The 115343-nt window shown below is 50.4% G+C and carries 98 protein-coding genes, 4 tRNA genes, 4 pseudogenes and 1 riboswitch (2 of these 107 only partly in view); of the genes and pseudogenes, 41 read left to right on the top strand and 65 right to left on the bottom strand.

Features of this window, described 5'->3' with window-relative positions; genetic code table 11:
- The 20 genes from ACXPUX_RS13910 to ACXPUX_RS13815 form a co-directional block, all read left to right on the top strand.
- A protein-coding gene (locus ACXPUX_RS13910; RefSeq protein WP_055192182.1) for a hypothetical protein crosses the window boundary here: on the top strand, nt 1-472 show its 3' portion. The gene continues 218 nt to the left of window position 1, outside the view; the window shows 472 of its 690 coding nt (coding positions 219-690); its start codon lies off the left edge, out of view; its stop codon occupies nt 470-472.
- Nucleotides 473-487: 15 nt separating this feature from the next.
- Entirely contained in the window at nt 488-3721 is a 3234-nt protein-coding gene (locus ACXPUX_RS13905) for a helicase-related protein (protein WP_458828765.1), read from the top strand.
- A gap of 14 nt (nt 3722-3735) precedes the next feature.
- On the top strand, nt 3736-3945 hold the full coding sequence (locus ACXPUX_RS13900) for a hypothetical protein (RefSeq protein ID WP_055192178.1): 210 nt from the start codon (nt 3736-3738) through the stop codon (nt 3943-3945).
- A 178-nt stretch (nt 3946-4123) separates the two neighbouring features.
- Entirely contained in the window at nt 4124-4729 is a 606-nt protein-coding gene (locus ACXPUX_RS13895) for a DUF1819 family protein (RefSeq protein WP_055192176.1), read from the top strand.
- Complete coding sequence (locus ACXPUX_RS13890) at nt 4726-5295, top strand: DUF1788 domain-containing protein (protein ID WP_227612041.1); 570 nt, start codon at nt 4726-4728, stop codon at nt 5293-5295. Before ACXPUX_RS13895 ends, ACXPUX_RS13890 begins: the two co-directional genes overlap by 4 nt.
- Nucleotides 5296-5319: 24 nt before the next feature.
- On the top strand, nt 5320-8934 hold the full coding sequence (brxC, locus tag ACXPUX_RS13885; protein ID WP_458828764.1) for a BREX system P-loop protein BrxC: 3615 nt from the start codon (nt 5320-5322) through the stop codon (nt 8932-8934).
- A 25-nt stretch (nt 8935-8959) separates the two neighbouring features.
- Nucleotides 8960-11626 (top strand): BREX-1 system adenine-specific DNA-methyltransferase PglX, encoded by a 2667-nt coding sequence (pglX, locus tag ACXPUX_RS13880; protein WP_458828763.1) that lies wholly within the window; start codon nt 8960-8962, stop codon nt 11624-11626.
- A gap of 9 nt (nt 11627-11635) precedes the next feature.
- Nucleotides 11636-12529, top strand: coding sequence for a hypothetical protein (locus ACXPUX_RS13875; RefSeq protein ID WP_458828762.1), 894 nt, complete (start codon nt 11636-11638; stop codon nt 12527-12529).
- The gene (locus tag ACXPUX_RS13870) at nt 12510-13916 is read left to right on the top strand and encodes a hypothetical protein (RefSeq protein ID WP_458828761.1); all 1407 of its coding nucleotides are present in this window, start codon (nt 12510-12512) and stop codon (nt 13914-13916) included. The genes ACXPUX_RS13875 and ACXPUX_RS13870 overlap by 20 nt, the downstream gene beginning before the upstream one ends.
- A gap of 17 nt (nt 13917-13933) precedes the next feature.
- Nucleotides 13934-15547, top strand: coding sequence for an ATP-binding protein (locus ACXPUX_RS13865; RefSeq protein WP_458828760.1), 1614 nt, complete (start codon nt 13934-13936; stop codon nt 15545-15547).
- A gap of 103 nt (nt 15548-15650) precedes the next feature.
- Nucleotides 15651-16571, top strand: coding sequence for a hypothetical protein (locus ACXPUX_RS13860; RefSeq protein WP_458828759.1), 921 nt, complete (start codon nt 15651-15653; stop codon nt 16569-16571).
- An 86-nt stretch (nt 16572-16657) separates the two neighbouring features.
- A complete protein-coding gene (pglZ, locus tag ACXPUX_RS13855; protein ID WP_458828758.1) occupies nt 16658-18949 on the top strand; it encodes a BREX-1 system phosphatase PglZ type A in 2292 nt (763 codons plus the stop codon).
- 19 nt (nt 18950-18968) lie between these two features.
- Nucleotides 18969-19187 (top strand): hypothetical protein, encoded by a 219-nt coding sequence (locus tag ACXPUX_RS13850; protein ID WP_458828757.1) that lies wholly within the window; start codon nt 18969-18971, stop codon nt 19185-19187.
- 2 nt (nt 19188-19189) lie between these two features.
- Nucleotides 19190-20989: an SNF2-related protein gene (locus ACXPUX_RS13845; protein ID WP_458828756.1), complete on the top strand. Its 1800-nt coding sequence runs from the start codon at nt 19190-19192 to the stop codon at nt 20987-20989.
- Nucleotides 20989-22821: a helicase-related protein gene (locus ACXPUX_RS13840; protein WP_458828755.1), complete on the top strand. Its 1833-nt coding sequence runs from the start codon at nt 20989-20991 to the stop codon at nt 22819-22821. The genes ACXPUX_RS13845 and ACXPUX_RS13840 overlap by 1 nt, the downstream gene beginning before the upstream one ends.
- 11 nt (nt 22822-22832) lie before the next feature.
- Nucleotides 22833-26003, top strand: coding sequence for a sacsin N-terminal ATP-binding-like domain-containing protein (locus tag ACXPUX_RS13835; protein WP_458828754.1), 3171 nt, complete (start codon nt 22833-22835; stop codon nt 26001-26003).
- Between the two features lie 270 nt (nt 26004-26273).
- Entirely contained in the window at nt 26274-26468 is a 195-nt protein-coding gene (locus ACXPUX_RS13830) for a DUF3873 family protein (RefSeq protein WP_097773950.1), read from the top strand.
- A gap of 156 nt (nt 26469-26624) precedes the next feature.
- The gene (istA, locus tag ACXPUX_RS13825) at nt 26625-28034 is read left to right on the top strand and encodes an IS21 family transposase (protein ID WP_458828753.1); all 1410 of its coding nucleotides are present in this window, start codon (nt 26625-26627) and stop codon (nt 28032-28034) included.
- Nucleotides 28031-28804 carry an IS21-like element helper ATPase IstB gene (gene istB / locus ACXPUX_RS13820; RefSeq protein WP_458827911.1) on the top strand — a complete coding sequence of 258 codons (774 nt, stop codon included), beginning with the start codon at nt 28031-28033 and terminating at the stop codon, nt 28802-28804. The genes istA (ACXPUX_RS13825) and istB overlap by 4 nt, the downstream gene beginning before the upstream one ends.
- On the top strand, nt 28797-29003 hold the full coding sequence (locus tag ACXPUX_RS13815; protein ID WP_458827912.1) for a hypothetical protein: 207 nt from the start codon (nt 28797-28799) through the stop codon (nt 29001-29003). The genes istB and ACXPUX_RS13815 overlap by 8 nt, the downstream gene beginning before the upstream one ends.
- 431 nt (nt 29004-29434) lie before the next feature.
- On the opposite strand, the gene ACXPUX_RS13810 is transcribed toward ACXPUX_RS13815, so the two are convergent.
- From ACXPUX_RS13810 to ACXPUX_RS13785, 6 genes are all read right to left on the bottom strand, one after another.
- Nucleotides 29435-30811, bottom strand: coding sequence for a BTAD domain-containing putative transcriptional regulator (locus ACXPUX_RS13810; RefSeq protein ID WP_164811726.1), 1377 nt, complete (start codon nt 30809-30811; stop codon nt 29435-29437).
- Between the two features lie 274 nt (nt 30812-31085).
- On the bottom strand, nt 31086-31451 hold the full coding sequence (locus ACXPUX_RS13805) for a helix-turn-helix domain-containing protein (RefSeq protein WP_287935027.1): 366 nt from the start codon (nt 31449-31451) through the stop codon (nt 31086-31088).
- A 210-nt stretch (nt 31452-31661) separates the two neighbouring features.
- Complete coding sequence (locus ACXPUX_RS13800; RefSeq protein WP_287935026.1) at nt 31662-32111, bottom strand: YolD-like family protein; 450 nt, start codon at nt 32109-32111, stop codon at nt 31662-31664.
- 55 nt (nt 32112-32166) lie between these two features.
- Nucleotides 32167-32775 (bottom strand): DUF1349 domain-containing protein, encoded by a 609-nt coding sequence (locus ACXPUX_RS13795; RefSeq protein WP_164811724.1) that lies wholly within the window; start codon nt 32773-32775, stop codon nt 32167-32169.
- Between the two features lie 34 nt (nt 32776-32809).
- Nucleotides 32810-33355, bottom strand: coding sequence for an AAA family ATPase (locus tag ACXPUX_RS13790; protein WP_164811723.1), 546 nt, complete (start codon nt 33353-33355; stop codon nt 32810-32812).
- Between the two features lie 53 nt (nt 33356-33408).
- A complete protein-coding gene (locus ACXPUX_RS13785) occupies nt 33409-33846 on the bottom strand; it encodes an SMI1/KNR4 family protein (RefSeq protein WP_164811722.1) in 438 nt (145 codons plus the stop codon).
- A 204-nt stretch (nt 33847-34050) separates the two neighbouring features.
- Here ACXPUX_RS13785 and istA (ACXPUX_RS13780) point away from each other — a divergent pair, with 204 nt between their 5' ends.
- Together istA (ACXPUX_RS13780) and ACXPUX_RS13775 are read left to right on the top strand one after the other, a co-directional pair.
- Nucleotides 34051-35367, top strand: a complete 1317-nt coding sequence (gene istA / locus ACXPUX_RS13780; protein ID WP_458828752.1) for an IS21 family transposase — start codon at nt 34051-34053, stop codon at nt 35365-35367.
- A complete protein-coding gene (locus tag ACXPUX_RS13775; protein WP_458828751.1) occupies nt 35364-36173 on the top strand; it encodes an ATP-binding protein in 810 nt (269 codons plus the stop codon). The genes istA (ACXPUX_RS13780) and ACXPUX_RS13775 overlap by 4 nt, the downstream gene beginning before the upstream one ends.
- Nucleotides 36174-36430: 257 nt before the next feature.
- On the opposite strand, the gene ACXPUX_RS13770 is transcribed toward ACXPUX_RS13775, so the two are convergent.
- Both ACXPUX_RS13770 and ACXPUX_RS13765 read right to left on the bottom strand, forming a co-directional pair.
- The gene (locus ACXPUX_RS13770) at nt 36431-36952 is read right to left on the bottom strand and encodes a phospholipase D-like domain-containing protein (protein ID WP_331674170.1); all 522 of its coding nucleotides are present in this window, start codon (nt 36950-36952) and stop codon (nt 36431-36433) included.
- Nucleotides 36953-37017: 65 nt separating this feature from the next.
- Nucleotides 37018-37227 (bottom strand): helix-turn-helix domain-containing protein, encoded by a 210-nt coding sequence (locus ACXPUX_RS13765; protein ID WP_164811748.1) that lies wholly within the window; start codon nt 37225-37227, stop codon nt 37018-37020.
- Between the two features lie 438 nt (nt 37228-37665).
- On the opposite strand from ACXPUX_RS13765, the gene ACXPUX_RS13760 reads away from it, so the two are divergent.
- The 4 genes from ACXPUX_RS13760 to ACXPUX_RS13745 all read left to right on the top strand — a co-directional run bounded on the left by ACXPUX_RS13760 (nt 37666) and on the right by ACXPUX_RS13745 (nt 40646).
- Nucleotides 37666-38037: a sigma-70 family RNA polymerase sigma factor gene (locus ACXPUX_RS13760; protein ID WP_445082375.1), complete on the top strand. Its 372-nt coding sequence runs from the start codon at nt 37666-37668 to the stop codon at nt 38035-38037.
- Nucleotides 38021-38263: a helix-turn-helix domain-containing protein gene (locus tag ACXPUX_RS13755; protein WP_002604473.1), complete on the top strand. Its 243-nt coding sequence runs from the start codon at nt 38021-38023 to the stop codon at nt 38261-38263. Before ACXPUX_RS13760 ends, ACXPUX_RS13755 begins: the two co-directional genes overlap by 17 nt.
- Nucleotides 38264-38721: 458 nt before the next feature.
- Nucleotides 38722-38895: a transposon-encoded TnpW family protein gene (locus ACXPUX_RS13750; RefSeq protein WP_002604472.1), complete on the top strand. Its 174-nt coding sequence runs from the start codon at nt 38722-38724 to the stop codon at nt 38893-38895.
- A gap of 77 nt (nt 38896-38972) precedes the next feature.
- Complete coding sequence (locus tag ACXPUX_RS13745; protein WP_002604471.1) at nt 38973-40646, top strand: recombinase family protein; 1674 nt, start codon at nt 38973-38975, stop codon at nt 40644-40646.
- A gap of 490 nt (nt 40647-41136) precedes the next feature.
- Here ACXPUX_RS13745 and rlmN read toward each other — a convergent pair whose 3' ends face one another.
- From rlmN to vanR, 7 genes and pseudogenes are all read right to left on the bottom strand, one after another.
- On the bottom strand, nt 41137-42123 hold the full coding sequence (gene rlmN / locus ACXPUX_RS13740; protein WP_006774449.1) for a 23S rRNA (adenine(2503)-C(2))-methyltransferase RlmN: 987 nt from the start codon (nt 42121-42123) through the stop codon (nt 41137-41139).
- A 39-nt stretch (nt 42124-42162) separates the two neighbouring features.
- Complete coding sequence (locus ACXPUX_RS13735) at nt 42163-43383, bottom strand: MFS transporter (protein ID WP_002584949.1); 1221 nt, start codon at nt 43381-43383, stop codon at nt 42163-42165.
- 375 nt (nt 43384-43758) lie between these two features.
- Nucleotides 43759-43995 (bottom strand): hypothetical protein, encoded by a 237-nt coding sequence (locus tag ACXPUX_RS13730; protein WP_014080336.1) that lies wholly within the window; start codon nt 43993-43995, stop codon nt 43759-43761.
- Nucleotides 43996-44209: 214 nt separating this feature from the next.
- Entirely contained in the window at nt 44210-44572 is a 363-nt protein-coding gene (locus ACXPUX_RS13725) for a hypothetical protein (RefSeq protein ID WP_458828750.1), read from the bottom strand.
- A gap of 139 nt (nt 44573-44711) precedes the next feature.
- Nucleotides 44712-44984, bottom strand: coding sequence for a VanW family protein (locus tag ACXPUX_RS13720; RefSeq protein WP_458828749.1), 273 nt, complete (start codon nt 44982-44984; stop codon nt 44712-44714).
- Between the two features lie 93 nt (nt 44985-45077).
- Nucleotides 45078-46210: pseudogene (locus ACXPUX_RS13715) on the bottom strand (sensor histidine kinase).
- Nucleotides 46194-46913 (bottom strand): VanR-ABDEGLN family response regulator transcription factor, encoded by a 720-nt coding sequence (vanR, locus tag ACXPUX_RS13710; RefSeq protein ID WP_458828748.1) that lies wholly within the window; start codon nt 46911-46913, stop codon nt 46194-46196. Before vanR ends, ACXPUX_RS13715 begins: the two are co-directional and overlap by 17 nt.
- 521 nt (nt 46914-47434) lie before the next feature.
- On the opposite strand from vanR, the pseudogene ACXPUX_RS13705 reads away from it, so the two are divergent.
- A pseudogene (locus ACXPUX_RS13705) lies at nt 47435-48245 on the top strand (IS1595 family transposase); the annotation flags it as partial.
- A gap of 405 nt (nt 48246-48650) precedes the next feature.
- Here ACXPUX_RS13705 and ACXPUX_RS13700 read toward each other — a convergent pair.
- The 33 genes and pseudogenes from ACXPUX_RS13700 to ACXPUX_RS13540 all read right to left on the bottom strand — a co-directional run bounded on the left by ACXPUX_RS13700 (nt 48651) and on the right by ACXPUX_RS13540 (nt 85241).
- Nucleotides 48651-50051 carry a relaxase/mobilization nuclease domain-containing protein gene (locus ACXPUX_RS13700; protein ID WP_458828747.1) on the bottom strand — a complete coding sequence of 467 codons (1401 nt, stop codon included), beginning with the start codon at nt 50049-50051 and terminating at the stop codon, nt 48651-48653.
- Nucleotides 50052-50106: 55 nt separating this feature from the next.
- The gene (locus ACXPUX_RS13695; protein WP_458828746.1) at nt 50107-50373 is read right to left on the bottom strand and encodes a hypothetical protein; all 267 of its coding nucleotides are present in this window, start codon (nt 50371-50373) and stop codon (nt 50107-50109) included.
- A gap of 14 nt (nt 50374-50387) precedes the next feature.
- The gene (locus ACXPUX_RS13690; protein WP_118752284.1) at nt 50388-50672 is read right to left on the bottom strand and encodes a hypothetical protein; all 285 of its coding nucleotides are present in this window, start codon (nt 50670-50672) and stop codon (nt 50388-50390) included.
- A gap of 152 nt (nt 50673-50824) precedes the next feature.
- On the bottom strand, nt 50825-51697 hold the full coding sequence (gene ant(6), locus ACXPUX_RS13685) for an aminoglycoside 6-adenylyltransferase (RefSeq protein WP_002582178.1): 873 nt from the start codon (nt 51695-51697) through the stop codon (nt 50825-50827).
- Nucleotides 51698-51750: 53 nt separating this feature from the next.
- Nucleotides 51751-52518, bottom strand: coding sequence for a nucleoside phosphorylase (locus ACXPUX_RS13680; RefSeq protein ID WP_002582179.1), 768 nt, complete (start codon nt 52516-52518; stop codon nt 51751-51753).
- Nucleotides 52519-52676: 158 nt separating this feature from the next.
- Nucleotides 52677-53009: a plasmid mobilization protein gene (locus ACXPUX_RS13675; RefSeq protein ID WP_458828745.1), complete on the bottom strand. Its 333-nt coding sequence runs from the start codon at nt 53007-53009 to the stop codon at nt 52677-52679.
- Nucleotides 53009-53884, bottom strand: a pseudogene (locus ACXPUX_RS13670) (helicase); the annotation flags it as partial. The gene ACXPUX_RS13675 and the pseudogene ACXPUX_RS13670, both read right to left, overlap by 1 nt.
- Before the next feature lie 82 nt (nt 53885-53966).
- Nucleotides 53967-55658: a group II intron reverse transcriptase/maturase gene (gene ltrA / locus ACXPUX_RS13665; protein ID WP_458828744.1), complete on the bottom strand. Its 1692-nt coding sequence runs from the start codon at nt 55656-55658 to the stop codon at nt 53967-53969.
- A gap of 692 nt (nt 55659-56350) precedes the next feature.
- The gene (gene ltrA / locus ACXPUX_RS13660) at nt 56351-58042 is read right to left on the bottom strand and encodes a group II intron reverse transcriptase/maturase (RefSeq protein WP_458828743.1); all 1692 of its coding nucleotides are present in this window, start codon (nt 58040-58042) and stop codon (nt 56351-56353) included.
- Between the two features lie 610 nt (nt 58043-58652).
- Nucleotides 58653-64367 (bottom strand): annotated as a pseudogene (locus tag ACXPUX_RS13655) (SNF2-related protein); the annotation flags it as partial.
- 161 nt (nt 64368-64528) lie between these two features.
- Complete coding sequence (locus ACXPUX_RS13650) at nt 64529-64867, bottom strand: TnpV protein (protein WP_458831253.1); 339 nt, start codon at nt 64865-64867, stop codon at nt 64529-64531.
- 803 nt (nt 64868-65670) lie between these two features.
- Complete coding sequence (locus ACXPUX_RS13645) at nt 65671-65880, bottom strand: transposon-transfer assisting family protein (RefSeq protein WP_458828742.1); 210 nt, start codon at nt 65878-65880, stop codon at nt 65671-65673.
- Entirely contained in the window at nt 65877-66470 is a 594-nt protein-coding gene (locus ACXPUX_RS13640) for a YodL domain-containing protein (protein ID WP_458828741.1), read from the bottom strand. Before ACXPUX_RS13640 ends, ACXPUX_RS13645 begins: the two co-directional genes overlap by 4 nt.
- Nucleotides 66471-66481: 11 nt before the next feature.
- The gene (locus ACXPUX_RS13635; protein ID WP_458828740.1) at nt 66482-67327 is read right to left on the bottom strand and encodes an LPD16 domain-containing protein; all 846 of its coding nucleotides are present in this window, start codon (nt 67325-67327) and stop codon (nt 66482-66484) included.
- A complete protein-coding gene (locus tag ACXPUX_RS13630; protein WP_458828739.1) occupies nt 67324-69399 on the bottom strand; it encodes a type IA DNA topoisomerase in 2076 nt (691 codons plus the stop codon). The genes ACXPUX_RS13635 and ACXPUX_RS13630 overlap by 4 nt, the downstream gene beginning before the upstream one ends.
- A 70-nt stretch (nt 69400-69469) precedes the next feature.
- Nucleotides 69470-70108 carry a helix-turn-helix domain-containing protein gene (locus tag ACXPUX_RS13625; protein WP_458828738.1) on the bottom strand — a complete coding sequence of 213 codons (639 nt, stop codon included), beginning with the start codon at nt 70106-70108 and terminating at the stop codon, nt 69470-69472.
- A 239-nt stretch (nt 70109-70347) separates the two neighbouring features.
- On the bottom strand, nt 70348-71445 hold the full coding sequence (locus ACXPUX_RS13620; protein ID WP_458828737.1) for a CD1107 family mobile element protein: 1098 nt from the start codon (nt 71443-71445) through the stop codon (nt 70348-70350).
- A complete protein-coding gene (locus tag ACXPUX_RS13615) occupies nt 71435-71692 on the bottom strand; it encodes a DUF4315 family protein (protein ID WP_458828736.1) in 258 nt (85 codons plus the stop codon). Before ACXPUX_RS13615 ends, ACXPUX_RS13620 begins: the two co-directional genes overlap by 11 nt.
- A gap of 13 nt (nt 71693-71705) precedes the next feature.
- Nucleotides 71706-73484 carry a C40 family peptidase gene (locus ACXPUX_RS13610; RefSeq protein ID WP_458828735.1) on the bottom strand — a complete coding sequence of 593 codons (1779 nt, stop codon included), beginning with the start codon at nt 73482-73484 and terminating at the stop codon, nt 71706-71708.
- A 3-nt stretch (nt 73485-73487) separates the two neighbouring features.
- Entirely contained in the window at nt 73488-75875 is a 2388-nt protein-coding gene (locus tag ACXPUX_RS13605) for a VirB4-like conjugal transfer ATPase, CD1110 family (RefSeq protein WP_458828734.1), read from the bottom strand.
- Nucleotides 75835-76206 carry a PrgI family protein gene (locus ACXPUX_RS13600; RefSeq protein WP_458831251.1) on the bottom strand — a complete coding sequence of 124 codons (372 nt, stop codon included), beginning with the start codon at nt 76204-76206 and terminating at the stop codon, nt 75835-75837. The genes ACXPUX_RS13605 and ACXPUX_RS13600 overlap by 41 nt, the downstream gene beginning before the upstream one ends.
- Before the next feature lie 78 nt (nt 76207-76284).
- Nucleotides 76285-77151 (bottom strand): VirB6/TrbL-like conjugal transfer protein, CD1112 family, encoded by an 867-nt coding sequence (locus tag ACXPUX_RS13595; protein WP_458828733.1) that lies wholly within the window; start codon nt 77149-77151, stop codon nt 76285-76287.
- 25 nt (nt 77152-77176) lie between these two features.
- Nucleotides 77177-77392: a Maff2 family mobile element protein gene (locus ACXPUX_RS13590; RefSeq protein ID WP_002576404.1), complete on the bottom strand. Its 216-nt coding sequence runs from the start codon at nt 77390-77392 to the stop codon at nt 77177-77179.
- 143 nt (nt 77393-77535) lie between these two features.
- Nucleotides 77536-77847 carry a hypothetical protein gene (locus ACXPUX_RS13585; RefSeq protein WP_441036785.1) on the bottom strand — a complete coding sequence of 104 codons (312 nt, stop codon included), beginning with the start codon at nt 77845-77847 and terminating at the stop codon, nt 77536-77538.
- Between the two features lie 12 nt (nt 77848-77859).
- Nucleotides 77860-79611 (bottom strand): VirD4-like conjugal transfer protein, CD1115 family, encoded by a 1752-nt coding sequence (locus tag ACXPUX_RS13580; RefSeq protein ID WP_458828732.1) that lies wholly within the window; start codon nt 79609-79611, stop codon nt 77860-77862.
- Complete coding sequence (locus ACXPUX_RS13575; protein WP_321691789.1) at nt 79611-80096, bottom strand: PcfB family protein; 486 nt, start codon at nt 80094-80096, stop codon at nt 79611-79613. Before ACXPUX_RS13575 ends, ACXPUX_RS13580 begins: the two co-directional genes overlap by 1 nt.
- A gap of 34 nt (nt 80097-80130) precedes the next feature.
- Nucleotides 80131-80442, bottom strand: a complete 312-nt coding sequence (locus ACXPUX_RS13570; protein WP_458828731.1) for a DUF5720 family protein — start codon at nt 80440-80442, stop codon at nt 80131-80133.
- A 10-nt stretch (nt 80443-80452) separates the two neighbouring features.
- A complete protein-coding gene (locus tag ACXPUX_RS13565) occupies nt 80453-81094 on the bottom strand; it encodes a DUF3846 domain-containing protein (protein WP_441036788.1) in 642 nt (213 codons plus the stop codon).
- Nucleotides 81095-81148: 54 nt separating this feature from the next.
- Complete coding sequence (locus ACXPUX_RS13560) at nt 81149-81646, bottom strand: hypothetical protein (protein WP_458828730.1); 498 nt, start codon at nt 81644-81646, stop codon at nt 81149-81151.
- A 29-nt stretch (nt 81647-81675) separates the two neighbouring features.
- Entirely contained in the window at nt 81676-82611 is a 936-nt protein-coding gene (locus tag ACXPUX_RS13555) for a ParB/RepB/Spo0J family partition protein (RefSeq protein ID WP_441036790.1), read from the bottom strand.
- Nucleotides 82568-83395, bottom strand: coding sequence for a ParA family protein (locus ACXPUX_RS13550; RefSeq protein WP_441036791.1), 828 nt, complete (start codon nt 83393-83395; stop codon nt 82568-82570). The genes ACXPUX_RS13555 and ACXPUX_RS13550 overlap by 44 nt, the downstream gene beginning before the upstream one ends.
- 40 nt (nt 83396-83435) lie before the next feature.
- Nucleotides 83436-84338 carry a DUF6017 domain-containing protein gene (locus ACXPUX_RS13545; protein WP_441036792.1) on the bottom strand — a complete coding sequence of 301 codons (903 nt, stop codon included), beginning with the start codon at nt 84336-84338 and terminating at the stop codon, nt 83436-83438.
- Between the two features lie 826 nt (nt 84339-85164).
- Nucleotides 85165-85241 (bottom strand) — tRNA-Arg (locus ACXPUX_RS13540).
- A gap of 532 nt (nt 85242-85773) precedes the next feature.
- On the opposite strand from ACXPUX_RS13540, the gene ACXPUX_RS13535 reads away from it, so the two are divergent.
- The gene (locus ACXPUX_RS13535; RefSeq protein WP_458828729.1) at nt 85774-87171 is read left to right on the top strand and encodes a TrkH family potassium uptake protein; all 1398 of its coding nucleotides are present in this window, start codon (nt 85774-85776) and stop codon (nt 87169-87171) included.
- A gap of 358 nt (nt 87172-87529) precedes the next feature.
- On the opposite strand, the gene pepT is transcribed toward ACXPUX_RS13535, so the two are convergent.
- Together pepT and ACXPUX_RS13525 are read right to left on the bottom strand one after the other, a co-directional pair.
- Entirely contained in the window at nt 87530-88747 is a 1218-nt protein-coding gene (pepT, locus tag ACXPUX_RS13530; RefSeq protein WP_458828728.1) for a peptidase T, read from the bottom strand.
- Nucleotides 88748-89005: 258 nt separating this feature from the next.
- Nucleotides 89006-90085: a 6-phosphofructokinase gene (locus tag ACXPUX_RS13525; protein ID WP_005924931.1), complete on the bottom strand. Its 1080-nt coding sequence runs from the start codon at nt 90083-90085 to the stop codon at nt 89006-89008.
- Nucleotides 90086-90357: 272 nt separating this feature from the next.
- Between ACXPUX_RS13525 and ACXPUX_RS13520 the strand changes: the two genes are divergently transcribed.
- Nucleotides 90358-90431, top strand: a tRNA-Gln gene (locus ACXPUX_RS13520).
- A 31-nt stretch (nt 90432-90462) separates the two neighbouring features.
- Nucleotides 90463-90538, top strand: a tRNA-Pro gene (locus ACXPUX_RS13515).
- Between the two features lie 104 nt (nt 90539-90642).
- Here the strand turns inward: ACXPUX_RS13515 and ACXPUX_RS13510 are convergent.
- From ACXPUX_RS13510 to ACXPUX_RS13490, 5 genes are all read right to left on the bottom strand, one after another.
- Entirely contained in the window at nt 90643-91293 is a 651-nt protein-coding gene (locus ACXPUX_RS13510) for an HAD family hydrolase (RefSeq protein WP_458828727.1), read from the bottom strand.
- A gap of 15 nt (nt 91294-91308) precedes the next feature.
- Nucleotides 91309-91836, bottom strand: a complete 528-nt coding sequence (locus ACXPUX_RS13505) for a QueT transporter family protein (RefSeq protein ID WP_112090653.1) — start codon at nt 91834-91836, stop codon at nt 91309-91311.
- A 7-nt stretch (nt 91837-91843) separates the two neighbouring features.
- Nucleotides 91844-91945: riboswitch (PreQ1-III riboswitch) on the bottom strand.
- A 225-nt stretch (nt 91946-92170) separates the two neighbouring features.
- On the bottom strand, nt 92171-93061 hold the full coding sequence (locus ACXPUX_RS13500) for a DegV family protein (protein WP_458828726.1): 891 nt from the start codon (nt 93059-93061) through the stop codon (nt 92171-92173).
- Entirely contained in the window at nt 93052-93558 is a 507-nt protein-coding gene (locus tag ACXPUX_RS13495) for a tRNA (cytidine(34)-2'-O)-methyltransferase (RefSeq protein WP_458828725.1), read from the bottom strand. Before ACXPUX_RS13495 ends, ACXPUX_RS13500 begins: the two co-directional genes overlap by 10 nt.
- Nucleotides 93555-94403, bottom strand: coding sequence for a bifunctional hydroxymethylpyrimidine kinase/phosphomethylpyrimidine kinase (locus tag ACXPUX_RS13490; RefSeq protein ID WP_458828724.1), 849 nt, complete (start codon nt 94401-94403; stop codon nt 93555-93557). The genes ACXPUX_RS13495 and ACXPUX_RS13490 overlap by 4 nt, the downstream gene beginning before the upstream one ends.
- A gap of 164 nt (nt 94404-94567) precedes the next feature.
- Between ACXPUX_RS13490 and ACXPUX_RS13485 the strand changes: the two genes are divergently transcribed.
- The gene (locus ACXPUX_RS13485; RefSeq protein WP_097779496.1) at nt 94568-94774 is read left to right on the top strand and encodes a hypothetical protein; all 207 of its coding nucleotides are present in this window, start codon (nt 94568-94570) and stop codon (nt 94772-94774) included.
- A 49-nt stretch (nt 94775-94823) separates the two neighbouring features.
- Here the strand turns inward: ACXPUX_RS13485 and ACXPUX_RS13480 are convergent, their stop codons facing one another.
- The 3 genes from ACXPUX_RS13480 to mtaB all read right to left on the bottom strand — a co-directional run bounded on the left by ACXPUX_RS13480 (nt 94824) and on the right by mtaB (nt 98958).
- Entirely contained in the window at nt 94824-95297 is a 474-nt protein-coding gene (locus ACXPUX_RS13480; protein WP_458828723.1) for a pilin, read from the bottom strand.
- A 567-nt stretch (nt 95298-95864) separates the two neighbouring features.
- Complete coding sequence (locus tag ACXPUX_RS13475) at nt 95865-97418, bottom strand: 4Fe-4S dicluster domain-containing protein (protein ID WP_458828722.1); 1554 nt, start codon at nt 97416-97418, stop codon at nt 95865-95867.
- 244 nt (nt 97419-97662) lie between these two features.
- On the bottom strand, nt 97663-98958 hold the full coding sequence (gene mtaB / locus ACXPUX_RS13470; protein WP_458828721.1) for a tRNA (N(6)-L-threonylcarbamoyladenosine(37)-C(2))-methylthiotransferase MtaB: 1296 nt from the start codon (nt 98956-98958) through the stop codon (nt 97663-97665).
- Nucleotides 98959-99123: 165 nt separating this feature from the next.
- On the opposite strand from mtaB, the gene ACXPUX_RS13465 reads away from it, so the two are divergent.
- The 8 genes from ACXPUX_RS13465 (at nt 99124) to plsY (ending at nt 106736) form a co-directional block, all read left to right on the top strand.
- On the top strand, nt 99124-100356 hold the full coding sequence (locus ACXPUX_RS13465) for a D-alanyl-D-alanine carboxypeptidase family protein (protein ID WP_458828720.1): 1233 nt from the start codon (nt 99124-99126) through the stop codon (nt 100354-100356).
- A 225-nt stretch (nt 100357-100581) separates the two neighbouring features.
- Complete coding sequence (locus ACXPUX_RS13460; RefSeq protein ID WP_005920256.1) at nt 100582-101913, top strand: glucose-6-phosphate isomerase; 1332 nt, start codon at nt 100582-100584, stop codon at nt 101911-101913.
- A 61-nt stretch (nt 101914-101974) separates the two neighbouring features.
- Nucleotides 101975-102379 (top strand): hypothetical protein, encoded by a 405-nt coding sequence (locus tag ACXPUX_RS13455; RefSeq protein WP_458828719.1) that lies wholly within the window; start codon nt 101975-101977, stop codon nt 102377-102379.
- Between the two features lie 145 nt (nt 102380-102524).
- Nucleotides 102525-103028, top strand: a complete 504-nt coding sequence (locus ACXPUX_RS13450; RefSeq protein WP_458828718.1) for a YceD family protein — start codon at nt 102525-102527, stop codon at nt 103026-103028.
- A 23-nt stretch (nt 103029-103051) separates the two neighbouring features.
- Nucleotides 103052-103231, top strand: a complete 180-nt coding sequence (gene rpmF / locus ACXPUX_RS13445; RefSeq protein ID WP_005920250.1) for a 50S ribosomal protein L32 — start codon at nt 103052-103054, stop codon at nt 103229-103231.
- A gap of 92 nt (nt 103232-103323) precedes the next feature.
- The gene (locus ACXPUX_RS13440; protein WP_458828717.1) at nt 103324-104661 is read left to right on the top strand and encodes a DUF512 domain-containing protein; all 1338 of its coding nucleotides are present in this window, start codon (nt 103324-103326) and stop codon (nt 104659-104661) included.
- Nucleotides 104662-104711: 50 nt separating this feature from the next.
- Nucleotides 104712-106055 (top strand): ribosome biogenesis GTPase Der, encoded by a 1344-nt coding sequence (gene der / locus ACXPUX_RS13435; protein ID WP_005920245.1) that lies wholly within the window; start codon nt 104712-104714, stop codon nt 106053-106055.
- A gap of 18 nt (nt 106056-106073) precedes the next feature.
- The gene (gene plsY / locus ACXPUX_RS13430) at nt 106074-106736 is read left to right on the top strand and encodes a glycerol-3-phosphate 1-O-acyltransferase PlsY (RefSeq protein WP_055186517.1); all 663 of its coding nucleotides are present in this window, start codon (nt 106074-106076) and stop codon (nt 106734-106736) included.
- A 66-nt stretch (nt 106737-106802) separates the two neighbouring features.
- Here plsY and ACXPUX_RS13425 read toward each other — a convergent pair whose 3' ends face one another.
- The 4 genes from ACXPUX_RS13425 to ACXPUX_RS13410 all read right to left on the bottom strand — a co-directional run bounded on the left by ACXPUX_RS13425 (nt 106803) and on the right by ACXPUX_RS13410 (nt 111582).
- A complete protein-coding gene (locus ACXPUX_RS13425) occupies nt 106803-107333 on the bottom strand; it encodes a transporter (RefSeq protein ID WP_458828716.1) in 531 nt (176 codons plus the stop codon).
- A gap of 97 nt (nt 107334-107430) precedes the next feature.
- Nucleotides 107431-108426 carry a substrate-binding domain-containing protein gene (locus ACXPUX_RS13420; RefSeq protein WP_458828715.1) on the bottom strand — a complete coding sequence of 332 codons (996 nt, stop codon included), beginning with the start codon at nt 108424-108426 and terminating at the stop codon, nt 107431-107433.
- Nucleotides 108427-108443: 17 nt separating this feature from the next.
- Nucleotides 108444-110072: a DUF5046 domain-containing protein gene (locus ACXPUX_RS13415; protein WP_458828714.1), complete on the bottom strand. Its 1629-nt coding sequence runs from the start codon at nt 110070-110072 to the stop codon at nt 108444-108446.
- 121 nt (nt 110073-110193) lie between these two features.
- Nucleotides 110194-111582, bottom strand: a complete 1389-nt coding sequence (locus ACXPUX_RS13410) for an MATE family efflux transporter (RefSeq protein ID WP_458828713.1) — start codon at nt 111580-111582, stop codon at nt 110194-110196.
- A gap of 281 nt (nt 111583-111863) precedes the next feature.
- On the opposite strand from ACXPUX_RS13410, the gene ACXPUX_RS13405 reads away from it, so the two are divergent.
- Nucleotides 111864-112697, top strand: coding sequence for an RICIN domain-containing protein (locus ACXPUX_RS13405; protein WP_458828712.1), 834 nt, complete (start codon nt 111864-111866; stop codon nt 112695-112697).
- Nucleotides 112698-112768: 71 nt separating this feature from the next.
- On the opposite strand, the gene ACXPUX_RS13400 is transcribed toward ACXPUX_RS13405, so the two are convergent.
- Nucleotides 112769-113659, bottom strand: coding sequence for a hypothetical protein (locus ACXPUX_RS13400; RefSeq protein WP_458828711.1), 891 nt, complete (start codon nt 113657-113659; stop codon nt 112769-112771).
- Between the two features lie 121 nt (nt 113660-113780).
- Nucleotides 113781-113872, bottom strand: a tRNA-Ser gene (locus tag ACXPUX_RS13395).
- Nucleotides 113873-114133: 261 nt separating this feature from the next.
- On the opposite strand from ACXPUX_RS13395, the gene ACXPUX_RS13390 reads away from it, so the two are divergent.
- Nucleotides 114134-115153, top strand: a complete 1020-nt coding sequence (locus tag ACXPUX_RS13390) for an alpha-hydroxy-acid oxidizing protein (RefSeq protein ID WP_112090524.1) — start codon at nt 114134-114136, stop codon at nt 115151-115153.
- 55 nt (nt 115154-115208) lie between these two features.
- Here ACXPUX_RS13390 and ACXPUX_RS13385 read toward each other — a convergent pair whose 3' ends face one another.
- Nucleotides 115209-115343: the end of an RluA family pseudouridine synthase gene (locus ACXPUX_RS13385; protein ID WP_458828710.1), read on the bottom strand. 816 nt of this gene lie beyond the right edge of the window; the window shows 135 of its 951 coding nt (coding positions 817-951); the start codon falls outside the window, past its right edge — the gene reads right to left on this strand; its stop codon occupies nt 115209-115211.

The raw sequence follows: 115343 nt of genomic DNA, 5'->3' as shown, positions 1-115343 counted from the left end.
TGAAGCAACTCGGAAAAAGTATGCTCGAACCGTATTTTTTGATAGCGGCTATCTTCAGTTCGGAGCTGAGAATAAAAAGCTGATTCTCCAGAAGCTGCGGGAGAAAAGCGGCTACTTTACCGAGAACACCCATTCGGATTGGGCGTGTGTCAAGGCAAGCATTGACTGGACTGCCTGCCGCAGCGCAGAGACTGATGGAAAAAAATATAGCATTATGGACATAGAAATGATTTCCAAAATGTTCCGTACTGTCTATGAGGAAATGTGGCGCACACTGCTTGAAGTGGCACAGGAGCTACCCGATAAGGGGTCTTACTACAAGAGCGTGGAACTCTTGCCTGAAGGAGATGATACCAAGGTGGGCGACATCTATAAAACCGCCGATGGTTTTGAAATCGTAAGCTACGGGGATATGTGGTGCAACGCAGGAGCCGATGAAGCCGCTGACGATGAGAACAGCGAGGAAGTTTAAGTAGGAGGAATTGTTATGAACGCACAGAAGTATTTTGAGCAGCACGCCGAAGAACTCATTGCCCGTTATACCGGCAAGAACGTTGCACTGTTTTTCCGGGGCTTTGTCCCTGCCAATGTCCGCTGGCTGGCGCAGCGCGAGGATGCCATCCTGCCCGCCGACAAGGTGCTGAATGCGGACGGCACCGTGAGCATTGCGAAGATCGATGCGGCAAAGCGCAAGCTGGTGCAGAGCCTCATGATGCAGGATGGTGTGACGGTCGGCATCTATGAGGAGATGCTGGCGATCCTCCAGACCGTGCAGGAACCGGAATCCATGTTTGATGCGGAGTTCATCGTCATCGACAACAACGCTTTCCCAGCGTATGTGCCCAGCTGCATCCCGGCGGCCGACGCAGATGCACTGGCCGAGGCTTACGAAAGCGAAAAGAACGGTCTTGCGCCGGAGGCAGAGGTTCTCAGCCGTTACTATGCCGGCGTCCGCATTCTGGATGAGCATTACTATCTGGCACTGTTCAACAAGCACAAGAGCGAAAACATCCGCTGCCTGCCCTTCTATCAGAAGCAGCAGATCGCTTTCACGGATGCGGAGGCAACGGTTGCCCATGATGTTTCCCCGATGGTGCTGGCCGATGACATCCTGAGCGGTCGGCTGGAAGGCAGCGTGGTCGTGTCGGTGGAGCGGGTACAGAATGCGGCAAACAATACTTACGATGTGCTCTCCTTCCTTGCTTCTCAGTGTGGTACGACATTTGCCCTGAACTGTGCAGAGAAGCAGGAGAAAATCGAGCCGGAAACCATCAACCGCTACCGTGCCATCCTCAAGCAGTATTGGGGCGTGAATGCAGATTTCCGGATGCTGGACTTCTACAAAGACCCTGCCGCTGGGACGGAGACAAAGCAGATCAGTCAGGGCGAGATCATCAGCACCATCGTTAGGCAGTGCGAGCTTGCCATGGGAGACTATCAGGACTACACCAATGTGTTCCTGACCGCTCCCACCGGCGCAGGCAAATCGGTGTTCTATCAGGTATCCGGTATCTATCTGGCGCAGGTACACAAGGCTGTCACTATCGTGGTCTCGCCGCTGATTGCTTTGATGCAGGATCAGGTCACCCAGCTGGAAGCCCGCGGCGTGCATTGCGCCACCTTCCTGAACTCCAATGTTTCCCACGAGGAGCGTGAGGAGCGCCTGAACGCCATCCATAACGGCGAAAAGTCCATCCTGTACCTTGCACCCGAAATGCTGCTGACCACTTCGCTGGAGACCCTGCTTGGGAATCGCCGCCTTGGTTTGTTCGTTGTGGACGAAGCCCATACCGTCACCAGCTGGGGCAAGGACTTCCGTGCGGATTACTGGTTCCTCGGCGATTATCTGGAGCGTCAGCGCCGCAATGGTCTACACTTCCCGGTCCTCTGCCTGACCGCTACTGCTGTGTATGGCGGGCAGGATGACGTGGTGCAGGATACCATCGACACCCTGAAGCTGAACAACCCAATCCTGTATCTGGGTCGTGTACGCCGTGACAACATCAAATTTGATATTCATCCGCTGGAAAAGACCGTTGAAGGGAGCCGGGACGAATTTAAGGTCGATCATGTTGCAAAGCAGATCGAAAAGTTTGTGACCGAAGGCCGCAAAACGCTGGTCTACTGCCCATTTACCTCTACAGTGGAGGAAATCTACAATGCCGTGTCCCCGCTGGTGAAGAATAAAGTTCGCCGTTACTATGGCCGTCTGAACCGTGTGGAGAAGAACGCTGCACAGGAGGCTTTCCGCACCGGGCAGGCCGTTGCGATGATCAGCACCAAAGCCTTCGGCATGGGCGTGGATGTGCCGGATATTGCACAGGTTTACCACTATGCGCCGACAGGCAATCTGGCCGATTATGTGCAGGAGATCGGACGCTGCGCCCGCGATAAAAATATGACTGGTGTAGCGTCCGAAGAATATCTGTCGGGTGATCTTTCTCAGCTCAAGCGTCTGCATGGCATGGGCGAGCTGCGCCAGTATCAGCTGCGGGAGATCCTACACAAGCTCTACTGGATGTACAGCCAGAAAAAGCACCGCAATCTGCTGGTTTCCCCGGATGCGTTCGGCTATCTGTTTGATTCCGATGATGTGGAGAACCGCGTCAAGACCGGCCTGCTCCTGCTGGCAAAGGATCTGGAAAATGCTTACGGATTCCCGGTGCTGGTGGTACGCCCGAAAGCGATGTTCACGACCTGCTATGCCAACGTGCCGACGGAGATCGAGCAGGAGTTTCTGGAAAAGTACGGCGATTTCGTCAAGAACCTGTACGATGATACCATCACGGTGAGCCGCAGCTATACGCCGCGTGCATCAGATGTCATCACCCGCAACAGCGGCAGCATCTACGAGATCCGCATGGGCGATCTCTGGGAAAAGTATTTCTCCGATATGACCTTCGGGATGTTCAAGGTCAAATTCTTCAATGGGGAGCTGTTCGCACAGGACGGAACCAACCGTATCTCCGTCCGTGTCAAGACTACTATCCGCTATGCACAGGATTTTGAGACGACCCGTGCAAAGCTGCGTCAGTACATGGAGGCCGTCGCTCGTGTGTTTGACGGCTACCGCAAGGCCAGCCACATGTTCACGGTGGAAGAATTCTGCCGCGATGCACAGGAGGCACTGGGAGGCGAAGTTCTGGGCCGTGACTTTGCTAAAGCATTGCTGGAGCTGTTTGTGATGGACGTGAAAATCGACCCTACGAAACGGGATAGCGACCGGATGAAGTTCATTCAGGCACGTCAGCAGGGCAGCAATAAGATTGGCATGAGCTACCGTGTAATGAACGGCAACTATTTCTCCTGCGCCAACTGGATGGATGAGCGCCTGGTCAACTGCGCCCCGAACCGGGAAGAAAATGAGTACCTCGGTTATCTGCCTGCGACCATCGGCGGCAAGCAGAACCCGGTAATGCGTCTGCTGGCCGTGCTGGAGATTTTCGGTCTGGCTAGTTACGAAGTGCGCGGCGGACAGAATCTGGAAATCTTCGTCCGTGTCAATGACCCGCAGAAGATCCGCAGCCTGTCGGAGGACCGCCGCTACAAGAACCAGCAATTGGCCGAGATCCACCGCCGTCATGCGGATGCAGAAGAAATGATGACTGCTTTCCTGACCAGCGATCTGACCACCAAACAGCGCTGGGACCTGATCGAGGACTACTTCCTTGGGCATGACGAGGTTGTGGCACAGGTGCTGGGACTGAACGAAGAAAATTGAAGGAGGTCGTTTAAATGAAATTCAATAAAGGTCTGTTTGATTTTATCGGCTACATGAGCTTTTTCAATCCCGTTGGTACGGGAGCTGCTGGGGACTCAAAGGCAAATCGGGAAGTACTGTTTGACGATGTTCAGGAATGTTCTTCCGCTGAGGAATTTGCAGAAAAACACGCAGATGAGTTTGATAGCGTGGAAGATGCAGAAGAGTTTTGGGAGGATAACTGAGAACTTCGCTGCTCCACGAACTTCGGAACATCTGAAACGATTTGCTGAGTTTTGCGAGATTTGTTTTGTGCAGAATGTCTATCAATTGAGGATAATTTAGCTACTTTATGAATTGACAAAGCTTCGTATAAACGATAGACTTAAATATAATTGTACATTATATAAGTGATGGTGTTTTATGAGCAGCAAAAAGAGACAGGATCAGTATACTGCCGGATTGGTATCAAAGCCCTTCTGGTTCTATGAGTATAAAGCCTATGTTAATGAACTTTTGAACGGTTCATCGGCAGACGAAATCAGGAGCAGTGCTTTTGAGAAGCACCTGTTTTCCGCAGCCAAGGAGTACCGTGTAAAGGAAATTCTTAATTGTGTTTCGCGTCGGGTGACACAGTTTGATCAGGATTGGCAGGAACTTTTCGGACAGCAATCTGTTATGGTGCAGAGAATGATGGTTCTGCTGTCTATTATGGCAGACGACAAACTTTTCTTCACCTTCATGTACAGAGTATACCGTGATAAGCTGATTGTTGGAGCTGAATCTTTGGAGTCGAGCGATGTGCTTGCGTTCTTTCGCTTGATGCAGAACGAGTCTGAGGAAATTGCTCAGTGGAAAGACACGACCATTCGCAAGCTGACACAGACCTACCGTAAATTGCTGAACGATGCAGGACTTCTTGCTGGCGACAAGATGGTGCCGCCTCTGCCCAGCTCTGCATTAAAGCAGTACCTGAAGGCACATGACATGAACGCCTATCTGATGGCAATCGCAGGAGCAGATGAATGAACACAGATCAAAAACTGAGCAAACTCGATGAATTTTTGCATGACATTTCCAGAGAGCCAAACGCAGGACTTGGCGGTGAAGCGGGGTACTATGTGTTCAGCTATGACCCAAAGGATGAGATGCGTGTCCGGCAGTGGACAAAGGATGAAATCAAACTTTTGCAGCAGGCACATCGCCCGGTCGTAGAATTTGATCTTTATAAAATCATGGCGGAACTGCTGATTGAAAAGCATCCCCTGCAAAAATACGAAGACCTAGAGATGCGGACCGGCAGCATGACACGCGTGGTGAATGCGGCGAACAGTGTTTTGCAGATCGGACGACCGATGGACCTTATGCTGGACTACATTGTGAAGCGCATCCCACAGGACAATGCTGTTATCCTGTTGACCGGTGTCGGAAAATGCTACCCACTTTTGCGTTCCCATAAAATTCTGAATGACTTGCATGACCGGCTTGCACAGGGAATCGTTCTGATGATGTTTCCGGGACGATACGAAGATGGCTACCTGTATTTGTTCGGCGATGTGAAGGATGGCAATAATTACCGTGCGAAGCCTATCTGATATGGATGTGTAGGAGGAACTGACATGAATATTGGTCAGATGTTTGCAAAATCGATCAACCGCGAAATCAAACCGGTGGTCAAGCCCGGTCAGGTTGATGATGCAACTGTTAAGTTGGAACTTCAGGAATATGTTGTGACACAGGAGCTTCAGAAACATTTTGCCGCATTCTTTTCAAATTACCACCGAGGCATTGGCGCAGATACTGATCGTATCGGTGTCTGGATTTCCGGCTTCTTTGGAAGTGGTAAATCTCACTTCCTGAAGATGCTGTCTTACCTGATCAGCGACAAAGAAGTTGCAGGCAAGCCTGCATTGGAATATTTTATCGAGGACGATAAGATTACGGACCCGAAGGTTCTGGCAGACATCCGCGCAGCAGAAAGTGTCAGCACGGACGTGATCCTGTTCGATATTGCCTCCAAGAGCCGCACCAGTAGTGCCGCTGCACGCGATGTGATCACCATGGTCTTTCTGCGGGCATTCAACGAAAAGCTGGGTTATTCCTACCAGTATCCCCGCATGGCAGATCTGGAGAGGAAGTTGGATTCTGAGGGAAAGCTGCAAAATTTCCGTGGCCGTGTCGAAGAACTGGAAGGCAGCAGCTGGGATGATGCTGTGGCTGGCATCGACCTTGCACAGGATTCGTTTGTGCAGGCACTGGTTGAGCAGGGCGTGATGAGTGAGGAGTCTGCCCGCAGCTGGTGTGACCGTGTGGGCGAAGAATACAGCATCAGCACAGAAGATTTTGCCAAGCTCGTCCGTAAACATATTGAAAGTAAGGGCAACGATCATCATGTGGTTTTCTGCGTGGATGAGGTTGGTCAGTATATCGGCGATGACTCCAATATGATGCTGGATCTTCAGACGCTGGAGCATGATCTGGCAGTTCAGTGCCATGGCAAAGCGTGGATTCTGGTCACCGCACAGGAAGCCATTGATAAAATTCAGGTCGTCAATAACGTAGACTTCTCCAAGATTCAGGGCCGCTTTGATACCCGGTTGTCTCTGTCGTCCAGCGATGTGGCGGAAGTTGTCAAGAAGCGTATCCTGAAAAAGAATGCAGAAGCGCAGGCTGAACTGGAAACGTTTTATCCCAGAAAGTCAGATGCCCTTGATACGTTGCTCAAGTTCTCTGGCGATATGCCTGAAATGAAACTGTACGAGAATGCGGCCGATTTTGCAGAGGTGTACCCCTTTGTTCCCTATCAGTTCAATCTGCTGGGTAAGGTGCTGGATGCTGTCCGTCTGTTCAGCAGTCCCGGCAAAAACAGCTCCTATGGCGAACGCTCCATGCTGAGTATGTATCTCAGCACCGCCAAGAGCCTTCAGGATCAGGAAGAAGGCATCCTCGTTCCGTTCAACGCATTCTATCAGGGCTTGTCTGCATTGGTGAACCACGAAACTGCCATTGCTATTACCAACGCACAGCGTAACAATTCGCTGAACCCAGACCATGCAGAAACCTGCTTTGAGGTCGAGGTGCTCAAGGTCCTGTTCATGATCAAGAATGTGCGGGAGTTTGATAAGCCTACGGTACAAAACATTGCTACCCTGATGGCATCCCGGATGAACGAGGACCGCTATCAGCTGGAAAACCGGTTGGAAACGGCTCTGAAAAAGCTGGTTCAGGAGCAGTTGGTACAGAATCTAGGTGACAACTATGTCTTCCTGACCAATGAGGAACAGGAGGTCAACAGAGAAATTGCGAGCCGTCGGCCGGAAGATTCCGAAATGAACCGCGAGCTTGCAACGCTGATCTTTGATGAAAACTACCGCGCGGACAAGTACCGTTATCCGTATCTGAATGGCCGCTATTCCTTCGGTTTCAATCGGAAAATTGATGGCTATGATGCCCTTTCTCGCCCGGACAACAGCATTACAGTCAAAATCATCACCTCCCGTGGCGATGATGCAGATGAAGCCCGCCTGAAGATGCTGTCCTCCGGCGAAAGCGGCGACCACACCATTTTTGTGCAGCTGCATGACGATACCCGCCTGAACAACGAGCTGCGCATGATGCTGCAAATTCAGAACTATCTGCGCAGCGGCACCGCAGGTCGCATCACGAAGTATCGTGCTATCTGCGAGGCAAAGCAGGAAGAAGTGGAAGAACGCCGCCAGAATGTCAAGGTGTTCCTGAAGCAGGCACTGTCGGAAGCGGATATTTATGTGTACGGCTCCAAGCTGTCCGGTGGCTCCCGCGACTTTGAGACACGCTTGAATGATGCCCTGAAGCAGCAGGTGGAACGCCTGTTCAACCACCTGACGGACATTGACAAATCGGTTTCGGAGCAGGATATCGGCAAACTGTTTGCAGATGCCGGGCAGATGCGGCTTGGCGGTGACGGTACCGGAAACAGCCGCGCCTTGGACGATGTCCGTACCCGTATTGAGCGCAATTCTCTATCGAGAACGGTGACGACCTCGCTGAAAACGCTGCTGGGCATCTTTACAAAGGAACCGTATGGTTTCCTGCCGGTGGATGTGGAGTGGCTGGTTGCACGCTTGTTTGCAGATGGCATCCTGACGCTGACCATGAACCATGAGCAGCTCAGCCTTTCCAGCCGGAACGCGCAGGAGTTCCAGCGTCTGTTCACCAGAGTGGAGTCGCAGGAGCGTTTGCTATGCGACATTCGCAAGCACGCCACTGATAAGCAGAAGCGTCTTGTCCGTGATATGATGCGCGACCTGTTTGAAAAGGGCGTTTCCTCGGACGATGACGAACAGCTGATGGCGGATTTGAAAAAAGAGTGTACTGATCTGAGGGAAGAGCTGCGCAGACAGCAGGCTACCTACCGGGAGGAACCGTATCTCCCCGGTAAAAGAACTGTGAATGTGGGCATTGCCCTGATGACCTCGCTGATCGACCCCACCACGACGGAATCCTTCTACACAGCACTGGAAAATGCACAGGAGGATTATCAGGACTTCAAGGAAACCTACGAATCCCTGCGGGACTTCTTCAATGCCGGGCAGATCAAGGTGTTCCGTGAGGCACACGATGCTGTGGAACTCTACATGCGCAATCAAAGCCGCATTGATGACGGTGAAGTAAAGAACGCTGCGGAAGGAATGCGTAAGATTCTGAGCATGGCAGAGCCGTATGACAAGATTCGGAATCTGGCGGTTTTGCATACGACATTTCAGGAAAAATACCGTGAGCTGTTGGATCGTAAATCCGAGCCGGTAAAAGACTATGTGGCGGACTGCTATGGACGTGTTCTTCAGCATCTGAATACGCTTCGCTGCAAGGAGCACTACTGGTCCTCTGTAATCGCAGAGCGGGACGATGCGCTGGAAAAGATTTGCAGCACCAATAATCTGGGCGATCTCGAATTGGCAAAACTGGATGCGAATCGGACAAAAATCAACTGGATCAACACTATCGACCAGTACGAGGCTGCACACCAGCCTGTGGTGCAGACCCCGGCGGCAAAGGTATCGGGCGGTGTTCCTGCAAAGGCTGCGCCTGCTGCCCCGGTGCGCCGCCGTGTGACCGTGAGCATTCAGGATGTGACGGATGGTTCGTGGCAGATCGACAACGCAACGGAACTGGACGCATACATTGAAAAACTGCGCCATGCCTTGAAGCAGAAGCTGGATCATGGCGATACCCTGAACGTGGATATCTGGTAAGACGAACAACGAAAAGAGGAACACTATGGAAAAGGCACCCATCAAAAAATTTGCGGTGGAAGCACGCCGCAAGTTGATCGCGGATGTGACGTTCCAGCTGGAGCGCTACGGCATCACTGAAAAAGGCATTGTGGAGCCGCAGACCAGCACGGAGAAAGAACTGGTTTTTGACCTTGGCAACGGCAACACCCAGACTATCAAGGGCGAGCACTATGTAAACCAGTATAAGAACCTTGTTGCGCATGTGCGCGGTTTTTACACCGAGGACAACCCCAAGCAGAAGCTGGAGCAGTTTATTGAGGAGATCGCCTTTACATGGTTCAACCGCCTGATTGCCATCCACTTTATGGAGGTCAACCGCTATATCCCGGTGCGGGTACTTTCCAGCGAGATTGCAGGCCAGAAGCTGCCCGATCTGGTCAAGTCGCCCTTTTCTGGTGATCTGGAGTTTACCGATGCTGAAAAGCAGTACATCTTCGACCTGCAGGATGCCAACAAGGAAGATGATCTGTTCCGTTTTGTGTTCTTCAAGCAGTGCAACGATCTGAGCCGCATTCTGCCCCGGCTGTTTGAAAATCTGGAGGGCCACGGCAGCTATTCGGAGCTGCTGGTGGTGCTCAGCTTCAGCGACCCCAACGGTGTGGTTTACCGCCTGGTCAACGAGGTGGATGAGCGCTGGTTCGATATCCATGCCACCGATGAAGAAGGCAAGCCCATGGGTCAGGTGCAGATCATCGGCTGGATGTACCAGTATTACAACACCGAGCCCAAGGACAAAGTGTTTGCCAACCTGAAAAAGAACATCAAGATCAGCAAGCAGAACATCCCGGCGGCGACCCAGCTGTTTACCCCGGACTGGATCGTGCGCTACATGGTAGAGAACAGTCTTGGCCGCCTGTGGTACGAGGGCCATCCCGGCTTTGATAAGTCCGGGTGGAAGTATTATCTGGACGAAGCCCCGCAGGAGCCGCAGGTGGAGCAGCAGCTGAAGGACATCCGCGCCCAGTATGCCAAGATGGAGCCGGAGCAGCTGAAGGTGATTGACCCCTGCATGGGCAGCGGTCATATCCTGTGCTACCTGTTTGATGTGCTGATGCAGATCTATCTGGACAACGGCTACTCCAAGCGGGAGGCTGTGCGCTCCATTCTGGAAAACAACCTCTTTGGTCTGGACATCGACAAGCGTGCGGCACAGATCGCTTACTTCTCCGTGATGATGAAGGCACGGGAGTATGACAGCAATTTCTTCAGCCGCAGCAATATCCCCCAGCCCAGAGTGTACGACATTCAGGAGTCCAACTGGCTGGGCGGTGCCTATAAGCACGAAATGGGCAATTTCCTCAATTCGCAGCAGTACCGGGATACCCTCAACTATCTGCTGGATGCCTTTGTGGATGCCAAGGAGTACGGCTCCATCCTTCAGATCAAGCCACTGGACTATGAGGGCTTGAAAGAAGCATGGGAGACCAGCGCAGCCGCTACGGCGGGCGACATCAACATGGTCATGTGGTATGATGCCGCAAAGGATGCCGTTGCACAGCTCATTGAGCAGGCTGTTATGCTGTCCCAGAAGTATGATGCCGTGGTGACGAATCCGCCGTATATGGGTGGTTCGGGTATGAATGCCCGACTGGTGGAGTTTATAAAAAAGAACTACCCTGATAGCAAAAGTGACCTGTTTTCTGTGATGATGGAGCGCAGCGACGCACTTGCTAGGGGGGATGGCTTCACATCACTAATTACAATGGAAAGCTGGATGTTCCTTTCCAGCTTTGAAAAACTGCGAGATAAAATCAATGATTTGAAAACCATCGTTAATATGGTTCATATGCCGTACCTTGGAAAGGGTGGCACTAGTCTTGGAATCAATTTTGGCACCGCTGCTGTTGTAATGAAAAAGGGACATATTGCAGATTATTCAGCGCAGTATGAGTATACGGTTTATTACGAATGCGATGATAATGGAGTGCCTTTGGTATTCCCGACAAAGAATGAACGCTGGAAAACGGCAAAGCAGGAGGATTTTGCAAAGATTCCGGGAAGCCCGGTGGCGTATTGGGTGCCAAAACAGTTTTTCAATGCTTATGATAAAGGAAAAAAGTTTGGCGATTTTTCGACAGTATCTGAAGGTGTAAAAACAGGAGATAATAACAGATTTTTGCGCCTTTGGTATGAAGTGAGAGCAATTGATTTTTCTTTTGCAAGAAATGAGAATGACAAAAAATGGTATCCACATCATAAGGGGGGGGAATTTAGAAAGTGGTACGGAAATAGAGATTGGGTTATTAATTGGAAAGATGATGGAAGCGAAATAAAGAGTGCAGCCAATTCCGGTTTACAGGGAAAAACAATGTATTTCCAAAAATTTGCAAGTTGGTCAAAAATAAGTACAAAGGGCAATCCTTTCAGAATCTACTCTCAGAATTTTCTGTTCGATTCTGGAGCCCCAGCAATACAGAACGCCAAAGTCGAGATAACAGCAGCATTTTTTAATTCAAAGGTTGGAGTTTACTTTTTGTCTGTAGTTAGTCCGACGATGAACTTGCAGGTCGGTGATGTAAAAAGCGTGCCACTACTTCCCGGTGAAAGTGAAAAAATTGAAAATATAGTTGCCAGCAATATGCAAGAATCTCAAATGGATTGGGATTCTTTTGAAATCTCTTGGGACTTTAAAAAGCACCCGCTGGTGTGAGGTAAGCTAATGGAGAGGGAAACATATAAATATGTCCTTGCCTTAAAGGTTGCAGAGCCGAAGTGGGCTGTGAGATTTATTGCGGGAACAGAACTTCTTGAAGATAATAATTGCCGCTATGTTGCGACTGAAAGTATTAGAAAAGCAATTAAAATCCATTCTGAGTTTGGTGCGACCGCTTGGTTCGGCGCAATCAATGGCTACATTGAAGAAGCTGTAAAAACGGGAAACAATGAGCAGGGCGATATGTACGAAGGCGTATTTGCCAGAGTGAAAAAGAACTCCATTCTCATATATCACTTTATGGAAATGTTTGGGGATGATTTTGAGTCCTTTGAAGATGAAAATGACAACAGTTATTGCTTTCTGCGGAGAAAATCAAGTCGGTATGTTTGTGCTTTCTGCATGTATGGCGTTGCCGAAACTGATTTGAAGAAATTGGGAAAACCTTATCTCAAGGATAATCAGTGGTACGGAAACTATGAGTGCAAAATCAGTGAAGAAATGTTCAAGAAGTTTTTACAGACGTATGAGAATGCTGCAGGATGTTACTTCAGTGTAGGGCATTTCTATGATGCCCTTATGGATGGAATAAAACAACCCATGGTGCGAGGCGTTGTGCAATATGACATTGATTTGACAAAAGAATTTTGTATGGTTCCGGATGAAAAGTACAGCGAGCTGTTCCATAAAAGAAAGGACTTGGCTTATCAAAAGGAACTTCGGTGTTTGCTTTTTAACAAAGACCAGCATAAACCGGGAATTCCGGTTACGTATAAAATGCTTACGGACAGAAATGCGAGCTTTGTCAAAAAGGATAGTGCGGGAAATAGGCTTATTTTCAAGTGCTTGCTTGAGCCGGTTAAAGAACGGACAGAGGAAAATGAAAAAAGAAAAGCGTAAATCTCTCTTGATTGGAAATGGAATCAATATCAATTTCGGTGGAAAAGCATATTCAAACCAATTTATTATCAAACGAATCATTTTTAACGCTAGGGCTGGTAAGTACGACCTGCTTTTCAACAGAAAAATAAGCGGAGAGCAAATTGAAGAGGTCTTTTTGAATTTGGCTGGGTTGGCAAATGCTATTTCAAGAGGAGAATGCGACTCTGTAGTGACGACTGAAGAAATTCCTCTTCTGGAGGACTTTAAGAGGAGATATAGTAAAAAGGTTGAACACTACTATGATGTTGGTCTGGAAGACTGGCTGTTTATTCTTCACATTTTCTTTTTGAAAAATGATGACCTGAAAAATATCTGGAGACCGGTAAAGTACAGCTTTGAACAGATGATGTTGGATGCTATATATAATGATGGTGACATTCAAAAGCTATACCTGTCCATGGGAAAACCTGTAAAAAGATGGCTTGAACAATACGATGAGATTTTCACGTTGAATTACGATAATAATGTTGAAAGCCTTATCAAAAACCCAGTATTCCATCTCCATGGTGATTATAGTACGCCTGCAAATAGCGAAAACCCGAATACAATTTTGGGATATCAAAGGACAGAAGCGCACCAGACGGTAGTAGTTCCGGGGTTTGAACATTGCTACTGTAATGCACTTTTTGACTATAGAGGCGAAAATAAGCTCCAAGTAGCGGATGGATTTGAAAGAGGAAAAGAAAGCGTCAAGAGACTGTCGGATAGTGGAGTGCCCGCAAGTGTATTCCCGACTCCGGCAGCAGGTTTGGTTCAGACACATCGTGAACACCCGGAACTTGAAATTGCACCAACATATCATTTTGACGAGTTCAGAAAACTTGATGGTGAGATACATATCATTGGTATGTCGCCTAACAATGATGGACATATTTTCAAACTGATCGACCAGAGCACTGTTGACAAAGTGGTGTTTTACTTTTATTCGGAATCGGAAAAGAAACAGAAACTTCCGCTCCATCAGAAAGTGGAATATAGGAGTGCACCGGATCTTTGGAAAGGCTTGAAAGCCGCTCCCAAGAAGTACAGTTGTCATTATATTATTCCAACTGCACCAAAGGCTGATGAAATTTTTAAATTTTTAGGTGAGATGTCGATGGACCCGATATCAAGAGCCGACATAATAAAAGAGGTTAATTCTATCCCTGAATTTCGTGCAAAAGAGTTATGTGCATTGGTAGAGCAAGAAATGCAGGAGCAAGATAAGAAAGGCAACCCCAAAGATGAAGATGAACAGCGCTGGCAATTTAGAGAAGTCAGTCGAATTGCATTGAGAAATGGCGTATTGCCCGTTGCGCTGTTCCTGCTTTATATCATGAATATCTCAGCAGATACTGCAAAATAAAACAAAGGAGAACCGCCATGCCATATTTAGATAGTGTTGAAGAACTTCTGGAAGCCAAGGAAGGCGAACACGTCCAGTTCAAAGAAGCCAAGAATCGGTTTGACTTTGGTGAGGCGGCAAGGTGCTGCTGCGCTCTGGCGAATGATGGCGGTGGCAAGCTGGTGTTTGGTATCTCCGATAAAAGACCTCGCAGTGTGGTGGGAAGCCGTGCCTTTGAACAGCCAGAGCGCACCCGTATGGGGTTGATCGATAAGCTGAAAATCAATGTGGATTTTCAGTTGTTCACCTATGAGGAAAAACGAGTTCTCGTTTTTGATGTGAAGAGCCGCCCTATTGGTCTGCCGATCCTCTATGAAGGCGTTGCGTGGATCTATGATGGCGATACCCTGAAAGAGATGCCGGAGGAAAAGCGCCGTAAGATCTATGAGGAGATCGGCACGGACTTTTCCGGCAAAATCTGCGATGGAGCAACCATCAAAGACTTGGATGAAACTGCCATTGAAGCCTTCCGTGCCAAGTGGATCGAAAAAAGCGGAAACAAGAAACTTGCGACTCGCTCAAAGGAACAGATTCTCATTGACTGTGGTGCAATGACCGATGCAGGGGTGACGTATGCCGCATTGATCCTGTTTGGAAAAAGCGAGGCACTCGTCAGATTTTTGCCACAGGCGGAGATCATCTTTGAATACCGTTCTTCCGAGGCCTCCGGCCCCGCAAACCAACGAGAAGAATTCAAGTCCGGCTTCTTTACCTGCTACGATCGTATTTGGGAGCTGGTCAACCTGCGGAATGATAAACAGCATTATCAAGAGGGCTTCTTTGTGTTCGACATCTCCACATTTAATGAGCGTGTCGTGCGAGAAGCCATCCTGAATGCAGTAAGCCATCGAAATTATCAGTTTGGCGGCAGCATCTTTGTGCGCCAGTACCGTGATAGACTGGTGGTTGAAAGCCCCGGTGGACTGCCTTTTGGCATCACGCTCGACAATATACTGGATCGCCAGCTGCCGCGCAATCGCCGGATTGCGGAGATTCTTTCTTTGTGCGGCATGGTGGAGCGCTCTGGACAGGGCATGAACCTGATGTTTGAGTTGAGTGTGCAGGAGGCAAAGCCACTGCCCGATTTCACAGGTACAGATGACTTTTTTGTCAGCGTTACGCTAAATGGGTTGATCCTTGACAAAGCAATGCTTTCGGTTATTCACAGAATCAGTGAAAAATTTACAGAGCCAATGTTGTCAACAGAAGATTTCTTGGCGATTGATGCACTGTACCATGAGCGTTCTCTCAATGAAAAAATGCTGTCCCGGCTGGGGCGTCTGACAGAAATGGGAATTGTTGAGCACATCGGTCGGAAAAAGTATGTTCTCGCAAGGAGCCTTTATGCCGCCACCGGTAAGACTGGCGTGCACACAAGGCATGTTGGCTTGGATCGTGATACGAACAAGGAACTGCTCCTGAAGCATATACGCGAAAATAATGCAGTTGGAACCCCTTTCAAAGAACTGCAGCAAGTTTTGCCGGGACTGGATCGTAATCAAATTCGTGTCCTGATGAGAGAATTACGAGCAGAAGGGAGAGTTTTCTCCGAAGGAACGACAAGTGCGACTAGATGGTATGCAAGCAAATGACTTGGTGAAATTCAAAATCTTTGAACCAACTTTGTACTAACTTTGTACCAACTTATGACCGGTTCAAAGGTGTTTACAACCGGACAGTCGGAGGAAGAAAAAAATGGGAAGACTGATTAGCGATAAATTTGCCGCATGGCAGGAAGAATGTGAGCAGCGATTCCAGCAGCTCAAAGCCAACGAAGAAGAACTGAACCGCATTTTTATTGATATTTACGGCTTGCAGGACGAGCTGACCCCGGAAGTGGAAGATAAAGACGTGACCGTACGCCGCGCCGACCTGACCCGTGAGATCAAGAGTCTGCTCTCCTATGCGGTGGGGTGCCTGTTTGGGCGGTACTCGCTGGATGCGGAAGGGTTGGTATACGCCGGCGGCGAATGGGATGCCAGCAAATATGTGACCCTCCAGCCGGTGAAGGACAATGTGCTGCCCCTGTGCGATGAGGAATACTTTGGCGAAAACGACCTTGTGAACCGTATCGTGGAGTTTGTCCGGGTGGTGTACGGTGCCGACACGCTGGAAGAAAACCTTGCGTTCATTGCAAAGGCACTGGGCAGCAAGGGCAACACCAGCCGCGAGATCATCCGCAACTACTTTTTGAAGGATTTTTTTGCGGATCACTGCAAGATCTACCAGAAGCGGCCCATCTACTGGATGTTCGACAGCGGCAAGAAAAACGGCTTCAAGGCACTGGTTTACCTCCACCGCTGGGATGCCGATACCACCGGCCGCGTCTATAACAACTACCTCAGCCCGCTGCTGCGCACCTACGCACAGCAGATCGTGCAGGAAAACAATGTGATCTCCAGCAGCAGTGATGCCCGTACGGTATCCCTTGCGCAGAAGCGGCTGGATAAACTGAAGCTGCAGCAGGAAGAGTGCGAGAAATATGAGAAAGACATTGCCCATCTGGCGGCACTGCGCATTGCGCTTGACCTTGACGATGGTGTGAAAGTTAACTATGTCAAGGCACAGACTGCGGCTGATGGCAAGAATTTGAACGTGCTTGCACCAATTAAATAACGTAGAATCGATACACCGGGGTGCGAAATCACCGCTCCGGTGTATTGGTGTTTATAACGATGTTGTAAAAGGAAAGATGAACACTCATGGCTAAAACGACACTGCGCCAGATCGAAGACCGTCTCCGGGGAATGTTTACTCCGGGCGAGCAGCGCAAACTGGTATTCTGGTACGATGAATCGGCCAGCTTTGAGAACGAAGTGAATCAGCTCAACCTCCCCGGTGTGACGGTATACCGCATGGAGCCCCGCACCCAGTTTGCCACCAAGTGGATGCTTGAGATCGACCACCCGGACGAGAGCTTTCTGATTTATGCGCCCTTTGCAAAGCCCCCGCTGGAAGAAAACCATCTTGCGGATATGCTGCGCTACTCGCAGGAATACTCCACCGACAAGGCAACCATGATCGCACAGGACTTTGATCTGGACGAAAGAACCCGGCTCTTTGTGCAGGAACATATCAACTTCTTTGCAGCGCAGGACCGCACGAAACGGTTCTACGATCTGGGTACGCCTGCCTATACAGAGGAAACCTTTGCGCTGGCCATGATGGCGGTGTTGTGCAAGTGCCCGCCCAAGCCGGAGGAACTGGTACGCCATGTTCTGCGCGGTGCGCTGGATGCCGGGAACGAGTCCTTGCAGCTTTTTGAAAAATTCGGGCTGGCAACGGATTTCTGGTTGATCTGCAAGCGGCTTTTTGGCTACAATCCGGCCGGGAAGAACCTGAAAGATTTGGTGACCTGCTTGTTTGCCACTTATGCTGCCCACGCAATGGACATGGATGCCCCGGATGAGTGGCTGGATCGCAGCCTGCCGCAGGAGGGCGAGGTACTGAACTTCCTTGACAGCATGATGAACTATCTGCCGGATCAGCCGTATTTTGAGCGGTTCTCGGCGACGGCTGCGCAGGAACTGAACGCCATGCAGGTTCTGGGACAGTTGCAGCACACGAACCCCGACTTATTGCTGGACTGCACGGTATTCGATGCGGCAGAGACACAGATCAGCAGCTGGATCATGAACCGCCTGATGGAAGAAAACACATCGGCAACCCTGAAGGGGTACAGCATCCGGCAGATCTGCGAGGAGCGCAGCAAGATCTACTTTGGCGCAAAGGATGCCCAGAAAGAGCTGTATTGCCTGCTGGCCAATGCCTGCACTGTTCTGGAGGCAGTGCATTTCGTCCCGGCAGACGGCGTTGATGCACTGGCGGCGCAGTATAGTGGCAGCGCATGGCAGGTGGATACGGCTTATCGGAAGTTCTACCTGAGCTATGGAAAAGTCATCCGTACACAGGAGATTGAAAAGCTGCAAGCTCTTGTGGAAAAAGTGTACACCAGTTGCTTCCTCGATCCGCTGGCTGTGCGCTGGTGCCAGAGTCTGTCCCATAATCTGACCACCTTCCAGACAGAGCGTCAGACCCATTTTTACAGCAAGAATGTCAGTGGCACACGGGAGCGCGTGGTGGTGTTTATTTCGGATGCCATGCGGTACGAAGTGGCTCAGCAGCTTTTTGAAAAGTTGGCGATGGATGCAAAATGCACGGCAAAGCTGACCCCGGCTGTCAGCACAGTGCCCTCCTATACCCAGCTCGGCATGGCGGCACTGCTGCCTCATGTCAGTCTGGAGCTTCAGCCCGACAGCACTGTGACCATCCTCGGAAAGAAAACGGTAGGTACCGCTGCACGGGAAAGCATCCTGCAAGCGGCAGAGAAAAACAGCGGCTGCATCCAGTTCGACCAGATGCAGAATATGCGCCGCGACGAGTTGCGCAGCTACTTCTCAGGCAAGACGCTGGTGTATGTTTACCACAACCAGATCGATGCCCGCGGCGATGAGGCCCGCACGGAAAACGAAGTGTTTTCTGCCTGCGAGGAGGCTGTGGAAGAACTGTACAAGGAAATCCGCCGCCTGACCGACAATGCGAACATCCGGCATTTTATCGTAACGGCAGACCATGGATTCCTGTATAAGCACGACCCGATCATGGAGAGCGACAAGGTCATCAATCTGCCACAGGCGGTGATCAAAAACAAGCGTTTTATAATTTCTGATGACACACAGCCGGTGGTCGGAGCTGTGGGCTACCGCTTGGGGGATGTGCTGGATACGGCTGATGACCGCACGGCATACACCCCGCTGGGCAGCTCTATTTTCAAGTGTGCTGGCGGCGGGCAGAACTATGTGCATGGTGGTGCCTCTGTGCAGGAGATGCTGGTGCCGGTGCTGGATGTCCGCACGCAGGCCGGGCACGTTGAGACCCAGAAAGCCACCGTTTCGCTTCTGCCAACCCCGGAAACGCTGATGGACGGAAAGATTACGTTGAAGTTCCTTCAGACAGAACTTGTGACGGATACGGTCCTTCCCGGCATCGTATGAGGTTTTTGTCGTCAATGCGATGGACAATCAGGTGTCCACCAAGCGGACAATCCGGGCAGACAAGACCGCAGGCTGCGTCGATGAGGAACGCCGCACAGAGGTTACGCTGACTTTGAAGAAGCTCCCGTATTCTCGTGAAAATGACTACTATTTCCTGCTGACGGACAAGGATACAGGTGCTGTCATGGAAAAGCGACCTGTAAAAATTGATATTGCTGGGGTCAAAAAGGAGGAATAAAAATGAATATTGCGGAAGTTGTGGCAAAAATGAATGTTTATCTTCTGAATGCGGCGGATGTGTGTCGCAAATGGTTAGAGCCACGCCTAAAGAGCCTTGAACCAAGCGATTGGTGGAATATGATCGTCCTTCCCAGCCTGTCAGAACTTCAGCAGAGAAAGGTAAACGAAAAAGGGATTTCAACGCTGCAAGGACTGGATTTACAGGCGGCTTTGACTGTGGCCAGAAAAAACATTTACTCGTTCCGTAATATTGAGTACTATGCGGATTATTATGGGATGAAGGATAGTATCAGTGCCATGTTTGAAGTACGGAATGACTGGGCGCATCCTACTCCAGAAGAAGTAACTTTGACTATGACGAAGACCGATTTGTCAAGGTACATTGATTTTATGGAGCGGTTTGGTGGAAGCCGTGCAGAAATAAACGAGGCCAAAGAATTCCGGGCATCCGTAGAAATGCCGAACTATGGAAATCCTATTCGGATTCAGGAACCGTCTTCTTGTGCTGAAGAACAGTCTGCCAGCCCTGCTGTGCAGTCTGCTCCTGTTAAGGTACTGGAAAATCCGTTTGTCGTCGGTGCGAAGGTTGTAAGAAAGAGTAATCCAGATCAAGTGGGCATGATTGGAAATATCCGTGGTAGTGGAGACTCCACAGAATACGAAGTTATGTTCATGGATACTGGGTTCGGAACCTATTATGCAGATCAGCTTCTTCTGGCAGATGCTTCGCCGGAGCGCTGCAATGTCTCGATTGACGAATTAAAAATTCTGCTCACAGCTCAGCAGCTTTGCAGCCCCACCAATGACCAGCTGTACTCTCTGAATGCAGCGCGTGTAGACTTTGTGCCTTATCAGTTCCGCCCGGCTTTGAAGATGATCCACTCGGAACGCCCACGTATCCTCGTTGCAGATAGCGTTGGTGTTGGTAAAACCATCGAAGCGGGCCTGATTCTCCGCGAATTGCAGGCACGCAACGATGATTTCGAGTCTGTACTGATCATCTGCCCCAAGCCGCTGGTTGCTGAACATAAGTGGCGCTCTGAAATGAAGCGGTTTGATGAAAACTTTACAGAACTGGATGGTGCTTCGCTCCGGGAGGCAATCAACGAATGCGATAAAGACGGAGAGTGGCCGGTTGCTCTCCGAAAAACGATCCTGCCATATTCTCTGATGACGAGGGAACTACTTAATGGCAAGGGACGGCAAAAGGGTTTGCTTGATCTGGAAGAACCGATTCACTTTGACCTTGTAATCATTGATGAGGCACACCACATCCGGCATTCAACGACAGGCGCCTATCAGGTTGCGCGCTATTTTACGGACAATGCGGATGCAGTCGTTATGCTGACCGCAACACCGGTTCAGACGGATGATGAGGATCTGTATACCTTGTTGAACGCCCTCCGCCCCGATGTGATTCTGGACAAAAAGACATTCAAGGAAATGCAGGAGCCAAATGCAGAAATCAATGCGGCGGCAAGATTGATTCGGCATCAGGCAGAAAACTGGCGTTCAGAGGCTTCGGAGCATTTGTCCTGTGCTGCGCAAACCGGCTGGGGTCGTAGTGTGATCGAGGACAACCCGACCTATAAAAATGTTATGGCAAAGCTCAAGAGTGCGCAGCCGATTGATCGAACAACGCGTGTGGGCCTTCTTCAGGATGTCGAAGGACTGCACAGCTTCTCCGGCATGATCAACCGCACCCGCCGTCAGGACATTCAGAATGATTTTTGTGTGCGTCGTCCGCAGAGTGTTTCGCTGATTTTACCCCGGAGCAGAAGGAGCTTTACGATGCACTGATGGATTTTGAAAGCCATGCGCTCAGCTACCTGCACAATAATGTGCCGCTGGAATTTATGATGAGTACGCTTATGCGTCAGGCATCCAGCTGCATTTTTGGTCTTGCGCCGTTGCTGAAAGGTATGGTCACGCGCCGTCTGGGAGATATCCTTTCGGATTGCTGCGATGAAGAAGGAACTGTTACTATTGATGAGCTTGAAAAGTTGAACATGGGTTCGTTGGAGACAGAGTTCCGTGCAATGGCAAATCATGTGATTGAATTGTCGAAAAATCTCTCGCAGGCGGATGAAAAGCTGGACAGGCTGTTGGAAGTTGTGGAGAATAAGAGCCACCAGAAGAATAACAAGATTATCCTGTTCAGTTCTTTCCGTCATACATTGAATTATGTGGAAAAGGCCCTTGTCGGAAAAGGATACCGCGTGGCACAGGTGAACGGTAGTGTGAAAGATGAGGAGCGTCTGGCACTCCGTCAGCGTTTTGAGCTTCCTGCGGAAGATCCGGCGGCATTGGAGATGCTTCTGTTCACAGAAGTTGGTTGCGAAGGTCTGGACTACCAGTTCTGTGACTTTATGATCAACTATGACTTGCCATGGAATCCGATGGCAATCGAACAGAGAATCGGTCGTATCGACCGTCGCGGACAAAAGAGCGATACCGTTATCATCTGCAATCTGGTGACGGAAGACACAATTGACGCAAAGATCTATCACCGCTGTTTGGAGCGTATCGGCGTATTCGAAAGTTCGATTGGTGAGTGCGCCGGGATTCTCGGCGATATGACCCAGCGAATCAATGAAGCAATCTTCGATTCTAAGCTGACCCAGCAGGAAAAAGAAGAAAAAATCGAAAAAATTGCTGACAACGAGGTCTCCAGAGCCAACGAAATGAAGAAGCTGGAGGATGAGAGCAAACAGCTGTTTGGCATTGATATTTCCGGCTATGTGATGGATCGGAAAGTCATGGATGCAGAAAATCCGTGGATCGGGGAACGGTATATTCAGGCACTCGTAGTGGAGTATCTCAATCGGGTTTTGGGAGAAAAAAACTACATTCAGGGTGACGGACCTCACAAGGTGCTGACACTGAGCGGCGAGAACCGTGCGGCGCTGAAAGCAAAACTGCGCAGCTCCCACATGAAAAAATCGGCTATGTACAACCAGTGGATGGACTATCTGAAAGGGTCTGACACGCGAATCGCGGTAACATTCAATCAGGAAGAAGCAGCACGAGATCGGAATGCTATTTTCTTTACGGCAGTGCATCCGTTGGTAAGGATGGCAGCTGCCGAGCTGCACAATCGTCAAAAAGTTTACATTCATCTGCTGGTAGATACCGCAGACTGCCCGGTGCCAACCGGAGACTATCCCTTCCTGCTCGTGGAACGGACGATCGTCGGGATGCGGAAAGAAGTCCGCATCGTGCCGATCTCGGAAATCAATTTGTCGGCATCGGATCTTTGTGACCTGTTGGAAACCGCAGACTACAAAGAAATTCTCGGTGATTATGCGGAAAACCAGTGGGATGCGCTGTCTCAGCGAAAGCGTGAACAGCAGCAACAGGCTCTTGCACAGTTGACCGCAGACGTAAAGGAAAAATGTGACTACCGACGCGCCGCTGTTCTGAAAAGTTATCAATATCGCAAAGAAGATTTGCTGAGCCGTATTCAGAATGTGGAGGATGCAAATATCAAGCGGATGTATCAGAGCCAGCTTCGCAGCCTTGAGGAAGATAAAACATCGACTTTAAGTGAGCTGGAAAAGATTCAAAACCGTGCAACCGTGGAGGAAAATGTTATTGTGAATGGCATTATAACGGTTTGCAACTATAACTAAGGATTGATTTTATGGACGATTTATATTCTGAGATCCGGGAACGCAGTAAGCAGGACTACGGACAGAAATTTGAAGAATGGGCACTACGTATTCTGGTAGATCAGTACAGCGACCGAACACACTTTATCTTTGAGTTGATTCAGAATGCAGAGGATGCTGGGGCAACCTATGTGACATTTTCCCTTTACCCGGACCGATTGGTGCTGTGTCATAACGGAAAGCCGTTTACAGAAGCAGATATCCAGGGCATTTGCGGCATTCGTTCTACAAAGGATGAGCCGGAGTCTGGTAAAATTGGACGATTTGGTATTGGATTCAAGTCTGTCTATGCCTATACGAAAACGCCGCGGATCTATTCTGGCCAGTATTCTTTCCGGATTTGCAATCTGGTCCTTCCTTATGCGGAAGAAAATGAGGCAACCGGGGACGATACGATTCTGATTCTCCCATTTGACGGAGAAGTCAATCCCGAAACAGCTTATAATGAAATCGGAGATGCGCTAAAAAAGTATCTTTCTTCGGATGTCTTGTTTGCCCTTTGCAATGTCAGAAATATAAGCTGCAAGATCTATCCAGATGAAAATGAATGGTCGGTCAGCAAAGAATTCACTCAAGTAGACAATGGTGTGGATAAAGTTCTGCTGACGCAGAAGCCAATAGATTCTGCAAAAAAACTTCTGGTGTTTCGTACACAAGATAAGCAGCCAATTTTGATTGGATATGAACTCGAAACAGATGGCCAAGGAAAAGATAGGGTTATCCCGACAGAACAGCACTATCTTTATGTTTTTTTCCAGACAGCAGTCGAAACGCATCAGACATTTTACATTCATGTCCCGTTCTCAACGACACCTGCGCGAGACAATGTCAGGCACAATGAAGTGAATCAGTTCCTTGCTGAAAAACTTGCAGCACTTTTTGCCGATAGCGTCCGCTGGTTGTTGAAAAATGGTTATGTAACACTTGAGTTTTTGAACGAGGTATACCCAATCTTGGATACCTGTAAGGAAGAAAATCTTCGAGGCATCCATGAAATGGGACTTGCGCTTTTAAGGGATGGTCTTGCCCTTCTGCCGACCGAAGAAGGCGGCTATTGCTCGATCCAAAATGCAATGCTGCCTTATGCTAAAAATATAGCAGATAATATCACACAGTCCATCTTACAGAAAGAATATGGTGACACAGCCTGTTGGGTAAAAGCAGATGTTTGCCTTGGAGTCAACGAACATCTGATGATGTATCTGACTCATCATTTTGGTCTGCCGGTATTACGCTGGAGGGATGTCCTCCCGCGCCTGACCGCAGAAATTCTGGAAAATCAATCCGATGAATGGCTGTTGAATCTGTTTGAGACGATTTATTCAACCTGTACTGGTGTCTTCCGCTCCAAAGAAAAAGTAGATGCCAAAGGAATTCCCTTTGTCCGGCTTCAAGATGGTTCGCACATCCGCTGCCAGTACGATGGTATGGCACAGGTCTACCTTAATAATCCGACATCCTGCAAAAATAAAATAAGTGCAGCAATCCTTCAGGATCAGCGTGGCAGAAATTTTTATGTTGATGCACTTGGCATTGAGGAATATAATGCCATTCGGGAACTGAAAGATGATGTGTTGTGCTTTTATGGTGAAGATTCAGATGATACGGATATCCAGTTTGAGGATAATCTGGAGCACTTTGAACTGATCGAGCGTGCATTAAAGGAGAATGCAGCGGAGGTGCAACGTATTCTGGCAAATGTCCCAATCGTTTGGGATGGACATCGATGGAAGAAACCGGCGGATTGCTATATTCCGTCTGATTTTCTGGATCGTTCAGATCCTGCGGTGCAGGCAGTGCTGGGTCAGATGGATGTGTCATGGGTGTCGGAAGACTATCGTGGAAACGTTCCGGCGGAAGTGTTTGAAAAAATAGGCTGCAACGTAGGGATTAAGGATGTTTTCGTGAACCATTATGCGTACAATAACCACCTGAGAAAGGCGGATGCCAGTTTCTTTGAAATGTTACAGAAGCGTGTCCTTTACAAGAGATGTCAAAGAGTAGACTACCCGGAAACATGGGATATGTACCATTCTATCGACCATCTACAGGATATCTTGTGCAGTAACTCCGTTGAAATGTCAGTTAAAGTGGTGGATCTTATAAATGAAAAAGTGAAGAAGCACCCATTATACGGAAAAATGACCGGTTCTCATAGTAAGGCATTTAACACCACGACAACTGACAGTGTGAATCATATTCCTTCAATGCTGGCGTTGGAGCTTAGCAGTACAAAATGGTTGTACGATAAGACTGGAACACTTCAAAGTCCCTCTGACATAAAAAAATCAGACCTAGCTGTGCAGTATTCTGGCCACGGAGCAGAGATATTTGCACAACTTCCCTTTAAGGTAGAAAGCGAAGCTGTCGAGACTGTAATCCAAAGCGTAGAGGAACCGTACCAGGCTTTTATCAGTGCTATGCTGAAAAAGCCTGATGAACTGCGTCTGATGTGCGAGGCATACCAGAAACTTCAGAAAAAACGACAGAAAGGAACTGACAAAACACAATCTTTAACGGAGTTGCTGGAGAAGCAGAGCAGTGCGCAGACCGAGGTGGAGGCAGAGCCAGCTCCAGATGATGAAACATTGGGCGAGTACGGTGCCGTGCGGAATCTGAAACATCGCGAAAAAAAGTTGGAAGAAAACTTCCAAGAGGGACTTGAAGGCCAAAAAACAGTTGCGCCGCGACTGCGGTATACCTGTTCTGAAAGCAACCACGAAGAAAAGGCTTTTTTGCGAGCGCAATATTTTGGCAAGTGCCAGATTTGCGGTAAGCAGATTATCCGATATGATGGAAAACCATACTTCGAGGCGTGCAATATTCTGCCGACGGATTCGATTCCGACAACGTACAAGCAGAGTATCTCTGAGGGATGGAATTCGTTGTGCCTTTGCCCGAACTGTGCAGCAGAGTTTAGATATGGAAAGAAAAATCTTTCTGAACTTGTCCGAATGATTCAAACATACAACGTCGAGGAAGAAGATGAAAACCTGATTGTTTGCGACATCGAGATGCAGGGAGAGAAGCGAACAATCAAGTATACTGGAAAACATTTTCTGGCACTGCAAAAGGCAATCGGATTTTATGATGACTATATAAAGAAAAAAACTGATACAGTGAAAGATGAATCCGATGGTTGAGATAACTCTGGCAAGCAGTGCATTCGTGCGCACAAATGCAAATTTTGCGTTGCAAAATGCTTGTTGGGAAATCCCAAACCCTTTCTGATCTGCACCGTTCCGGTGCAGGCTACGCGTTCCTTCCGAACGCTTTTGAATGTGTCAATACAAACTCTCACCAAAAATCCGAGTCGCTTTTTGGTGCAAGCGTCAATGGCATAACTCCGATGTTCGTGGTAGAATAGGTGCGTTGTGTGCCTGACGCATAAAAACGGAAAGGACGATGCAGAAATGGAGCAGCTATATCTGATGCCCGGTGACGAACGCTACACAAAATTTCAGGATGAGAACGGTGTGCCGAAAATCCGTTACACCTACTGCTCCCTGCACGGCAAGCTGTTCAACTGCACCTGCCGAACGAAAGATGAAGCCCAGCGGCTGTGTGAAGATTGGCTCGTTTCGCAGGATCGCTGCTACATAAACTAAAAAAGTCGCCGAGGATTCCGCCCCATGATGTGAATGCTAATATATACTTGAGCCGCTTTCCAGTAAAATGACAGCGAATATTTGAGCCACCTAATGGCTTCCCGTATAATAGATGTAGACTACTATGCGGGAGGCGATAGAAAGGTGGTCACATCGGTGGATGTCTACAAATCAATCCGCGCGCTGCAACTTGAAGGAGTAACCAGTCAGCGTGCAGCAGCTAAAATTCTGGGAATTTCCAGAAACACAGTCAAGAAATATTGGATGGGCGACGCAGTTCCATGGGATCGGAAAGCCTACCAGCGAGAAGCCTCTGTCATAACGCCAGAAGTAAAGCAGTTCATTGAGCACTGCCTCGATACAGATGCTGCGGAGGGTGTAAAGAAGCAGCGTCACACAGCACGGCGGATTTACAACCGGCTCGTAGAAGAATTTGGTTACACGGGCAGCGAGTCTGCCATCCGAGCGACAGTTCATGAAGTCAAGGCAGAGCGCAAGGAAAATGAAGTTTTTATTCCATTGAGGTTTGCTCCTGGTCAGGCACTCCAAATCGACTGGGGAGAAGCTACGGTAAAACTGGCCGGCAAGAAAGTAAAGGTAAATCTGTTTTGTGCGCGTATGAGTTATAGCTGCGCGCCCTATGTTATTGCTTACTGGCGGCAAAACTTGGAAAGCTTTCTCGATGCCATTATCCATACGCTTAATTATTTTGGCGGCGTTCCTCGATCCATGATTTTTGACAACGCTCGTGTGGCTGTAAAGAGTGGTTTTGGTGTCCATGCAGCAGCACAGGACGATTATTCCAAACTGGCCGCACACTACGGATTCCAGCCTGTATTTTGTAATCCGGCATCCGGAAATGAAAAGGGTCTTGTAGAGAATCTGGTAGGATATATCCGGCGCAATGTATGTGTGCCGCTGCCTCAAGTGGATTCTTTGGAAGATCTCAATACAAAGCTGTTAGAGCAATGCGCCAAATACATGAACCACAAAATCGACGGACGTTCTCAGAAAGTGGGACAGATGCTGGCCGAAGACCAGGCGCATCTCCACCCGCTTCCCAAATATGTTCTCGATATTTCAAAGAAAGCCTACCCGAAAGTCAATCGCTATTCAACGGTTCTCTTTGATACCAATTACTATTCTGTTCCTTGCAAATACAGGGGAAAAGGCACCACTGTAAAGGCCTATCCCAATAGAGTTGAGATTTGGATCAATGGCCTTCTGGTGGCCACCCATGACCGCTGCATGGGTCGAAAGCAAGAATCTCTGGATTTACGGCACTATTTGCCAATCTTAGAGAGGAAAGGGCGTGCAATTCGTTACGCTCGTCCGGTTTTGAATGCAGTGCCTGCTGAATTCCTGAATTGGATGGAAAAGCAGCATTTGAACTCCAAGCAGATGGTTGAATTGCTGGAGCAGTGTTTGACAGATGGCTACTTGGCTGTTATGCAACGTGATCTGCCGAACCCGGATACGTCGATTGCAAAAAACGATGTTCCGGTTTTGTCCGTTGATCTGAGCCAGTATGACAAGCTGTACGAGCGGAAAGGGGCGGCCTCATGATTGACGTAAAAGAAGAACAGATTCGACTTCTTGCAAAACAGCTGAAGATCCCCACTTTTGCTGAATACAAAAATGTTCTTAACAATTGCGCGCCGGATATGGATTTTAGTGATTTACTTCTGACGCTTATGGCATCTGAAACAGCGGCCAGACAGGAAAACCAAACCAGAAGAAGATTGAAAGCTGCCGGATTTCCTGTACAAAAATCACTGGACGATTTCGATACCAGCCAGCTGAATCCCTCTGTATCTCCGGTGTTCCTTAATGAACTTGCATCCTGCCAGTTCATTGAACAGAAGAAAAACATTGTTATGATTGGAAACCCGGGACGCGGAAAGACGCATATTGCAATTGCTCTTGGAATTAAAGCCTGCCTGCAAGGCTACCATGTTCTATTTAAAAATGCATCTACTCTCTCGACTGAACTTACTGAGGCACGAGATACATACCAGCTTGGCAAATTGGAACGGCAGCTGGCAAAAGCTGATCTTCTGATTTTAGACGAGCTCAGTTATTTGAGTTTTAACCGTTACGAATCCGATTTGCTATTCAAGGTCATTTCTGACCGCAGTGAGCAGTCCAGCACTATTGTGACAACCAATCTTCCTTTTGCAAGATGGACCGAATTATTCGAGAACACAACAATGGTTTCGGCTCTGGTGGATCGATTGACATACAAATCTGCCGTGCTGGATATGAATGGTCCGTCTTACAGACTGCTTAGTTCTCAGAGTAAAGTTGACACTGACAAGGAGAATGAAAATGACTAACATGCAGCCCAATTTTACAGTTGAGGAAGAAAACAAAGCCCTGATTAGCTTCCTTCGTGCTGATTACGATGACGCTCTTGAGCAGATTCGAGTCCTAAAAAGCGATGTAAACGAACTGATTGATATTTTGCGCAAGCATTCCATTGAGGTTCCGGTTCACATTCAGGAACGGATTCAACTGGACACTCCACTTGAATAAAGACATATCCACCAGGGCTATTTACTGGCCCTGGTATTAACAGACGAGCAGTGGCTCAAATATTCGATGTCACAAATGCTACAAATGGCTCAAGTATTCGTTAGCAAAAGTGGCTCAAATATTGGCTGTCACGTGGCTCAAATATTCATTGACATTCACAGAGGAGAATGGTTGCGGGGAATATCCCCTGAAACAAAAGAAGCGCACCCAATCTCACAATTTCTTGCAAGAACAGGTGCGCCATTGCGCTGATTCTGATTCAAAAAAAATACCCCCGCCAGTTACATTTTCTAAGGCAATTTTGCTCTTGCCCTGAAAACATAACTGGCGAGGGTGTTATGACCGGTGTTGCGCCGGTTCGTATCGGTGTTTTGACGGTGTTATGATGGTGTTATGAAAAAAATCGAGTGTTATGATGGTTTTTATTGGTGTTATGCCGGTGTTATGCCATAACACGCACAAAAACCGCTGGCTTTCAGTCTCTCCGAAAGTTCAATACATTCTTCTGCCAGGAGATTTCTTTGCGCCATTCGCAGTTCTCCACGAGCCATTTCTGGATGGTCTAATTTGCACAACGCCAGAATCATCCAGTAGTACGCATCAATGCTATGCGGAGCAATATGAAGTGCCTTCGCCGCATAGTGCTGAACAGAAACGTAGTCGTGTATCTGGTCGAGCATTTTCAGCAGTTCACTCACAGCACCGAGATAACGGTACTCGAAAGCAACCGATGCAGACATAATCCAATGTTCATATCGTGCGGAGGTAAACAACGGCCCCTGATACAGATCAATGGCTTTTTTCAACACTTCAACTTTTTCCTTTGTATCGGTGGACTTCATTGCAACCGCCCACTTTGTTTCAAACAGCTGACAATCAGTAAATACATTGAGCTTTGGGTTGATCTGATACCCACTGGCTGTCGATTCAATCAGGCGGTAATCTGACAATAATTCAAAAGCCTGACGAAAACGATATACAAGACCTTTTATATTTTTAACGGATAACTCAACATCTTCTTCTGGCCATATTGCTGTGGCGATCTCTCGTGGTGAGGAAGCCGTCTTGCGCTTCAGGAGCAAATAGACCAGAAGTCTTGCGATCTTCGGGGACTTCAATTCGTGTTCAGTCAAAACCCCCTTGTTTGTCGTAATCTTTATTTCCCCGAACAGGTTGATATAAACATCAAGGTCGTTTGCGATTCTCGGTGAAATAATCGTCAGTTTTCTTGTTTCCAACAGGTAGTGTTCATTCAGCGACGAAATAACCGCATAATTCAGCATACGCAAAAAGCTGGCATGGGCTCTGTATCTTTTCGCATTGCGCAGAACAAGGAACCCAGTCGGACCTTTCCAAAAAGGAACAGCGATCACCGACTTTGCATCCAGTCTCTGGTACAGCACATATTCCTCTGGATATTCTTCTTTAATTTCCTCAATATCCGGAATAATAACCGGTTCATGATTCTCTAAACAATATATCCAGCGCTTGTATTTTTCTGAGTATTCAAACTCGTTGAACTTTGTTTGCCCCATTTCTCCAAATTCCGTATCATACCACCAAATAGGCGTAAATACACCCACCTCTGTATCAATATCAAGAATCCCGCACCAATCTGCATTGTAGAACTCCGTGGCAACACGCATAATGTGCAATGCTACTTTCTTCGGTTCCAAGCAGTTGGAGATTTCTTTCTGCATTTTATGTAAGGTACGCTCAATTTCAATCGCAAACTGAACATACTCCTTGGTATCTCCAATGTTATACAGGTCAAATTCGATGTTTTCATTCGTTCCGGATTGTGGCATAACAAGTACCTCCTTGCGCTATATATGAAAAAAGCCGCAAAGCACCACTGACCCATTAAGGATCATGACAGCTCTGCGGCTTGCTTAATCTGTTTTGGGGTTTTGGCTGTCATATCAGTTTGATACCGGCAGTCAAGACAACTTGCTACATGAAATGCAATCTGTATTCAGTTATTCCTGATATACTCAATGGGCATTCACAGGAGTTGACCTGTTTGCACAGGTTAGCTGGTGTGTCTTGCTCAGAAGCAGTAATTCCAAGATGCCTTTGTTATTAAGGTGCATAGGTGACTTTTCGATTCTTGCGAATCACAGTCTTTGTTGTATGTATAATCTCCAGCATCGCTTGCAGCTCTGCGGCATCACAGTCTGCCAGTTCCTCTGCAATTTTCTTGTCGTAGACAGGTTTCACCTGTTCCAGACTATCACACAACAATTCATCGACAGAAACAGACAATGTATTAGCAATCTTTACGACAGTCGGTAGAGCCACTTTGGTTTGTCCCGTTTCGATATGGCTCATATGAGAAGTAGTCAGTCCTGCACGAAAAGCAACTTCTGCCTGCTGCCAGCCCAATTTCAATCGAGCTGCTCTGATACGCTGCCCAATCTTGATATAATCCACTTCATTTACGTCCATCGCTCCGATCACCTCCCATCCGAATCTGTGGTTTTTATTCTATGGGCTAATTGCCTAAATGTCGATTTTGTATAAGGCGATAATGCCCATACAGACAAATTCCGGCAGAATAAATTTAATTGTATGGTCACTGATTGTCTCAAAAAAAGAAGTCCACTCACCGATATATCAGACCGGTTTTGTGGACTTCCTTATTAACTGCTTCTCTTCCTATATCATATTTCCATCTAACTGATTGAATAAGTCTCCTTCGATACCAATTATTTCGTCGATTGAGATGTGTGTGCCACTCCGCATAATGACGGTACGTTCATAATAGTCAATTTTTTTGATGATTCCTGTTTCCGTACAATATGCGCCGCCAGACTTTCTTTCATCCGGGACAAAATATGTAATTGAGATTACCGGAGTATCCGACAGCCTTTCCTGCACGATCTGAAGCCGGTCATTAAGAGCCGATTTCTCATACTCATCCAACTCAATTCGATTCTCGGTAAGTCTGGCGGTCTCCTTTACAGCAGTATCGTATCCAGTCAGAGCCGCAAACGGTGAGAATTGAGCCGCACGATCAATCATCGTCATACGTGGCCTTGTGGGCGAAGTATGGTGCGGCAGATTTATTATGTCATCGTATTTGTGTCTGTTGTTTGAATTGCTCATACCGCACCTCCTTATGCTTGGCAACTTCTTTTTTGATCTCAAAAAACTGGAATTTCTATTTTTCATCAGGAGCCTGTCCATCATGTGTCAACCACTTACATTCTGTTAATTCCATATTTGTAAATGTAGCCTTAAATGATGAATTTTCTGGGCTACAAGCATAAATTCCAAACCGTATTTCATCATTAGCTTTATACACATGGCAAATTCTCATCTGCTTGTACTTAATTCCATCTTCAGAACACTCAATACAATAATCATCCTCTCGTCTACTAAATCTATACCACATAGACTTGATTCCTGCATCTATTTCGGTTGTTGCCCAATCTGAATATCCATTATTAGTCACTACACTTCCTAAATGCTGAAATTCTTCGTTCTCATACTCAATTGAACCCTTAAGCCAGTTCTCACTATCAAGGTACATTACAATACCACACTGGTCAAAACGCACCTTGCTCTCAAATTCAGTTTTAACTACGAAGGAAAAGAATTTCTCAGAAGTTTTCATCTGAAGCACAGGAGCATTATCGTTCCTGAAATGATAATAAGTACGCTGCCACAAATCAGTATGCGGATTAGTAATTATCTCAATCTTATCCTCTGATATTGAATACTGTTTAGGTTCTCTTGTCCATTTCCATTGTTCTTTATTTATCTTCATTTTCATTTCCTTTCAATGTAAAAACTGGAATTGTCTAAAATAGTAAGGCCGTACCGCTTACTATTTTTTCTTTTACTGCTGAAACAGTATCTTTGATCGAATGCGTAGTTGTATCTATAACATTTAATTCATAGATTCCTAAATTGGAAAATTGATTCCACATTGTTTCAACTAATTCAATATTTGTTTCTCTGTCTAACTTTGATCGTTCGATAGCTCGCTTCATAGTTTCTTCTTTACTTGCCCTTAAAACGATATAGTGTACTTCATAATGCTCTTGAACAATGTTGAGCCACGGCTCTAAAAACCACGGTCCTACAATGCCATCTACAATTACGTCATATCCACCACGAGCATATCGCTTCGCAGCTTCTAAAAACGCTTCAATGACAATCAAATTTTGCTCATTTGATTCTGGCAAATGCGGTGGTATTGCCCCTTTACTCAAATAATGATAAAAGTCATCTGTGTGCATATGCACAGACTTTTCCAAATCTGATTCTTTTGCAACAACAGATGCCGTTGTAGTTTTTCCTGTCCCCGGCGCACCTGTGATTACAATAATTCTACCTTGATTCATCTATATTTTACCTCCACAAATTCCGATTTGTTTAACTGTTACGAATTTATCTATTATACTTCGTTGTTATAATACTTGGTTATCAATTCAGCAATGTCTTTTGCAACCTCACGAATTTCAAACAGTTCGTGTTCCCAAATGTAGATTGCCGATGCGTCTGTTTCTCCGTTCGCAAGAACACGATAGCAGTAATAATCACCACAACCATTTGTTGCAAAGAAAACAAACCGATTTACCTTTTCTTCATATTCTTCTGCTTCAAGAAATTCGGGAAAAATCTCTCTGTTGTTCTTTGTGTTACTGATGATTTCTTCTGCTGAAAGCAGAAAATTACGGTCTCCATTTGTTTCTCGCAACAAGGCTTTCAATTCTTCTGGAAATGAAAAACCTACAAATTTTTCTGCCTTTGTAATATCCTTTTCGGAGCAAGGAGCTTGTAACTTCGCCCAACTATGTCCTTCTATCAATTTTTCAATCAATTCTCTATACACGATAACACCTCAACTAATTGGAATTGGCTTACTTCTTTTTGTAAAGCCAAAAGAAAATACCACTATGTTCGCGTCGGGCGTAACTAACCGCCAGATGTCGGGAGTTTGCAGCCAAAAATAGTCGGAAAAGAAAAAGCCACTACCATAGCTCTTTCAAACCTTGTAAACTGGAAAGTGCCAACAACCCAGTGGAAAGGATGTGTAATGAAAGAGTTATACAGTAATGGCTTCGCATTAAGTATAGCACAAGCCATTGAAGAAATGAAAGCAGAACAGGGAGATAGTTTTTCTCTGGATCGTATCAATCTGGCGGAATTGGAACGGCGAAGCGGCGTGTCCCGCGGGAAACTGCGACGGCTCAAGCGAAACGGGTTCCAGGACCTGCCCCGCAGTACGAAAGGTAGAAAGCATGCCAACACAAAGCTTAGTGGTTATACTGGCATCATTGACAGCCTGCTTCAACAGGGCGTCAAAAACTCTTCTGTCATACTGGATCGGCTGCGCCATGTTGGGTTTGACGGTGGTGCAACAATCATAAAAGAGTACATCGCCTCTCACAAGCATCTCATCCCCGCCAAGCGGCAGCAAATCGCACCGCGGGGGAACCGTGGGCGGCGCTATACGACGGGACCGGGAGAGGCCTACCAGATGGACTGGGGCTTTACAGACGTTCTGGACTATTGCGGACAAACCTACCGCGCAGCCTGCTTCGCCATGATCTGTCACCATTGCGGACAGCGCTACATCGAGTTTTTCCCCAACGCAAGGCAGGAAAATCTGTTTATCGGCATGATCCACGCCTTTCAGTATATGGGTATTCCCAGGTTTGTTTTGACCGACAACATGAAAAGTGTAGTTTTGCACCGCGATCTGCAGGGGCATCCAGTGTGGCAGAAGGATTATGAATCCTTCATGAAAACCGTTGGTTTCGGGACAAAGCTCTGCAAGCCCCGCCATCCGTTTACTAAGGGTGCGGTGGAACGGCTCGTGCGGTTCGTGAAAGAGAATTTCCTTGTTGACCGCGTTTTCTACAACGTTACTGACCTGAACTGGCAGGCGCTGGAATGGTGCAACACCCAGAACGGGATCTACCACCGTGCGGTGGATGGCGTGCCGCAGCAGATTCATGACGTGGCTTGTAGTGAACAGCTTCGTGTGCTCCCGGAGACATATCCGATACGCCTCTACCTTTGTCCGGAGCGCAGGATCTCCTTTGATGGATTCGTCAACTACGAAGGCCGCCGCTTTGGCGTACCGTACAGCTATCCGGGTGCTACAGCACGGATAGAGCGCAGCGGTGATACGCTGTACATCTATTCTGCTGACCTGAAATGTCTTCTTACAACCCACGATGTGACCTGGAGCCGGAGAGACAGTTTCTGCGAGGGGCAGTACAAGAAGTTCCAGGAACCCGAGGAGTTTCCGACCGCACCCGTGCGAACGCAAATCCTCCAGCTTCCAAAACGGCCTGGCGGGCTCTCTTTTGCCAAGTTCGACTTTGACGAGGAGGAGCCACTATGAACGAGACTGTTTTTGAAAAGATTGAAGCCGCAGCCTCTGTGCTAAAGCTGGATTTCTCCTCCGAAGAATTTGCGAACTTTGCTGAAGACCAGGCACTCTCAGAAAATGCAATTGACGCAGTGCTGTCCGTCCTTTCCTATCTCAGCGAGAAGAAACAGCAGACAACCATCCAAACGCTGCTCAAAATGAGCCGTCTTCCCACAAAAGTGCCAAAGACCTTTGAAAACTTTGACTTTTCTCTGCTCAAGGGAAAGGATGTGGAGCGGCTGAAAACTCTGCCATCTCTGGCCTCCATCTACTCCCACCGAAATCTCGCCTTTATTGGGCCGGCAGGCACTGGGAAAACCCATTTGGCGCAGGCATTTGGCTACGCCTGCTGCCAGCACGGGATGAAGACCTATTTTATTAAAGCATCCGAACTGCGCGACCGTTTCACGGCCGCCAGACGCACCGGAAAAACGGACTCCTGCCTCAGCGGACTTGTGCGGCCATCCTGCCTGATTATTGACGAGATTGGCCACTGCGCGTTTGACAAGGAGAATACGCGGTTGTTCTTTGATCTGATTGACCGGCGCTACAACAAAGAAGGCAACTTCAACATGGTATTCACCAGCAACAAGAATCCGGCACTCTGGCGCGAGGATTTCGACGAAGATACTACGCTGCTCTGTGCGCTGGACCGCATCTTTGACGATGCCACCGTGTTTAAGCTACGTGGCGAGAGTTTCCGCGGAAAGAAACTGGAGACGGTCTCAGTGCAGACTGGCAAGGTTAAGGCTGTTGAGCCGATGACAACGCAGGAATAAACAATTTGCTAATCTGGGTTGTTGGCAATCTGAAAATTCATTGATTGGCTCCCAGTTTTCCGACAAAAAATGGTCCGTTATTCCCGACAAAATATGGCTGGGAACTCCCGACGCCAACAACTAACTAACAGAGGGAAAACAAACGCACCAATGTTGACAGGCTTGATACCCCCAACAAAAGACACTAATCCAATTATGGATACTACCAATGCAATGATTGCAATGGTTTTATAGGTTTTCTTATTCATAGTTTTCTCTCATTTCACACTCGCAATGTATGCTGTAGCAAATGGGGTTCCGGTTTTCTGAACCATGTTATAGGCATTATTACCACGCTCACAACCCAAATCTACCGTAGTGAAGCCAATGATAGGCATATAGTTTTTATCGTCCAGATTGATAAAGCCCATCATGTTTTCGTTAGTTACATTCGACTTGAAAGTAACTTTCTGACGAATCCATTCCGCACATTCTTTTGCAATAGCTTTCTGCGTCAGTTCATTTCTAAGTTTAACTTCAAACTCTGTTCCATATAAACTGCGCTCTCTATTGAGACGAGGGATGTAAAACTCTCGTCTTTCCTTTTTCGTCTTTTCTGTTGTAAAGGTGGGCGACGTGAAAATAAATCTCAGCTCATCTATGCCCTGAAGTTCTTTCTTTAATTCTTGAAAAGCGTAAATTGAGAAACAAGCCGCTGCGATAGAAAGTTTACTTCCTTGCTTGATCTCAGCAGCCAAATCATCTCGAAGTGTTTTTGTTGTATTGTTAATTAGCTCCATTCCCAATTCTCCCTATGTTCTCTCAGTATGCAGTATATCAAGAGCGCTGTCCCATAAAACGGACATCATTTTTCGTCTGGAACCATTTCCATAATATCGTCAAATGTACAACCGAGGACGGTGCAAATTTTCACAAGTGTGTCCGTAGTCACATTATCTCCACGATTCATTTTGTTGATTGTATAATTGCTGAGATTTGCTTTCTCAGCCAAATCCTTTTTCTTCATATCTCGATCAATCAACAATTTCCAAAGTCTTTTATAGCTGACAGCCATCACTTCACCAATCCTTTCATACAAACTTCCCGTCTGCGAGGTAACTCTATCTAAATTATATCATTTTCTTCGACAAATTCAATGCAGAAGTGAGTTATAACTACATTTTTATTTTCTACTTCAAAGTTATTTTTGTATTTTTTGAATGCAACGGCATATTTGGCCTAAATTGAGCAGGAGAAAGAGTTTTTTGAAGTCTCACAAATTGGCAAGCAGTGTAAACCTGTACAGGTTCACTTATTTTCTCGATTTTCCCTCCGGTGCAATCTTCGCAAATTTGCTTGTTGGAGAAGCATCCCCAATCCCCTTTGAACGGTATCTGCGATACCGGCTACTCGTTCATTCTGAACGCTTTCTGGAGAAAGAAAAAACCTGGACTACCATTCTTCCGACAAGGAAAGAATACAACATCAGTACGACGCATTAGCAAAGAAAACTTTGGTCGGCGAAGCGAAAAGCCACCGCCGCACTCTTGCGAAACGCGCAGCACGCGAAGTTACTTTTTCGGATTTGAGCGAAAGCGAACTCGCGCAGCTTTTCACAACGGACGAATACGAAAGCGATTATTTCCGTTTTCAAGTGTCCGGCTTTGATGTACTCGTCAAAAATGAACTGCTTGCCGAAGCCCTTAACGCTTTGCCCGAAAGGAAACGCGACATTATCCTTTTGTCCTACTTCTTGGATATGAGCGACGCGGAAATTGGCGAACTGCTGAATGTTGTACGCACGACGGTTTTCCGGCACAGGAAATCCGCGCTTGCGAAAATCAAACAGTATTTGGAGGGAAAAGCAGATGATGAATACCGTTAGGAAGTCTGAAAATCTGTTGCCGTTCCCTGTCATTTCCGCAGCGGCAAACGGCGACACAACCGCCATGTGCGCGATCTTGAAGCACTACGAGGGTTACATAGCGAAACTTTGTACCCGCACGCTGAAAGACGACGCGGGCAATACCTATTCCTATGTGGACGAGGAAATGCGTAACAGGCTGCAAGTGCGCCTTATTACCCGCACCCTTGCTTTTCATGTAGGATAATCTTTTAGCCCATGCGGGGAGCGTGTCCCCTTTCCACGCTTCCCGTTATGGGCTATTTGTCGTTCCGCAAAAGCATATCCGCTGTTGATGTGCTTTTGCAGGCCGACAAAGCCTATTGTTCTTTGACAAAGAAAGCGGCCTTTGGTGCGCAGCATAACAGGCAAACGGGTACATTCCGTCTGTACCGAGCCAGTCGGCGGGTACGCCATGACAGCTTTTCCCCATAGGGGAAAAGCCGAGCGAGAACTACCGCGCCGTAAAACAGGTTTAGCAGCTTGTGGGCGACGACATACAAGGCGGCACAATGATACTCCCGCGTTGAACACCCTCAAAGTATTGCGCGGCGCACCCATAAGCATGGGCCGGGGTGAAACTCCCGTGAGGTTGCAGCTAACAACCGCCCGTTTTTGCCTTTTGACGAATATAGTTTATCCATACAGGAAAAGGAGGTTTTTCTAATGGATAAAAAACAGACAATTACAACCGAACGCAAAATAGGGAAAATCACCTATCTTGTTCAAGCGTTGCCGAGTGAAAAGGCAACCGATACAATCCATAAAAAGATTGAGAAACTCATTGTAAAGGATTTGCAGAAAAAGCCCGGAAATCCGGGATTTTTAGCGTCCGAGTAGTGCATTAGGCGGCGGGATATGGTATAATGATAGCAACACATTATACCTGTTTATTCGGCTGTCGGAAAGGAGGACTAATGTTACAGTCGAATAAAATCACCGCCCTTTACTGCCGTTTAAGTCAAGAGGATATGCAAGCCGGAGAAAGCGGAAGCATACAGCACCAAAAAATGATACTTCAACGCTATGCGGACGAACACCATTTTTTGAACACAAAGTTTTTTGTGGACGACGGATTTTCCGGCGTGAGTTTTGAGCGCGAGGGGCTGCAAGCGATGTTGCAGGAAGTGGAAGCCGGACGAGTGGCGACGGTCATTACCAAAGACCTTTCCCGTCTTGGCAGAAACTATCTGAAAACGGGCGAACTCATAGAGATTGTATTTCCCGAAAACGGAGTACGCTATATCGCGATCAACGACGGAGTTGACACAGCGCGGGAGGATAACGAGTTTACCCCCTTGCGGAACTGGTTTAACGAGTTTTACGCCCGCGACACAAGCAAGAAAATCCGCGCAGTTAAACAGGCACAGGCGCAAAAAGGCGAGCGCGTCAACGGGGAATATCCATACGGCTATATCCCAGACCCGAACAACCGCCACCACCTTATACCCGACCCGGAAACCGCGCCGATTGTCAAACAGGTTTTCGCTATGTTTGTTAGCGGCGTGCGTATGTGCGAAATCCAAAAATGGCTTGCGGAAAACAAAGTCTTGACGATTGGAGCGTTGCGCTATCAGCGTACAGGACAGGCGCGGTATCAGCGGGCAATGATTGCCCCCTATACTTGGCCGGACAAAACGCTCTATGACATATTAGCAAGGCAGGAATATTTAGGGCATACCATAACCGCGAAAACTCACAAGGTATCCTACAAGTCGAAAAAGACCCGGAAGAACGAAGAAGAACAACGCTATTTCTTCCCAAACACCCATGAGCCGCTTGTTGACGAGGAAACCTTTGAACTTGCGCAAAAGCGGATTGCTACCCGCCACCGCCCGACAAAAGCAGCGGAGATTGATATTTTTTCCGGCTTGCTGTTTTGCGCTGGTTGCAGACATAAGATGTATTACCAACAGGGCGTAAATATCGAGCCGCGCAAGTTTTCCTATTCTTGCGGCGCATGGCGCAACAGGGCAAGGACAGGCAGCGAGTGTACCTCTCATTATATCCGCAAAAACGTACTTCTTGATTTAGTGCTGGAAGATATGCGGCGGGTTTTGCGGTATGTTAAGGAACACGAACAGGACTTTATCTGTAAAGCTACCGAGTACGGCGACATGGAAGCGAGAAAGGCATTAGCGCAGCAGCAAAAGGAACTTTTCAAAGCACAGGCGCGTATGACCGAACTTGACACGCTTTTCCGCAAGCTGTATGAGGACAACGCATTAGGCAGACTGACAGATGAACGGTTTGTGTTTCTAACTTCCGGCTATGAGGACGAAAAGAAATCCCTTGCCGCAAGGATAGACGAGTTACAACAGCAGATCGCAACCGTTACCGAGCGAAAAAGGGATATATCAAGGTTTATTCAGATTGTCGGGAAATACAGCGACATACAGGAATTGACCTATGAAAACGTCCATGAGTTTATCGACCGTATTTTGATACATGAATTAGACCGGGAAACCAACACCCGGAAAATCGAAATCCATTATAGCTTTGTCGGACAGGTTGATACCGAGCAGGAGCCGACGCAAGTTGTCAACCATGACCGCCGCAACATGGTAGATGTAAAAAGTATCGCTATCTAACCCCAGCAAAGATAGCTCCATAGAGTTCACCTCCTTCCCGCGTGGAGTAGAGGACGGGAGTTAAGGGCTTGTCCTCTCTGCCCCTTTCGCTCCGTACCCGTTCGGGAGATGGCTCTTGAGTGCGCTTTTCAGAAAAAAGTTGAAAAAAGCAAAATGCGCCCGTCCGCAAGACGCGGACGGGCGCAAAGGAAATGTAAGCAGTAGCTAAATGTATTGACAGTTCACATTCATAGCCGGAATATCCCGCTTGCGGAGCATAGCTTTTTTTGACCGCAAAGCATTAGGCGGGTTACAGTAAATAAAAATGGACACGGCGATACCTCCCCGATACCGCCGTATCCTTAAAAAAGGGCGACTTTAATACACTACCCGCAATCCATTCTATAATAGGGAACAGCGGCTTTTGCGCAATATTAAATAAAAAAGCCGATAACACATAGGTTTTTTGACCTAATGCGTTATCGGCTCTGCGTCTATGCGTCTGGCACTTTTAATCATTTTTTTTGAATTTATTATATGTGTTAGCTAACTGTCCACAAGCCGCGTTAATCTCTCTGCCATGAGAAACTCTCATAGTAACTTCAAGTCCTGCTTGCTCTAATTGATGTTTGAATGCAACTATTTCCCGTTTCTGTGGTGCTTTAATTCTTGAATTGCTTGTTGGGTTGTATTGTAACACGTTAATCATAACTTTTTTGCCCCGAAACCATTTTGCAAGTTGTCTTACATCTGAGGGCCGGTCATTTATACCCGGTAAAAGCAAATACGCAAAGACAATTTTGCGATTATGCCTTTCAGAATAGGATAAGGCTTGCTTAACAACATCTTCAATAGCATATATGCGCATGTGAGGAATAATACGATTTCTTGCAGATTGTGTTGCTGCGTGTAAAGATATTGTCAACTGAATTTTAAGATGTTCCTCGCGCAATTTTTTTAATTGATCGACCGGACCAACTGTTGATATGGTAATGCCGTCGGTTGGAAAGTTGAGCCCATATCTATCTCGGAGAATATGGATTGCTTTTATCAAGTTGTCATAATTGAATAAAGGCTCTCCCATACCCATAAAAACGATACGGTTTACTTTTCGACGCAACAATATAATCTGTTGTACGATTTCTGACGATGTTAGATTACGAACAAAGCCATTTCGCCCGGACTCACAAAAAATACAACCAACAGGACAACCGACTTGTGTGCTCACGCAAACAGTTCCACCATCTCGCCGCTTGATAAAAACCGTTTCAATGTATTTGTTGTCTTTCAGTTCGTAAACATACTTTTCAGTATCACTGCTTTTGCAAATATTTTTTACCAACATTGATAGATTTTTTTTGCGTGGTAATTGCTTATATAATTCTTCATATAAGGCTTTTGCTTCATTCTCGCCAATAACTTCCGACATTTCTTTGTAAGTAAATCCGTATGGATCATTCCGTACTTCCGCAGGCGTATATTTAGGTAAACGTTTCATTTTTATATCCTTTCTTCTAATAGAAAAAGGTGCAGTTGATTATTGCGTATTGTCAATCTCTCTCAAACCGGGTAGTAAAAATACGGCAAGCGCAACGATGATAATGCCAATTCCGCAAATGACAAACCATTTCTCAACTCCCAGCCGCTCCGCCAGAGGCCCGGAAATGACAAGGCCAAACGGCATGGCGAGGGAAGCGGCGCTTGTCAGTAGAGAAAAAACTCTCCCCAGATATTCTGGTTTGACCGTTTCTTGAAAAATCGCATTTTGCACACCGTAAAATGGAGCGGAAATTCCCATAACAGTACAGCACACAACAAAGACAAGAAATGCGTCTGGCGGCAAAAGCCCGGAGAGCATATTGCTAACGCCCATCAGGAGAACGGAAAGACCGATGGTGTACCGCCGTTTCTTAAAACCGCCCCAAATGCTCAGAATGACTCCGCCAAGCAGCATACCAACCGCAAAAGCAATTTCAGCGGCAGAGGCATGGGCCGGTGTTCCTTTGAAGTATGACATACAGATGAGAGGAAAAAGCGTACTGATTGGCATATAAAAGAACATATAAATTACACCAATCCAGAGCAGAGCAAAGAGGCCCCTGTTTTGCTTTAATACCACATACCCCTCTTTCATATCCTGTAAAAACTGTTGTCTTTTCGTTTCTGGACATAGTTCAGGCGTTGGTATGGACGAAATCGCAACAGTCACACAGGCAAGGATTGCACCCACAATATCTAACAATATAATTGCATTAAGAGGCCAAACAGCATATAAAAACGCTGCGGCAGCTGGACTGATAATCGCACTTACTGCTTGCATGGTCTGCGTGTAACCAGCGCATTTTGTAAGTTCCTCTTTTGGCACAATCATAGGTGTTGCTGCGCTGAATGCTGGAGAATGAAAAGCAGTTCCCGCACTTCGGATTAACAGGACAACCATAATAGACCATACGGGCAATTCCATGTAAAACGCCACCAGCGCCAGAATACCGCCAGCGGCGGCAATTATCAAATCCGCACCAATCATTACGCTTTTACGGCTGTGCCGGTCAACAAAAGCACCTGCAAACGGACCTAAACAGGCTTGCGGCAAAAATCCAATCAGTGTTGCCGCCGTCAATATGATTGCAGAATTAGTTTTCGCAACCAAATAAAAGATAATGGCCATTTGCAAAATACCGCTGCTAATAAAGGATATTGCTTGTCCGGCAAGAAGTGTAAAATAAGTTTTTCTCCATGAATTGTTGTTTTGGGTCATAATGCGAACCTCCTTTTTTATTGCATTGTTCCTTTGTTTCTGCAATAAAAAGCAGGCGTTGTCCCACAGAGAGGGCAGACGCCTGCATAACAACAAAGCACGAAAAAACACCACGATACAGTTCAAAGACTGCTCGTGTCAAACCTACGTGTTCCTTTGCATACGCACGCAAAAAAAGCCCACCATCATGTGGAAAGGTACTTCTACTTTTTATTGCTTATTAGCGTACACAAATTAACACACGTAAGCCTCCTTCCAATCTCAAACTGTCGCACAGTATAACACACATCCGATAGACTTGTCAACCATTTTTAACCTTGTTTTCCATCTTGTTTTTCCATCTCTTACGGGCAGTAGCAAAGCCAGGCGAGCCAGTCAACGGTCAAGATGAACGGCGCTTTCAGCGCCGCCGTTGACAGTCTCGCCCGTCTTTGCTAATGGGTAATCAAGGCGGGAAAGCCATTTTAGGGCTTTCCCGCCCATTTCAATTTTGGGAGAAGAAAGGCCCCAAAATGAACGAGTGCGGCCAAACACTTTTAGGGATTGGCCACCTTGTCCACCCATCCAGCGGGGCGGCGGGGAACGGTCAAGGCCGGGCGTCAGCCCATTCATTTCAGCCTTGACGGTTTCCTGCCGTCCTGCTACTTTTCCCGGAGTGTGGCCACACATCTGGTCACGGTGTCCAGAGCTTTGGGACTTTTTGTCCCATAGGCCGGGGGCGGAGGACGAGGGACGGGGGCTTTCATAATACGCCCTGTCTGCTGCTGAAATCAGCCCTTTGTTTCCGGCTTACCAGCCCCAAACAAAGCCCTGCTTTCCTGCCGCGTCAAATGCCCTTGCCCTCCCCGGCGGCAACGGTATTTTCAGGGCAACGCCGACAGAGCGTATAACACACTACACTTTGCTCCGCAAAGTCGTGTGCCAAATGGGGCGCTGCCCCCTTTGGAAACCCCCGCAACAAACAGGTGCTATGCACCCAGCCGGGAGCATAGCGCCGTTTGTTGTCAGCAGCCCGTTTCACGGCCTGCGTGTAGTTCCTTGTAAACTGACCTAATGTGAACGCATATACACACACAGCCACGACCAGAATGACTGTGGCAATACTTCCCCAAGGAAAGCGCCTCCGCCGCTGCTTTTGCCTCCGGCGATGACCTTCATTGGGAACAGGCAACATTTTTTCTTCCATCATATAAAGCCTCCTTTCTGAAGGGGAACAAAAGCGCCCCTGTCAGCATTTATTGTACTGAACAGCGGCGCTTGGAACTTTAATATGAAGTTGTTTATTTCCTAAGAAAATCCTAATGTAAGGGGGAGATTTTACTTATGTTCTATCCAGCGGCGGTCCGCAGCTTTGCATCGGACAACACTTTCCCTCTCACATGATATTTGTCAACAGAAATCTGGATTTGAAATGTGTAGGCGGTGTTGTTTTTGACCTTCAAATCCAGCCGTCCTTCCGCCACCGCCGCGTCAATTCCTTGGGGAATGCCGGGCGTATTGCAGTGAAGGTCGATTCCATGTGTATGCTGTTCTGTAACAGTCAGCGGAGTATCCTTCCCATCATTTCGCTCCTTTCGGTGATTTGTTTCATAAAAGAGCAAATCCATGCTCCTGTCAGTATCATTCTACTGGACAAGAGCATGGATTGTTTTAATAAGAAGTTGATTGATTCCTAAGAAAATGCAAAGAAATTGCTAATTTGACAACGGCAAAGAGACTGTAAATGTAACCACATGATTTTTGCTGGATGCGCTGATTGCCCCGCCATGCAGCGTGACGATCTCCTTTGCTATGGCTAATCCAAGCCCTGTGCCGCCTGTATCAGAGGAACGAGACTGATCTACCCGGTAGAATTTATTGAAAAGAGACGCCAATGCCTCATTTGGAATATCTTCGCCGCTGTTCTGAAACCGAATGATGACTTCATGTTCCAATTTTTCTGCGGAGATCACAATCTCGGTATGTGGGAAGCTATACGATGCGGCATTTTTCAGAATGTTGTTGAATACCCGTGCCAGCTTTTCCGGATCGGCTTCGATGGTCAAGTTCTCGTCAAGATGCAGGGTAACAGTGTTTCCCCTGGGAGCCAAAACAGGAGACAATTCATCCGATAGTTGGACCAGCATATAATAAAGGTCGATGGTTTCCTTGGACAAGGTGATTTTCTGAGATTTATATTTTGTGATCTCAAAGAATTCATTTACCATCGTCTCCAGTCGGTAGGCTTTTTCCAACGCGATATGAACCCGCGCAGCCCTCTGCTCAGGGGGCATATTCGGATCTTCCTCCAACAGATTGAGGTATCCGATTACAGATGTGAGCGGGTCCGAATGTCGTGGGCCAGATACATAACCAATTCGTCTTTCCGCTGTTCGGCCAAAGCGGTTTCCCTTTTTCGTTCTGCCAAAGTCTGTTTTACAGAGTTTAGCTTCCGCTCAAATGGCAGCATTTCCGGTGACAACTGGATTTGCTTTTCATCGTCTGCCAGCAATGACTCGATCCCTTGATTGACCTCTCTAAAATATCCGGTCACCCACCGGAAAATTCGTACCATCAATACGATAACGATCAACAGGACGGCCACTGCGAAGAAGATTTCTTTATTGCCGCGAAAATAGATATGGTAATAACTAAAAGCTTCTTCATACTTCATTTTGAACATCGCTTCCAGAAACCAGACGATCCAATCTCCAACTCGCTGTTTCCAGATAAAAAGATACAGCCCCACCACCACAACGATAGAGGTAATGACATTCAAGCAAACTCGTCGAATGAGTTTGGATTGAAAAGCAAAGTACTCGTCTTTTTTATCAGCTTTCAATTTTATATCCTACCCCCCATATCGTCTTAATGAATCTGGGCTTGTCCATGCGATCTCCCAGTTTTTCCCGCAGATGGCGGATGTGAACGGTGATCGTGTTGTTTGCTTTATTGTAATACTCGTCCTGCCAGATTTTGTGAAACAAATCTTCTGAACTGACTACATTTCCGGTATTTTCCAGAAGAATACGCAGGATCGAAAACTCTGTAGGTGTCAGCACCAAGGGCGTTTCCCCCAAAAAGCAGGTATGTGCCTTGATATTCATTGTCAAGGCACCGCAAACAAGATTATCTTCTGATGCGGCAGACGAGGTTTCACCGGTATCAGAATGAGCAGGATTGTACTTTTGATACCGGCGAAGCTGAGACTTTACCCGTGCAATCATCTCCAGAGGGCGAAACGGCTTTGTAATGTAATCATCCGCTCCAAGAGTAAGGCCGGTAATTTTATCAGTCTCAGCATCTTTGGCTGTCAGCATGATGATGGGGTAGGTATGATGTTCCCTGATTTTCTTGCATAGAGTGAATCCATCTATGTCAGGAAGCATAATATCCAAAATTGCAAGATCAATGGGGGTTGTTTCAATGCAGTTAAGGGCTTCTTGGGCCGTATAAAATTTGAATACAGTGTAGTTTTCGTTTTTCAAATAGACTTCTATTAAATCCGCAATTTCTGTTTCGTCATCGACTACTAATATTTTATTAGACATGAAGTCACTCTCCCTTCAAAGAGTATATATTATTATATTATCAAAGTCAAACACAGCACATCCTTATTATTTCATGAGAAAACATTAAGATTTTCCTAATTTCTCACAGATTGCAATATCTTGGGGCTGAATTTTGGCAAGTTAAGAAACCCCTTGATGCCAAAGAAAAAGGCATGAAGCCAAAGGCTTCAATTCATGACGGCTTTGCGTCAATTCATCTTCAAGGAATATAAATCCCAGTTCCTCTGAGAATCGATCACGATTTGCTTTAATCAAAAAAGGGCGGTTCAACTTATATGTTGAGCCGTCCTTTTTACATTTTTATTATTTTGTGGTATGACACAGAGATAATATTTATTTGTGATTATCCTTTTTAGTAAGCCATATAAAAGTCCGAAAAATGGTATATGGCTTAGAGTAGAATAAAGGCATGACACCAAAAAGGGAGAGAATGCGTCATGTCAAGAAAACAGAGGATGCCTCTGAGTGAGTTTTTACGTCGGTTTGGAACGAACGAAAGCTGCCGGGACTATCTGGCCGCACAGCGCTGGCCGCAAGGTTTTGTCTGCCCAAAATGCGGGCACAAGCATGGTTGCCGTCTATCCAACGGCCTGTATCAGTGTACTCACTGCCACCATCAGACCTCTGTCACAGCTGGGACAGTCCTGCACCATAGCCATGTCAACCTGAGCAAATGGTTTCTGGCGTTCTATTTCGTTTCTCAGGACAAGCGGGGGATTTCCGCAGTTCAGCTGTCCGAGCAGATTGGAGTTACCTATAAAACAGCATGGTCCATGCTCCGGAGGATTAGATCCGCCATGGGGCAGCGGGATGCCACTCACATTCTGTCTGGCGTGGTAGAATTTGACGATGCCTATTTTGGAGGCCCAAAAGGAGGCAGTAAACGGGGCCGCGGCACGGAAAAGGCGAAGGTTTTCGTTGCATTGTCGCTGGATGATCGTGGTAACCCTCAGTATCTCAAAATGAGTGTGGCAAAGAATATCAAGCAGGCCTCTGTGAGAAAATTCGCCCATGCCGCAGTAGCCAAGGGAAGCACAATCCGCAGCGATGGTTACCGCAGTTATCTTCCTGCTTTGGAGGAATATACCCACGAGCATAAGAACTATCTTCCCAACAACGGAATGCTTCACTGGCTGCATATCGTGGTCAGCAATGCAAAGGCTTTCATCCTTGGCACTTATCACGGGTTGCCTAAGGACAATCTTCAGTCCTATCTGGACGAGTTTTCCTTTCGCTTTAGTCGTCGCACCTTCGGTACGCGATTAACTCAGCGCCTGATTTTGGCTGTCGCTCAATCTCGCATGGCTTACTAAAAGGGATAACCACATATTTATTTTATCTAAGACTCTTTCGCATAGATATAAACCCTATTAAGACTGTCCACACATAAGCACATGTTTTAGGCATCATTAAGAATCCAATTGCAGGCACTGAATCTGCCCATAAAACAACAGGAATATAACAAGCAAAATTCAAGTTTGTCTATCCGTTTCTTTATCTATATAGACGGAAAAATCCAGCAAAAGTTCCGAACTATGCTTATATCATAGCACACTTCGGTCTATTTGTCTCACTCCGGAAATGAAAATTTCGTTTATGCATAATTATCTTTGAAAATGTATATTTTTTATTCACCAATACTCATCTCGGACAGAGACAATAAAAAAAAGCCACGATCTACACTCCATATCGGAGCATAGACCGTGGCATTTTTGATTAACGAAGAGGCTTCTTTTCTTCTTTTTCCTGTTCTTTCTTCCTGTCAATATTCAGGATCGTCTCAACCGTCTGCTTCGCAATCAGGTATTCCTGCATCTCTTTCTTCACCTGACGATACTCTGCGTAGGCTTGTTTCTTCTCAACCAGGAGTCGATTAAATTCCTCATGAAGAGCCTGACGAGAAGGAACCTTTTTCCACTCCAGCTGGTCAAAGGCTTGCTTTGCCGCCTTGTGGAGCATCAGCTCGTCACGATGTTCTTCAAAGAACTTTTTGCTGTACCCGGACTTGCGGTACGCTTCATAGGTTTTTCTGGTCTTGGAGTAATTATTGATGTGCGTCTGCAATGCTCCAATCTCGACCATCCGCTTCTCAGCCGCCTTGATAGAGTCGGAAAGTTCGGAGAAGCGAGAGGCCAGCTTATCCGTGAGGGCAACCAAGTCCTCGTAACTATCTACTCCTTTTTCTTTCAAAAGGCATACTGTCCTGGCAGCTTCTTTGCGGTTATATTTCTTTGCCCACTTCTCATACCCAACCGATTTTCCTTCCGCCATCTTAGACTGAATATCAATAAGAAGGTGGAACTGCTTCTGTTCGGGAGCCTGACGAGAACCGTCCTTAGACTTGTGCAGACTTTTTCCGGCAATAACAGCACGGATTTCTTCCTCACTATACCCTTCACCCAGAGAACGCAGGCGGATAAATCGCTTCTGTTCCTTTCCCTTAAATGCAGGCTGTTTCCCATCCTTAAACTCGAATCCCATATCGGCAAGAGCCTGAACAAAATCTTCAAAGCCCTTAGGTTTCTCTTTGAGTACCAAGTCAATGGCTTCGCAAAGCTCGTCACGCTGGGTCCGCTTTTTCGGGAAAACCGTTCGTTTCTGACGCTCCCGGTAGGGTTTTGGTGTGATGATAGAAAGTCCATGCTCCGCACAAACACGATCACTCAGCTTTTGAATCGCCAGACCGGAAAGAAAGAAGTTGTTGAACTTCCGTGAGCAGTCAATGGATGTCGAATTATAAATGATGTGATTGTGTATATGGGCTTTGTCGATATGGGTTGCAACAATAAACGCATGGTTTCCCTTCGTCCAGCGCATTGCCGTTTCATAACCTACTTGATTTGCTTCTTCCGGCGTAACTTCTCCGGGCTTAAAGGACTGGCGTATCTGATAGGCGATGATGTTATTCTTTTGCTGTCTGCCGGTGATGTGCTGATACTGCCTTTTGGAAAGAAGAAATTCTTCATCGGCAGTCTTGGGATCACACTCATAGGAGCTGATAAATTCGCCGTCATTAGTTTTTGCAGCATTTTGAGAGTAATCAGTACGGTCAGCCAGACACTGAGCGACTGTTTTGCCTTTGTTCACATGGAGCGCAATCAATCTTGTTGCTGCCATTCACATCACATCCTTTCCAAAAAGAAAAGCCACCCGAAGGTGACTTTCCATAAAACTATCTCAGCATCTTTTCCCGATCTTCTGCACCACGCAGATATGCCAGTTTTGCCAGATGCAGCTGAACCGCATACAAGCTGTTGATTGCGTGTTCACATTGTTTGCAAAGAGCTGTATTCGATTCTCCTACGATACCTGCCAGGGATTGAATGGCTTCATCTGCCGCTTGTTGCAGTTCCGCATATTGCTCATCTTCTCCGGCGATTTCCCCGGTTACATCGTTATAGGCTATTTCAAAGTAATGCTCCATAAATCCTCTGTCCATCAGTTTCTCCCATCTTAATAACAAATAAATTCTTTGATATGGTTGCCCAAAGTTTCAAATTTTACAACAGCCCAGACCAACAGGAAGATTGCGAGGATCGCCGCCAATCCCATGCCGACAAGGATGGCCAGCGAAGTCCACATTGCCTGAACGATACAGTAGATGGCGCAGCCTGCGATGACCAGAAGCAATAACCCAATCACATAAGAGGAAATGTTGGTGAGCAGATTTCCAAGGATACAAATAGATTTTACAACGAACAGCACCGGAAGTGCCAATACTTTCAGCATCATTTTCATAAGCAAAACTCCTTTCTTCTAACTATATTGTACAAGGGGGCTTGCAAAGACGCAACGATGTCACCCCCTATGTAAAAGGAAAAGGACGCAAGGCTTTTTGTCGCCTATGCGTCCTTAAAACTTAAATATTCAGTTCGACAAATTGGAATTTGTCAATACCTATTACCATAAAGATATTTATTTGAAATTCTCTTTTGTGTTTCCAAATATTTTGTAACGTTTTCATCATAATCAGGATAATTATAACCAAGTGAATCTGCCACTTTTTTAGATATTTTTTTGAACAAACATAGACACAAATCAAACGATTTCCACATTTCTTCATACGAACTCATTGAATATGTATTTAGTAAGTTATCCCACAATTCTTTTGAAATATGCTTATCTAAAAATTTATAGTTTTTACCCAAACTGAAATTAAATCCTTTTTCAGTACCGACATACCAACTAATCATCCTAAGAAGCTCATGACGTAATACTTCATTCATATGGTCTATTGCAAATAGTATTTCACCACGAAGTAAGCCCTTGGATACATATGTTGCAACATTCCAAAATTCGTTACAACAGTCATCAAACTTTCTTTCTGTTGGACACTTAATGTAATAATCTTCATCTGTGGGAACTATTTCTGTTTTAATCATATTATCTTTATCTAACATGATTTTTACAAGTTTATCGCGAGTAAGATACTCCTCAAGCATTGAAACAGGTAACAAAGTTAAATCAATCTTTACACCATCATCAAAAAGCATTATATAAGAAAATCCTTTTTCTTCTGGAGGAAATAATTCCATATCTTCAGGTTTTTGCATCATAATTCTGTTACCAAAAACACTAAGCCAGTCATCGCTTTTCAAAAATTCTCCCATATCTATAACAAAAAAAGTAATATCATAATCTTGAAGATTGTCTTTTGGTATATTAACATTAGTGCGAGACCCCTCAAGAGTTACAATTCTAATTCTCTCATCTTGAAAAGCAAAATTCAAAACTAAATCGTATATTTCTTTTTCAGTCCTCATTTCATTCACCTCAATAAAATTATATCACAAAAAAAGATTGATTCTAACTGTTCTTATAATTTGATAACCGCATCAAGGCAGAGCGTAAGTGCATATTCGTATGCATTACCGCCCCAGTTTCTTTCGTCGTATTTGTCAACATCTGCAAGACTGTCTGCGGTATAAAGTATCATACCCCAGGTTGCCCCTCTGAAATCAGCACAGGCCGCCAGAGCAGAACATTCCATTTCTACAACTGCACAGCCTTCACTTTTGCGATAAGCCACCTTTTCTTTGGTTTCACGGAAAAATCCATCCGTTGACCAGGTTATAACCTCCTGATATTTCATACTATGCTCAAGAATGGTTTCTTCAATTGCTTTTCTTGCCTTCTCGCTGATTTCCACAAATCGAGAAGGGGGCGCATAGTGATAAGATGTTCCCTCATCACGCAGAGCCTTGTTTGGTACGAGGAATGTACTTTCGGGGAACTTTTCCAGAGCACCGCAACTACCTGCCGAGATTACCTCTCTTACACCATAACCAATCAGCCAATCAAGTATCTGTGTGGCTGCTGCCGCACCAACGGGTGCTTGACAAAGCACAATGTCCTCACCCTTGTATTTGGTGATGTAAATGGGATAATGCTTCGTTGCACTCTCAAAAGTGGATACCTGTTTGGTATCACTTTTACTGGCATATTCATCTATGTAAGCACCAAGAAATGCGAACACACATTTCTTGGGTAAGTTCAAACCAAGATTTTCATGAGTGGGATTAAGAACTGCTGTCTGCTCTGTATCAAACTCCAAAATCGGTATTTCGTTTTTAATAATAGCCATACTATCTCTCCGTCAAATTCAAGTTTGTCTAACTGTTTCTAAACAGATCTTTTCAATAATATTGTAGCTCATAAATGTGAACAATTCAACCAATGAAAGCGTATTGTCCTATGTAAAGCCGCAGCCAAAACTGCGACTTCCCGACAAGTTGTCGGGGATTACTGGATGGATGCCAACCTGACAAGCACTTCTTTCATATCCGTCCAGATTTCTTCCAGACGCACCTGTAGGTCGTTGATGTCGGCTTCATAAATGCTGCCGGTCTCATTGGCTCGTTTTGCGTACTGGTTCAGGTTGTTGGAACAGATTCGCAGGAGCGAAACCAGAGCTTTCACATCCTGCAAATCCAGATTGATGCAGTAGCCATCCAGAGCCATCTTGCGAAGATACGCCCCCATGCTTCGGATGCCAAGTTCATCCATCTTCTGATGGATTCTCGCAACTTCCTCTTTGGATGCAAGGAAATGAACATCCTGGTCTCGCTTTGCCATTACAACACCTCCTCGTGAGCTTCAGAGCGTTTTGCAGGCGGGATATGCTCTGCTTTGGATTTCAGATCAGCCAGAACAGAAGGACGCTCTGTGCTTTTCTTTTCGGCACGGCTCTCCACCGTGTCCTCCATATTCAGAGCCGCATCCAGCTCCGCAAGCCGCTGACTTTTGGCGGCAAGCTCCGCTTCCTGAGGGAATGGTTTTCCAAGCTCTGCTTTTGCCGCTTCCTGCTGATTATAGAGATTGGTCAGCTGTTCATCAGCTCGTTCCAGCCGCTCAGGAATGCCAGAAAGGACGTTATCCAGTCGGGTGATATTTCCCCTGGCATCTGTGCCAAGGGCTACACGATGGCTCATAGCCCCTTTCAGAACGATGTCAAACTCACTTCGGAAGCTGTCATAGGAAAGCTCCATCTGAAATCCCCGGTAGCTGCCAAGTGGAAGCGGGTCAGCACTTTTTGTCTCCTTGCAGGCGGCAAGAATGATTTCACCGGCATCGGCTTTTTCCGCATAGTGCTTGCCCATGATTTCCATACCACAGAATCCTTCGGCAATCTGCGGATGCGCTTCCACGGTCTTAATGTCCGCTTCAAAGCCATGAATATAGCCTGTCTGCTTTTCAATCTCAGCCGGGAAGTACTTCAGGAGCTTATCTTCCATGCGGTACTGCTGGCTCTGGTGGTCGGCTTTCAGCACTTTCAGCCTTGCCACATCAATATCCAGGTCCATCTTTTCCTTGATGAGAGGATTACCGGCACACAGTGCTTTGATCTCTGCATAGGACAAAGCCTGTTCGTCCACATCATCACAGGAACGAACCGGAGATTTGGAGGTCATGATCTGGGAGATAAATTTCTGCTTATTCTCCAGGGTCTGATCGGGTAAGAGGATGGCATTACTGCCAGCCCCTCCCCTAAGAACCGTACGTGAGAGTTTCCCCTCATACGGCTCAAGCCTTTCATAAAGCTCCCATCAGGGAACCCGGCTCAACAAAACAAGAATCGTTTTTGTGCAATACGGCACGGCATTCGGGATGCACCATTTCCAGCCATGGCGACTTCCCGCTTCGGAACACCTTATGAACCTTGAAACTCGTTTCCGAGGTAATAGGCTCATTGCATACTGGGCAACAGCGGTGTTGATTTCTCCATACTTTCAGGAGTTTTTCGCGTCCGTTAGTGCTGTTCAACATTTTCTCACCATCGCGCTCTTCATAATAACCGTTCCATCGCTCATCGAAGGGATTTGCGTTAGAGACGATTTTCTTAAAGCGGATGATTTTGGTGTCCGTTGCATATTCAAGAGCAAAGTAGGATTGCTCACCGTTCTTCTTGGTGCGTTCCTCTGCGGCAAAAGTCCAGTTTCGGGTTCCGATGCGATGCCAGTATTTCGCTGCTATCCACCGTCTGCCTTTGTTCTTATGCCTGCGCTTTGCCCACTGCCAAAGACAATTGTAAATCTGATAGTCGATTTTGCTGAATGTTTCAGCGGATACAACAAATCGCTGGTTATTGACCCATCCACGGATAACCGGGTTGAGCTGGCGAATCAGGAAATCCTGCTTTGCCGATTTGTTGCTCTTGACGATTTCACGCACCTTTTTCAGCAGAGAGCCGACCGACTGCTTCGAGGGCTTGATTAGAAGTTTTCCGTTATACTTACGGATGTTCTTGCCCAAGAAGTCAAATCCATCATCAATGTGAGTGATGACCGTCTTTTCTTCAGATAACTGCAACCCACGTTCCGTCATGAAATCTCTGATAATAGGGAGCACTTCTTCACGCAGAAATTCCGGGCTTTCTCCGGTTACGATAAAGTCGTCAGCATAGCGCACGAAGTTCATCTTATTAAAATGAGTTTTACCATTGACCTTTTTGCGGGTCGGCAGTCGTTCCTTTAAGAGCCGTTCCAGTCCATCCAGCGTCATATTCATCAGAGTAGGCGAGATGGCTCCACCTTGCGGTGTGCCTTCCTCAGTGGGGAAAAGTTGCTTTGTATCAACGTATCCACACTTTAACCACTTCTGTAAAACCTGCGTATCCATCGGGATATTCTCCATGAGCCATTCATGGCTGATGTGGTCGAAGCATCCCTTGATGTCACCTTCAAGAATCCACTGAGGAGACTTGCCCTTGTTCAGGTCGGTGAAACACTGCTCGATTGCATCGTGTGTGCTTCTTCCGATTCGGAATCCGTAGGAGTTGAGGTCACCGTAGGTTTCAGCAAGCGGTTCCAATGCAAACTTGTGTAGGGTCTGCATGGCACGGTCTGTCATTGTCGGAATGCTCAGAGGCCGCAGTTTGCCGTTTTTCTTCGGAATATAAACACGTTTCAGGGGCTGAGGACGGTATCCTCTCCGTTTCAGTTTACTGATTGCCTTGAATTTTGCCTCAGGAGTTAGCCACAATTCATGGTCAACTCCAGCCGTATTTTTACCATGATTGCTTGTTACCCGCTTCACTGCCAAGGCTTTGGCGTAAAACGAGTGAGTTAACAGCCATTGCAGCGTTTTTACCTTGCTGTAATGATCTTCTTGTTGAGCCTTTACGATACGCATTTGCAGCTTTTTAACATAAGCACGAGCCTTGTTCCAGTCGATGCTGTCCCAATTTCCCGCTCTGCAAGTCGGTGCACACGATTTCTCGTTCATTTGCAATTCCTCCTTTTTGAAAAGTTCTGTAAATTCTCTCGTAAAGAAAGACCATAGATGGAAGTCTGCCTGCTTTCGCACGAGGTGATGTTGCAACCTCTATCCGTTCCCATTACAGGGTCGGCATTCGCTTTTTCCATCTTTCTTCTACCCGCATTTCATAAAGTCCCCTTACGGTTTCCGTCCGATTGCTCGGAGAAATACGGGCTTACCACGTTCCACTTATTCAACAGTATGGGTTAGGCTTCGCCTCTCCGCCGACAGCTTTGTGTCCATGTATCCCCACTGTACAGGGGGATAGCCAGCTGCGTTACCATTTTGGTTCAGGCTTGTCAGCAACTTTAGCCTGTTCAGCTTTAACGACGTTTATCAGCGATTCACATTACATTAACCATACCATACAAGTCAGGCTCCCCGACCGCATCGTTGCTTGCAGTCTATTGCTTTCGCCTTGCGGTTTCTGCTTGAACCCTTTCGGGTGGGGCTACCCTTGTCCTGTCACGCTTCCTCACAGCCGTTACCAGCTGCTTTGTTGACAGTAGACTACTGCTAATGGAATAACAGGTCTGGTCATTGCCAGACAGTTGAATTAAGCGACTTCGTGTCGCACATCGGGTAAGAGGATGGCATTACTGCCAGCCCCTCCCCTAAGAACCGTACGTGAGAGTTTTCCCTCATACGGCTCAAGCCTTTCATAAAGCTCCCATCAGGGAACCCGGCTCAACAAAACAAGAATCGTTTTTGTGCAATACGGCATGGCATTCGGGATGCACCATTTCCAGCCATGGCGACTTCCCGCTTCGGAACACCTTATGAACCTTGAAACTCGTTTCCGAGGTAATAGGCTCATTGCATACTGGGCAACAGCGGTGTTGATTTCTCCATACTTTCAGGAGTTTTTCGCGTCCGTTAGTGCTGTTCAACATTTTCTCACCATCGCGCTCTTCATAATAACCGTTCCATCGCTCATCGAAGGGATTTGCGTTAGAGACGATTTTCTTAAAGCGGATGATTTTGGTGTCCGTTGCATATTCAAGAGCAAAGTAGGATTGCTCACCGTTCTTCTTGGTGCGTTCCTCTGCGGCAAAAGTCCAGTTTCGGGTTCCGATGCGATGCCAGTATTTCGCTGCTATCCACCGTCTGCCTTTGTTCTTATGCCTGCGCTTTGCCCACTGCCAAAGACAATTGTAAATCTGATAGTCGATTTTGCTGAATGTTTCAGCGGATACAACAAATCGCTGGTTATTGACCCATCCACGGATAACCGGGTTGAGCTGGCGAATCAGGAAATCCTGCTTTGCCGATTTGTTGCTCTTGACGATTTCACGCACCTTTTTCAGCAGAGAGCCGACCGACTGCTTCGAGGGCTTGATTAGAAGTTTTCCGTTATACTTACGGATGTTCTTGCCCAAGAAGTCAAATCCATCATCAATGTGAGTGATGACCGTCTTTTCTTCAGATAACTGCAACCCACGTTCCGTCATGAAATCTCTGATAATAGGGAGCACTTCTTCACGCAGAAATTCCGGGCTTTCTCCGGTTACGATAAAGTCGTCAGCATAGCGCACGAAGTTCATCTTATTAAAATGAGTTTTACCATTGACCTTTTTGCGGGTCGGCAGTCGTTCCTTTAAGAGCCGTTCCAGTCCATCCAGCGTCATATTCATCAGAGTAGGCGAGATGGCTCCACCTTGCGGTGTGCCTTCCTCAGTGGGGAAAAGTTGCTTTGTATCAACGTATCCACACTTTAACCACTTCTGTAAAACCTGCGTATCCATCGGGATATTCTCCATGAGCCATTCATGGCTGATGTGGTCGAAGCATCCCTTGATGTCACCTTCAAGAATCCACTGAGGAGACTTGCCCTTGTTCAGGTCGGTGAAACACTGCTCGATTGCATCGTGTGTGCTTCTTCCGATTCGGAATCCGTAGGAGTTGAGGTCACCGTAGGTTTCAGCAAGCGGTTCCAATGCAAACTTGTGTAGGGTCTGCATGGCACGGTCTGTCATTGTCGGAATGCTCAGAGGCCGCAGTTTGCCGTTTTTCTTCGGAATATAAACACGTTTCAGGGGCTGAGGACGGTATCCTCTCCGTTTCAGTTTACTGATTGCCTTGAATTTTGCCTCAGGAGTTAGCCACAATTCATGGTCAACTCCAGCCGTATTTTTACCATGATTGCTTGTTACCCGCTTCACTGCCAAGGCTTTGGCGTAAAACGAGTGAGTTAACAGCCATTGCAGCGTTTTTACCTTGCTGTAATGATCTTCTTGTTGAGCCTTTACGATACGCATTTGCAGCTTTTTAACATAAGCACGAGCCTTGTTCCAGTCGATGCTGTCCCAATTTCCCGCTCTGCAAGTCGGTGCACACGATTTCTCGTTCATTTGCAATTCCTCCTTTTTGAAAAGTTCTGTAAATTCTCTCGTAAAGAAAGACCATAGATGGAAGTCTGCCTGCTTTCGCACGAGGTGATGTTGCAACCTCTATCCGTTCCCATTACAGGGTCGGCATTCGCTTTTTCCATCTTTCTTCTACCCGCATTTCATAAAGTCCCCTTACGGTTTCCGTCCGATTGCTCGGAGAAATACGGGCTTACCACGTTCCACTTATTCAACAGTATGGGTTAGGCTTCGCCTCTCCGCCGACAGCTTTGTGTCCATGTATCCCCACTGTACAGGGGGATAGCCAGCTGCGTTACCATTTTGGTTCAGGCTTGTCAGCAACTTTAGCCTGTTCAGCTTTAACGACGTTTATCAGCGATTCACATTACATTAACCATACCATACAAGTCAGGCTCCCCGACCGCATCGTTGCTTGCAGTCTATTGCTTTCGCCTTGCGGTTTCTGCTTGAACCCTTTCGGGTGGGGCTACCCTTGTCCTGTCACGCTTCCTCACAGCCGTTACCAGCTGCTTTGTTGACAGTAGACTACTGCTAATGGAATAACAGGTCTGGTCATTGCCAGACAGTTGAATTAAGCGACTTCGTGTCGCACGTACAAATATGCATCGAATGTCCCCTCGGTAACATACTGATAGACCTGAACCTCTTTGTTCTGGTTGCCCTGACGGATGATACGACCGTTTCTCTGGGTCATATCGGACGGACGCCAGCCCACATCCAGATGGTGAACCGTCACCAGTTTGTCCTGCACGTTGGTTCCTGCACCCATTTTCTGCGTACTGCCAAGCAGCACACGCACCTGTCCGGTACGAACTTTGGCAAAGAGTTCTTTTTTTTTTGCTTCGGTATCCGCATCGTGAATAAAGGCGACTTCCTCGGCAGGTACACCATTTGCGATCAGCTTGGTCTTGATGTCGTCATAGACATTGAATGTTCCGTCATTTTTCGGAGTGGAAAGGTCACAGAACACCAGCTGTGTCAACCTGTCAGCCTGCCCGTCCTGCCAGATACGGAGGATATTTCCCACACAGGCATTGAGCTTGCTCTTCGGGTCATCCGGCAACAGTGGGTTCATCAGGCGCTGATCCAGACCCAACTTTCGCCCATCGCTGGTAATCTTGAGCATATTGTCCACAGACGGGTCAATGATACCGGCATGAACATCCGCAGCTCTCTCGGAAAGGGAAGCAACCATATCCTTTTGATACTCAGAGGGTTGCACCACAACAGTCTCAAACTTTGCTTCCGGAACCGGAAGATGCAGCTGGTCAGAGGTCTTGATGTCGGCTACTTCCTTGAACATATTCATCAGTTCAGGAAGATTGAAGAACTTAGCGAATCGGGTTCTGGCACGGTAGCCAGTTCCTTCAGGAGCCAGCTCAATGGCTGTCGTTGTCTCGCCAAAGGTGGATGCCCAGGAATCGAAGTGGGTCAGGTTTTTCTTTTGGAGCGTACCGTACTGGAGATAGCGCATAACCGTGTAAAGCTCGGTCATGGAGTTGCTGACCGGAGTGCCTGTCGCAAAGATAACGCCACGACCGCCGGTGATCTCGTCCATATAACGGCATTTCATAAACATATCCGAAGATTTCTGTGCTTCAGAGGTGGAGAGACCTGCCACATTCCTCATTTTTGTATAAAGGAACAGGTTTTTGAACGCATGGCTCTCGTCCACGAACAGCCGGTCAACGCCCAACTGTTCAAATGTGATGACATCATCCTTTCTGTCGGCGGCAAGGAGCTTATCCAATCTGGCTTCCAGAGATTTTCTGGTTTTCTCCATCTGCTTGATGGTAAAATTCTCACCACGCTGATATTTCAGTTCTGCGATTGCGCCCTCGATTTCATCAATCTGTTCCTGTAATTGCCGTTCCTGCCGCTCGGCAGACAGCGGAATCTTCTCAAACTGGCTGTGACCGATGATAACTGCATCATAGTCGCCGGTTGCAATGCGGGCGCAGAACTTCTTTCGGTTTGCGGTTTCAAAATCTTTCTTCGTGGCAACAAGGAGCTTGGCACTCGGATAGAGGTGGAGGAACTCATTTGCCCACTGCAAGGTCAGGTGGTTCGGAACCACAAACATGGACTTCTGGCTCAGGCCAAGTCGTTTGCTCTCCATAGCGGATGCTGCCATTTCAAAAGTTTTGCCCGCACCAACTTCGTGGGCGAGCAGAGTATTTCCACCGTAAAGCACATGAGCGATAGCATTTCTCTGATGTTCCCGGAGGGTAATATCCGGGTTCATACCGCCGAAACGGATATGACTACCATCATACTCACGGGGTCTGGTGGAATTGAAAAGTTCATTGTATTTCGTAACCAACGCTTCCCGGCGGCGAGGGTCTTTCCATACCCAATCCTGAAACGCATCCTTGATTGCCTGCTGTTTCTGCTGTGCCAGAGTGGTTTCCTTTTTATTCAGAACACGCTTCTGCTTGCCATCTGCATCTTCAATGGTGTCATAGATACGAATGTCTTTCAGGTTCAGCGTTTCTTCCAGAATCCGATAGGCATTGGCACGGTCTGTACCGTAGGTCACATACGCCGCTACATCATTGTAGCTGGGAGAACTTTTTCCATTGATACGCCACTCTGCGGTCATTTCGGAGAATTTCACCTCAATCGAACGGCGCAGGTAATATGGGGTCTCAAAGGTTTCCTCCATGAACTGCTGAATATAGCCGGGATCAATCCAGGTAGCACCCAGACGGACATCAATCTCAGACGCATCCAAATCCTTCGGCTGTGCCTTTTGCAGTGCTTCCACATTGATATTGAAAGCGGAATCACGGTTCGCTGCCATCTGTGCGATACGCAGCTTGCTTCTCACATCACCGGAGAGGTATTCATCCGCAGTCTGCCAACCGACTTCCACATCATCAGGAGCCATCGGGTCTTTGAAGATAACCCCACGCAGCCCGGTTTGAATGGCTTCATAGTCCTCAGGAGTTCCCAGGAGCTGTGCCATGAAAGGAAGATCAACTTTACCACGCTCACCGATAGAGATTGCCAAAGCTTCAGAAGGAGTGTCCACGCTGGTCACTCTGCGTTCCGGCTTGATGGTTCTCTTGGTGAACATATCCGCCTTGCTTTTTAAGTTGCCGTCCTCATCCACATTTTCCAGAGAACACAGGAGGTAATAAGAGGAATCATCGGAGAAAGCCTGCCCGTTTGCACGGTTGTTGATGAGACCGTTCTTTGCGGTAAAGGCATCATAAGCAGCATTTAATTCTGCCTGCTTGCCCTGAATCATTTCGTCCGGATAATCTTCCAGCTGATACTCAATCAGTTCGTTGACAATACGACGAAGCTCCACCATGCCAACCACACGCTCTTTTGCCTTTTCATTCAGCTCCACATGGCGCATGATGGAGTTTTCACGAAAGTACACTTCACCGTCCACCACGGTATAGGAATAGTTCTTTACATCTGGAGTGGCTGGAATGGTTTCGGCTTCCTTGCCCTTGCTATTTTCAACTGGCAGCTCTGCCGCCTGATAGGTTCCCTGAATGCGGGAAACCGCTTCTTTCAGAAGGTCGGACAGTTCCGCACCCGGAATCGGACGGACGGTAATATCATCCTTGCCGTAAGGGGTGCTTTCCAGAACCGTGTCACCCAGAACCATTTCCGGGTGGTCTACAAAGTAGCTGTTCATGGTGTGTCCTTCTTCAGTGCGGTTCAGATGCACCCAATCAGGAACGATGTCGATTGGATGGTCACGCTTTTGCAGGAAGATAATGTCGGACACGACTTCCGTGCCAGCGTTCTTCTTAAAAGCATCATTTGGCAGACGAATTGCACCAAGCAGTTCCGCCCTCTGTGCCAGATACCGCCTTGCATCCGAATTCTTGGAATCCATGGTATAACGGCTTGTCACAAAAGCGACCACGCCGCCGGGACGAACCTGATCCAGAGCTTTGGCAAAGAAATAATTGTGGATAGAGAATCCCAGCTTGTCATAGGGCTTATCCGATACCTTGTAGTTACCAAAAGGCACATTGCCCACAGCCAGATCGTAGAAGTCTCTGCGGTCTGTCGTTTCAAAGCCGGCGACTTTGATTTCTGCGTTGGGATAGAGCTTCTGAGCAATTCTGCCTGTGATGGAATCAAGCTCCACACCGTACAGGCGGCTGCTCTGCATCTCAGGGGGCAGCATACCAAAAAAGTTGCCGATACCCATGGCAGGCTCCAGAATGTTGCCGGTCTCAAAGCCCATCTGTCCGACCGCATCGTAGATGGAACGAATCACCGTGGGACTGGTGTAGTGAGCGTTCAGCGTGGACGCTCTCGCCGCAGCATATTCGTACTCGGAAAGCAGATTTTTCAGAATGGTGTATTCCTGCGCCCAATTTCCCTTATCAGGGTCAAAGGCATCTGCCAGACCGCCCCAGCCGACATAATTCGATAAAATCTCCTGTTCTTCGGGAGTAGCGTTTCGGTTCTCGTTCTCCAGCTGGAACAGGGTCTTGATGGCTTCGATATTCCTTGCGAACTTCTGCTTCGGCCCGCCTTCACCGATATGGTCATCCGTGATGTGGAAGTTCACCGCAGGAACAGGAGGGACTTCTCTGGTTGCGAGGGACTGCTCAATCTGAGCGATAATGTCCATGACTTCGGCATTCTGCCATCCGTCTACCTTGGTGTAGTCCTGAACAATCGTGTCCTGACCGTCTCTGCAATGAATGAGGTCAAGACTGCCCGGTAACGGTCTCCCGGTATTCATCGCACCCAGAGCTTTTCTATGTGTGTCAGGTAGTTCGTGGTAGGCTCTCAGAGCATCTTCAAAGGAACTGTATTCCTTAATGTCCAGCGCACCACGCTTCTGGATGTCCTCTGCCACATAGAAGTGGTCAATGAAATGTTCCGGCTGCTGAACGGTTTCGGGGCTGATTTCGTTCTGGATTTCCTCTGTAACCGGCTTTTCTTCGGCTTCGTCACCAGTCCTCACCGCATGGTTTCTCTCGTCCTGAGAAAGCATTTCCTCGAATCTGGAACGGTTCTCTGCACGAAAGATTGGATAAAGCAGAGAGGGGTCTCTCAGCTGCACTTCCCGGTCAGTGATCTGCTCCACAAGAAAAGCGGTATCGTCCAGATAGACCGTATCGCCAACCTGATAATTCCACGCCGGTGTTTCTTCAATCGGCTCTGCGATATTTTCTGCGGATTCTTCGGGCTGTAATGCTTCCATAGCCGCCACAGTCTGACGGACTTCCTCAAGGTAGTCATTAGCAAGCCACTCATCGTCGAAGTATTCCGTAACACCCTCATGGTCTACATAGTAGGTTCCGGTCTGTTCGTCCCAGATGGCATACTCGCCATCCTCGGTATCGACCACAGCAAAACGCTCGTAGACATCTTCCAGAGGATTTGTTTTGGCATCTTCGATTGCCTGCCGCTCGGCTTCTTCCTCAGGGGTAAGAAAGCGACCTTTTTTCATCAAGGTGTCAATTCTCTGTGCTACCTGTGTCCAGGACATCTGCACTTTATCGCAGCCGCTTTTGGTGTAGCGAACGCCCTTGGCATCGTGATCCTGACCACTGTGAGTTGCACCGGAACAGGCATGGGAATGACCTCCGGTTCCGTATTCGTGCTTGAGGAACTCGGCTTTATCCTTAACCGAATGATTTTCCTGCCAGTATTCATAGATACGGCGCTTTCCACCGGCAAAGCCGCTGCCACGGGTCAGGTCAGCATTGACCTCGTCATCCGTAATAAACTGACGGACAAGGGGCATCTGCATCATATCGCTCTGATATTCCCTGACAGGGGCATCCAGTTCATTCAACCGCTTTTCAATGCCATCCAGCTTATGATAATGGAAGCGAAGCAGAGAACGGTCAGCATCATGGGCAATCATAAACCCACGATACTCCTCTTTCATTGCCGCTAAAAACTCAGGCTGTTTGAGCTGTTCTGCCAGCCATGCGGTTTCTTCCGGAAAACCATTACTGCGGATTTCCGACAAAGAGGGGAAGAATCCCATTTCCTTTGCTTCATCAGAGAGGTCATGGTAGAGATACCAAAGAGACTGAGCGACCTTTTCCCGCTCAAAGCCAGGAGCTTCCACTAATTCCACATTGGTAGCGTACCGCCCGCTGTCCAACAGCTCTCCAATCCGCTTTGTAGCATCCTCCCAGGGGATGATCTGCGCCCTGGGGCTATCAATGGCAGAGGAACCTTTGGCAAGGTGAATCCCATCCCCGGCGTACCATGCGGAAATATTTCCGCTGTCCTCTTTCAGACCAAAACCGCCGTGGTAGACCTGTTTCAAGGTCTGGGCGATTTCTTCCACCGGCTTCTGCTTCATATAGTCAAGCACTACGATTTTTCTTGCATCATCGGTATTGCTGCCAAGCAGAAGGAAGTGGTCAATTTCTTCCTGAGAAAAAGAAAAAGCAGAGGGCTTGCGGCTCTCTGCTTCGTCGATAAAACGGATTTGTTGTTCTTCTGTGAGGAAAAGGTTCAGGGTCAGCTGTTGATAAGCTCCGTCATCACGACTTCCTCCGCTTGTGCTTTCAGGCTTTCCATGTGTTGCACCCACGCCATCTGCTGCGTCTCTTTGTCCGGTGCGGGGCTGTTCTTCAGGTACTGGTTCATCAGGAGTTCCACTCTGGCTTTCGCCGTTTCCTCGATCTCCCACAGGTGGGGGAACAGGGTCTCCGTCAGAATCATGTCGTTCAGGAGCATCGGATTGTTCTGCTCCAGGAATGTCCTTCTCATCCTGCCGTACTTGCCCAGCGGTCTTGCTTCCTCGTTCTCCAGCCTGATATTCGGGATTCTGTAATCCCCGGCCTGTCTGTAAGTCATTTCGTTCATAATCTGCGCTCCTTTCAGCAGTTCTGTTCTGCTCGTATTCACCAATCGCTTTTTCGATTTCCTGAAACATCCGTGAGCTGATTGCATTGACTGCGGTGCCGAGGGCATTTACCGTCTGGCGGGTGTTAAAGTCAAAAACATTCAGGAAATCCTCATGCTCGAAGTAGTTGTCAGGGTTTTCGACCAGTCGGCAGTACATCGCATAGGATACGCTGTTTGCAACCGCCCTCTTGAAAGCCACTTCGATGTTAAGTTCATCATACTCCTCAAGGAAGCTGTTCGCAACGATGTCGAGGATCGGCTTTTTATAGTCGTCCCAATACTCAGCAGAAAGAGACAGCGCAATCTCCTCAAGCTGTGCTTCCAACAATCCGTCTGCGGTGATTCCGAATGTACGCTCCATGGCACCCATCACATACACCCGGTTTTCCTCTGTAACCTCCCACGGTTTCAATTCGGGAGAGGAACGGCGAACACCGGTATCAGCCACATCGAACACATAACGCAGATAGGGCTTTTCCCTGTTGGTCACAAACAATGCAATGCCGGTGGAACCCCGTCTGACATACCTGCGATAGTTTTCGTCATTCCACTCGTCATACGGCTTGCAGAAAGTGGCGTTGGGGCGCTGGGCGTAGATCATCACCTGTTCCGGGTAGGTGAACTCATAATTCCGGGACACCGTTACCAGAAAGGAAGTCCAGTTATCCTTATTCGATGTGATCTTCCCGAGGGTCTCTTTCGCAAGCCCGGAATAAAATCGCTCTTTAGCGTTCATCTTTTCCCTCCAATCCTTAAAAATCCGGATAAAGGTTCAGCTCATCAAAAGACTCATCATCCAGTTTGGATAACTTATTGAGAACAGAATCAGCCAGGGCGCAAAGCTCGGCTTCCTCCTGTGAAAGCTGCTCCTTCATCTGCAAGAGAGCTTCACACAGCCCCGACCTTGTGCCGGGGCTGTAAAGCATCATCAAATTCAGTTCATCTCGTGTGAAATCCATCATTCCATATCCCTTTCCGGGTGGCTTCTGGGCGGTTTATGGGGTGTATCGAAAACCGACATTTCTTTCAGCTGTTCCAACACGGAAGGCCGCTCTTCCGTAGCGGGAGCTTTCCCGTTGTTGATGATGCCATCCAGCATCCCATAGTCGTCCTCCATAGCCATCTCTGCGTTTTTCAGATAGTTTTCGGGTTTCATAAAGTTCTGAAGCTCCACGAAACCGAAGGCATCAACGTAATAACAGGATACTTCACCGGCGACCTTGAGCGCCACGATGTCGCTGACCGACATACTGTGCCCTCTGAAATCCTCCGGGTGGTCTATATTGAACCTGGTATAAAGAGCTTCCAGCTGCTCGGCAGCACCGGCGGACTGCTCAATCGGGCCATTGTAAACCACCTCATAATGGTCAATGGTCGGCTGATTTTCCAGCTTCTGAATGTGCCAATACGGCATGAAACGAAACTCATCGGTCTCGTCAATGTGTTTTAGCTGAAGGACTGCGTAAGAGTCCGTGGAGCTTTCCAGAAATGCCACCATTCTGTCATCGGGGGTGGTATTTCCATGAACATCATCCCATTTTTCAATTTTCATAGACAGCCTCCTTATCGTTCCGGTTCCTTATGCTTATGCGAGGGAGTGGCAGGCGCAGCCTTTTCTGCCGCCTGTGCCAGCTTTTCCATGACCGACTCACGCTTTGGCGGGCTGAGCTTATCCAGCTGACTTCTCAGCACCTTGGCAACCTCTACGGCAGTTTCCTCACGAGACTCCGCAATGGCCGTATCCAGAAACTCACGGTACGGAGCGGTATTACCGGAGGCAAGGTCTTCCTTAATTTTCTGAATATGTGCCTGCATATCATCGATCTGATCCATATATTCATAGGGATCGAAGTTCTCAGCAAAACGGTCGAGCTTGAACGCAAGCTCTGCAATAGGGTCGTTCACCACAACCGCCTGCCTGCCAACCTCAAAAGCCTGTTCCATCACATCCTCATAGACCATGGCACGAAGCTCCCTATGTTCCAGACCAAAGGATTCCAGAATTTCTTTTCTGGCTTCGATCATGGACAAATCCGGGTTATCCAGCTGACCGCCATCTATCTCGTTGTAGTTCTCATCCAACAGAGTATAATCGTATCCGTCCTCACAGGTCTGCACCGCCAGGATTCTGTCCCGACCGACTTTCCATGCAGCTTCGTCACCCATAATCTCAGGCTCCGCCATATAGGTTGCACCGTTACGCTCCATGATTTCTGCGAACTGGCAGATGTGGAACACATTGTAGCCGACCTGGGTGTGGTACTCGTCGATGAATTTGCAGGGCTTCACGACGGTTTCATCGGAATAGTGAATCTGAACACAGCCGCCGTCAGGAATACGAAACAAATCCTTATAGCGGCTGTCGATAAATCGGATGTCCTTGCCGTCCGGGTTATATTCATTTCTCATTTGCGTTTTCCTCCGTTATCAAATTCCATGTTAAACTTGATCTTCCCGTCCTCGAATACCTCCATATAGACCGTAGCATCAAAGGTATTTCCGGTCTTGGCTGATTTGCAGCCTTTCAGTTTGATTTTCCCAGAGCCGAGCAGCTTCTGTGCCGTGGCACTGGTCATGCTCTTGCCGATACTCTCGAAGTAGCGGTTGTTTTTCCAGAGGGCAAACTTGCAGCTTCGGTTAGAACAGAAAAATGCCTTCACCTTTTCCTCTACAGAACTGCCGCAGACAGGGCATTTTCCCACGGCATTGCTTTCTTTTGACATCAGAACCTCAGAGTCCCGAATGACCTCATAATTCTGAATCAGACCGGCAATCACATCTTTGATCTCATCCATAAAATCCTCGCTGGCGTATTCGCCTTTCTCAATGAGCAACAGCTTTTCCTCCCAATCCGCTGTCATAGATGGGGACTGAATCTGTTCGGGCATGACTGTTACCAGAGCCGTACCCTTGTGGGTCGGAATCAGATGCTTGGTTTTCTTATCGCCTTGCCGTTCCAGAAAACCAATGCGAACCAGCTTTTCAATGATACCGGCACGGGTTGCGGGCGTTCCCAGACCTTTGCGTTCCACCTCATTGGGCATTTCATCCGCACCGGCAGTTTCCATGCTCTGCAGGAGCGTATCTTCGGTGTAGTGCTTCGGAGGAGAAGTTTTACCTTCCTTAATTTCCGTGCTGATGACAGCTATTTCATCGCCAACGGAAACGGAAGGAAGCACCTGTTCATTTTCGTCGTTTTTTGTCGAATTGCTTTTCTTGACATAGGCTTTCCAACCCTCATGCAGAACGGTTTTACCCTTTGCAGAGAATGCTGTGCCGCCGCAGTCCAGCTCAATGACTGTCTCTGTGTATCGGTGCGGATCTCCCACAGCCACAAAAAGACGGGTGGAAATCAGCTGCAAAATTGCAAGCTCGCCCTTGGGAAGCTCGTTCAGATTGCATTTCTGCAATTCTCTGGTAGGGATAATGGCATGGTGGTCTGCGACCTTTTTGTTATCCACAACCTGCTCCGCATGGACAGGTACGTTATCCACACCCGGAGAGGGGAATGTGTGGAAAGCCATAGTTACGAGGTCTGGCAGATTGTGTGCCATATCGTCTGTCAGGTATCTGCTGTCAGTACGAGGATAAGTGACCAGCTTCTTTTCATAGAGATTCTGTGTATAATCCAAAGTCTGCTGTGCCGTATAGCCCAGCACACGGTTGGCATCTCTCTGTAAACTGGTCAGATCATAAAGTGCAGGCGGCTTTTCACTTTTCTCTTTGCGCTCTGACTTTGTGACAGCAGCAATAGAACAATCTTTGCTGACAGCTTCGGCATCCGACTTCTTTTTGAAGCGTTCGCTTGCTGCCGTAAACCCATCCAGTCCAATATGAACCGTATAGAAGGGTTCCGGTTTGAAAGCGGCAATGGCTGCTTCACGCATGACTGCCATCGCAAGGGTGGGAGTCATGACTCGACCAACATTCAGAGTTTGCCCATATAGGGTAGAAAAAAGCCGAGTAGCGTTAATGCCAACAATCCAGTCGGCTCGCTCTCGACACAGGGCTGCTTCATACAAAGCATCATATTCAGTTCCAGACCTGAGATTTTCAAATCCCTCCCGGATAGCGGAATCTTCCATGGAAGAAATCCAAAGTCGCTCAAATGGCTTTCTGCACCCGGCTTTGTGGTACACCAGACGGAATATCAGCTCACCCTCACGACCAGCATCTGTAGCGCACACAAGGCTGGCAACATCATCTCTGGCCATGAGCTTTTTCAGGATACCGAACTGCTTCTTTGTTCCGGTAGAAACCTCATACCGCCAGTCAGCCGGGAAGATCGGCAGGTCAGCATACGTCCATTTGCTGTATTTTGCATCGTAGGCTTCGGGCTGTGCCAACTCTACCAGATGACCGACACACCAGCTGACAACATAGCCGTTTCCTTCGAGGTAGCCATCTTCACGTTTGTTTGCACCCAGCACCTTGGCAATGCTCTGTGCGACTGAGGGTTTCTCAGCCAATACTAATTTCATTTGCATCTGCTCCTTTCCAAAAAAATAAGCAGCCACACACCATAGTGCATGACTGCTATGTATTGAACATTTATTTTTGTTCTTTTGGTAAATAACTCTTGTCAATTGAAAGATTAACGCAAGTTGCCGCCGCAATATAGATTACTAAAATAATAACCTCTAACACTAAGATATTATACGGGCGAGGATAGAATCTTGTCGCAACGCTTATGATAAATCTAATCGGGAAATAAAGTCCCAACCAAGCAGAAATCTTGTAAAACTTTTTGCGGAAGTTCTTTGTTTTTTCTGTTGCACTGGATGCTTTCTTTTGATATGCGTATTCAAAACCGCCAATAGCTGCAACAAATGGGATAAAACTCAAAAAGCCAAAGAACACATTTTGCAAAATAACCGTTGTCATAAACTGCATCAAAAGCACCATGACTTCGAGTGTTACCAGATAGATCATAATTTGCCCAAGATTATCATTTTGTACTTCTTTTACCTTTGGCAGGTCATTGTCACTCTGGTAATCATCATTCAATAAATAATCTGTTGTAACACCAAACAGCTTGCTGAGTTGAAGGATATTATTTGCATCGGGCATCGCAGTTCCTGACTCCCAACGAGATATAGCTTGTCTTGAAACATCCAACTTTTCAGCTAAATCTTCTTGTGACATTCCATTGGATTTTCTCAATCCGATAATCTTATCTGAAAGTTTCATATGAAATCCTCCTTTGCTTTGATGATTTCATTGTACTTAAAATCACTGTTTTTAACCACCACATCGGCTTTACATATCCGCAACAAGAGTTTACATCGCTGTTTTTCTTTGTTTTGAACTACAGCTTGATGATATTAAGATGATTATATCATATATCGCATCCTTTGTTGTAACAGATTTATGACTTTGCTATGTAAAGGCAATCCGAAGATTGCCCCAGGCATCATGCCTGTCCTTGGTTATACGGGTTCGTTGTCCTCATCGTCAGCGATGAAGTCCACATCATCCTCGTCCTCGTATTCCTCGCTGTAGCCGTAGTCCTCATCATCGTCTACATAGTCCGCATCCGGGTCAGGCTTCGCAGCTTCTTTTTCCTTTTTCTTTTCCTGCATCTTCTTGAATACGAAAAAGCCACCGCCGCCGATCAGAGCTACCATTACCAGAACAGCAGGCATCATGTTGGTCTTAGGCTTCTCAGGTTCAGGCTCGACCACATCAGGCTCAGGCTCGGTTACATCGGGAGTAGGTTCGGTTACATCCGGTTCCTCAGTCTGGTCGATATACTGTGCAGCTTCTTCCTCGTCCATGAGCTTGAGCAGGTCAGCTTCATCCACCTGATTCAAGAAGTGGACAGTTTCATTGCCCTCATCGTCACGGTCGATGATGATATAAAAGTAGTTGCCGTTCTTCGTGACCGCAGTGATGAACTGCTTGCCATCTTTATCAGGAGAACCGATGTCATCAACCAGAGTTAGATTGCCGTCAGGAGTAAGGGCAGGCTCGCTTGCATCAGTGTCCATGTTCTGCATGAACATACTCATAAACATCATGAGGAGCGCCATATCCATTTCGCTGTTCTGTTCAGCTTTCTCAATCAGTTCCAGATAGTCGCTGTGAACGTATCCATGCTTTTCGGGAACAGTGATCTGATACCAGTCGCCCTCGACACCGACCACCACAACTTCCTCGCCGGGACGAAGCTGGTCGATGATTTCATAATTCATGCCTGCGCCGGTACGCACATTCAGACGGGAACCGTTCGTTACCACCTTGCCGGTTCCCATGCTGTCATCTTCAGTTTCCTCGGCATCGTAAGTCCATTCCTCTCCGTTGAAAGAAAAAACCACCGTGCCATCCTCATTGACAGTCACGGTGTACGGAACTTCATCTTCGGAAGTCTGCTCCTCGGTCTCCTCAGTTTCCTCAGGAACAGTCTCAACGGTTTCGGCATCGGGAACGGCGGCACTCTCATCAGAGTAGGCAAAAGCCGTAGTCGAGATAGTACCCACACACATCACAAGTGCCAGCAATGCGGCACAGAGTCTCTTAAATTTCATTCTGCATTTCCTCCTCATTCATGGAATTGATAGTTTTAGGCTTCGGAACCATGTCCGCAGCAAACATACGGAGCAGTTCGGAAAGCTGATCGGGGTTCAGGTTCGCAGCGTGAACCAACTCGTGGATCTCAGAGTTTTCTTCTTCACGGTATCTGCGTTCCAGGTCTTTTACTTTGGCATCCCATTCAGCTCGCTTTCGGCGGGCTTTCTCAAGGTCAGCGCCAATTCTTTCTAACTTTGCACCCAATAGAAAATCCTCCTTAGTTTCTGATTCTGCCGAAGCAGTAAAAATGCGACTGCCAGTAACTCGTTTCGATAGAAGCATAGGAAATCGGGTTTCCGCAATGGATCATCATTCCGTTGCCTACATAGATACCAACATGGGATGCACCGGAGGTATCATAAGTGCCTTGGAAGAAAATCAGGTCTCCCGGCTTTGCGGAGCTACGAGGAATAATGTCGCAGACGCCCATCAAACCGTTTGCAGTCAGTCTGCCGACGCTCCAACCGTTTCCACAGTGATTGATAACCCAAGAAACAAATCCAGAGCAGTCAAAGGAAGTGGAAGGGCTACTGCCACCCCAAACATAGGGGTATCCCAGATATTTTTCTGCTTCACGAATCATATTGGCAAATCGTGTGTCCGTCAGAGCTTCGCCCGGAATGTCATAGTCGGTGTACTCACCGGTCACGGCATAAATGTCATCACCGAAAATGTCGGGTCTGTTGCCGTTGGTCTGGAGCAATACTGCGTAACGCTCCATTTCATCCTCAGACATACCGGAACTGCCGATAACACGGTTCAGACCTTTGTTTTCCAGTTTCACATTCAGGATATAATACTCATACTCGACCTCGTATTCGACTTCGACTTCATATTCGTATTCTTCCTCAACGTACTCACCAAGGTCAGAATCCCAGACCAGTCTTGTGCCGGTTTCTGTTTCCGTGCGGGTCTCGGTTCGTGTTCTGATTTCTACTTCTTCTGTCAGGGTCAGTTCATATTGCTGCTCGAACAGCCACTCTAAAGTGCTTTGAACTTCCTCACGGGTGTAGTCCTCAAACTTCACTGTCAGATATGCCGCAAGCTCATACGGATTGTGGTTGATTTCATCAAGGTCATAACGGTACTCATCATAACCGCTATGGGTACGCTCGATGTTGTTGATCTTACTTCGTAAGGCTGCTTCCAGAGCCTTGTAGTCGTCGTCTGTTCCGATGATGTCCTCATCTTCAGCAGTATAGGAAGTACCCAGAAGCACCTGTGTTCCACCCTGGAACATGGCAGTACAGGACGAGAACATACTGGCAATAATCATAAAAAGCAGTCCTCCTGCCAGAACAAAGAGGATAGCTTTGGAATGCGTTGTAGCAAACTCCGTTGCTTTCTCTGTGATTGTCTTGGCTCCCTGGGCTGCTTTTCCTGTACCCTTGGCAGCTGTTGTCTTTGCCGTACTGTTACCGGCTTTGGCAGCTGCGTATTCTTTCTTGATTGCCTGTTTCTGCCGCCAGCGGGAAAACGGGTTGGAACCGGCATCCGGATTGTCCTTTTTGAACTTCTCATAAAGGGCATCCACATTGGCTTTATCTGACTTCTGCACCAGCTTGCCAGCCTTGGCATGGGCTTTCATCTTGTGACTGTAAACGGCGTGATCGACGGTGTAGGCAGTGGATTCCACTGCCTTTGTCGTTTCCTGAACTGACTGAACACCCACATTATCATCTTCATATTCGGATACTGCCCGATGTGCCTTGGAGGTGAGCGCCGCAGCTGTGCCACGGGTCGCCAGCTGTTTTGCCGTTGATGGACGCTCCACAGCCACGCTGTTGTCCGCCTTTCCAAAACGGAGCTTTGCTTTCCGGGAACCAGCGGCATCCGTTTCCTGACGCAGCTTGGTTGCCTTCTTTTTGGAAGCCAGCTTATCTACCGCTTTTTCTGCTTTGTCAGCCGCCTTATCCGCACGGTCAGAAGCTTTCTTCACTTGAAAATCCGCAAGGTCATCTTCGGTGAAACGGAGTCGTGTCGGTTTCTTCGCCATGCCTTACGCCTCCTTTGTTGCCACCACCTCATTCAGCTTCGTGGTCATAATGCGGTAGAGTTCCGTATCGGTCGGGAACCGGTCAATGAACGGCAGGATCACATTGCCATAAAACAGAAGCCCTTCACCCTCGCCGGAATTGGTCACATAGGACAGCTGATGGGGAGAAATGTTCAGGCGCTTCGCCAGAATCCCTCTGTCCTCACTTGCCTGATTCAGCATATAGATGAAGTCAGAGTTTTCAAGGATGTTGGCAATCTCCGGGGAGCGAAGCAGGTCTTTGACATTCTGGGTGATACCGGTGGGCAAGCCGCCCCATTTACGGAATCTTTTCCAGATTTCTACGGAGTAGGTGGCTGTCTGCTCCTCCTTCAAAAGCAGATGGAACTCGTCAATGTAGTATCTGGTAGACTTACCGGCACTTCGGTTTGCTGTCACACGCCCCCAAACCTGATCCTGAACAATCAGCATACCGATTTTCTTCAGCTGATTGCCAAGCTCCTTGATGTCATAGCAGACCAGGCGGTTATTGATGTCCACATTGGTTCGGTTGTTGAACAGCTTCAAAGAACCCTTTACATAGATTTCCAGTGCAGTCGCTACATGATGGGCTTCTTTTTCGTCTTGTTTGAGAAGTGCGTTATACAAATCCTCAAGGACGGGCATATTTTCAGGAACCGGATTGTCAAAATACCTCTGATAAATCTGATGCACGCAACGGTCAATAACCGTCTTTTCAATGGGCTGCAAGCCGTCCTTACTTCCCATAATCAACTCGCAGAGGGAGAGGATAAAGTCCGCTTTCAGGGCAACAGGGTTATCGTCCTCAGAGTAGTTGATGTTGATGTCCATGGGATTGATATAGTTGGTACTGGAAGAACTGATCTTGATTACCTGACCTTCAAACTTGTGAACCAGCGCCGCATATTCTGCTTCCGGGTCGCAGATGATAATGTCATCATCCGTCACGAGGAACGCATTGGTAATCTCACGCTTTGCGGAGAAGGATTTGCCGGAACCAGGCGTACCAAGGATAAGCCCGTTGGGATTTTTCAGCTTCTTTCTGTCCACCATAATCAGATTGTTGGACAAGGCATTCAGACCGTAATACAGGCTTTCGGCACCATTCTGGAACAGTTCCTGTGTGGTGAACGGCACAAAAATAGCCGTGGAACTGGTAGTCAGACCACGACGAATCTCAATCAGATTCTGTGCCAGCGGCAGACTGCTCATCAACCCCTGTTCCTGCTGGAAATCCAGTCGGCGCAGATTGCAGTTGTGCTTCTGGGCGATACTCTGTGCCTGGAACACATTGTTTTCCAGCTCCTGTTCGGTGCGCCCGGTGTTCATCACAAGGAATGTCAGCATGAACATCCGCTCGTTCTGGCTCTGCAATTCTTTCAGAAGTGCTTTCGCATCTTTACCGTAGGTGGCAAGATCAGAGGGAATGATGTCCATATCGTAGCCGGAACGGACAGCCTTTTTCTGTTCCTCGATTTTGGAACGGTCAAGCTCCGTAATGGTACGCTTGATGGTCTTGATTGCCGCCGTCTGATCAACCGACTGGATGTGCATGGTCACGATCTGGCTGGACTCCATATCCAGAAAATCAGCCAGCATTCGGTCGGAAAGGTCAGAAGCGATAATTTGCAGATAGGACATCGAACCGTAGATGCTGCCCATCTGGAAGGTACGGCTGTTCTTAAAGGCAAACGCTGTCGGTGCAATAAAATCCTTTACGGACAGTCCGGATTCCACAAGATACTTCCAGTCAAAGAAGAACTTATCATTGTCACCCATGTGGAACATGGAGTGCATCAGACGAAGCCGTTCCTTGCCATTCATCGTGGATGCCATCACACCCAAACGGCGGAAGTTGTTGAGCAGGTCATTTTCGATATGGTTCAGTCTCGGCTTTGCCTGACGCATGGACTCTGCTTCAATGCCGAAGGTCAGGTACTTAGTCTTTGTCAGACCGTTATTGCCCTGTGACAGCTGCTTTTTCAGAATCTGGCTGTACTCGGCACGGGAAGAATTGAAGTTGTCCTTTCGGAACGGGATACGGATGCTCTTTTCAAAGCTCTCCGCATCGGTACTCATGTTCATAAAGGAAAGCTCAAAATGGATGGAGCTATCGAAAAAGTTCAGGAAACTGCACCACTCGTCAAAAATGGCGGTCTTATCCTCCTGCTGTGCCAGCTGATAGTTGATGTCCTGAAACTGAATGGTCTTGGTGTAGTAACTGTCTGTGACCCGGCAGATGCCGTCTGGGAACATTCTCTGAAAGGGAATGGACTGCTGGGCGGTCTGGGGAATTCCATTGTCTTTCTTTGCCCGTTCTACAACAGCCTTAATTTCTCTCTGCTGCTTTCGATTCAGATTTGCAGGCATTTTTATTTCCCTTGCCTGCGGTTTCTTCTTGAAAAACAATTTGCTCAACCTCCTTTTCAAGTTGATACTGACGCACCAGAGCGTCGTAATAGTTGTTCGTCTGATAAGGGCGAACCTTGGGACGAATAAATTTTGCCTGAATAAAATGCCCTGCAATGACTTCCAGCGGCTGACCGTCCTTTTCGTACATAGCCAGAAAGAACAGGGGGAGCATGACAATCATCATGGTCAGTGCCGCAAGGCTTACATTTCCTGTTCCTTTGACCAGAAAGAAAATCGGCACCCCAATGAGTGCCGCAGAGCCAAAACAAATCAGCTGCCGTTTTGTCATATTGAAGAACACCTTTGTCTTTACCCTCGTCAGGTCACGGGGGACGGGGATATATGCTGCCACAAAAAACCTCCTTCCTTAGTGGGCAGAGAACACGCCCTTTGCAAGAGAACCGGTCTTGAACAGGGTGAAGCACAGAAGAACCGTGTATCCCATGACACTCCAGATAGAAGCGATAATGTCCTCGCTGAAAGCGACCGACTGCACCAGCACCGCATAGATGCCGACGCAGATCATAATCAGGAACCCCTGGAACCCGATTGCAAAGAGTGACCTCAGATAATTCTGACCAACGCTGCTCTGTTCTCTGTTCCCAAAGGTAGCAAAAGGAATCGGGGCAAGGCTGACCATGAGATAAATCTCAATCATTCGTCCATAGACAATGACGAAGATCACGATTGCCAATGCCGACATTGTGACCTGAACAATAAAGGATTGCAGGAACAGCCCAAGCAGCGGACCGAGATCCATTGCCATCAGCGTATCTTCCATCGTTTCAAGCGCCGCAGCATCTATGGCGGTATCTCCCGCAATAATACCGGCACTGGCATTTACAACGTGTTGTGCCACATCGAAAACAGCCATTGTGATATTGAATGTGTTTGTGATTAACATGACCGCAACGAAGGTCTTGAACACCCACTTAAAAAAAATCCATGTCTCAAAATTCGCCAGATTGTTGTGGTCGATAATCATTTGAATTAGCTCGTAACAGGCGATAAATGTCAGTATCAAGCCTGCTATCGGGATAATCACTGACTCGGAGATGTTGCGTACCATGGCAAAGACACCCGGCGAGAAATTCGCCGGGGTCATGCCAACGGAGGTTGCTATCTCGCCAACCTGGTTGTTGACGGACTCAAACATCCCCGACAGATTTCCCATGATGGCTGAAACGAGCATTTCTTTCAGCCAGTCTGTTATCTGTTGGAGTATGCTGTCCAAAGGCGATTACCTCCTTTTTTACGGATTAACCAAAGAGACCGGAAAGCAGGGGTACAAGGGTGGTTCCGATGAGAGCGACACCGCCGCCAGCCATGAGCTGCTTCATACCCTGAGACTTTGCGCCGGGGTTGTCGTTGCCGTAGCCTTCAAGCAGGTTGATGGCTCCCCAGATACCGAGACCTGCGCCAAGGGCGATAACGAGAGTCTGAAGAACAGTTACTGCGCTGTTGAAAAATGCCATATACTTTTCCTCCTGATATTTGAATTGGATTTTGAAATGAAAAAAGCCCTCCGCAATACCGGAAAACCGGTCGGGGGGCAGAAATAAAGGGACTATTCAACTGCAATCATATTTATCACCACCACCTTTCAGGGAAAATCGGGTCAATCTTCTTTGTCGGTGCGATTCACCAAGCCATCCCTTGCTTTCGCAATCTTCTGGATACGGCTTGTCAGCTGAGCAATCGTTGCATTGATTTCATGCTGATTGTCCGCATAGAAGTAGCCATCATAATCGCTGCAAATGGGTTCACCTTTGCTTCGCAGCGAATTGACAATTCTTCTGATTTCTGACCCTTTTACATGAAAAACGGCTTCAAGCGTTTTACTTGAAACCGGATTGTTGGAACCTCTGTAATACTTGGACAGGTATTCACAGAACGCTTCCTCAATATTGAATTGGGGAGTTTTATCCATTGAAAACCTCCTTTAATCGGCATCAATGACTATAAATTCATCACCTGCCTTTAATTTCAGCCTGCGGCTCAGAAACTGTTCGATGTTGAACTCATTCTTTTTGTCGTAGTCTGATGTGTATTTATAATTTGGATGCTGTGTCAGATCGTACTTGTCAGACAGAAACGGTCTCACACCACGCAGCTGTAAGATGCACTTGCCACCATCCAGAACTGCCAGCTCATCCACGGTAGCAAGGTCTTTGCCCAGCTTCTGATAATTCATGCCGTAGGACGGGCTGTTTCCTCTGGTATTCGAGGTGTTGTAGGTGTCGATGGTTTCTTTCCCAAGCGCCTGATTCAGCTCTTTCAGCGTGGTCGGCTCAGAACCGCCGAGGAAAATACGGGAATCCATGTTGCCGATGATGGTGTCCGAGTTGTCCTTATAAATAGCTTTCAGCTGAGACTGTGCCTGAAGGACAAGGCAGGCAGAGATTTCACGGCTTCGGATGGTCGCAACCAACTTTTCCAGATTGGGAATCTGACCGATATTTGCTGCTTCATCAATCAGACAGCGTACATGAACCGGCAGTCTGCCGCCATACACATCATCTGCTTTTTCGCAGAGCAGGTTGAACAGCTGGGTATAAATCATTGAGATCAGAAAATTAAAGGTCGCATCCGTATCCGACATAATCAGGAACAGCGCCGTTTTCTTATCTCCAAGAGTATCTAACTGCAATTCGTCATAGGCTGTAATGTCCCGGACTTCCTGAATGTCAAAGGGAGCAAGTCTTGCACCGCAGGAAATCAGAATACTCTTTGCCGTTTTGCCGGCAGCCAGCTTATACTTCTTGTACTGACGAACCGCAAAATGATTTGGATTTTTCTTTTCCAGAGCCTCAAACATCAGATCAACCGGATTCTGGAACTCCTCGTCATCCTCACGCACCTCCATTGCGTTTAAGAACTCAATCAGAGTTGAGAAGTTCTGTTCCTCAACCGGGGCTTCGTAATGGATATAGCCAATCAGGGCGCAGTACAGAAGGGTTTCTGCTTTCGTCCAGAACTCATCACCGGCTTTCCCGTCGCCTTTGGTGTTGGCAATCAATGTCGTCACCAGCTTCAGAATGTCTTTTTCTGAATGGATATAGGCGAATGGATTGTAGTGCATCGACTTCTTAAAGTTGATGGTGTTGAAAATCTTGATGTTATAGCCATGCTTCAACAGGGCATTGCCGCACTCAATGACAATGCTGCCTTTCGGGTCTGTAACAACATAGCTGGAGTGCATCTGGAGAAGATTTGGTTTCAGCCAGAACCTTGTCTTTCCTGAACCTGAACCACCGATAATCAGAACATTCTTGTTTCTGGCATTGGCTGGATTCTTCGGTCGGTTGGACATCATCAGCCGTTCTGTTTTCGTCAGGATGATGTTGTCCTCAAACTTTGGAGCAGCGAACGGTTCCATGTCTTTTGCTGTACCCCAACGGGCAGAACCATACTCCACATTGTGCCGGTACTTCTTGGCGTTTTTGCTTTTCAGATAAACCGCAAGCCGAAGCCCTGCGCCACAGGCAATTCCCACCAGCAAATCCAGCGGGTAAAAGCTGGGAAGTGGATTGCCCAGAGCAATCGGAAGGGCATAAAAAAAGCTGAGGATTTTTGCAGAAGAATCTGCACCCTCAGCCAATCGCCATGCTTCTCCAAAATTCGTTGCAAACAATCCCACCAGAATATACGGGATGTTCAGAATCAGGAGCTTTTTTAAATTGATTTTGCTCATCACAAATCACGCTCCTGTTTCTTTTCCCGAACCTTCCTGGGGATAGCTGCTACCATCTCTTTGAACTTCTTCAGCTGTGCCAGAACGCTCGGTTTCTTATCCTTCGTTAATGACCTTGCCTGATGTTCCTTACAGATAGCATCCAGGGCATCTGCATCCTTGGAACGGACAAAGACCAGATAACGGGGAGGATCAACGGACTTATCTTTTCTTACGGCAAAGTCCACACCGTATTTCTTGGCGAGCCTTTCAAAATCCCGAATACCATCCTTATCAATTTCCACATTGGTGGCACCCTGATTCTGTCCCAGCAGCTGCTTCACGGACTGTTTTCCGTGAACTGCCGTATCTCGGATTCCTTTTCTCGCCTTGACCTTTTCCCGGTGCTGCAAATACTTGCGAATACCGGCAATGACACTTCGAGCAGTCAGCCGTGTCGTGCTGATTGCCAGATTTATTGTCCTGTTTTCAACTTCTTCCTGCATGAATCATCACCTCCTGCAAGCAGTAGAGTGAGGGTCATCGTGCCATATCTCTGCGGTCGTAGTACAGATTTCCTCTGGCGACATTGGCATGGCTGATAATCTTGATATTACCGGCTTTCTGATTATCCAGAGCTTTCTGATACCCGGCTTCGCCCAGATACAGGCGGTTCCTTTCGCCTTTCCATCCAACAGGGGATTCGTTGGTCAGCACATCAAAGATAATCATGTGCTTTGTAGCTTCATCGAATCGTGCCAAGTCCATATAGGTGTGACCCTTGTACTCTTTGGCTCCTGCCTGGATTCTTCGGCGCTCCATCAGTTCTGCAATCGTTGAGCTTCTTTCCATGAAAACCTCCTTACAGCGAATCCCTATCAGGGCTGCTCTTGCGTGGTGCGGGGTCAGCCTTGATAGGCGCATCTTCTTTTTTGACCTTATCATCGGGCAACGGCAAAGCCATAATACTGCGCCCCATGCGGACGAAGGTTTCAGGCTGATGGAAGTGTTCCTCAAACTGTTTCATCAGCTCCGGGGAAAGGGAAGAAAAATCCTCCTCACCCAAACCAACGACCAGAAAGTCACCGGCGATAATGTCATAGATCTCGCCGTCCTCGTCCCGCAAGGCACGATTCAGGTCTTTCCCCATGATTTTTCCCTCATCGTGCATCACCAATGCGACAGGCTCATTAAATGGGTAAACGGCTTCAATGTCGCCACCAACAGCTTTCTGCATATCCTCCAAATCGCAGCCGATCTGAACCTGCTGGGGATACATATGGGGCTTTACCAGAAGCACCGTCATGGTTTCTGCCTGTTCCTGCTGAATCTCACGTTCCTCGGTAATACCAAACTGAACGCCGGTAAAGTTTTCGGAGTCCAGAATATACTCGGAATTGTAGTAGGCTGATCTGACCTGATCTTCTGCATCAGCACGGGACTTGGCTTCCACCGTTACCGTCTTTTCCAGTGTTTCGGTGATCTTTACATCATATTCCTTCAAACCTCATTACCTCCATTTCCTCAGATATAAGAAAAGCGGCCATCCATGAACCTGTTACAGTTCATAAATAGTCGCTTCATGTTCCCACTGGGGGACACACATAGATTCCAGTTCCTCGATCAGTTCCTCCGGGGAAAAGAACAAATCTTCCGCACTTTTCAAAATCTTTTTGAAAGCCCGGTACTCCGTCACATAGCCGGTATCGTCAGAGCCGATCAGCATTGACACACAGCGGACAATGGCAAAGTTCATATCCTCCATAAGCCACAGCTCGGTTTCATAGGTGGTTTTGATTTCATCTAAAACCGCCTGTTCCACATCGGAAATAATGAGGCAGGCACGCTGGTCAAACAGTTCCATGCCACGGTAATCGAAGCATTTCTCATAGCCACCGGTTACGGAATACTGATATACCGTCTGTGCCGCACCTCGTAATGCGGTGCAAACCTCCGGCAGACACAAACCACCGGCATAGCCGATCTCATCTTCATCATACCCCTCATAATCTTCGGGAGAAAACAGCTCGAACAGCCAGTCGATTGCTTTGCTCATTTCTCTTTCGCTGAACATTGGCGTTCACCTTACCTTTCCATAGATTTCTCTCGTTTTTTCTGCCACTGTTCCAGCAGCTGAATGATTTTATCCTCCATCTGCTTGCTGGTATAGGACTTCGGAAAGTATTTCCGCAGGGAGTCCGTTTTGAATGTTACCCTGTCCAGCTCGCCCTTTTTAACCTCATTCATAATCTCGCACATAGCATCCAGAGTACACTCGCCCTCCTGTGCGAGCTTTTTGATTCTCTGCGCCTGCGAAAGAGAAGGAGCTGCTTGGGCATAGTCCATTGCGGAAAGAAAATCCTGCTGTTCTTCTCTTGCGAGATAGGAAAGCTCCACGGCTGGATTAAATTTTATCTGACCGTTATCCACCATATCCAGAATTTCAGGAATAAGTTCGGTCAGACGGATATAACGAAAAATCTGGTTTTTACTTGTGCCAAGTTCCTCCGCCATTTCCTCGCTTGAGGTCTTTCCAAAATTATTCCCAACTTGGGAATAATTTTTTTCGGACGGTCTGCCTGCCTGATGTCGCATTGCATCCAGCTTCATTTTATAAGCATAGGCTCTTTCACTCGGCAGAATTGTTTCCCGCTGTAAATTCGCATCCACCATTAAAATTATGGCGGCATCATCATCCAAATCACGGACGATAACAGGCATGGTTTCTTTCCCGGCAAGTTCTGATGCACGATGTCGCCTGTGACCAGAGATAATCTCATAGCCGCCATCCGGGTCGGGACGAACAATCGCCGGGGTGAGAACCCCGAAGTCACGGACGCTCTCAACCGTTTTCATCATATCTTCATCGTCTACCACCCGGAAGGGATGTCCCTCAAAGGGGTGCAGCTCAGAAAGCGGAATTTCCTGAACTCGTTCCTGCTGGGCTTCAGCTCGTGACTGATCGGTAGAGAAAATATCATCGTAACCCTTCAAGCTGATGTTTGCGCCTTTTTTCTGCATTTTTTAACACCTCCTTTGTCAGAACTCGGTAGGCATCAGCGACTTTGCCCTTGGGGTCGTGCTTAAAGATACTCGCTCCTTCCGCACTGATTTCCTCCGCACGAACAGAGCGTGGAATGTCCGTCTTGTAGACTTTCAGTTTTCCTCCATAGCTCTCACGGATCAGATTGCTGATGTCCTTGGAATAATTGGTTCTGCTGTCCACCATCGTCAGAAGAATACCCTCAATTTTCAATTTGGGGTTAATCTGTCGCCTGACCTTGTTGATGGTTTCCAATAGCTGTTCCAAGCCCTTTGCTGGAAGATACGCCGCCTGAACTGGTATCAGCACATTATCCGCAGCTGCCAACGCATTGACTGTCAGCATACCCAAAGAGGGCATACAATCCAGAAGAATGTAGTCATAGTTCTGCTTGACCGTATCCAGGTACTGACGGAGAATGGTCTCCCTGCTCATAGCATTGACCAGAGAAACCTCCAAACCGGATAGTTCAATGTTGGCGGGCATCAAGTCCACGCCCTCCGGGTGATGAAGAATGCCTTCGCCGGAGGCAATCGGCTTTTCCATCATAATCTTTCCCATCATGTCGGAAAGGGTGGGAGACAACGTATCCGGGAACGGATTTCCCAGACTGACTGTTAATGAAGCCTGCGGGTCCGTGTCTACCAACAGAACCTTTTTGCCCTCCATTGCCAGTCCCACACCCAGATTTTCCGTGGTTGTGGTCTTGCCCGTTCCGCCTTTCTGGTTGACTACGGCGATAACTGTCGCTTTTTTCGCCAAAATTCATCACCTCGCATTCTTTCATGTGTGCGCTTCATGTTTACCACCTCCCTCCAAGTTTCCCCGAAGCCATATCATGCCTGACCTTTGCGTCATAATGAGCGCTTATGGTGTAGGGGGCGTTGTATATCGAAGCAAGTAAATACTGCTTGATATTGCGAACATCGGTTGTGTTCTCTTTGAAAGAACTCATTACAAATCTGATGTGTTCAGAATCCAGCTTCATAAAACTGCTTTTTACAATTTCAATCGGCTTATCATCACTGGCAATCCGGATTTGCTGACGATTGCTGCACATGACCTCAACAATCAGATGCAGTATCAGATCGAGTATCTCATGGTCATACGGATAATCCTGTTTCAGATAGTCCATGGAAAGCTGTTCATAAAAATACTGATAATATCGGGTAAATTCGTCAGTCCCATCGACTTCATTTCCACAAAAACCGGAAGGAAAGAAAGGATCAGTATCACTCAAATCAATATATTTAATATCAGTATTATTACCTTGTCCTTTTGACAGTTCCTGAATTGTGTTTTTGACAACTCCAGAATTGTCCTTTTGACAATTCAAGAATTGTCTTTCCACAGAACCGGAAATGAAGTTCTTTACATAGATCAGGTTCGGTTTCCCAAGTCCCTGTCGCTTGCGTTCTATCAAACCACATTTCTTTTCCAGCTCATCCAGCAGCTTCACCGCTTTCTTTTCGGCACAGCCTAACGCCCCTTTGATCTCTTCAATGGTGAAGATGATATAGACACGGCCTTCCTCGTCCAACCAACCATTCCGAGCTGACAGGTTCATGCGGTCAAGCAGAATACCGTAAAGAAGCTTGGCATCGGTTGATACATTCCAAAAGCAATCCTCGGTGAACAACACCTTTGGAACACGGTAGAATGTGAACATCTCCGCTTGCTGACCATAGAAATAATCATACGTCACTCATTCTCACCACCTCTTTCTGCGGGAAATGCTCCTTTTTCAGAGGGGTTCTGCGGAAAGTCGTATCCTTCAGCTTGTACGGACAGCGGACAAAAAAGCAGAAGCGGTACTTCCATCGTGGCTGATAATTCTCACAGTCTTTGCAGCACTTCGGCTTATCACGGCGATTGTATTCATACTCATACATATCAACGCACCCCCACTTCCTTCATAATCTTCCTGGTACACCAGCCGATGCAGGGATGAACCCGCCCATAAGGACAACCTTCACATTCCGACTTCGGCTTTGGGGGTACGGAGATTAAGTAGTAGCAATTCTCTTCGCCCAGGCAGCAGCCCTTTTTATTGTTTTTCCAGAAATGGCAGTAACGGCAGTCGTTTGGCTTGTCTGGGGAATAGACGATCTTACTCAAAAATCAAACCTCCAATCTTTCAGATTTACCCATGAATTTTGGGCATAAAAAAAGAGCGTCTATCCATCCCCGATACAGGGGCAAATAGACGCTCTATGTACATGGTAATATTCAATTTTATTTCTTATAACGGCTTAGCACTCGGAACATCCGCCTTTTGTATTAGCAAGGTTTTTAGCACGATTTTTCACCTAATTAGCTGGAAGGGCATTTTCATTAGCAAAAACGGCCCTTTTTCTGCTAATGATTAGCAGAAATTTTTGCCTTATCACAGCAGTTCGATTTTTTAGGGCTTGTCAAAAATCAGAATTTGAAGTAAAATTTGAAAACATTATTTCGTCTCCGCAATCACACAGGAATTTGTTAAAAAAAGCCGAAAGTCCTTGAAAACAAAGGCTTTCGGCGTTGTTTGCTGGCGTCGCTAAGAGGACTTGAACCTCCGGCCTACCGCTTAGGAGGCGGTCGCTCTATCCAACTGAGCTATAGCGACGTATTGTCATCTATGATTATAGCCCGACGAAAGTCGAACTGCAATCCCTTATTCAATTTTTCTCCAGGTGGCCGTTGTAACGTAACCTTAGGAGGGAGGCGCTTTATCCAGCTAAGCTACTGAGGCATATTATGTATTATCGTTGATTTTTTGAAATTCAACGCGCTTGGAAACGAATATGCAGAATGATTTTTACACCGAAGTGACCGACTGCGTTGCAACCGGAACGGTGTTAAACTTGTTGCATCAAAATTTGTTGAGAAAACCGTGATTCTCGGTTTTGCTTTTGAATAGAGCAATCACTTCTGCACCCAAGGTATCAGGTTGACCGAATTCTTAGGAGGCGGACGCTCTATCCAGCTGAGCTACGGAGACACAGTTCTGCATCCTTGGGGCACAGGAAAGCGCCCAAAAATACAGTACCTTATTATAATACCGCAACCGGGCTGTAAAATCAAGTTGAACCTGCGGGCAAAATGGTGTATGCTATAAGAGAATGTAAAGCGGCCGTGTGCTGCGCAGGGAGGATGCTATGGAAAAGATAAAAAATATCCGCAAAAAGCTGCGGCACCAGAGGTCAGTTCGGCGGAGAAAGCTGGGACTGAGCACCCCGACCCAGATCATCTGCGTCAGCTTTATCATCGTGATCGCGCTGGGCACGCTGCTGCTCACCCTGCCCATTGCCAGCAGGCACGGGCGGCTGGATGTGCTCAATGCCATGTTTACAGCCACCAGTGCCACCTGCGTCACCGGTCTGGTGGTGCGGGATACATGGACGCAATTCACATGGTTCGGGCAGGCAGTGGTGCTGCTGCTCATTCAGGTGGGCGGCCTTGGCCTTGTTACCCTTACCAGCTTTTTTGCGCTGGCCATGCGCCGGCGCATGGGCTTTCGGGATCTGCGGCTGCTGGGCGAGAGCGTCTCGGCAGACGGCTACGATCAGGCCAAAAGCGTGCTGAAGATCGTGGTAGGGCTGGCAGCAATGTTTGAGGGCATCGGTATTCTGCTGCTGCTGTTCGCCTTTGTGCCGCAGTTCGGGCTGGAAGGTGTCTGGATCAGTGTGTTCACCGCCATTTCGGCTTTCTGCAATGCGGGCTTCGACCTGTTCGGACGGTTCGGGGCGTACTCCTCGCTGGTGCCCTATGTCAACAACTACTATGTGCAGGCGGTGGTCATGTTCATGATCATCTCCGGCGGTCTGGGCTTTATGGTTTGGGTGGAGCTGTGCCAGTGGTACCAGAAACGCCGCTTGTCCCTGCACGCCAAGGTGGTGCTGTCCTTCTCGGTGATCTTGTGGCTGGGCGGCGCGCTGGGGCTGGGACTGATGGAATGGAACAATCCCGCCACACTGGGCGGGCTGTCGGTGCCCGGCAAGGTGATGGCTTCGCTGTTCCAGTCGGTATCCACCCGTACCGCCGGCATGAACACCGTGGACTTGGCCTCCTGCGGCACCCTGAGCAAGCTGCTTATGAGCGTGCTGCAATTTATCGGCGCAGCGCCCGGCTCTACCGGCGGCGGTGTGAAGGTGACCACCTTCGCGGTCATCATCCTGACCATCCGCAGCGTGGCGCAGGGGCGCGACGATTGTGTGATCGCTGACCATCATATCGAGTCCAAGACCGTCTACCGTGCGCTGACCATTATCGTGCTGGGCGCTGTGGCGGTCATCGGCTCGGCCATCGTGGTGTACTACAACACCTCGGACGCCGTGTCGGTGGTGGACGCCATCTTCGAGTCCTGCTCGGCTTTTGGCACAGTGGGCCTTTCCGTAGGCGTGACCAGCCAACTGAACAACGGAGCAAAGATCCTGTATATGCTGGTCATGTTCATGGGCCGTGTCGGCCCGGTGGCTTTTGCCATGAGCCTGACCGCCAAACCGGATGACAACAAGCGCAAGATCATGCCGGTGGGACATATCAACGTAGGTTAAATGAAAAAGCGGCGGCTGCACTGTGCTTTGTGTAGCCGCCTGTTTTTTAGCGTGGGACGATTTTGAATGGCCTCCGCGTGCGCTTTGGCCATACTTTAAGGAAAATCGTTTTTCTTCGGGCTAACGGTGCGTCTGCGGAGCTTGTCGGGGCAAAGCCCCTCCATCTGCTAATGCAGACCGCTCTGCCGCTTAAAAGCCCCACTGGGGCTTTCATTGCTGCGCAAACGCGGACGCACCGTTAGCCCATTTTCACGGAAAGGATTTTAGCTAAAGCAATGCCGGGCAACCTTTGGGCTGCCCGGCATTGCTCTTTCACAGGAGACGTTACAGCCTCTGTTTTGTTATATCTGAAAATAAATTACTCTGCGTACAGGGAAATGATATTCAGCACGATCTCGGTGCAGCGGTCCATCCGCTCCACGGTGGTGCATTCGCATACGCCGTGGAAGTTGAAGCCGCCGGTGCCCAGATTGGGGCAGGGCAGACCATTCCAGCTCAGGGTAGCGCCATCTGTGCCGCCGCGCACGGGCACCTCCACCGGCTCCAGACCGGCCATGCGCACAGCCTTGCGGGCGGTCTCGATGAGGTGGAAATGGGGCTTGATCTTTTCCAGCATATTGCGGTAGCTGTCCTTGATCTCCACTTCTACGGTGCCTGCACCGTACTTGCCGTTCAGGTAATCGGCAATATCCTGCATATTGTCTTTCTTGAACTGCAGCTTGGCGGCGTCGTGGTCGCGCAGGATGTAGCCCAGCTTTGCGGTGGTGACATCGCCGTACATCTGGCACAGGTGGTAGAAGCCCTGACGCCCCTCGGTGGTCTCGGGACGTGCCATCACGGGCAGAGCACCGTGGAACTCCATGGCAACGTTGGAGGCGTTGATCATAGTGTCCTTGGCGGAGCCGGGGTGCACCGAGAAGCCGTGGATGGTCACGGTGGCGGCAGCGGCGTTGAAGTTCTCGTACTCGATGTCGCAGGCATCACCGCCGTCCACCGTGTAGGCAAAGTCTGCACCAAAGCCGGGGATATCGAACAGGTCGGCACCCTCGCCGATCTCCTCGTCCGGGGTAAAGCCGATGCACAGCTTGCCGTGGGGGCGGCCCTCGCGGATAACGGTCTCCACAGCGGTCATGATCTCAGCCACACCGGCTTTATCGTCTGCGCCCAGCAGGGTGGTGCCATCGGTGGTGATGAGGGTCTCGCCCTTCATGGAGGCGAGGAAGGGGAAAGCAGAGACCTTCATCACCTTGCCGGTGGCGGGCAGCACCACATCGCCGCCGTCGTAGTTCTCGTGCAGGATGGGGTTCACGTTCTCGCCGCTGGCATCCGGGGCAGTGTCCATGTGGGCAATCAGACCCAGTGCGGGCTTTTCCTCGCAGCCGGGGGTGGCGGGTAGGGAACCGTAGACGTAGCAGTGCTCGTCCACACGGGCATCCTCCACGCCCAGAGCCTTCAGTTCCTCCACCAGCTTGTGAGCCAGATCAAACTCCCGCGCAGCGGAAGGATGGGTACCGGACTCCGGGTCCGAGGTGGTGTAGACCTTGACGTAATCAAGCAGTCGTTCATAGGCGCGCATAATAAAGCACACTCCTTTAGCAATATTGAAGGATCACAGCCTGCGATCCATCTCCTATCATACCCTGTTTTTCCTGTTTTGACAACCTTTTTTGTGCACTTGAGACAGAAAGCACAGCTTCAACAACAAAATGAACAAAAATCGCCGTAAAAAAGCGGTTCGTCAGCCGTTTTGCGCTGACCCTAAAAAGAAACACCGGAAAGCCAGCAGACTTTCCGGTGTCTCACTTTTCTCAGCGTTCCCGCTTGCGGGCAGGACTTAACCCAGACAGACGCCCATGCGGCGCGCCACGCTCAGCAGCTCGCAGTTTTCGGGCACATTGCGGGTCTTACCGGCAATGTCTGCCAGACGGTTCTCGGTCACCCGGCGGTTCACCATGGCCACGGTCACGCCGTAGCGCTCCACTTCCACCAGCTGTGCGGCATAGCTGCCGAACTGGGTGGCCAGCACACGGTCGTAGGCGCTGGGGCTGCCGCCGCGCTGCATGTGACCGGGGATGCACACGCGGGTCTCCATGCCGGTCTTTTTCTGCACGGCCTGTGCAATGCGGTTGGTGGCGGTGGTGCCAAGGCCTGCCTCGGCACGCTTGGCCATCCAGTCCTTGCGCTTCATGCGGGCTTCCTCGGTGTTGATAGCACCCTCGGCCACGGCAAGGATAGAGAAGTTGGAACCCTTCTTGGCGCGGCGCTCCACGGCCTCGCACACGCGGTCGATGTCGTAGGGCAACTCGGGCAGCAGAATGATGTCCGCACCGCCGGCAATACCGGAGTACAGGGTAAGCCAGCCGGCCTTGTTGCCCATGATCTCAATGCACATCACGCGGCTGTGGCTGCCGGCGGTGGTGTGGATGCGGTCGATGACGTCCGTGGCGATATCCACAGCGGTGTGGAAACCGAAGGTCACGTCGGTGCCGTAGATATCGTTGTCAATGGTCTTGGGCAGGCCGATAATATTCAGCCCTTCCTGCGAAAGCAGGTTGGCGGTCTTGTGGGTGCCGTTGCCGCCCAGACACAGCAGGCAGTCCAGCTTCGCCGCCTTGTAGGTCTTTTTCATGGCGGCGACCTTATCAATATTGTCGTCCTCCACCACACGCATCAGCTTGAAGGGGGTGCGCTTGGTGCCCAGAATGGTGCCGCCCAAGGTCAGGATGCCGCGGAAGTCGTCTTCGTTCATCTCGCGGTAGTCGCCGTTGATCAGGCCGCTGTAACCGTTGGCAATGCCCACGATCTCCACGTTATCTCCCATACGGGCGTACAGTGCTTTTGCAACGCCGCGGATGGTGGCGTTCAGGCCCGGGCAATCACCGCCGGAAGTCAGGATACCAACACGTTTTTTCATTCAAATACCCTCTTTCATTATCATTCAGGCAAAGCCGAACGGTCCGGCAAAGGGTGCCGGGCTGACCGGGATCCTACCTTTTTATAGTATTAGAGTATTCCGAAAGGGGAGTGCTGTCAAGAGAAAAACCAAAAATTTACAAGCCTGTGTGCATCGGAAAGCCGCTGCGAAAACTTTTGCAGAAAAACTGAAAAAATGGTTGACAAGCAGCCCGCCGGCGTGTATAATATCCCTTGTCAGCAACGCACGGCGCGGCTGACAGAACCGAATATTGGGGATTTGCATAGTGGTAGTGCGGTAGACTCTGACTCTACTTGTGGGAGTTCGATTCTCTCATCCCCAACCAGTTACCGCAGCCGAATAAGCTGCGGTATTTTCGGGGCATAGCGCAGTTGGTAGCGCGCCTCGTTCGGGACGAGGAGGCCGTGGGTTCAAATCCCGCTGCTCCGACCAAAAAGACCAGTACACATTTGTGTACTGGTCTTTTTTGCTTTTGCGCGAACAGGCTGTAAAAAAGTGGCTCGGAACCACCGACAGGTGTTTCTGAGCCACTAATATTATATCGTTTCCAGCAGTGCGGGCAGCTGGGCGAGGTCATCGATGACGTAGGGACTGGCTTTTTCCAGCCGGGCGCGGGACTGGTGCCCGCCGGTGTACAGCACACAGGTCGCACCAATGGCCGCAGCCACTGCGGCGTCGTGGTCGGTATCGCCGACCATCACGCAAGCCGCCGGGTCGATGCCGGTGCGGCGCAGATAATCGGTGCCAAGCTGTACCTTGCTTACGCCGTAAATGTCCGCAAGGCCGAGCAACTCGGTAAAAAAGCCTTGCAGACCCCGGGCGGATACCTGCTCGATCAGGTAATCACGGCGGGAGGCGGAAAGCACAGCCTGCTGCCAGCCCATGCGGGACAGCGTTTGCAGGGTGTCAACGGCGTGTGCCGTTACAGCGCAGCCGGGCACACCGGCGTTGTAGTGCTCCATAAAGCGGGCGGCAAGCTCCGGGTAGGGGTGCCGCGCAAAGTCGAACCCGGCACAGCGGTAGTAGTCCTCGATGGGAAAGCCGAACAGCTCCCGGTAGGCAGCCAGATCGTACCGCTGGGGGTAGCCGTGGGTCTCCAGCATCCAGTTCAGGCAGCTGTGGGTAAAATCCACATCGTCCATCAGGGTACCGTTCCAGTCCCAGAAGATCATACCGTTTGGCTGCATGGAAACCTCCTTGTGTTATTCCGTCGCAAACACCTTGCGCAGCGCGGCGTTGCTCTCGATCAGCTTTACCAGCACAACGCCCAGCACGGTGCAGCTGATCAACTCGCCGATGCCCACCGAGATGCCGTTGGTGATGCAGGCCAGCCAGATGGGTGCGCTGGACGTGGGGTCCGGGAACATCACGGCAATTTCAATGCCGATGATCACGGCGTTGAACAGCACCGGGGGCAGGCTGGCGGCAATGGCCAGACCCTTGAAGCGCACATTGCGCAGCTTGTAGGTGACCAGACAGGCCAGCAGGGTGGCCAGCGTGCCAAAGATCACATCCACGATGGTGGAGCCCAGCAGGTTTGCCAGGAAGCAGCCCAGCACAACACCCACGATGTACTCTGCACCGAACACGGGCAGCAGGCACAGAGCCTCGGCCACGCGTACCTGCACAGCACCATAGGAGAGGGGCTGCAATGCCAGACACAGCACTACATAGATAGCTGCCACTACACCGCAGTGCACCAGCTTACGGACGGAAGAATTCTGATTCATGATAATACTCCAGCGGTTTGATTTTGACCGCACAGGAACCGCCAGCTCCTGCGGGTTTTGCCCGGCGCCGCTCGAGTGGCACCGGGGAGCCTAAAATCCTAAGTTGCTCTTTGAAGATACTGCACAAAAAAGCACAGCGGAAGGAAGTATATCACAAAATCGGACGGAATGCAATGGGGAGAGGACGATTGAAACTTGCCCGCCGCGCTGCTCTGGGCGTATTCATGTAAAAATGGAATACCGGAGCGTCCGCAGACGCTCCGGTATTCCGAAATTTCAAATAATGATTCCGCTAAATATGGCCAAAGCGCAGCGGCGGCCATTCCAAATGGTTTTACCCTCTGGGGTGGCCGGTATATGTCAGCGCTACGGTATCGGGGCCGGTGTTGGCAGAGACCACACCGCCCAGCTCAAACACGGCCAGCGGCGGCTTGCCAAAGGCCTTGCGGCAGGCCTTTTCCAGATCTGCGGCTTGCGGGATGTTGGTGTGACCGATCATATACTCGAAGTCCTCTACATCCCCGGCGCGCTTCTGGCACAGCTCCACCATGGCAGGCACGACTTTTTCATCGCCGCGCACCTTGGCCTCTACCTTGGTCTTGCCGTCGATCAGGGTAATGATGGGACGGATGCCCATCAGCTCGCCCATGACGGCTGCTGCGGCAGAGATGCGGCCGCTCTTTTTCATCTGCCTCAGGCTGTAAGGCCCCAGCACGACCTCCATGCAGTTCATCTGCTGTTCAAATTCGTGGATGACGTGGCGGATCTCTGCGCCGTTCTGCAGTTTGCGTGCCATCTCGCACAGATACCAGCCGAACACCATAGAATAGGTGTGGGGGTCCAGCAGATGGATGTTCAAATGGTGCTCCGGGCGCTCCTCCCGCAGCATACCCTGCGCCATCAGGGCGTTGTTGTAGGTGGAGGAGCCGGATTTGTTGATGGGCACATGGATGACATCCGTGTAGCCCTCGTCCACATACTGGCAGTATTTTTCACAGAACTGGATGGGCGTGATGGCGGCGGTAGAGGGCACACCCTTTGCCGCACGCATTTTATCGTAGAATTCGGTGTTGGTGCAGTCCACACGCTCAACATAGTCCACATCATCCAGCAGGATGTGGAAACTCATGATATCAATGCCGTACTTTTCGGCCATCTCCTGCGGGATATCGCAGGAGGAATCGGTCAGAATTGCGATCTTGCTCATAGTGTCCCTCATTTCCATTCATAATCTCGTAGATGGCCGTGGTCCAGCAGCTCCGGGAAATCCCACTGCCGCAGCACCTCGTACACGCCCACCGCCACGCTGTTGGAAAGGTTCAGGCTGCGGCAGGTGTCCCGCATGGGCATGCGGATGCAGTGCTCCTGATTTTCCGCAAGCAGCGCTTCCGGCAGACCGGCGTCCTCGCGCCCGAACACCAGATAAGCCCCGTCCGGGTACTGTACATCGGTGTAGCGCTGGGGCGCCTTGGTGGTAAAGTAGTAGTAGGGGCCGTTGTTGCGGGCAAAAAAGTCCGCAAGGCCATCGTAATAGGTGATGTCCAGATAGTGCCAGTAGTCCAGCCCGGCATGCTTGAGCTTTTTGTCGTCAATGGCAAAGCCCATGGGCCCCACCAGATGCAGACGGCAGGCGGTGCAGGCACAGGTACGCGCCACGTTGCCGGTGTTCTGGGGGATGCGGGGCTCTACCAGAACGATATTCAGGGTCGGCTTTTCCATCATAAAACGCCCTCCGGTTCCTCCCGCAGGGGGCACAGGCGGGGCAGCAGCGGCTCGAACCACACGCCGAAACGGGTGTCCTGCGTATAAGGCGTGCCCTGAATGGCCAGCGAAACAAACTCCGCAGCGTTATCGGCGGCGGCGCTCAGGGCGTTGCCCTGCAGCAGCGAGCCGATGAGCACAGCACCGTACAGATCCCCTGTGCCGGGGAAACTGCGGCTGATATGCAGCTTTTTGATGACGAAGCGGTCGGTGCCGGTACCGGCACAGCCGATGTACTTGCCCAGCGGCAGTCCGGTGACCACCGCGTTGGGAGCCAGCGGCTGCAAAGCATCTGCCAGCGCCTGCGCGGCGGCATCGTCCAGCTCATCGGTGACGGGCTGCTGCTGCAAAAGCAGCTGCGCTTCGGTGTAGTTGGGCAAAATCAGGTCTGCCGCGCGGCACAGATTGCGGATGCGCTCGATCAGCGCCGGGGTAACGGTGGAATAGGCCTTGCCGTTATCGCCCATCACGGGGTCTACCACCTTGTAGGCGGCAGGCCACAGGGCAAAGGCTTTTTCAGCCAGCGCTACCTGTGCCTCGCCGCCCAGATAGCCGGTATAGATACAATCAAATTGCAGCTCCAGTGCCTGATAGTGCTCCAGCGCGGCCATGCCGTAGGCACTGCCGTCCATCCGGGCGGGGGTGCCAAGGCCGCCGGTGTGGGTAGAAAGCACCACCGTGGGCAGTGCCACCGGCTGGAAGCCCATGACCGACAGCACAGGCAGGATCACCGCAAGGCTGCACCGGCCTACGCCGGATAAATCGTGGATGCAAAGGATCTTTTTTGGTTCAACGGGTTTTTGCAAATAGGAAAACCTCCTTGCTGAAAAGCCGCACGCAGCGGCTTATAAAAAGCATCATGCAACAGTATACCACAAATTGCTGCATAAAAAAAGCGTATACCAGATTCTTTTACGGAAATAATAGCACTGCAAGCCCTGTCATGACAGGCTGAAAGGAGAAATTCAGGATGAAACAGCGAGAAAATTCCGCCGCAGGCATGGTGGTGGGCATGGCCGCCGGTGCAGCCCTCGGGGCTGCCGGTGCCATGATGGCTACCCAGAGCAAGCGCCAGATGCGCCGCAATGTGCGCAAGGTGATGAAAGGTGCGGAAAACGCGGTGATGCAGCTGGATAAGATGGCCACCGACTTCGTGGAAAAGCACATCGACTGCTGAACAGCAAAAAGCGCCGTCCCGGGTGGAACGGCGCTTTTTATCGTGCGTCTTATTTTGCCCAGATGCACATCCGGGCGGTGGTATTGATCTCGCCCAGCAGGCTCAGATCCATCTGAATGTTGCAGGTCACGGTCAGCGACTTATTCACATCGCTGCCGGTCAGCGCCGAAGCGGGCAGGTTTTTGATGGTCAGGATGCCGGTGCCCTTTTCAATCTCGCCGGTCAGGGTGCCGGTGTAGGTCACATCGCCGATGGTCAGGCCGGTCAGATAGCCGGTCACGTTGAGCTTGGTCACCTGCTTGACGGGGAGCGTCAGGGTGTAGGTGCCGTTGGACTGGCGGGTAAGGGTGGCCTCGCGGTCGGAATCAATGCCGGAGTTGGCCATGGATTCCTTATCGGACTTTTCCTTCCAGAATTTGACCCCAACGGAGGTATTCGCGGCGGCAGAAGCGCCCAGTGTGAGCACACAGAACATCAGCAGCGTCAGCAGGGCAGCGCCGGTACGTTTTAAGGCAGTAGTCATGTTTTTATCCTTTCTGCCGCAGCTGCGGCATGGTGAAACGGAGTACATAATGCTCCATAAAATACTGATTTGTCAATGCTAACATAACATGACCAGACGGCCTTGTCAATGCGCCTTGGCAGTCTTTCACAAAAATGTTTCGAATCCAACACAAAATGTGGAAGGTGTGATAAAAAGGACGCTGCAACATTGCAGCGCCCTTTGGAACGGGAGGACGATTTGGAATGGCCGCCGCTTATCGGGTTGCGGCACCCAGCATCCGCATCGTGCCTTGGGCGGCACTTGCGTCTTGCTGGCCGCTGCCCCAACAATTCCTCCCTGTTTCCGCCACTGGCGGCGGTCGTCGTTGTTGCACTTTGGCCATGTTCAGAGGAATGGATATTTTTATTTGTAGTTCAGAAACGCCTGCGGGCGTTTCTGAACTACTTTTTCACGGAAGGGGCCATAGCGGGGAACGGCATCTACCGCAAAAACCTGTGAATCATTTTAAAGTCAGAACCAATTCACGTCATGCAAAAAGGGGCTGCTGCGCGGTGCAGCAGCCCCTGAGGGTCAGGTTATAGCAGCTCAGACCTCAAAGTTGGGGTCGTCCTTCAGCATGTGGATATTGGACATAAAGGCGCTCTGCTCGGGGTCGGTGAACTCGGCCTCCTTCACATACTTGTTCAGCACAGCTGCGGTGCGCACAGGGTCGGCAATGGTACCGGCACCGCCGATGCAGCCGCCGGGGCAGCCCATGCCTTCCAGCAGGTAGCCGTTGTACTTACCGGCCTTGGCCAGCATCAGCAGCTTCTTGCAGTCGGCCAGACCCTGTGCGGAGGCGATCTTTACCTCCATGTCGGGATGCCATTCCTTGATCTTGTCGGCAACAGCCTTGGCAACGCCGCCGGACTGTGCAAAGCCGCGGCCGGCAGCGGAGGCATAGCATAGATCCAGCTCAGCGGGATCCACTTCCAGATTGTCCAGATCCAGATCCTTTGCCTCAATGATACCTGCCAGCTCCTCAAAGGTCAGAACAAAGTCCACGTCAGAGCGGACGGTGCGGCGGGAGGCCTCCAGCTTCTTGGCGGCGCAGGGTCCGATGAAGCACATACGAGCCTCGGGGTCGGCCTGCTTCATCATGCGGGCGGTGAACACCATGGGGGTCATGGTCATGGAGATGTTCTTGGCAAGGCCGGGGAAGGCGTTCTTTGCCATCATGCTCCATGCCGGGCAGCAGGAGGTAGCCATGAAGTCCAGCTTCTCGGGCACTTCCTCCAGGAAGTCGTGTGCCTCGTCCACGGTGCACAGGTCGGCGCCGATGGCAACCTCCACCACATCGCAGAAGCCGATGGCCTTCAGGGCAGCCTTCAGCTTGCCGGTGGAAGCCAGAGAGGGGAACTGGTTGATAAAGGCAGGAGCAACCAGCGCGTAGATGCGGTCGCCGCGGTTGAAGCCCTGGATCAGCTGATAGATCTGGCCCTTGTCGGCAATGGCGCCGAAGGGGCAGTTCACCAGACACTGACCGCAGGACACGCACTTGCTGTAATCGATCTCGGCACGGCCCAGCTCGTCAGAGTGGATCGCGCCCATGCCGCAGGCCGCGGCGCAGGGGCGCTCGGTCTTGACGATAGCGTTGTAGGGGCAGACGGTGACGCAGCGGCCGCACTTGATGCACTTGTCCTGATCGATGGTGGAACGACCGCTCTCCCAAGTGATGGCCTTCTTGGGGCACACTTCCATACAGGGGTGTGCAAGGCAGCCCTGACACAGGTCAGACACCTTGACCAGCTTTTCGGGGCAGCGGTTGCAGGCAAACTTGATCACGTTGACCAGCGGGGGATCGTAGTACTTATCGGCGATGGAAGCGTCCTCCAGACCAGAGACCACGCTGTTGTGCTCGTCCATGCGGCGGGTGGGCAGACCCATAGCCAGACGCACGCGCTCCTCAACGATGGCGCGCTCCAGGAAGATGTCCTTGCGCAGCTTGCCCTCCTCACCGGGGATGATGGTATAGGGGATCTTGCGCATCAGGTGGTTGGCCTGCTCGCCCTTGACGTTGGCGTAAGCCATGCGGGCGACCTCGGTAAACACCTGACGGCGGATCTGGATGACCGTAGTGTTGATTCCTCTGAAACTCATTCCAATCTCTCCTTGCTCAGAAACAGCCAAAAACGGAGCCGCCTGCCCTGTGTGCAGAGCATAAAAACGGCACTATACGGGCACGGATGGTACCGTGCTGGTTGCTTACAGCACGCCGAACCCGATAAATCCATCCTCATTTTAACATAAAGACGTGCGTATGAAAAGGGCAAAACACAAAATTTGTTAAAAATTTATTGTATTCATGCGGATGCACAGAATGTACAAGTAAAATGAAAAAATTTCAGCAAAGTGCTGCACGCACCCGCTCGCCGTCATAGCGGCCAAGCTTTACCCGCACGATCTGCCCGCTCTCGCAGCCGGGGGCGGAGACCACCACCGGAATGTACAGCCGGGTGTAGCCGGTAAACAGGGTGCCGGACAGGGGCGTTTCCAGCAGCACCTCGTCCTCGGTGCCCTCAAAGGCGGCCAGCGTCTCGCGGCGCACCTGCTCGGCTACGGCGTTCATACGGCGGCTGCGCTCCTGCTTTTCCCGCTCGTGGATCTGATCCGGGAAATCATAGGCCGGGGTGCCGCTGCGGCGGGAGTAGGGGAACACATGGACTTTGAGGAAGCCGATCTTCTTCAGAAATTCGCAGCTTTCCTCAAAGTCCTCTGCCGTCTCGCCGGGGAAGCCGCAGATGCAGTCAGTGGTAAAGCTGACCGGGCGGCTGCCGTAGGCGGCGCGGATCTGCTCCACCACCTGTGCGTACTCCTGCGCGGTGTACACCCGGCGCATCCGGCGCAGGGTGGCGGTGCAGCCGCTCTGCAAACTCAGGTGGAACTGGGGACACAGCTTTTCCACCGCCGCCAAGCGGGAGATGAATTCCGGGGTGAGCATATCGGGGTCAAGACTGCCCAGACGGATGCGCTCGATGCCCGGCACCTGTGCGCATTTTTCCACCAGTTCCACAAGGTTCGTGCCGGTGTCCAGCCCATAGCTGGGCAGGGAGATGGCGCTGAGCACCACCTCGCGGTAACCGGCAGCGGCCAGCTGGTGCAGCTCGGCCAGAATGCTCTCCTCGGCGCGGCTGCGCACCGGCCCGCGGGCGCGGGGGATGACGCAGTAGGCGCACTGCCGGTTGCAGCCATCCTCTACCTTGATAAAGGCACGGGTGTGGGTCTCGAACCGCTCCACCGGCAGCTCCTCGAACTGCTCGCCGCGCTGGTGCGGGGCAATGGCCACAATGCGCTCGTGACCGTCCAGCAGCTTTTGTACGTTCTCCAGAATGGCCTTGCGGTCGCCGTTGCCGCACACAAGGTCGGCTTCCATGAACTGTGCGGCCTCCTCCGGGAAGGCCTGCGGGTAGCAGCCGGTCAGCACCGTCACCGCACCGGGGTTTTCACGCTTTTTCCGGCGCAGCCACTTGCGGCTTTTCTGGTCGCCAAAGTTGGTCACGGTACAGCTGTTCACAATGAACACATCCGCTGCCTCGCCTTCCTGCGCAATGGTAAAGCCGTTGGCGCGGAACAGCTGCTCCAGCGCGCCGGTCTCGTTCAGGTTGACCTTGCAGCCCAAGGTATAAAAACAAACTCGCATGAGAGGGGTTCCTTTCCACAAAATGGGATAAAAATAGGGTCTACTTTTCATTATATAACAAAACAACGGCAGCACGCAAGACTGGAATTGCACCGCCCAGCGGCATACCGGCGCGGGCGGCAGCATACACTGCAAAAAGAGAGTTTGCGCGGGGAGGTATGAGGAATGGAACGGAGAAATCTGGCACTGCTGTGCGCGGGGGTGGTCTGCTTCTGGCTGTTTGCACTGGCCTTTGGCACGGCGCAGGGCAAGGGGCTGCGCATCCAACCGGCGGTGCAAACGCAGGCGGAACCGGCAGTGCAGACCCCGACGGTCACCCCGCCGCAGCTTACCCTGCCCTGCCGCGCGGCGATCCTCATCGACCAGACCAGCGGCACGGTGCTTTACGAGATGAACGCCGACCAGACTATGCCCATCGCCTCCATTACCAAGGTGATGACCCTGTTGCTCACCTTTGAGGCGGTGCACGCCGGGCGGCTGACCATGGACACCGCCGTGCCGGTCAGTGAACACGCCTACCACATGGGCGGCAGTCAGATCTGGCTGGAGCCCGGGGAGCAGTTTACGCTGGACGAGATGCTCAAGGCTATCTGTGTGTCCTCTGCCAACGATGCAGCAGTGGCGGTGGCGGAACTTGTGGGCGGCAGCGAGCCTGCCTTTGTGCAGCAGATGAACGCCCGCGCCGCAGAGCTGGGCATGGAGCACACCACCTTCCGCAACGCCTGCGGGCTGGACACGGAGGGACATCTTTCCACCGCACGGGATGTGGCTATCATGAGCCGCACCATCCTGACCACCTGCCCGGAGGTGCTGCACTATACCGGCATCTGGACGGACACTTTGCGGGGCGGGCAGACCCAGCTGGTGAACACCAATAAGCTGCTGCGGCGGTACAACGGCATCACCGGGCTCAAGACCGGCACAACCGGCGGAGCGGGGGTGTGCATTACCGCCAGCGCCACCCGGGACGGGCTGAAGCTCATCGCGGTGGTGCTGGGTGCACCTTCCAGTAAGGAACGCTTCGAAGCCGCCACCACCCTGCTGGACTACGGCTTTGCGGCCTATCGCGCCGCACCGGTGCCCCTGCCGGAGGAGCGTCCGCTGCAGTTAGAGGTAAAGGGCAGCACCGAGGAGACCGTGCCGCTGGACTACGCTGCCCTGCCGCAGACCGCGTTGCTGCCCGCCGAGAGCGCCGGACAGCTGACCGTGCAGCTGGAACTGCCCGAGATTCTGGAAGCCCCGGTGACCCGGGAGCAGACGGTAGGCAAGGCGCAGCTGCTGTGCGGCGAAGCAGTGCAGGGGGAGTATCCGGTGTGCGCCGCTGCCGATGCGCCGCGCATGGATTTTGACACCGCTGTGCAGATGCTGTGGGACAGCCTGCGGGGTGCTGCTGCCTGACCCGGCACCGAAAAAAGCGCTTCAGCGCACAAAAGTGCGCCGGACGTCCGGCGGGGCTGTTGGACACCTGAACAAATCTGGATGAAGAAACAAAAAAACACTATTAAAATTGTATGAAATCTAAGGAATTTGACCTTGACTTTACCCGGAGGGAACGGTACACTTATACCAAGATATTTCCTCGCAGGGCAAAGGCCCGGCAGATCGTTTGGAGGTTTTAATAAAATGAGTGTCGCACTGAACACGAAACACCTCTCCAGCTTCATCAGCGAAGAGGAATATGCAGCCATCTACCCGCAGGTAGAAGCCGCCCACAAGCAGCTGGAAGCCAAGAATGGCCCCGGCAGCGATTTTCTGGGCTGGATGACTCTGCCCCGGGATTATGACAAGGAAGAGTTCGCCCGCATCAAGGCAGCCGCTGCCAAGATCCGCGAGGACTCCGACGTTCTGGTCGTGGCCGGCATCGGCGGCAGCTATCTGGGCGCACGCGCTGTTGTGGAGGCCGTCAAGGGTATGTACCACAACGAGCTGGAGGATGGTCTGAAAATCTACTTCTGCGGCAACAGCATCAGCCCCACTTACCTGAACAATATCATCAGCCTGTGCAAGGGCAAGCGCTTCTCCATCAACGTCATCTCCAAGTCCGGCACCACCACCGAGACCTCTCTGGCCTTCCGTGTGCTGCGCGAACTGCTGGAAAAGGAGATGGGCGTGGAGGAAGCCAACAAGCGCATCTACGCCACTACCGACCGTGCCAAGGGCACCTTGAAGCAGCTGGCTGACGCACAGGGCTGGCCCACCTTTGTAGTTCCCGATGACGTGGGCGGCCGCTACTCCGTGCTGAGCGCCGTGGGCCTGCTGCCCATTGCCGCCGCTGGCATCGACATCGACGCTCTGATGCAGGGCGCTGCCGATGCTATGGAGCGCTTCTCCGTGCTGAGCCCCGACAACGATGCTTACAAGTACGCCGCCATCCGCAACATTCTGTACCGCAAGGGCAAGGCTGTGGAGATCCTGGAGTGCTACGAGCCGGACTTCACCCTGATGAACGAGTGGTACAAGCAGCTGTTCGGCGAGAGCGAGGGCAAGGACAACAAGGGTCTGTTCCCCGCAAGCTGCATCTTCTCTACCGACCTGCACTCCATGGGTCAGTTCATTCAGGAAGGTGCCCGCATTATGTTCGAGACCATCGTGGACGTGAAGAAGCCCGCGCAGGATCTGTTCATCGACCCGCTGGAGGGCAACTTTGACGGCCTGAACTTCCTTGCAAACCAGAACATGAGCGTGGTCAACCGCAAGGCCATGGAGGGCACCATTCTGGCACACACCGATGGCGGCGTGCCCGAGGTGCTGATCGAGGTGGACGACCTGTCTGCTTATAATGTGGGCTACCTGATCTACTTCTTCTGGCGTGCCTGCGCCTGCAGCGGCTACCTGCTGAGCGTGAACCCCTTCAACCAGCCCGGCGTGGAAAGCTACAAGAAGAATATGTTCGCCCTGCTGGGCAAGCCCGGCTACGAGGGTCTGACCGCAGAACTGGAAGCAAAGCTGAAGTAAAAGCTGAACGTAAAAAATGATCTCCCGCCGCAAGGCGTGGAAAATACAGGAGGACTGAACTATGATTAAACTGATTGTTGGTACCAAGGGCTCCGGCAAGACCAAGGCTATGATCGACCAGATCAACGACGCGGTCAAGACCTCCAAAGGCAATGTTGTTGTTGTGGAAAAGGGCATGAAGCTCACCTACGACATCGCTCCTGCAGCACGTCTGATCGATCTGGACGAGTACAAGATCTCCGGCGGCGAAATGCTGTACGGCTTTGTGGCCGGCCTGATGGCAAGCAACTACGACATCACCGACCTGTACATTGACGGCATCCTGAAGGTGCTGGATCACGATATCAGTCGTCTGGGCGTTGTGCTGGACGAGATGGCAGCCATTGCCGGCGACAGCGTTAAGGTCACCGTGACCGTCAGCGCAGACGAGGCCGCACTGCCCCACGATGTGAAGAAGTACCTGTAATTTGATAAAAGAACAGGGCTGAAGGCTTTTCCAACAGGCAGAAGACCGGAGAAAAATAAATTTTTTCGGTTTTCTGCCTGTTTTGGTGTTGACAAAGGGTTGCTTTGGCGCTATACTAACAAAGCAGCCTTTTCAGAGGTGTACTATGCAATTTGACCTGAGAAAGTTTATCACAGCCGGCGCAAAACCGTACCATGCAGAGTTTCAGTGTGATTTATCTGCGTACGATTATGCCGGCGCAAGGATCCCGCAGCCGGTCACAGCTGTCTTTGACGCGCAGACCGATGGCGACGAGGTCCAGATAACATTGCGGGCAAAGGCATCGGTGCACGGAGAGTGCGCCCGCTGTCTGGACCCGGTCACCCGGGAAGAGACAGTCGATACGGAGTGGATCGTCAAGGAGCGGGATCTGGATGACCCGGATTTCGATCTTCCGCTGGACGAAAAAGGACACTTGGACGTGGACGAATGGCTCAATCAGGAGTTCATGTTCCAGATCCCCACGGTGCTGCTTTGCAGCCCCGACTGCGCCGGGCTTTGCCCGCAGTGCGGTAAGAAAAAGGCGGAATGCACCTGCCCACCGGCAGAGCAGACCGATGACCCCGTAGACACTAGGCTCGCGATCCTTAAATCACTGCTGAACAGATAAACCCATCAAGGAGGTGCAAAAATATGGCAGTACCTAAGAGACATCTTTCCAAGGCCCGCCGCGACAAGCGTCGCAGCAATGTTTGGAAGCTGGAGGCCCCCGCACTGGTGAAGTGCAGCAACTGCGGCTCTCTGAAGCTCCCCCACCAGGCATGTGGCAACTGCGGTTACTACAAGGGCGAGGAAGTCATCAAGAAGGCCTAATTTGCGCGTAATTGGTGGCATAATGGTGTTATGTACAGAAGGGGAGGGCGCAAAGCCTTCCCCTTCTTGTGCTTTAAAGGAGGTGGATGCAGATGGCGATACGGATCGAGCAGGTGGATGCCGGCAGCGAGGCCGAGGCTCTTGGCCTTGCCCCCGGTGACGAACTGCTGAGCGTGGACGATAACGAGTTGAACGACTCGCTGGACTACGATTTTTATACCGACAGCAGCAGCTTCCACCTGAAGGCCCGGGTGGCAGACGGCATCCGGGAGTGGGAGGTGCAGCGGCCACAGCGCGGCCCCTTTGGCTGCGGGTTCAAGACCTATCTGGGCGATGAAAAACATACCTGCTCCAACCACTGTATGTTCTGCTTCATCGACCAGATGCCCCCGGGTATGCGCGAGAGCCTGTATTTTAAGGATGATGACGAGCGGCTGAGCTTTTTGTTCGGCAACTACATCACCATGACCAATATGCAGGATCACGAGATCGACCGCATCATCAAGATGCACATCTCGCCCATCAATATCTCGGTGCACACCACCAACCCCCAGCTGCGGGTGCGAATGCTGGCCAATAAGCGCGGCGGCGAGGTGCTCAAGTACCTGCCCCGTCTGGTGGAGGGCGGCATTGCCGTCAACTGCCAGCTGGTGCTCTGCCGCGGCATCAACGACGGCGACGAGCTGCGCCGCACCCTTGCCGACCTGCTGGAGCTGACCCCCATGGTGCAAAGCATTGCAGCCGTGCCCTGCGGCATTACGGATTACCGCAAAAATCTGTACCCGCAGGTGCCCTACGATGCAAAGACCAGCGCCGAGGTCATCGACATTATGGAAGCGTTCGGCGATGAATGCAAGCGCCGCCACGGCAAGCGCATCATCTACCCCAGCGATGAATGGTACCTCAAGGCGGGTCGCCCCATCCCTGCGGCGGCGTTCTACGAGGACTACGACCAGCTGGAAAATGGCGTGGGCATGATGCGTCTGTTCGAGGAAGAATTTCTGGCGGAGCTGGACAAACCCCACCGGGTCTACGGCACCAAGGAGCTGGACGTGGTCACCGGCACCATGGCAGCGCCCCTCATCACCCGCATGATGGAGGAGCTGCACCGGCAGTACCCCATGATCACCGTGCACGTCCACACCATTCAGAACCGCTTTTTCGGCGGCAATGTGGGTGTGACCGGTCTGATCACCGCTACCGATATCATTGCCCAGTGTGCTGGCAAACTTGCCACAAAAACGCTGGGCATCCCGGCTGTAATGCTGCGGGAGGAAAAGGACACCTTCCTTGACGATATCACGGTAGAGCAGCTGGGGCAGCAGCTGGGCGTAAAGGTGGAGGTGCTGCCGACGGCAGGCGGGGACGAAGCCCGCGCCTTGCTGCGCAGCGGTCTGCATATTACCCGCAGAAGAAAGAGCGGCAGCTGATAGCGCCACTTTTATTGTATTTTACCCCTTTTAAGAAAGGAGGAGACCCCATGAGCAAACCGATCGTAGCAGTGGTGGGCCGCCCCAACGTGGGCAAATCCACCCTGTTCAATAAGCTGTGCGGCCAGCGCCTTGCCATTGTGGAGGATACCCCGGGCATTACCCGCGACCGCATTTTTGCCAACTGCGAGTGGAACGGCCACGAGTTTTTGCTGGTGGATACCGGCGGCATTGAGCCCAAGGCCACCGAGGGCATTCTGGCCCATATGCGCGAGCAGGCGCAGATCGCCATTGACACTGCCGACTGCATCATCATGGTCACGGACGTGCGCAACGGCCTGACCGCAGCCGACGAGGATGTGGCGCACATGCTGCGCCGCAGCCACAAGCCCATCATTCTTGCCGTGAACAAGTGCGACAAGGTGGGCGAGGCTCCCATGGAGCTGTACGAGTTCTACAACCTCGGCTTTGACGAGGTGATGCCCATTTCTTCCGTGCACGGTCACGGCACGGGCGATCTGCTGGATGCGGTGTGCGCCCATCTGGACTTCAGCGAGACCGTGGTAGAGGAGGATCGCATCCCTGTTGCCATCATCGGCCGCCCCAACGTGGGCAAGTCCAGCCTGACCAACCGCATTCTGGGTGAGAACCGCATGATCGTGGCCAACGAGGCCGGCACTACCCGTGATGCCATCGACACCCCGGTGGACAACGCCTACGGCAAGTTCATCTTTACCGATACCGCCGGTCTGCGCAAGCGCAGCAACATCAGCGATGGTCTGGAGCGCTACATGGTGGTGCGTGCTCTGGCTGCTGTGGAGCGCAGCCGCGTGGCGCTGATCCTTGTGGATGCCACCGTCGGCTTTACCGAGCAGGACAGCAAGGTGGCTGGCTACGCCCACGAGCAGGGCAAAGCCTGCATCATCGTGGTGAACAAGTGGGATGCCGTGGAAGGCAAGGAGACCAACACCATGGAGCTGCAGCGCCGCGGCTATGCCGAGTGCTTCAGCTTTATGGGCTACGCACCCATCATCTTCATCTCTGCCCAGACCGGCTACAACGTGAACAAGCTGATGCAGCTCATCCGGGATGTGGATGCCGAAAACGGTGCCCGCGTGCCTACCGGCGTTTTGAACGAGATGCTGGCCCGCGCTACCGCCCGGATGCAGCCCCCCAGCGACAAGGGCCGCCGCCTGAAGATCTACTACCTGACGCAGGCCTCTACCCGTCCCCCCACGTTCGTGGCCTTCGTGAACGCAAAGCACCTGTTCCACTTCAGCTATCAGCGGTATCTCATCAACCAGATCCGCGAAAACTTTGGTCTGGAGCATACGCCCATCCGTCTGGTCGTGCGGGAGCGCGGCTCCGGCGAGGTGGGTGCCAAGGACGTATAATACGTCAGGGAGGCTCAGATGATGAAATCTGTTCTCATCGCTGTGGTGTCCGCTGTGCAGGCGTATCTGCTGGGCAGCATCGACACCGGTATCCTCGTCAGCAAGTTTTTGTACCACGATGATGTGCGCAAGTACGGCAGCGGCGCGGCGGGTATGACCAATATGCTGCGCACCTTCGGCAAAAAGGCAGCGGCACTTACCGCTTTCGGTGATGTGCTCAAGGGCGTGCTGGCGGTGTGCATCGGCCGCTGGCTGTTCACCCTGATGCCGGAAAGCACCACGCTCTCGCCGTATCTTGCGGTGTATCTGGCTGCGATCTTTGCTATTATCGGCCATTTGAAGCCCCTGTATTTCGGCTTCAAGGGCGGCAAGGGCGTGCTGGTGGCGGGCGGCACCATTCTGGCCATCCAGCCGGTACTGATCCCCTTTCTGGCGGTCATCTTTCTGGCCTGCCTGCTGCCCACCGGCATGGTGTCGCTGGGCAGCGTGACCATGGCGGCACTTTACCCGGTGCTCACCATCCTGTATGGCGTGTTCCGGGGCTACTCTGCCGCCGACCTTACCGTGTGCGCCATCGGTTCGGTGATCATGGGAGCAATGGTCATTTATATGCACCGCTCCAACATCCAGCGCATCCGCGAGGGCAAGGAGTACCGCTTTGGCCGTCACGGCAAAAAGTAACAGAAAATAGTAAACCACCCCGCAGCAGCCGTTCATCGGTCGCTGCGGGGTGGTTTTTGTATATGCTTATTCCTTTGTCTCGGTCTCTTCCTCAGGCTTTGCTTCGGAATGCCGCCAACGGAACCAGTCGGCGAGAATGCCGCTCTGGGCGGGGGTAAGATCCGGCGCAGGGTGGCCGTCCGGCAGATGCGCGCCGAAAGACGGGACAAAGAAGAACTTGCGCACGATGAAGATCAGCGCGATGGCGCCCACGCTGAGCAGGTTCTCCACAGCGGAATCGTGCCCCACCACCAGATGGCGGGCAATGGCGTACAGCAGCACCTCAAGGCTGCTGCTGGGGCTGTGCTTGGCCAGCATCTTGATAAACTCGATGCCGATCACAATGTCCAGACTGCGCTCCAGAAAGGTGCGGATCTCTGCTTCGTTGCCATCGAACAGCAGACCGGGCATCCAGCGGATGAGCGGCACAACGCTGAGCAGCAGACCGATCAGCACCAGCCCGGACAACAGCACTTCCAACAGACTGGAAGCCTGAATAATGCGGTTGCGCAGGGAGGTGCGCCAGTGGCTTTCTACCGGGTGAGAGGGATGTTCCATAGTAAGACCTTCCTTTCGGCATTCTGCTAAACAGGATTCGACAAACTTCTGTTTAGATTGTAGCAGAATGCGGGAAGGCTGTCAATTCATGGAAAAATCAATCCGCCTTGGCGGCAGACTGTGCCGGAACGTACCCGGCTTTCTGGATGCAGGCGATGCCGTCGGCGGTGTCCAGCCAGTCGTACAGCTGGCGCTCCGGGCTGTCGGCGGCGGCATCCGGGTGGATGACCGCGTAAAAATCGTTGCACAGGGGGTAGCTGCCGTCGGCAAGGGTGTCGTTGCTGGGGGTCACACCGTCCACCGCCAGCAGCCGCAGCCCGGGCTTAGAGTACATCTGGTCGATGTAGTAATACACGGAAAAACCGATGGCGTTGGCGCTGTTGTTGTAATCGGCAATGCTGTCCACCAGCTCACCCATGGCGGCGGGAGCCAGCTCAGAGGGCGGGGTCATCAACTCTCCACCCTGAATGAGCAGCTTTTTGAACAGGGTCTGGCTGCCGGAGTCCTCGCCGCGCTGAAAGGCAACGATTTCCTGATCCTTGCCGCCCACATCCTTCCAGTTGGTGATCTTTCCGGCGTAGATATCCCGCAGCTGCTGCTGGGTAAGCGCCTGCACAGGGTTATCCTCGTTGACGATGAACACCAGCGCGTCCACCCCGATGGGCTTTTGTTCCAGCTGTACGTTGGCCTCTTGCAGCTCTTCCTTTACATAGTCCGGCGCTTCGTACACCACCAGCATCCGGGTGGTGGTGTCGTACAGACCAAAGTTCTCCCATGCATAGGCGGTGGTGCTCACCGTAATGCTGCTGCGGGCTTCCTCCAAGTCCATGCCGGTGGTATCAGCCAGCATCTGCGCCATCAGCGGGATGCAGGCGGTGCTGCCGTCCAGCGGGGGAAACTCCTCCACGGTCAGAAACGGCTCTGGCTGCTGCACAGTCGGGGAAGCAACAGAGGATGCGGGCTGCTCAACCACAGAGGAAGCCGTGCTGCCGGAGGGGGCATCCGTGCCCTTGCAGGCGGTCAGCACCCCGGCAGCGGAGCAGGCAGCCAACCCCAGCAGAAAGCTGCGGCGGGAAATTTTAGTGTTTTTCATAAGAAAGCCCTCCTAGATCAATAGCCGTAACTCGGTTCATCGTCCGCAGAGGCAGACGAGAAAATACTCTGGCAGTACAGCCAGCTGCCGCTTGTGTCCATCCAGCCCACATAGAAGCCCCGTTGTGCGGCAAACACATGGTCGGGCAGGGCGTTCAGGCTGTTGGAATAGTACCCGGTGCAGCTGGCAAGCCCCTGCAACACCACCTTGCCGTCTGCGTCCAGCACATCGCATACGTTGCCGTAGGCGCTGCCCGCAGCGGCGCGGCTGCCGTAGAACATGGGTCTGCCGTCAGGGTCGGTGGTCAGGTAGTTGACGTAACTGTATTTGCCTTGCAGGGCGGTCAGGTCACTGACAAGCCCCTGCGGGCCGTACAGCCGGGTGGCGGTGGTCTCGTAACGGTCGTTATCCTGCAATTCCAGCCAGACATAGCCGCTGCCGCAGTTGCTCATCCGTACCCGCTGCTGGTGCTCCACCGGCTCTACGGTGGTGTCGGTCAGCAGCTTGCCGTTGTCCTTACTGTACACCCGCAGACTGCCGTCCAGCGCGTAGACAGCTACGGTGCTGTCGGTGGCGTCTACATCGTACAGCGGGGTCTTTGCGCCGGTCTCCAGATCATAGAGTTCGTAGCCGTGATCCTCGCCGCTATGCCATGTTACCACATAGCCCGGGAAATACTGGCTGGGCTGCTCGTCAAAGGTGGCGATCAGTCCGCGGTCCTCGGTGGTCATATCCCGCAGCTCGTACCGGCCGTCACCGGTGGAAAAGCTGGCAAGACCACCCGGGTAGACCTGTAAAAAGCCCGTGCACTGCTCGCCGGTCAGGATGTTGTACAAAATCTGGTCGGTGGTTTCTTCTCCGGTGGCAACGTCCAGCTCCACCCAGTCGCTCAGGGTGTCGCTGTCGTAGAAAAGGCGGTATGCCGAGGCGGCATCGGCGCGGTAGACGGGGGTGCCGTCCTTTTCCTGCACCACCACCCAGCTGTTCTGCTGGTAGTCGGTATCCCAGTCGTAATCGTCCAGCCCCTCCGGGCGGGCGTAGCAGCTGAATACCAGCTTATCGCCGCATACGGTGCAGCTGTATGCACCCTCCGGTACCGGCAGCGCTGCGCCGGTGGAAAGGTCGATGACCTGACAGGTGCCGTAGCCGGACTCCGGGACGTATCCACCATCAACAAGGCGGCTTTCCTGCAGCACCAGCAGGCCGTTTTGCAGGGTGGCGCTCTGCTCGCCCTCAAAGGACAGCACTTCGGTGCCGGTCTTGTCGTACAGGGCGGTGCGGCGGCCGCCCCGTCCGGTGGGGTCAGACCAGCTGCGCAGCCAGTAGTCTGCGATGCCGGTGGCACTGTCCTGCACCAGTGAGACGTTCTCGCTGCGGGCAGACTGGTGCAGTGGGGTGCTGCCGCACAGGATGGTGGTGCTGCTCCCGGAACGGCCGTAGCAGTACAGCGCCCGCAGACGGCCATCGTTCAGCACGGCGGGGTCGTACAGGGGCTTGCCGCTGTCGTCCGTGGGTACAGAAACGGCAGAGCTTGCAGCGCCCGGCACGCCGGTGGCGGGCGGCAGCAGGGCGCAGCCGCAGCCTAAAGTAAGGGCAAGAGCGGCGCAGACTGCCCCACAGCCGATACGCAAGACAACACGCTTCATAAAAACCACTCCTTTGCAAAAACAGGAAGGAAAATTTTTCCGTTCACTCAGAATACGAAACAGCCGCATTTTTCATTGCAGAGCTTGCAGAAAAATGCGGCTAAAAACGGTTACAATTGCATTACAGCTGTGCCGGGGCATGGGACGCTTCTGCCTTGTCCATCTGCTCCAGCTGCCGCAGAAAGGCCAGCAAAAAGGGCAGAGAAATGAAGCAGGTGAGCGCGTCCGCAATGGGCTGGCAGAGCTCCACGCCCACAAGACCCAGCACCCGGGGCAGTACAAGGATCAGCGGGATAAAGCACACGCCCTGTCGGCAGCAGGCCAGAAAGGTAGCGCGCCCGGCCTTGCCAACGCTCTGGAAGGTCATGTTGGTCACCACGATCACCGGCTGCAAAAGGATGGCAAAGCACTGGTAGCGGAAGGCGGGCAGCGCCACGGCGGTAACCTCCGGGTCGTCCCGGAACAGGCGGATCAAAGTTTCATCGTTCCACCAGCACACTGCGATCAGCACCACCAGCAGCACAAAGGCGGCTTGCAGGGTAAAGACGGCGGCCTGCCGTACCCGGTGGTACTTGCGTGCGCCGTAGTTGAAGGACGCCACCGGCTGCAAGCCCTGGCCCACGCCGATGGCCACTGAGAGGATAAACATAAAAATGCGGGACACGATGCTCATGCCCGCCACGGCGGCATCGCCGTAGCTGCGGGCGGCGATGTTCAGCAGCATGCCGCCGATGCTGTTCAGCCCCTGACGGCCAAAGCTGGGCGCGCCGCCTGCAAGGATCTGAAAAAACTCGCGCGGCTCCCGGGTGACGGCAGAAAGCCGGAACTGGCTGACCGTTTTGCCCCGCAGGAACATATACAGCAGAATGCCAAAGCTGATGGTCTGACTGAGGGCGGTGGCGATACCGGCACCAGCAGTGCCCAGCCCTAAAGCGAACATGAACAGCGGGTCCAGTGCGATGTTCAAAAGCCCGCCGGTGACAAGCCCGATCATGGCAAGGTTCGCTTTGCCCTCATACCGCAGGATATTGTTCATGACCAGACTGGAGATCATCAGCGGTGCGGCAAGCAGGATAGGCCGGGCGTAGGCGCAGGCATGGGGCAGGATGGTTTCGGTGCTGCCCAGCAGCATCATGAAGTCCGGCAGGGTGGCAAGGCCGACTACCGCCAGCACTACGCCAAAGGCAAGTGCCGTAAAAAAGCTGGTGGAAGCAAAGCGGGTGGCGGCGTGGGTATCCTGACTGCCCAAGCGGCGGCTGATGATGGTGCCGGAGCCGTGCCCCAGCATAAAGCCCAGCGCCTGTATGATGGCCATCAGGCTGGAAACGACGCCCACCGCGCCGGAAGCGCTGGTGGAGATGTGCCCCACAAAAAAGGTATCGGCCAGATTATAGATGCTGGTGATCAGCATACTTAAAATGGTGGGCGCGGCCAGACTGAGGATCAGCCGGGGGACAGGGGTCTCGGTCATTTTGTGATACTGCACTGCAGTGCGGTCCTGCTGGGTCATGGGCAAATATCCCTCCTTCAAAAACGAGAAAGCCGCCCCTTCCAGAGCGGCAGATAGTCCTGATAGAAACAGTATAACGCAGTTGCGGCAAAATGTCGAGAGGGAGAAAAAACGGCCTTTCTCCCCTGCGAAGGGGCAAAAAAGAGGGCGAAAACAGGATGGTTTCTATATAAAGTGCTAAAGAATTGTCGAATTGCTTGTGAAAAATCACGATATGTGGTATGCTTTATAAGAAGGAATTGGAAAAATCTGTGCATTTTATGATTGGGAGGGATTTATACATGAAATCCGTAGCACAAACTGTGATTGAGGCCGACCGCTTTTATACCATTGCCGCCCACACCGGCAACGTCATTCAGGCAGTGGAGGGCAGCAAGGACGGCGGCACTGTCCGTCTGGGTAAGTACGACCACAAGCCTGAGCAGGAGTGGAGCTTTGTCCGAGAGGGCGATGGCGTGTACCGCATCCGCAACCGTGCCTCCGGCAAGCTGCTGGATTTGACCATGACCGGCACTGCCAACGGCACCTGGCTGCACCTGTGGGAGGACGTGGGCGGCACGTCCCAGATGTGGAAGGTAGAGCACACCCCGGAGGGTACCGTGCGTCTGCGCTCCTCTTGGGCGGGCGGCAAGTGCGTGGACACCGTGGGCATCGGTGCCGAGGTGGGCGCAGTGCTGCAGATCTGGCAGGAAGTGCCCGGCGGTGGCGACCAGCTGTGGGTCATCTCTGAGGTAAAGGACCGCGTAAAGCGTGCCGCTAAGGTTGAACAAGCAGCGCCCGCTGCCGAGACTGCGGCTGCACCGGCCAAGGAAGCCGCTCCCACCAAGAAGCCCGCAGCCCGCAAGCCCCGCACCACCAAGAAGGTGGAGGAGAAGCCCGCTGCGCCCGCCGCAAAGGCCGCAGAGCCGGTCAAGGCAGAAAAGCCCGCCGCGAAGAAAACTGCTAAGGCAAAGGCAGAACCTGCTGCCCCCGCCGCAGAGGTGAAGGCTGCTCCCGCCGTGGAAGCCAAGGCTGAACCGGCTGCTAAGGCTGCTCCCGCTGCGGAAGCTAAAACTGCCCCTGCCGCAAAGCCCAAGGCAAAGCGTGCACCCTGCAAAAAGGCCGTAAAGAAATAAGAAATCATAAAACGCAAAAAAAATCGGACAGACCGAAGTCTGTCCGATTTTTTTGCGTTTATATAAGCTTTTTATGCAGCAGGGGCGGCAGCGTCATCGCTCTGGGCGGCGGTCTGCACGAACTGCACGATGCTCTCGATGGTCTGGCGCAGCTGCACAAGGCTTTCCACGTCAGAATCCTGCATCCGGGAGGTGGGTGCGGTCACCACGGTCTGGGCGGCAGTCACCGTGCCGGAAAGCTCTGCATGGATGTGGTGGGCGGGCACATCCAGCAGGATGTGAACCTTGGGGGACAGGGACTTGAGCAGTCCCTGCTTTTCAATGCCCAGAATCAGCTGCGGCGCATCCTCCCCGGCGGCGAGGTTTGGCAGCTGGAGGTAGAGGTAACCCTCCTTGGCGTTGGCGGGCTGCACGGTCTGAATCTGTTTTATTTCCAGCTGAAAGTCGTTCACCTGCTGCAAGCTGGTGGCGGCGGGGTCTACCCCCAGCAGGGCAGCCAGCTGGTCTTGAGAGATGTAGCTGCCCAGCGACCAGCCCGGCAGCAGCAGGCTGGCCAGCGGATACTCGGCTACAACGGTGCTGCGCAGCTTATTGTACAGCTGCCCGGCGTCGTACAGGGTCTCTTCCTCGCTGATGTACATCCGGGTCAGAGGGGCATCGTTGACGGTGCTGGTGCCCGTCGGGTACAGCGCCAGCTGCACCGCACGGGGGGTGTACTGGCCGGTCAGACTGCCGGTGGTGCCGCCGAACTTATCCAGCAGGGCGTAAAGGGCGGGGGGCTCGGCCTCGGTGGAGGTAATGGTGTAGTCCAGCGCAAAGCTGGCACCGCTCTGGAATGCCTTGATCTTGCGGCTGACGAAGCTGTACAGCACTGCCGCAGCCACCACGCACACCAGAACCAGACACAGCAGAACGATCAGCGCCGCACGCAGGCCGGTGCGCTTTTTGTGGGAAGATGCCATGGGAAAACCTCTCCTTCCGGTAAAACGTATTTGCTTCAGCATAACGGAACTGCCCGCAAATGTCAAGCGCCGCAAACTGCGGACAAAAGAAAAAACCTGAAACATTTCTGTTTCAGGTTTCTGGCGGAAAGATGGGGATTCGAACCCCAGAACGCTTTTGACACGTTACACGATTTCCAGTCGTGCGCCTTAGACCAACTCAGCCATCTTTCCACATCTTCTGTTCTGCCTTTGGGCGGGTACCCTTGGCGCTCCACTATAATACCTGAAAGCAGGCTTTTTGTCAAGGATTTTTTTGAAAAAAATCAGACTTTTTTAAAAATGACGAAAAAACGCGAGAAAGCGTTCTGCCGCATGGACGGAAAGCACAAAAAGCCCTTGACGCACCTTTAAAATGGGTCTATATTGAGGGCAAAGAGCGCTGCGGTGGGTCATTTTGTGCCGCAGCGGCGGGAAATATAAGGAGGATGCTTTATGACTTATCCTGAAGTGCTTGCCAATGCCCGTACCTGCATTGGTCAATACTGCAAGGCATGCCCGGTGTGCAACGGCGTGGCCTGTAAAAACCAGATCCCAGGCCCGGGTGCCAAGGGCGTGGGCGATACCGCCATCCGCAATTATAATAAGTGGGCAGATATCCGGGTGAACATGGACACCCTGTGCCCCGGCGGTGCACCGGACACCACGCTGGAGCTGTTCGGCAAAAGCTTCCGCTACCCCTTCTTTGCGGGCCCTGTGGGCGCAGTGAACCTGCACTACTCCGATACCTACACCGATATGACCTATAACGATGTACTGGTGCGCGCCTGTGCCGAAAACGGCATTGCTGCCTTTACCGGCGACGGCACCAACCCCACCGTGATGGAGATGGCTACCCGCGCCATCGGTGCTGCGGGCGGCTGTGGCGTGCCCACCATCAAGCCGTGGAACATTGACACCATCCGCGAGAAAATGGCACAGGCCAAGGCCAGCGGCTGCTTTGCCGTGGCCATGGACGTGGATGCAGCGGGTCTGCCCTTCCTGAAGAACATGACCCCGCCCGCCGGCAGCAAGAGCGTGGAGGAGCTGGCAGAGATCGTGCAGCTGGCAGAGCGTCCCTTCATCGTCAAGGGCGTGATGACCGTCAAGGGCGCACTGAAGGCAAAGCAGGCCGGTGCCGCCGCCATCGTGGTGTCCAACCACGGCGGTCGCGTGCTGGACCAGTGCCCTGCCACCGCCGAGGTGCTGCCGGAGATCGCCGCAGCCCTCAAGGGTACCGGCGTGAAGGTGCTGGTGGACGGCGGCATCCGCACTGGCGTGGATGTGTTCAAGGCGCTGGCACTGGGCGCAGACGGCGTGCTGATCTGCCGCCCCTTCGTGACTGCTGTCTACGGCGGCGGCGCAGAGGGCGTGAAGTGCTACATCGACAAGCTGGCCGGGGAACTGGCCGACACCATGCAGATGTGCGGTGCCCATACGCTGGCTGAGATCACCCCGGACATGGTGCGGGTCTGAGCTTTCTATTATAAGTAACAAAAAAGGAGATGCCCAACAGGACATCTCCTTTTTGTTACTTCAAAGTGCCGTCCAGCACCTGCTGGTAATACCACGGCTTCGGGGCGTGGAAGGTCTTGCCGCTGAGGAAGGCAAAGTCCGGCTGGTTGAAGTGGGGCATGGTGAGTTCCCATGCGCACAGGGCCTGATA

The organism is Faecalibacterium sp. PGM34 (assembly GCF_054456555.1).
The sequence above is the reverse complement of the archived record's forward strand: the minus strand, read 5'-3'. Positions and strand labels throughout refer to the sequence as shown.

Excerpts from the sequence above, each read along its gene's own strand:
- ACXPUX_RS13905 (WP_458828765.1), top strand. The coding sequence starts at position 488 with ATGAACGCACAGAAGTATTTTGAGCAGCACGCCGAAGAACTCATTGCC.
- ACXPUX_RS13900 (WP_055192178.1), top strand. The coding sequence starts at position 3,736 with ATGAAATTCAATAAAGGTCTGTTTGATTTTATCGGCTACATGAGCTTT.
- ACXPUX_RS13895 (WP_055192176.1), top strand. The coding sequence starts at position 4,124 with ATGAGCAGCAAAAAGAGACAGGATCAGTATACTGCCGGATTGGTATCA.
- ACXPUX_RS13890 (WP_227612041.1), top strand. The coding sequence starts at position 4,726 with ATGAACACAGATCAAAAACTGAGCAAACTCGATGAATTTTTGCATGAC.
- brxC (WP_458828764.1), top strand. The coding sequence starts at position 5,320 with ATGAATATTGGTCAGATGTTTGCAAAATCGATCAACCGCGAAATCAAA.
- pglX (WP_458828763.1), top strand. The coding sequence starts at position 8,960 with ATGGAAAAGGCACCCATCAAAAAATTTGCGGTGGAAGCACGCCGCAAG.
- ACXPUX_RS13875 (WP_458828762.1), top strand. The coding sequence starts at position 11,636 with ATGGAGAGGGAAACATATAAATATGTCCTTGCCTTAAAGGTTGCAGAG.
- ACXPUX_RS13870 (WP_458828761.1), top strand. The coding sequence starts at position 12,510 with ATGAAAAAAGAAAAGCGTAAATCTCTCTTGATTGGAAATGGAATCAAT.
- ACXPUX_RS13865 (WP_458828760.1), top strand. The coding sequence starts at position 13,934 with ATGCCATATTTAGATAGTGTTGAAGAACTTCTGGAAGCCAAGGAAGGC.
- ACXPUX_RS13860 (WP_458828759.1), top strand. The coding sequence starts at position 15,651 with ATGGGAAGACTGATTAGCGATAAATTTGCCGCATGGCAGGAAGAATGT.
- pglZ (WP_458828758.1), top strand. The coding sequence starts at position 16,658 with ATGGCTAAAACGACACTGCGCCAGATCGAAGACCGTCTCCGGGGAATG.
- ACXPUX_RS13850 (WP_458828757.1), top strand. The coding sequence starts at position 18,969 with ATGGACAATCAGGTGTCCACCAAGCGGACAATCCGGGCAGACAAGACC.
- ACXPUX_RS13845 (WP_458828756.1), top strand. The coding sequence starts at position 19,190 with ATGAATATTGCGGAAGTTGTGGCAAAAATGAATGTTTATCTTCTGAAT.
- ACXPUX_RS13840 (WP_458828755.1), top strand. The coding sequence starts at position 20,989 with ATGGATTTTGAAAGCCATGCGCTCAGCTACCTGCACAATAATGTGCCG.
- ACXPUX_RS13835 (WP_458828754.1), top strand. The coding sequence starts at position 22,833 with ATGGACGATTTATATTCTGAGATCCGGGAACGCAGTAAGCAGGACTAC.
- ACXPUX_RS13830 (WP_097773950.1), top strand. The coding sequence starts at position 26,274 with ATGGAGCAGCTATATCTGATGCCCGGTGACGAACGCTACACAAAATTT.
- istB (WP_458827911.1), top strand. The coding sequence starts at position 28,031 with ATGATTGACGTAAAAGAAGAACAGATTCGACTTCTTGCAAAACAGCTG.
- ACXPUX_RS13815 (WP_458827912.1), top strand. The coding sequence starts at position 28,797 with ATGACTAACATGCAGCCCAATTTTACAGTTGAGGAAGAAAACAAAGCC.
- ACXPUX_RS13810 (WP_164811726.1), bottom strand. The coding sequence starts at position 30,811 with ATGCCACAATCCGGAACGAATGAAAACATCGAATTTGACCTGTATAAC.
- ACXPUX_RS13805 (WP_287935027.1), bottom strand. The coding sequence starts at position 31,451 with ATGGACGTAAATGAAGTGGATTATATCAAGATTGGGCAGCGTATCAGA.
- ACXPUX_RS13800 (WP_287935026.1), bottom strand. The coding sequence starts at position 32,111 with ATGAGCAATTCAAACAACAGACACAAATACGATGACATAATAAATCTG.
- ACXPUX_RS13795 (WP_164811724.1), bottom strand. The coding sequence starts at position 32,775 with ATGAAGATAAATAAAGAACAATGGAAATGGACAAGAGAACCTAAACAG.
- ACXPUX_RS13790 (WP_164811723.1), bottom strand. The coding sequence starts at position 33,355 with ATGAATCAAGGTAGAATTATTGTAATCACAGGTGCGCCGGGGACAGGA.
- istA (WP_458828752.1), top strand. The coding sequence starts at position 34,051 with ATGAAAGAGTTATACAGTAATGGCTTCGCATTAAGTATAGCACAAGCC.
- ACXPUX_RS13775 (WP_458828751.1), top strand. The coding sequence starts at position 35,364 with ATGAACGAGACTGTTTTTGAAAAGATTGAAGCCGCAGCCTCTGTGCTA.
- ACXPUX_RS13770 (WP_331674170.1), bottom strand. The coding sequence starts at position 36,952 with ATGGAGCTAATTAACAATACAACAAAAACACTTCGAGATGATTTGGCT.
- ACXPUX_RS13765 (WP_164811748.1), bottom strand. The coding sequence starts at position 37,227 with ATGGCTGTCAGCTATAAAAGACTTTGGAAATTGTTGATTGATCGAGAT.
- ACXPUX_RS13755 (WP_002604473.1), top strand. The coding sequence starts at position 38,021 with ATGATGAATACCGTTAGGAAGTCTGAAAATCTGTTGCCGTTCCCTGTC.
- ACXPUX_RS13750 (WP_002604472.1), top strand. The coding sequence starts at position 38,722 with ATGGATAAAAAACAGACAATTACAACCGAACGCAAAATAGGGAAAATC.
- ACXPUX_RS13745 (WP_002604471.1), top strand. The coding sequence starts at position 38,973 with ATGTTACAGTCGAATAAAATCACCGCCCTTTACTGCCGTTTAAGTCAA.
- rlmN (WP_006774449.1), bottom strand. The coding sequence starts at position 42,123 with ATGAAACGTTTACCTAAATATACGCCTGCGGAAGTACGGAATGATCCA.
- ACXPUX_RS13735 (WP_002584949.1), bottom strand. The coding sequence starts at position 43,383 with ATGACCCAAAACAACAATTCATGGAGAAAAACTTATTTTACACTTCTT.
- ACXPUX_RS13730 (WP_014080336.1), bottom strand. The coding sequence starts at position 43,995 with ATGAATGGGCTGACGCCCGGCCTTGACCGTTCCCCGCCGCCCCGCTGG.
- ACXPUX_RS13725 (WP_458828750.1), bottom strand. The coding sequence starts at position 44,572 with ATGATGGAAGAAAAAATGTTGCCTGTTCCCAATGAAGGTCATCGCCGG.
- vanR (WP_458828748.1), bottom strand. The coding sequence starts at position 46,913 with ATGTCTAATAAAATATTAGTAGTCGATGACGAAACAGAAATTGCGGAT.
- ACXPUX_RS13700 (WP_458828747.1), bottom strand. The coding sequence starts at position 50,051 with ATGGCAGCAACAAGATTGATTGCGCTCCATGTGAACAAAGGCAAAACA.
- ACXPUX_RS13695 (WP_458828746.1), bottom strand. The coding sequence starts at position 50,373 with ATGGACAGAGGATTTATGGAGCATTACTTTGAAATAGCCTATAACGAT.
- ACXPUX_RS13690 (WP_118752284.1), bottom strand. The coding sequence starts at position 50,672 with ATGAAAATGATGCTGAAAGTATTGGCACTTCCGGTGCTGTTCGTTGTA.
- ACXPUX_RS13680 (WP_002582179.1), bottom strand. The coding sequence starts at position 52,518 with ATGGCTATTATTAAAAACGAAATACCGATTTTGGAGTTTGATACAGAG.
- ACXPUX_RS13675 (WP_458828745.1), bottom strand. The coding sequence starts at position 53,009 with ATGGCAAAGCGAGACCAGGATGTTCATTTCCTTGCATCCAAAGAGGAA.
- ltrA (WP_458828744.1), bottom strand. The coding sequence starts at position 55,658 with ATGAACGAGAAATCGTGTGCACCGACTTGCAGAGCGGGAAATTGGGAC.
- ltrA (WP_458828743.1), bottom strand. The coding sequence starts at position 58,042 with ATGAACGAGAAATCGTGTGCACCGACTTGCAGAGCGGGAAATTGGGAC.
- ACXPUX_RS13650 (WP_458831253.1), bottom strand. The coding sequence starts at position 64,867 with ATGACTTACAGACAGGCCGGGGATTACAGAATCCCGAATATCAGGCTG.
- ACXPUX_RS13645 (WP_458828742.1), bottom strand. The coding sequence starts at position 65,880 with ATGATGGATTTCACACGAGATGAACTGAATTTGATGATGCTTTACAGC.
- ACXPUX_RS13640 (WP_458828741.1), bottom strand. The coding sequence starts at position 66,470 with ATGAAAATTGAAAAATGGGATGATGTTCATGGAAATACCACCCCCGAT.
- ACXPUX_RS13635 (WP_458828740.1), bottom strand. The coding sequence starts at position 67,327 with ATGAGAAATGAATATAACCCGGACGGCAAGGACATCCGATTTATCGAC.
- ACXPUX_RS13630 (WP_458828739.1), bottom strand. The coding sequence starts at position 69,399 with ATGAAATTAGTATTGGCTGAGAAACCCTCAGTCGCACAGAGCATTGCC.
- ACXPUX_RS13625 (WP_458828738.1), bottom strand. The coding sequence starts at position 70,108 with ATGAAACTTTCAGATAAGATTATCGGATTGAGAAAATCCAATGGAATG.
- ACXPUX_RS13620 (WP_458828737.1), bottom strand. The coding sequence starts at position 71,445 with ATGAAATTTAAGAGACTCTGTGCCGCATTGCTGGCACTTGTGATGTGT.
- ACXPUX_RS13610 (WP_458828735.1), bottom strand. The coding sequence starts at position 73,484 with ATGGCGAAGAAACCGACACGACTCCGTTTCACCGAAGATGACCTTGCG.
- ACXPUX_RS13605 (WP_458828734.1), bottom strand. The coding sequence starts at position 75,875 with ATGCCTGCAAATCTGAATCGAAAGCAGCAGAGAGAAATTAAGGCTGTT.
- ACXPUX_RS13600 (WP_458831251.1), bottom strand. The coding sequence starts at position 76,206 with ATGACAAAACGGCAGCTGATTTGTTTTGGCTCTGCGGCACTCATTGGG.
- ACXPUX_RS13590 (WP_002576404.1), bottom strand. The coding sequence starts at position 77,392 with ATGGCATTTTTCAACAGCGCAGTAACTGTTCTTCAGACTCTCGTTATC.
- ACXPUX_RS13585 (WP_441036785.1), bottom strand. The coding sequence starts at position 77,847 with ATGGATAAAACTCCCCAATTCAATATTGAGGAAGCGTTCTGTGAATAC.
- ACXPUX_RS13580 (WP_458828732.1), bottom strand. The coding sequence starts at position 79,611 with ATGAGCAAAATCAATTTAAAAAAGCTCCTGATTCTGAACATCCCGTAT.
- ACXPUX_RS13575 (WP_321691789.1), bottom strand. The coding sequence starts at position 80,096 with ATGCAGGAAGAAGTTGAAAACAGGACAATAAATCTGGCAATCAGCACG.
- ACXPUX_RS13570 (WP_458828731.1), bottom strand. The coding sequence starts at position 80,442 with ATGGAAAGAAGCTCAACGATTGCAGAACTGATGGAGCGCCGAAGAATC.
- ACXPUX_RS13560 (WP_458828730.1), bottom strand. The coding sequence starts at position 81,646 with ATGAGCAAAGCAATCGACTGGCTGTTCGAGCTGTTTTCTCCCGAAGAT.
- ACXPUX_RS13555 (WP_441036790.1), bottom strand. The coding sequence starts at position 82,611 with ATGCAGAAAAAAGGCGCAAACATCAGCTTGAAGGGTTACGATGATATT.
- ACXPUX_RS13535 (WP_458828729.1), top strand. The coding sequence starts at position 85,774 with ATGGAAAAGATAAAAAATATCCGCAAAAAGCTGCGGCACCAGAGGTCA.
- pepT (WP_458828728.1), bottom strand. The coding sequence starts at position 88,747 with ATGCGCGCCTATGAACGACTGCTTGATTACGTCAAGGTCTACACCACC.
- ACXPUX_RS13525 (WP_005924931.1), bottom strand. The coding sequence starts at position 90,085 with ATGAAAAAACGTGTTGGTATCCTGACTTCCGGCGGTGATTGCCCGGGC.
- ACXPUX_RS13510 (WP_458828727.1), bottom strand. The coding sequence starts at position 91,293 with ATGCAGCCAAACGGTATGATCTTCTGGGACTGGAACGGTACCCTGATG.
- ACXPUX_RS13505 (WP_112090653.1), bottom strand. The coding sequence starts at position 91,836 with ATGAATCAGAATTCTTCCGTCCGTAAGCTGGTGCACTGCGGTGTAGTG.
- ACXPUX_RS13500 (WP_458828726.1), bottom strand. The coding sequence starts at position 93,061 with ATGGAAATGAGGGACACTATGAGCAAGATCGCAATTCTGACCGATTCC.
- ACXPUX_RS13495 (WP_458828725.1), bottom strand. The coding sequence starts at position 93,558 with ATGATGGAAAAGCCGACCCTGAATATCGTTCTGGTAGAGCCCCGCATC.
- ACXPUX_RS13485 (WP_097779496.1), top strand. The coding sequence starts at position 94,568 with ATGAAACAGCGAGAAAATTCCGCCGCAGGCATGGTGGTGGGCATGGCC.
- ACXPUX_RS13480 (WP_458828723.1), bottom strand. The coding sequence starts at position 95,297 with ATGACTACTGCCTTAAAACGTACCGGCGCTGCCCTGCTGACGCTGCTG.
- ACXPUX_RS13475 (WP_458828722.1), bottom strand. The coding sequence starts at position 97,418 with ATGAGTTTCAGAGGAATCAACACTACGGTCATCCAGATCCGCCGTCAG.
- mtaB (WP_458828721.1), bottom strand. The coding sequence starts at position 98,958 with ATGCGAGTTTGTTTTTATACCTTGGGCTGCAAGGTCAACCTGAACGAG.
- ACXPUX_RS13465 (WP_458828720.1), top strand. The coding sequence starts at position 99,124 with ATGGAACGGAGAAATCTGGCACTGCTGTGCGCGGGGGTGGTCTGCTTC.
- ACXPUX_RS13460 (WP_005920256.1), top strand. The coding sequence starts at position 100,582 with ATGAGTGTCGCACTGAACACGAAACACCTCTCCAGCTTCATCAGCGAA.
- ACXPUX_RS13455 (WP_458828719.1), top strand. The coding sequence starts at position 101,975 with ATGATTAAACTGATTGTTGGTACCAAGGGCTCCGGCAAGACCAAGGCT.
- ACXPUX_RS13450 (WP_458828718.1), top strand. The coding sequence starts at position 102,525 with ATGCAATTTGACCTGAGAAAGTTTATCACAGCCGGCGCAAAACCGTAC.
- rpmF (WP_005920250.1), top strand. The coding sequence starts at position 103,052 with ATGGCAGTACCTAAGAGACATCTTTCCAAGGCCCGCCGCGACAAGCGT.
- ACXPUX_RS13440 (WP_458828717.1), top strand. The coding sequence starts at position 103,324 with ATGGCGATACGGATCGAGCAGGTGGATGCCGGCAGCGAGGCCGAGGCT.
- der (WP_005920245.1), top strand. The coding sequence starts at position 104,712 with ATGAGCAAACCGATCGTAGCAGTGGTGGGCCGCCCCAACGTGGGCAAA.
- plsY (WP_055186517.1), top strand. The coding sequence starts at position 106,074 with ATGATGAAATCTGTTCTCATCGCTGTGGTGTCCGCTGTGCAGGCGTAT.
- ACXPUX_RS13425 (WP_458828716.1), bottom strand. The coding sequence starts at position 107,333 with ATGGAACATCCCTCTCACCCGGTAGAAAGCCACTGGCGCACCTCCCTG.
- ACXPUX_RS13420 (WP_458828715.1), bottom strand. The coding sequence starts at position 108,426 with ATGAAAAACACTAAAATTTCCCGCCGCAGCTTTCTGCTGGGGTTGGCT.
- ACXPUX_RS13415 (WP_458828714.1), bottom strand. The coding sequence starts at position 110,072 with ATGAAGCGTGTTGTCTTGCGTATCGGCTGTGGGGCAGTCTGCGCCGCT.
- ACXPUX_RS13410 (WP_458828713.1), bottom strand. The coding sequence starts at position 111,582 with ATGACCCAGCAGGACCGCACTGCAGTGCAGTATCACAAAATGACCGAG.
- ACXPUX_RS13405 (WP_458828712.1), top strand. The coding sequence starts at position 111,864 with ATGAAATCCGTAGCACAAACTGTGATTGAGGCCGACCGCTTTTATACC.
- ACXPUX_RS13400 (WP_458828711.1), bottom strand. The coding sequence starts at position 113,659 with ATGGCATCTTCCCACAAAAAGCGCACCGGCCTGCGTGCGGCGCTGATC.
- ACXPUX_RS13390 (WP_112090524.1), top strand. The coding sequence starts at position 114,134 with ATGACTTATCCTGAAGTGCTTGCCAATGCCCGTACCTGCATTGGTCAA.